79 protein-coding genes are annotated in these 82,810 nt (G+C 72.5%); 51 read left to right on the plus strand and 28 right to left on the minus strand.

Translation table 11 applies throughout. From position 1 onward, the window contains the following. Nucleotides 1–29: 29 nt before the first annotated feature. Both AC507J_RS23500 and AC507J_RS23505 read right to left on the minus strand, forming a co-directional pair. Nucleotides 30–602: a hypothetical protein gene (locus tag AC507J_RS23500; protein WP_496291349.1), complete on the minus strand. Its 573-nt coding sequence runs from the start codon at nucleotides 600–602 to the stop codon at nucleotides 30–32. Nucleotides 603–816: 214 nt separating this feature from the next. Next, a complete protein-coding gene (locus tag AC507J_RS23505; RefSeq protein ID WP_496291350.1) occupies nucleotides 817–1,542 on the minus strand; it encodes a helical backbone metal receptor in 726 nt (241 codons plus the stop codon). A 96-nt stretch (nucleotides 1,543–1,638) separates the two neighbouring features. On the opposite strand from AC507J_RS23505, the gene AC507J_RS23510 reads away from it, so the two are divergent. Next, the gene (locus tag AC507J_RS23510; protein ID WP_496291351.1) at nucleotides 1,639–2,499 is read left to right on the plus strand and encodes a hypothetical protein; all 861 of its coding nucleotides are present in this window, start codon (nucleotides 1,639–1,641) and stop codon (nucleotides 2,497–2,499) included. Between the two features lie 276 nt (nucleotides 2,500–2,775). Beyond that, on the plus strand, nucleotides 2,776–4,041 hold the full coding sequence (locus tag AC507J_RS23515; protein ID WP_496291352.1) for a hypothetical protein: 1,266 nt from the start codon (nucleotides 2,776–2,778) through the stop codon (nucleotides 4,039–4,041). Nucleotides 4,042–4,165: 124 nt separating this feature from the next. Here AC507J_RS23515 and AC507J_RS23520 read toward each other — a convergent pair whose 3' ends face one another. Beyond that, a complete protein-coding gene (locus tag AC507J_RS23520) occupies nucleotides 4,166–4,513 on the minus strand; it encodes a histone-like nucleoid-structuring protein Lsr2 (protein ID WP_496291353.1) in 348 nt (115 codons plus the stop codon). Between the two features lie 269 nt (nucleotides 4,514–4,782). On the opposite strand from AC507J_RS23520, the gene lon reads away from it, so the two are divergent. Continuing rightward, entirely contained in the window at nucleotides 4,783–7,119 is a 2,337-nt protein-coding gene (gene lon, locus AC507J_RS23525) for an endopeptidase La (protein WP_496291354.1), read from the plus strand. A 65-nt stretch (nucleotides 7,120–7,184) separates the two neighbouring features. Here the strand turns inward: lon and AC507J_RS23530 are convergent, their stop codons facing one another. Both AC507J_RS23530 and AC507J_RS23535 read right to left on the minus strand, forming a co-directional pair. Then, nucleotides 7,185–8,882 (minus strand): DEAD/DEAH box helicase, encoded by a 1,698-nt coding sequence (locus AC507J_RS23530; RefSeq protein ID WP_496291355.1) that lies wholly within the window; start codon nucleotides 8,880–8,882, stop codon nucleotides 7,185–7,187. 133 nt (nucleotides 8,883–9,015) lie between these two features. Next, on the minus strand, nucleotides 9,016–9,600 hold the full coding sequence (locus AC507J_RS23535; protein WP_496291356.1) for a hypothetical protein: 585 nt from the start codon (nucleotides 9,598–9,600) through the stop codon (nucleotides 9,016–9,018). A 133-nt stretch (nucleotides 9,601–9,733) separates the two neighbouring features. Here AC507J_RS23535 and AC507J_RS23540 point away from each other — a divergent pair, with 133 nt between their 5' ends. Beyond that, complete coding sequence (locus AC507J_RS23540) at nucleotides 9,734–10,906, plus strand: sensor histidine kinase (protein WP_496291357.1); 1,173 nt, start codon at nucleotides 9,734–9,736, stop codon at nucleotides 10,904–10,906. Then, nucleotides 10,903–11,508 (plus strand): response regulator, encoded by a 606-nt coding sequence (locus AC507J_RS23545; RefSeq protein ID WP_496291358.1) that lies wholly within the window; start codon nucleotides 10,903–10,905, stop codon nucleotides 11,506–11,508. Before AC507J_RS23540 ends, AC507J_RS23545 begins: the two co-directional genes overlap by 4 nt. Before the next feature lie 87 nt (nucleotides 11,509–11,595). Here AC507J_RS23545 and AC507J_RS23550 read toward each other — a convergent pair whose 3' ends face one another. Beyond that, on the minus strand, nucleotides 11,596–11,898 hold the full coding sequence (locus AC507J_RS23550; RefSeq protein ID WP_496291359.1) for a winged helix-turn-helix domain-containing protein: 303 nt from the start codon (nucleotides 11,896–11,898) through the stop codon (nucleotides 11,596–11,598). 259 nt (nucleotides 11,899–12,157) lie between these two features. On the opposite strand from AC507J_RS23550, the gene AC507J_RS23555 reads away from it, so the two are divergent. From AC507J_RS23555 to AC507J_RS23570, 4 genes are all read left to right on the plus strand, one after another. Further along, a complete protein-coding gene (locus AC507J_RS23555) occupies nucleotides 12,158–13,321 on the plus strand; it encodes a helix-turn-helix domain-containing protein (protein WP_496291418.1) in 1,164 nt (387 codons plus the stop codon). Then, nucleotides 13,318–13,542: a hypothetical protein gene (locus tag AC507J_RS23560; RefSeq protein ID WP_496291360.1), complete on the plus strand. Its 225-nt coding sequence runs from the start codon at nucleotides 13,318–13,320 to the stop codon at nucleotides 13,540–13,542. The genes AC507J_RS23555 and AC507J_RS23560 overlap by 4 nt, the downstream gene beginning before the upstream one ends. Nucleotides 13,543–13,674: 132 nt before the next feature. Next, a complete protein-coding gene (locus AC507J_RS23565) occupies nucleotides 13,675–14,631 on the plus strand; it encodes a DUF5715 family protein (RefSeq protein WP_496291361.1) in 957 nt (318 codons plus the stop codon). Nucleotides 14,632–14,634: 3 nt separating this feature from the next. Next, entirely contained in the window at nucleotides 14,635–16,245 is a 1,611-nt protein-coding gene (locus tag AC507J_RS23570) for an asparagine synthetase B family protein (RefSeq protein WP_496291362.1), read from the plus strand. A gap of 59 nt (nucleotides 16,246–16,304) precedes the next feature. On the opposite strand, the gene AC507J_RS23575 is transcribed toward AC507J_RS23570, so the two are convergent. Continuing rightward, on the minus strand, nucleotides 16,305–17,312 hold the full coding sequence (locus AC507J_RS23575; protein WP_496291363.1) for a trypsin-like serine peptidase: 1,008 nt from the start codon (nucleotides 17,310–17,312) through the stop codon (nucleotides 16,305–16,307). Nucleotides 17,313–17,480: 168 nt separating this feature from the next. On the opposite strand from AC507J_RS23575, the gene AC507J_RS23580 reads away from it, so the two are divergent. Beyond that, complete coding sequence (locus AC507J_RS23580) at nucleotides 17,481–18,299, plus strand: MerR family transcriptional regulator (protein WP_496291364.1); 819 nt, start codon at nucleotides 17,481–17,483, stop codon at nucleotides 18,297–18,299. Between the two features lie 39 nt (nucleotides 18,300–18,338). Here AC507J_RS23580 and AC507J_RS23585 read toward each other — a convergent pair whose 3' ends face one another. The 3 genes from AC507J_RS23585 to AC507J_RS23595 all read right to left on the minus strand — a co-directional run bounded on the left by AC507J_RS23585 (nucleotide 18,339) and on the right by AC507J_RS23595 (nucleotide 21,672). Next, nucleotides 18,339–19,562 carry an ArsB/NhaD family transporter gene (locus AC507J_RS23585; RefSeq protein WP_496291365.1) on the minus strand — a complete coding sequence of 408 codons (1,224 nt, stop codon included), beginning with the start codon at nucleotides 19,560–19,562 and terminating at the stop codon, nucleotides 18,339–18,341. A gap of 345 nt (nucleotides 19,563–19,907) precedes the next feature. Beyond that, on the minus strand, nucleotides 19,908–20,129 hold the full coding sequence (locus AC507J_RS23590) for a DUF2188 domain-containing protein (protein WP_496291366.1): 222 nt from the start codon (nucleotides 20,127–20,129) through the stop codon (nucleotides 19,908–19,910). 85 nt (nucleotides 20,130–20,214) lie between these two features. After that, a complete protein-coding gene (locus tag AC507J_RS23595) occupies nucleotides 20,215–21,672 on the minus strand; it encodes an LVIVD repeat-containing protein (protein ID WP_496291367.1) in 1,458 nt (485 codons plus the stop codon). A 297-nt stretch (nucleotides 21,673–21,969) separates the two neighbouring features. Between AC507J_RS23595 and AC507J_RS23600 the strand changes: the two genes are divergently transcribed. The 4 genes from AC507J_RS23600 (at nucleotide 21,970) to AC507J_RS23615 (ending at nucleotide 27,368) form a co-directional block, all read left to right on the plus strand. Further along, nucleotides 21,970–23,289 (plus strand): sensor histidine kinase, encoded by a 1,320-nt coding sequence (locus tag AC507J_RS23600; RefSeq protein WP_496291368.1) that lies wholly within the window; start codon nucleotides 21,970–21,972, stop codon nucleotides 23,287–23,289. Beyond that, nucleotides 23,286–23,966, plus strand: a complete 681-nt coding sequence (locus tag AC507J_RS23605) for a response regulator (protein ID WP_496291369.1) — start codon at nucleotides 23,286–23,288, stop codon at nucleotides 23,964–23,966. The genes AC507J_RS23600 and AC507J_RS23605 overlap by 4 nt, the downstream gene beginning before the upstream one ends. Nucleotides 23,967–24,153: 187 nt before the next feature. Further along, nucleotides 24,154–24,894: an ABC transporter ATP-binding protein gene (locus tag AC507J_RS23610; protein WP_496291419.1), complete on the plus strand. Its 741-nt coding sequence runs from the start codon at nucleotides 24,154–24,156 to the stop codon at nucleotides 24,892–24,894. Nucleotides 24,895–24,896: 2 nt separating this feature from the next. Then, nucleotides 24,897–27,368 (plus strand): ABC transporter permease, encoded by a 2,472-nt coding sequence (locus tag AC507J_RS23615; RefSeq protein WP_496291370.1) that lies wholly within the window; start codon nucleotides 24,897–24,899, stop codon nucleotides 27,366–27,368. Here the strand turns inward: AC507J_RS23615 and AC507J_RS23620 are convergent. Both AC507J_RS23620 and AC507J_RS23625 read right to left on the minus strand, forming a co-directional pair. Next, on the minus strand, nucleotides 27,365–28,627 hold the full coding sequence (locus AC507J_RS23620; protein WP_496291371.1) for a nucleotide sugar dehydrogenase: 1,263 nt from the start codon (nucleotides 28,625–28,627) through the stop codon (nucleotides 27,365–27,367). The two genes, AC507J_RS23615 and AC507J_RS23620, sit on opposite strands and share 4 nt — an antisense overlap. Nucleotides 28,628–28,735: 108 nt before the next feature. After that, nucleotides 28,736–30,115: a serine/threonine-protein kinase gene (locus AC507J_RS23625; RefSeq protein WP_496291372.1), complete on the minus strand. Its 1,380-nt coding sequence runs from the start codon at nucleotides 30,113–30,115 to the stop codon at nucleotides 28,736–28,738. Between the two features lie 390 nt (nucleotides 30,116–30,505). Here AC507J_RS23625 and AC507J_RS23630 point away from each other — a divergent pair, with 390 nt between their 5' ends. The 9 genes from AC507J_RS23630 (at nucleotide 30,506) to AC507J_RS23670 (ending at nucleotide 38,053) form a co-directional block, all read left to right on the plus strand. Then, nucleotides 30,506–31,198, plus strand: a complete 693-nt coding sequence (locus AC507J_RS23630) for an RNA polymerase sigma factor (RefSeq protein ID WP_496291373.1) — start codon at nucleotides 30,506–30,508, stop codon at nucleotides 31,196–31,198. A 1-nt stretch (nucleotide 31,199) separates the two neighbouring features. Then, the gene (locus tag AC507J_RS23635; RefSeq protein ID WP_496291374.1) at nucleotides 31,200–31,967 is read left to right on the plus strand and encodes a hypothetical protein; all 768 of its coding nucleotides are present in this window, start codon (nucleotides 31,200–31,202) and stop codon (nucleotides 31,965–31,967) included. Nucleotides 31,968–32,190: 223 nt separating this feature from the next. Then, nucleotides 32,191–33,423: an ergothioneine biosynthesis glutamate--cysteine ligase EgtA gene (gene egtA, locus AC507J_RS23640; protein WP_496291375.1), complete on the plus strand. Its 1,233-nt coding sequence runs from the start codon at nucleotides 32,191–32,193 to the stop codon at nucleotides 33,421–33,423. 8 nt (nucleotides 33,424–33,431) lie between these two features. Further along, nucleotides 33,432–34,757 (plus strand): ergothioneine biosynthesis protein EgtB, encoded by a 1,326-nt coding sequence (gene egtB / locus AC507J_RS23645; RefSeq protein WP_496291420.1) that lies wholly within the window; start codon nucleotides 33,432–33,434, stop codon nucleotides 34,755–34,757. Nucleotides 34,758–34,779: 22 nt separating this feature from the next. Further along, on the plus strand, nucleotides 34,780–35,526 hold the full coding sequence (egtC, locus tag AC507J_RS23650; RefSeq protein WP_496291376.1) for an ergothioneine biosynthesis protein EgtC: 747 nt from the start codon (nucleotides 34,780–34,782) through the stop codon (nucleotides 35,524–35,526). Between the two features lie 43 nt (nucleotides 35,527–35,569). Further along, nucleotides 35,570–36,535: an L-histidine N(alpha)-methyltransferase gene (gene egtD, locus AC507J_RS23655; RefSeq protein WP_496291377.1), complete on the plus strand. Its 966-nt coding sequence runs from the start codon at nucleotides 35,570–35,572 to the stop codon at nucleotides 36,533–36,535. Nucleotides 36,536–36,729: 194 nt separating this feature from the next. Then, the gene (locus tag AC507J_RS23660; protein ID WP_496291378.1) at nucleotides 36,730–37,317 is read left to right on the plus strand and encodes a TMEM165/GDT1 family protein; all 588 of its coding nucleotides are present in this window, start codon (nucleotides 36,730–36,732) and stop codon (nucleotides 37,315–37,317) included. Between the two features lie 77 nt (nucleotides 37,318–37,394). Then, nucleotides 37,395–37,757: a DUF1622 domain-containing protein gene (locus AC507J_RS23665; protein ID WP_496291379.1), complete on the plus strand. Its 363-nt coding sequence runs from the start codon at nucleotides 37,395–37,397 to the stop codon at nucleotides 37,755–37,757. Beyond that, the gene (locus AC507J_RS23670; protein WP_496291380.1) at nucleotides 37,754–38,053 is read left to right on the plus strand and encodes a hypothetical protein; all 300 of its coding nucleotides are present in this window, start codon (nucleotides 37,754–37,756) and stop codon (nucleotides 38,051–38,053) included. Before AC507J_RS23665 ends, AC507J_RS23670 begins: the two co-directional genes overlap by 4 nt. A 57-nt stretch (nucleotides 38,054–38,110) precedes the next feature. On the opposite strand, the gene nhaA is transcribed toward AC507J_RS23670, so the two are convergent. Continuing rightward, nucleotides 38,111–39,436 (minus strand): Na+/H+ antiporter NhaA, encoded by a 1,326-nt coding sequence (gene nhaA, locus AC507J_RS23675; protein WP_496291381.1) that lies wholly within the window; start codon nucleotides 39,434–39,436, stop codon nucleotides 38,111–38,113. Nucleotides 39,437–39,796: 360 nt separating this feature from the next. Between nhaA and AC507J_RS23680 the strand changes: the two genes are divergently transcribed. Next, on the plus strand, nucleotides 39,797–41,251 hold the full coding sequence (locus tag AC507J_RS23680) for a tyrosine-protein kinase domain-containing protein (RefSeq protein WP_496291382.1): 1,455 nt from the start codon (nucleotides 39,797–39,799) through the stop codon (nucleotides 41,249–41,251). On the opposite strand, the gene AC507J_RS23685 is transcribed toward AC507J_RS23680, so the two are convergent. Further along, complete coding sequence (locus tag AC507J_RS23685) at nucleotides 41,232–41,786, minus strand: arsenate reductase/protein-tyrosine-phosphatase family protein (RefSeq protein ID WP_496291383.1); 555 nt, start codon at nucleotides 41,784–41,786, stop codon at nucleotides 41,232–41,234. The genes AC507J_RS23680 and AC507J_RS23685 overlap by 20 nt on opposite strands. A 135-nt stretch (nucleotides 41,787–41,921) precedes the next feature. Here AC507J_RS23685 and AC507J_RS23690 point away from each other — a divergent pair, with 135 nt between their 5' ends. The 3 genes from AC507J_RS23690 (at nucleotide 41,922) to AC507J_RS23700 (ending at nucleotide 45,753) form a co-directional block, all read left to right on the plus strand. Then, nucleotides 41,922–43,169, plus strand: coding sequence for a glycosyltransferase family 4 protein (locus tag AC507J_RS23690; protein ID WP_496291384.1), 1,248 nt, complete (start codon nucleotides 41,922–41,924; stop codon nucleotides 43,167–43,169). A gap of 80 nt (nucleotides 43,170–43,249) precedes the next feature. Next, a complete protein-coding gene (locus tag AC507J_RS23695; RefSeq protein ID WP_496291385.1) occupies nucleotides 43,250–45,034 on the plus strand; it encodes a DUF4012 domain-containing protein in 1,785 nt (594 codons plus the stop codon). Between the two features lie 182 nt (nucleotides 45,035–45,216). Then, nucleotides 45,217–45,753: a hypothetical protein gene (locus tag AC507J_RS23700; protein ID WP_496291386.1), complete on the plus strand. Its 537-nt coding sequence runs from the start codon at nucleotides 45,217–45,219 to the stop codon at nucleotides 45,751–45,753. A gap of 89 nt (nucleotides 45,754–45,842) precedes the next feature. Here AC507J_RS23700 and gdhA read toward each other — a convergent pair whose 3' ends face one another. Next, entirely contained in the window at nucleotides 45,843–47,180 is a 1,338-nt protein-coding gene (gdhA, locus tag AC507J_RS23705; RefSeq protein WP_496291387.1) for an NADP-specific glutamate dehydrogenase, read from the minus strand. 205 nt (nucleotides 47,181–47,385) lie between these two features. Here gdhA and AC507J_RS23710 point away from each other — a divergent pair, with 205 nt between their 5' ends. From AC507J_RS23710 to AC507J_RS23720, 3 genes are all read left to right on the plus strand, one after another. Then, the gene (locus AC507J_RS23710; RefSeq protein WP_496291388.1) at nucleotides 47,386–48,327 is read left to right on the plus strand and encodes a hypothetical protein; all 942 of its coding nucleotides are present in this window, start codon (nucleotides 47,386–47,388) and stop codon (nucleotides 48,325–48,327) included. 70 nt (nucleotides 48,328–48,397) lie between these two features. Further along, nucleotides 48,398–49,369 (plus strand): pirin family protein, encoded by a 972-nt coding sequence (locus tag AC507J_RS23715; protein WP_496291389.1) that lies wholly within the window; start codon nucleotides 48,398–48,400, stop codon nucleotides 49,367–49,369. 34 nt (nucleotides 49,370–49,403) lie between these two features. Beyond that, on the plus strand, nucleotides 49,404–50,066 hold the full coding sequence (locus AC507J_RS23720) for a hypothetical protein (RefSeq protein WP_496291390.1): 663 nt from the start codon (nucleotides 49,404–49,406) through the stop codon (nucleotides 50,064–50,066). Between the two features lie 52 nt (nucleotides 50,067–50,118). On the opposite strand, the gene AC507J_RS23725 is transcribed toward AC507J_RS23720, so the two are convergent. Together AC507J_RS23725 and AC507J_RS23730 are read right to left on the minus strand one after the other, a co-directional pair. Beyond that, nucleotides 50,119–50,637 (minus strand): pyridoxamine 5'-phosphate oxidase family protein, encoded by a 519-nt coding sequence (locus tag AC507J_RS23725; RefSeq protein WP_496291391.1) that lies wholly within the window; start codon nucleotides 50,635–50,637, stop codon nucleotides 50,119–50,121. 385 nt (nucleotides 50,638–51,022) lie between these two features. Next, nucleotides 51,023–51,295, minus strand: coding sequence for a DUF2795 domain-containing protein (locus AC507J_RS23730; RefSeq protein ID WP_496291392.1), 273 nt, complete (start codon nucleotides 51,293–51,295; stop codon nucleotides 51,023–51,025). 208 nt (nucleotides 51,296–51,503) lie between these two features. On the opposite strand from AC507J_RS23730, the gene AC507J_RS23735 reads away from it, so the two are divergent. Beyond that, nucleotides 51,504–51,914, plus strand: a complete 411-nt coding sequence (locus AC507J_RS23735) for a DUF2267 domain-containing protein (RefSeq protein WP_496291393.1) — start codon at nucleotides 51,504–51,506, stop codon at nucleotides 51,912–51,914. A gap of 101 nt (nucleotides 51,915–52,015) precedes the next feature. Here the strand turns inward: AC507J_RS23735 and AC507J_RS23740 are convergent, their stop codons facing one another. Then, a complete protein-coding gene (locus AC507J_RS23740; RefSeq protein WP_496291394.1) occupies nucleotides 52,016–53,182 on the minus strand; it encodes a CaiB/BaiF CoA transferase family protein in 1,167 nt (388 codons plus the stop codon). A 171-nt stretch (nucleotides 53,183–53,353) separates the two neighbouring features. Here AC507J_RS23740 and AC507J_RS23745 point away from each other — a divergent pair, with 171 nt between their 5' ends. The 6 genes from AC507J_RS23745 (at nucleotide 53,354) to AC507J_RS23770 (ending at nucleotide 58,846) form a co-directional block, all read left to right on the plus strand. Beyond that, on the plus strand, nucleotides 53,354–54,427 hold the full coding sequence (locus tag AC507J_RS23745) for an acyltransferase family protein (RefSeq protein ID WP_496291421.1): 1,074 nt from the start codon (nucleotides 53,354–53,356) through the stop codon (nucleotides 54,425–54,427). Nucleotides 54,428–54,605: 178 nt separating this feature from the next. Next, nucleotides 54,606–55,619, plus strand: a complete 1,014-nt coding sequence (locus AC507J_RS23750; RefSeq protein WP_496291395.1) for a TerC/Alx family metal homeostasis membrane protein — start codon at nucleotides 54,606–54,608, stop codon at nucleotides 55,617–55,619. Between the two features lie 66 nt (nucleotides 55,620–55,685). Beyond that, nucleotides 55,686–56,285, plus strand: coding sequence for a sulfite oxidase-like oxidoreductase (locus AC507J_RS23755; RefSeq protein WP_496291396.1), 600 nt, complete (start codon nucleotides 55,686–55,688; stop codon nucleotides 56,283–56,285). An 8-nt stretch (nucleotides 56,286–56,293) separates the two neighbouring features. Beyond that, the gene (locus AC507J_RS23760; protein ID WP_496291397.1) at nucleotides 56,294–57,016 is read left to right on the plus strand and encodes a ferredoxin reductase; all 723 of its coding nucleotides are present in this window, start codon (nucleotides 56,294–56,296) and stop codon (nucleotides 57,014–57,016) included. A gap of 14 nt (nucleotides 57,017–57,030) precedes the next feature. Further along, a complete protein-coding gene (locus AC507J_RS23765; protein WP_496291398.1) occupies nucleotides 57,031–57,321 on the plus strand; it encodes a DUF6510 family protein in 291 nt (96 codons plus the stop codon). Nucleotides 57,322–57,544: 223 nt separating this feature from the next. After that, nucleotides 57,545–58,846 carry an NAD(P)/FAD-dependent oxidoreductase gene (locus tag AC507J_RS23770; RefSeq protein WP_496291399.1) on the plus strand — a complete coding sequence of 434 codons (1,302 nt, stop codon included), beginning with the start codon at nucleotides 57,545–57,547 and terminating at the stop codon, nucleotides 58,844–58,846. Nucleotides 58,847–58,916: 70 nt separating this feature from the next. On the opposite strand, the gene AC507J_RS23775 is transcribed toward AC507J_RS23770, so the two are convergent. After that, nucleotides 58,917–59,894: a DUF2267 domain-containing protein gene (locus tag AC507J_RS23775; protein ID WP_496291400.1), complete on the minus strand. Its 978-nt coding sequence runs from the start codon at nucleotides 59,892–59,894 to the stop codon at nucleotides 58,917–58,919. A gap of 221 nt (nucleotides 59,895–60,115) precedes the next feature. Here AC507J_RS23775 and AC507J_RS23780 point away from each other — a divergent pair, with 221 nt between their 5' ends. Then, nucleotides 60,116–60,412 (plus strand): hypothetical protein, encoded by a 297-nt coding sequence (locus tag AC507J_RS23780; protein ID WP_496291422.1) that lies wholly within the window; start codon nucleotides 60,116–60,118, stop codon nucleotides 60,410–60,412. Between the two features lie 67 nt (nucleotides 60,413–60,479). Here AC507J_RS23780 and AC507J_RS23785 read toward each other — a convergent pair whose 3' ends face one another. Beyond that, nucleotides 60,480–60,827, minus strand: a complete 348-nt coding sequence (locus AC507J_RS23785; RefSeq protein WP_496291401.1) for an STAS domain-containing protein — start codon at nucleotides 60,825–60,827, stop codon at nucleotides 60,480–60,482. 71 nt (nucleotides 60,828–60,898) lie between these two features. Then, nucleotides 60,899–61,303: an STAS domain-containing protein gene (locus AC507J_RS23790; RefSeq protein WP_496291402.1), complete on the minus strand. Its 405-nt coding sequence runs from the start codon at nucleotides 61,301–61,303 to the stop codon at nucleotides 60,899–60,901. A gap of 201 nt (nucleotides 61,304–61,504) precedes the next feature. On the opposite strand from AC507J_RS23790, the gene AC507J_RS23795 reads away from it, so the two are divergent. The 4 genes from AC507J_RS23795 (at nucleotide 61,505) to AC507J_RS23810 (ending at nucleotide 65,262) form a co-directional block, all read left to right on the plus strand. Then, nucleotides 61,505–63,265, plus strand: coding sequence for a PP2C family protein-serine/threonine phosphatase (locus AC507J_RS23795; RefSeq protein ID WP_496291403.1), 1,761 nt, complete (start codon nucleotides 61,505–61,507; stop codon nucleotides 63,263–63,265). After that, nucleotides 63,262–64,311 (plus strand): cobalamin B12-binding domain-containing protein, encoded by a 1,050-nt coding sequence (locus AC507J_RS23800; protein WP_496291404.1) that lies wholly within the window; start codon nucleotides 63,262–63,264, stop codon nucleotides 64,309–64,311. The genes AC507J_RS23795 and AC507J_RS23800 overlap by 4 nt, the downstream gene beginning before the upstream one ends. 87 nt (nucleotides 64,312–64,398) lie before the next feature. Beyond that, nucleotides 64,399–64,758, plus strand: coding sequence for an STAS domain-containing protein (locus AC507J_RS23805; RefSeq protein WP_496291405.1), 360 nt, complete (start codon nucleotides 64,399–64,401; stop codon nucleotides 64,756–64,758). Nucleotides 64,759–64,815: 57 nt separating this feature from the next. Then, entirely contained in the window at nucleotides 64,816–65,262 is a 447-nt protein-coding gene (locus AC507J_RS23810) for a response regulator (RefSeq protein ID WP_341716026.1), read from the plus strand. A 34-nt stretch (nucleotides 65,263–65,296) separates the two neighbouring features. Here the strand turns inward: AC507J_RS23810 and AC507J_RS23815 are convergent, their stop codons facing one another. From AC507J_RS23815 to AC507J_RS23825, 3 genes are all read right to left on the minus strand, one after another. Then, nucleotides 65,297–66,208: a hypothetical protein gene (locus AC507J_RS23815; RefSeq protein WP_496291406.1), complete on the minus strand. Its 912-nt coding sequence runs from the start codon at nucleotides 66,206–66,208 to the stop codon at nucleotides 65,297–65,299. A 294-nt stretch (nucleotides 66,209–66,502) separates the two neighbouring features. After that, nucleotides 66,503–66,925: an OsmC family protein gene (locus tag AC507J_RS23820; RefSeq protein ID WP_496291407.1), complete on the minus strand. Its 423-nt coding sequence runs from the start codon at nucleotides 66,923–66,925 to the stop codon at nucleotides 66,503–66,505. 115 nt (nucleotides 66,926–67,040) lie between these two features. After that, nucleotides 67,041–68,012, minus strand: a complete 972-nt coding sequence (locus AC507J_RS23825; RefSeq protein WP_496291408.1) for a serine/threonine-protein kinase — start codon at nucleotides 68,010–68,012, stop codon at nucleotides 67,041–67,043. A 163-nt stretch (nucleotides 68,013–68,175) separates the two neighbouring features. On the opposite strand from AC507J_RS23825, the gene AC507J_RS23830 reads away from it, so the two are divergent. The 4 genes from AC507J_RS23830 to AC507J_RS23845 all read left to right on the plus strand — a co-directional run bounded on the left by AC507J_RS23830 (nucleotide 68,176) and on the right by AC507J_RS23845 (nucleotide 71,478). Continuing rightward, nucleotides 68,176–68,397, plus strand: coding sequence for a DUF8847 domain-containing protein (locus AC507J_RS23830; protein ID WP_341716022.1), 222 nt, complete (start codon nucleotides 68,176–68,178; stop codon nucleotides 68,395–68,397). A gap of 81 nt (nucleotides 68,398–68,478) precedes the next feature. Beyond that, on the plus strand, nucleotides 68,479–69,222 hold the full coding sequence (locus tag AC507J_RS23835; RefSeq protein ID WP_496291409.1) for a response regulator transcription factor: 744 nt from the start codon (nucleotides 68,479–68,481) through the stop codon (nucleotides 69,220–69,222). A 17-nt stretch (nucleotides 69,223–69,239) separates the two neighbouring features. Next, complete coding sequence (locus tag AC507J_RS23840; protein ID WP_496291423.1) at nucleotides 69,240–70,691, plus strand: sensor histidine kinase; 1,452 nt, start codon at nucleotides 69,240–69,242, stop codon at nucleotides 70,689–70,691. A gap of 100 nt (nucleotides 70,692–70,791) precedes the next feature. Further along, the gene (locus tag AC507J_RS23845) at nucleotides 70,792–71,478 is read left to right on the plus strand and encodes a helix-turn-helix domain-containing protein (RefSeq protein WP_496291410.1); all 687 of its coding nucleotides are present in this window, start codon (nucleotides 70,792–70,794) and stop codon (nucleotides 71,476–71,478) included. Nucleotides 71,479–71,525: 47 nt separating this feature from the next. On the opposite strand, the gene AC507J_RS23850 is transcribed toward AC507J_RS23845, so the two are convergent. Beyond that, nucleotides 71,526–71,930, minus strand: a complete 405-nt coding sequence (locus AC507J_RS23850) for a VOC family protein (protein ID WP_496291411.1) — start codon at nucleotides 71,928–71,930, stop codon at nucleotides 71,526–71,528. A 188-nt stretch (nucleotides 71,931–72,118) separates the two neighbouring features. Between AC507J_RS23850 and AC507J_RS23855 the strand changes: the two genes are divergently transcribed. The 4 genes from AC507J_RS23855 (at nucleotide 72,119) to AC507J_RS23870 (ending at nucleotide 77,511) form a co-directional block, all read left to right on the plus strand. After that, a complete protein-coding gene (locus tag AC507J_RS23855) occupies nucleotides 72,119–72,268 on the plus strand; it encodes a hypothetical protein (protein WP_155220336.1) in 150 nt (49 codons plus the stop codon). Nucleotides 72,269–72,278: 10 nt separating this feature from the next. Continuing rightward, on the plus strand, nucleotides 72,279–73,766 hold the full coding sequence (locus AC507J_RS23860) for a class I SAM-dependent methyltransferase (protein ID WP_496291412.1): 1,488 nt from the start codon (nucleotides 72,279–72,281) through the stop codon (nucleotides 73,764–73,766). A 28-nt stretch (nucleotides 73,767–73,794) separates the two neighbouring features. Next, nucleotides 73,795–75,903, plus strand: a complete 2,109-nt coding sequence (locus tag AC507J_RS23865) for a sulfatase-like hydrolase/transferase (RefSeq protein ID WP_496291424.1) — start codon at nucleotides 73,795–73,797, stop codon at nucleotides 75,901–75,903. A gap of 324 nt (nucleotides 75,904–76,227) precedes the next feature. Then, complete coding sequence (locus tag AC507J_RS23870; RefSeq protein WP_496291413.1) at nucleotides 76,228–77,511, plus strand: citrate synthase; 1,284 nt, start codon at nucleotides 76,228–76,230, stop codon at nucleotides 77,509–77,511. Between the two features lie 135 nt (nucleotides 77,512–77,646). Here the strand turns inward: AC507J_RS23870 and AC507J_RS23875 are convergent, their stop codons facing one another. From AC507J_RS23875 to AC507J_RS23885, 3 genes are all read right to left on the minus strand, one after another. Continuing rightward, the gene (locus AC507J_RS23875) at nucleotides 77,647–78,327 is read right to left on the minus strand and encodes a fasciclin domain-containing protein (RefSeq protein ID WP_496291414.1); all 681 of its coding nucleotides are present in this window, start codon (nucleotides 78,325–78,327) and stop codon (nucleotides 77,647–77,649) included. Nucleotides 78,328–78,414: 87 nt separating this feature from the next. Next, nucleotides 78,415–80,511: a M14 family zinc carboxypeptidase gene (locus AC507J_RS23880; protein WP_496291415.1), complete on the minus strand. Its 2,097-nt coding sequence runs from the start codon at nucleotides 80,509–80,511 to the stop codon at nucleotides 78,415–78,417. Between the two features lie 183 nt (nucleotides 80,512–80,694). After that, nucleotides 80,695–81,351, minus strand: coding sequence for a response regulator transcription factor (locus AC507J_RS23885; RefSeq protein ID WP_496291416.1), 657 nt, complete (start codon nucleotides 81,349–81,351; stop codon nucleotides 80,695–80,697). A gap of 320 nt (nucleotides 81,352–81,671) precedes the next feature. On the opposite strand from AC507J_RS23885, the gene AC507J_RS23890 reads away from it, so the two are divergent. Beyond that, a partial coding sequence (locus AC507J_RS23890; RefSeq protein ID WP_496291417.1) for a serine hydrolase domain-containing protein occupies nucleotides 81,672–82,810 on the plus strand: 1,139 nt, incomplete at its 3' end.

An 82,810-nucleotide genomic window follows, 5' to 3' on the forward strand; every position in this document is an offset into this window, starting at 1 on the left:
ACGCCCGCCGCGCGGGGAGGGTGATCAGGTCAGCGGAGCCAGCCGAAGCGCCGCACGATCGGCAGCCGCGCCCAGGTGCGGCCCAGGCCCCAGGTGTCGCCCGCGTTGGTCACCGCGATCAGGGCGAGCACCCCGGTGTACACCAGGTGGTCGTCCATGAAGGGGTTGTTCGCGGGCGGCAGGACGGCGGTCCACATCAGCACCAGCATCAGGCCACCGGCTGCGGCGGCGACGCGCACCCCGATGCCGAGCATCAGCGCGGTACCGATGGCCGCCAGACCGATCATGAACAACCAGTCGGCCCAGGCGGCGCCGGCGAGGCCGTTGTAGAAGCCCTGGAACGGGCCGGCCGCGCCGAAGGTCAGGAAGCCCTTGGTCGGGCTGCCCCCGTTGATCCAGGCGTTCTTCGCCTCGGTGGCGAGCCCCAGGCCGAACATCTTGTCCAGGAAGGCCCAGAGGAAGATCCACCCCAGCGCCAGGCGGAGCCCGGCGAGCAGGTAGCGGGCGGCCCGCGTCCCGGTGACCCGCTCTCGGATGGTCTCGGCCGCCCGGGTGTTGGTGGCGGCGGTGTTCCGCTCCATCATCGCGGTCATGGTCTCCACGTCCCTTCGCTGCTTCGCACCGCTGTCCCGGTGGCATCTCTATTGGACGCCCGCCGGGTCGGGTGCCGGCAGGGCCGACCGGGCCGGGACCGGGCGGGACCTTCGACCCCTCTCACCCGGGACCATCCGCTTCGAGCGCGCCGCGGTCACCGGCGGGAGCGGGCCGCTGCGGCCAGCCGGACGAAGATCAGCCGGACGAAGATCAGGTGGCGACTCAGTCGGTGACGAAGGCCTGGTCGAGCTGGGCGGCGAGCACCGCGGGTGCCTCGGCCAGCGAGGGGCCGTACCAGGTCAGATGCCGTCCGGAGAGCAGAGCGCAGGGTACGCCCGGAAAGGCGTCGGGACCGTCGTCGCGGGTGAACCGGTACGGCTCGTCGGGCAGCACGATCAGCTCCGGTGCCTCGGCGCGCAGCTGCGCCAGGCTCGGCCGGGGGTACCGGTCCGACCGGTCGGCGTAGATGTTGGCGACACCGAGCCGGCGGAGTACGTCACCGCCGAAGGTGTCCGTGCCGAGCACCACCCAGGGACGTCGCCAGACCGGTATCACCGCCCGCCGGAGGAGATCGGGCTCCGGTAGCCCGGCCCAGGCCCGCCGGGCTGCGACGAGCCAGTCCGGCTCCGCCGACGCACCGAGGTCGCGGAGCAGATCGGCCAGCTCGGTCAGTGCCTGGTCGACCGTGCGCGGGTAGGTGACCCGGATCGGTACGCCCATGGCGGACAGCGCGGCGGCGTCCTCGCGCCGGTTCTCCTCGACGTTGAGCAGGACCAGGTCGGGGCGGAGCGCGCGAACCCGCGCCAGGTCGGGGTACTTGCTGCCGCCCACCCGTGGTACGTCCAGGCCGGTCGGGTGGGTGCACCAGTCGGTGGCGCCAACCAGTAGGCCGGGCAGGGCCACCGCCACCGCCTCGGTCAGTGACGGCACCAGTGAAACCACCCGCACGCCGTCCACCTCCTCGGCGGCCCACCGCGCGAGCCGGCAGGCATGATCGTCATCCTAGACTCGGTCGGTCGGCAGCAGGATTGGGTGGGGACGACGATGACCAGTGGTGACGATTCCTGGCTGTCGATGGTTCCGGTGGAGGTCGGCCGCGGTACGGCGCTGACCCGTGCGGGACGACGCGTGCACAGCGGTCTGCGCCTGGCCGACCTGGTCCGGCGTCGCCCGCCCGGGCTCACCGGCCATCAGTGGAACATGGCCGGCCGCAGCCTGCTCGACTTCGTGGTCTGTGTCGAGGAGACCGGCCGACCGGAGTTCGCCGTCGAGTTCCGGCCCCCGGCCGCCGACCCGTCCGCCCGTCGAGCCGAGCGGGTGACGGCGGCGGTCGCCGCCGCCGTCGGCCTGCCGGTGCTCCGGATCGTCTCGACCACCCTGCGCGCCGTCGAGCACGGGCCGGCCATCGTCTCGTACGTGCTCGACGCCCGCCGGTACGCGGCGGGCGCGGCCGGGTCGGACGTCCCGGCGGTCGGGTTCCGCGACATCGTGGGTCGGCTGCCCGACGGACGGACCGGTGCGGTGAACGATCTCGGCGCGCTCGCCCGGACCGAGGCGGTCGAGGCGTACGTGGCGCGGCGGCTGGCGGACCCGATCCTGCGTGGGCTGCACGTCCGGTGGGTGGACGGGCCGGCGGAGGGCTGGAGTTGGGTGGAGGTACGCCCCGGCGAGTGCCTGGTGGAACGGGCGTCGGTGCACGCGTACCGGCTCGCCTGCGGGATCGATCCGGACCGGCTTGCCGAGGATCTGGCCGCCCTCGCCGTCGGCGACCGGATCCGGCGGCCGGATCTCGGCGGCTCGCCGCTGGTTCGTCGGGACGAACTTCTCGACGACATCCGACGGCTGCGGGACCGCCGCGACGAACTCGTGGACCCTTTCGGCTACGACCACCTCTGTCAGGACTGACGCTCGACCGGCCGAGACGCCGTGTGTCGCGCCCGGCCGGCCCGAAAAAAAAGTCACGTTCCCTTGAACCCCCGTCGCGCGCGCTCCGTACCTCACCGGGAATGGACAGGATCTCGCCAACCCGCACCGGCAGGCGCGGGAGACGGTGCGGAAAGGGCATCGTCGGAAGTCGACGTGCCACCGGTCCGCTCGGATGTCCGCCGAGCGTGCCACCACGATTCCGTTCGGTCCGTCGAGTCACGAATCAGGTACCGGATCGAGAAGGAGAGCAATTCGATGCGCAGGTCCCCCCGGTCGCGCCGGCCATCCGGTAACGCGCGGACCAAACGACTTCTGGCAGTCGGTGCCACGCTTGCCGTTTTCGGCGGCGTGGTCGCCGTGACCCAGATCTCGTCGGCCGGTGACCGACGGCCGAACAAGCAGACCCGGCCGGTATCGGCCGAATGTGTGGCGCCGAGCCCGGGTGCCACCGCGCCGACCGCTCGTGGTGCCACCACCACCCGTACCTTCCAGAACGGTCGTTGGGTGACCAACCACTGGGGTGACGGACAGCAGACCGTCGAGGAATGTCAGGAGACCCGCAACGGCACCGGGGGTGCGACCACCGGTGCGGTTGCCGTGGCCTGCCCGGACGTGGTGAGCCGGCTGCCGCAGGTGCCGGATCGGGCCCGCGCCGAGGTGGACCGCAACCTGGCTCAGCTGCAGACCCAGATCACCGAGGCTGACCAGCGCCTCGCCGCCGAGGGCAACAAGGGCGAGGCGTTCATCAACAACACCATCCTCGGCCCGCTGGCCAGCAAGCGTCGGGCGACCCTCGACCGGATCACCATCGCCATCGACCGGTTCGGTCCGCGGCCGCGCGGTCTCGCCAACCTGGCCGCCTGCCAGGTGCAGCCGGTCAACAACAACAACGGCGGCAACAACGGCGGTAACAACGGCGGCGGCGACAACAACGGCGGTAACAACGGGGGCGAGAACCCCAACAACGGCAACAACGGCCTCGATGTGCTCGCCAACAACTGCGAGAACAGCCAGCTCCAGCCGCACGACGGCTTCCAGAACGGCAACCGTTGCATCAGCACCGCCTTCGGCGAGGTCGGTGCCGCGGCCAACAACCCGTCTTTGCTGATCACCGAGTTCCCGCAGCAGGTCAACCGCAACGAGGGCTTCACCCTTCGGGTGAGCACCCGCAACCTGATCCGGGACCGCTTCCTGCCGGCCGGTCAGGGTGGCTACTACCTGGAGAGCTCGCTGCTCAACGGCGAGGGGCTGACCCGCGGTCACTTCCACACCGCCTGCCGGATGCTGAACAACACCAACGAGGCGCCGGCGCCGGAGCCGGTGCCGGCCTTCTTCGTGGCCACCGAGGACGGTGGCGGTGGCCGCCAGCCGGACAGCGTGGTCATCCAGGTCCCGGGTCTGCCGGAGTCGGGTACCGCACAGTGCGCGGTCTGGGCCGGTGACGGTTCGCACCGCATCCCGATGTCGGAGCGGGCCAACCAGACCCCCGCCTTCGACGCGGTGCGGATCAACGTCAACTGACGCCGTGAACTGAACTGACGCGAGAAACTGTGGGGCCGTCCGGATTCACTCCGGACGGCCCCATCCCATGTTCGCCGGGTACCGCTCGGCCGGCCTTCGGGTGAGGTCGGCCGCACGCGGTTGTTCAGCGGTTCTTGTACGCCTCGACCACCTCGACCGGGATGCGACCCCGCTCGGAAATCTTGTAGCCGTTGCTGACGGCCCATTCCCGGATGGCGCGGTTCTGCTCGCGGTTCATTCCCGGCGCGGCCGGGCCCGCGGTGCGGCGAGGGTTACGGGGGGTGTCGACACCGCCACGGCCGAGTCGCCGGCCGGCATTGATAAACGGATCCAGCGACTTGCGCAGGACGCCCGCGTTCTCGTCCGAGACGTCAATGGTGTAGGCGACGCCGTCCAGGCTGAACTCGACCGTGCGGTCGGCCTTTCCGCCGTCGAGGTCGTCGGTAAGCACCGTGATTACTTTTCTCGCCATCGCCGATTACTCCTTGTGTTCGGGGGGTGTGGATCAAATTTTGACTCATCACCCGGCAATTGCGCAAGAAAAGCTATGTCTTACTGTCTGCGTTTTGCGCGGCATCGAAATCCCGATTCTGGGTCGCGGTCGCGCCGGAGATGCCGTTGTTGGGGCTTCCGAAGGTCTCCGGCGCGGTCGGGTGGTGTCCTGGGTCACAACGAGGAACATCGGTGGCTCGTCGCGACTTGAGCCATACACGCTCAACCCAACGCGATAGCAGGTGTTCGATGGCAACCCTTCCGGTACTTCCACTGACCGACGCCGTGCTGCTGCCCGGCATGGTCATCCCGGTGACCCTCGACCCGACCACCCAGGCCGCGGTCGACGCGGCCCGCGCCACCGGCGAAGGCAGGCTGCTCGCCGTGCCCCGCCTCGACGGGGAGTACGGCTCCGTCGGCGCGATCGCCACAATCGAGAAGGTCGGCCGGCTGCCCAGCGGCGAGCCGGCGGCCGTGATCCGCGGCCTCGCCCGCGCCCGGATCGGGGTTGGCGTGCCCGGCCCCGGCGCGGCCCTCTGGGTCGAGGCGACCGAGATCGACGAACCCGCCCCGGCGGGCAAGGCCCGGGAACTTGCCCGCGAATACCGCGCCCTGGTGACCTCCGTACTCCAGCAGCGGGGCGCGTGGCAGGTCATCGACGCGGTGGAGCGGATGACCGACCTTTCCGAGCTGGCCGACTCGGCCGGCTACGCGCCCTGGCTCAGCCTGGCGCAGAAGACCGAACTGCTGGCCGCGCCGGATGTCACCACCCGGCTGGAACTGCTCGTCGGCTGGGTCAGGGACCACCTGGCCGAGCAGGAGGTCACCGAGCAGATCAACTCCGACGTACGCGAGGGGCTGGAGAAGTCGCAGCGGGAGTTCCTGCTGCGCCAGCAGCTCGCCGCGATCCGCAAGGAACTCGGCGAGGACGCCCCGGACGGCTCCGCCGACTACCGCGCCCGGGTCGAGGCCGCCGACCTGCCCGAGAAGGTACGCGAGGCGGCGCTGCGCGAGGTCGGCAAGCTGGAGCGGGCCAGCGACGCCTCGCCGGAGGCGGGCTGGATCCGTACCTGGCTCGACACGGTGCTGGAGATGCCGTGGAGCACGCGTACCGAGGACAACACCGACCTGGTCGCGGCGCGGGCCGTGCTCGACGCCGACCACGCCGGACTGTCCGATGTGAAGGACCGCATCCTGGAGTATCTCGCGGTGCGCAACCGGCGGGCCGAGCGTGACCTCGGCGTGGTCGGCGGTCGCGGCTCAGGTGCCGTGCTCGCCCTGGCCGGCCCGCCCGGCGTGGGCAAGACCAGCCTCGGCGAATCGGTCGCCCGGGCACTCGGCCGGAAGTTCGTCCGGGTCTCCCTCGGCGGCATCCGGGACGAGGCCGAGATCCGGGGTCACCGGCGCACCTACGTGGGCGCGCTGCCCGGCCGGATCGTCCGGGCGCTGCGCGAGGCCGGTTCGATGAACCCGGTCGTACTGCTCGACGAGGTGGACAAGCTCTCCGTGGGCTACGCGGGCGACCCCGCCGCCGCTCTGCTGGAGGTGCTCGACCCGGCGCAGAACCACACCTTCCGCGACCACTACCTGGAGGTCGATCTCGACCTCTCCGACGTGCTCTTCCTGGCCACCGCCAACGTGGTGGAGACCATCCCCGGCCCGCTGCTGGACCGGATGGAACTGGTCACCCTGGACGGTTACACCGAGGACGAGAAGGTCGCCATCGCCCGTGACCACCTGCTGCCCCGGCAGCGGGAACGGGGCGGGTTGACCGCCGACGAGGTCGAGGTGGACGAGTCGGCCCTCGGCCGGATCGCGGGGGAGTACACCCGGGAGGCCGGCGTACGGCAGCTGGAACGCGCCCTCGCGAAGATCATGCGTAAGGTCGCGGTGGCGCTCACCGACGATCCGACGCCGGTCCGCGTCGGCGCCGACGACCTGGTCCGCTACCTCGGCCGGCCGAAGCACACGCCGGAGTCGGCGGAGCGTACCGCGGTGCCGGGCGTGGCCACCGGCCTGGCGGTCACCGGTGCCGGCGGCGACGTGCTGTTCATCGAGGCGACAAGCATGGAGGGTGAGCCGGGGCTGACCCTCACCGGTCAGCTCGGCGACGTGATGAAGGAGTCGGCGCACATCGCGCTCTCCTACCTGCGCGCAAACGGCCGTCGGCTCGGCCTGGACCCGAACGCCCTGGCCGGGCGGCGGATCCACCTGCACGTGCCGGCGGGCGCGGTGCCCAAGGACGGCCCCAGCGCCGGCATCACCATGGTCACCGCCCTGGCCTCGCTGGCAAGCGGTCGCCCGGTACGCCCCGAGTTCGGGATGACCGGCGAGGTGACGCTCTCCGGGCGGGTGCTGCCCATCGGCGGGGTGAAGCAGAAGCTGCTCGCCGCGCACCGGGCCGGCCTGACCGAGGTGATCATTCCGGCCCGTAACGAGCCGGACCTCGACGACCTGCCCACCGAGGTACGCGAGGCGTTGAGCATCCACACCCTGGCCGACGTCGCCGACGTACTCGCCCTGGCGCTGCGCCCGGCCGAGATCGACCCGGCGTCGCTGGGCGGCGAGCACCTCACCGCCGCCTGAGTGGTAAGAAGGGGCCCTTGCTCCGCGGCTACCGCGGAGCAAGGGCTTGCCCTTATCGACAAACCCTAGGCGCGGGTGTCGCGGTCGCGGCGCACCGTGGCTCGACGGCCCTTGATGGTGCTGCCGCGCAGCCCCGCGATCACCTCTTCGGCGACCGCGTTGGGCACCTCCACCAGCGAGAAGCGGTCGGCGATCTCGATCGAGCCGATCTCGCGCCCGTTCACCCTGGTCTCTCCGGTGATCGCACCGACCAGATCCTGCGGACGGACCCCGGCGCGCCGGCCCAGCCCCACGAAGACCTGCGTCATGCCACCGGCGCGGGGCCGTCCGCCCCGACGCTCGCCCCGTCCCTCGTACTCGGGGCGGGCCGGCCGTGGCGAGCGGACCGCGACCTGCGGGATCTCCTCCTCGGCCTCGTCGGAGCCGGGCAGGCTCGCCTCGTGCGCCAACTTGACCGCGGCGAGCGCCACCTCCATCAGATCGAACTCGTCGCTCAGCGTCTCGACGATCACCCGGAACGGCTCCAGGTCGTCCTCGAGCAGGCTCTCCCGCAATGCGGCCTGGGTCAGTTCCAGTCGGCGGGTACGCAGGTCGGCCACGGTGGGGATCTTGTCGATCGTGATCCGCTGCCCGGTGACCCGCTCGATGGTCTTGAGCATCCGGTGCTCCCGGGGCTCGGCCAGGGTGATCGCGACCCCCTCCCGGCCGGCCCGGCCCACCCGGCCGATGCGGTGCACGTACGACTCGGGAGCCGACGGCACGTCGTAGTTGACCACGTGGCTGAGCTGCTCGACGTCCAGCCCGCGAGCGGCGACGTCGGTGGCGACCAGCAGGTCGGCGGTGCCGGCGCGCAGCCGCCCCATCACCCGGTCCCGCTGCTCCTGACTCATCCCGCCGTGCAGCGCCTCGGCCCGGTAGCCGCGCCCGTTCATCGTCTCGGTGAGCCGGTCGACCTCCTCCCGGCTGCGGCAGAACACGATCGCCGCGGTGGGCGACTCCACGTCCAGTACCCGGCCCAGTGCGGCCGGCTTGTGTGCCCGGGCCACCAGGTACGCGCTCTGCCGCACCCGGGGAGCCTCGCCGGCAACCGGCTGCTCACGGGCGATCAGGATGCGTACCGGGTCGGTCAGGTGCGCCCGGGCCATCCCGTCGATGCGGGCCGGCATGGTCGCCGAGAAGAGGACCGTCTGCCGCTGTTGCGGAGCGTGTTCGAGAATCGCCTCGATGTCCTCGGCGAAGCCCATGTCGAGCATCTCGTCGGCCTCGTCCAGCACCACCGTGCCGACGTCGCCCAGGCGCAGCGTGCCCCGGGCGATGTGATCCAGTGCCCGGCCCGGGGTGGCGATCACCACGTCGACCCCGGCGTCCAGGGCCCGCAGCTGCCGGCCGATCGGCTGCCCGCCGTAGATCGGCAACACCCGGGTGCCGAGGTCCTTGCCGTAGCGGTGGAACGCCTCGGAGACCTGCACCGCCAGCTCGCGCGTGGGCACCAGCACCAGCGCGACGGGATTGCCGTCCGGCCGGTCGTCCGGCATCCGTTGCAGCACCGGCAGGGCGAACGCGGCCGTCTTACCCGTGCCCGTCGCCGCCTGCCCGAGCAGGTCCCGGCCGGCCAGCAGTGGAGGGATGGCCTCCCGCTGGATCGGGGTCGGCTCCTCGTAGCCGAGCGTGGCGAGCGCGGCGAGCAGCTCGGGCCGCAGGCCGAGGTCCGTGAAGAGGGGCGGGTCGCCGATGGGGTCCGGGGGTACGGGCGTGGAACTCATGGGGTCAAGCTTTTCATCACGCCCACGGGTCCGCTGCGGCGACCACCGCAACATGTGGGCGGGACCGCCACCGGCGGCCCTGTCGCCCGGCGGGAGACCGCCACCGGCGGCCCCGTCGCCCGGCCGGTCGGCGTCAGGTGGCGAGCAGGGCCAGGATGATGGTGATCCCCAGCACGGCGTCGAGGACTCCGCACCACTCGGCGTAGGCGCGCGGCACCACCCGTCGGGTGCGGTGGTCGAACCAGTCCCACCCGGAGTGGGCCAGCCAGCCGAGCGCCACGACCCACTGCCCGGCGGTGCCGCCCAGCAGCGCGGCGACCAGGGCCAACGATCCCCATCCGGCCAGGTGGGCGAGCTGGATCGGGAGGTTGCCGGCGATGCGCCACTGCCGGCGTACGGTGCCGATGACCAGATAACCGACCGGCAGGACCAGCAGCGTGTACGCGCCGAGCAGGGCCGGCGAGGTCCAGTTGTCGGCGGTCATCAGCAGCGCCAGTCCGGCCGGCCAACGATGCGCCAGCACCCGCACCAGCGGATGTCGCGGGGCGGAACGCGCGGCCGGGTGCTTGGCGTACTCGGCGCGCCGGCGCAGCACCGCCGCCACCATCGCCGGCACCATCTCCAGCAGGTGCCGCAGCAGGGGCCGGGACCGGAGGTATCGCGCGGGTCCGGCCCGGTGTCCGGGAATCGTGGGGGCGGCGGAGGTCAGCTCTGTCATGCCGTCGAGCGTCGTGGCGTACGGGCGCGGGAACCAGCCACCCGGTGTCACAGGTCTTCCGGGCGTGCTGCCCGGCCGGACCGGGCGATCCGCCGCTTCCACAGGTGCGGCGGCCCGCCCTACCCTGGCGATCGTGCAGCCGGCCCGCGCTACCCCGACGACCGCGCCGCCGGCGGGTGGCCGGACCCTGTTCCGCGCCCGGACGGCGACGCTGGTCTCGCTCGCCGCCGGGATGGCCGCCACCCTGCTGCTGCCGGCGGTCGGGCTGGCCCGGGAACCGGTCGCCTGGCGGGTGGCGTCGGGCGCGTTCGGGCTCGCCGCGTTCTCGCTGGTGCTCGCGGTGGCGCTGGCTGCCGCGGTCTCTCCCGGGCCGGCCGAGCCGCTGCGTCGTCGGCTGCGTCTCGGGTACGCCGTGGTGGCGCTGCTCAGCGTGCCGCTGCTCGCACCGGTCGCGGCCGGTACCTGGCCCACCTGGGCCTGGCTGGGGGTGGCCGTGATCGGCGGCGTGCCGCTGCTGGGCCCGTTCCGCCTGGTGCTGCCGGTGGCGCTGGTCACCGTCGCGGTGTCCGGGGCGGTGGCCGCCGCCACCGGAGCGTCGATCGGCCGGTCGTTGCTGGTCACCGGCGTGGTCGGGTCGGGCGTGGCCGCGATCAACGGCTTCCAGGTCTGGTTCTGGCGGCTGCTCGTGCAGGCCGAACAGGGCCGGGCGGCCCAGGCCCGGCTGGTCGCCGCGCAGGAGCGGCTGCGTTTCGCCGGGGACGTGCACGACCTGCTCGGGCACCACCTGACCGTGATCGCCCTCAAGGCCGAACTGGCGGCCCGGTTGGCGGCCGACGACCCGGCCCGCGCCGGCCGGGAGGCCGGTGAGGCACAGCGGCTGGCGGCCACCGCGCTGGCCGAACTACGCCGGGCCGTGCACGGCTACCGCCGGGTCGATCTCGCCGAGCAGCTCACCGCCGTGGGGGAGGTGCTGCGTTCCTCCGGCGTACGGTGCACGGTCGTGGCGCCAGCGGCGGTCCTGCCGGCGGAGGCGGCCACCCAGCTCGCGGCGGTGCTGCGCGAGGCGGGCACGAACGTGTTGCGGCACAGCCGGGCCGGCTGGTGCCGGATCGAGATCGCTCAGGAGGACGACGTGGCCCGGATGACCGTGACCAACGACGGGGTGACCGCCCCGGCGGAACGGGATCGGCACAGCCACGGCCTGCGCGGCTTGGCGGAGCGGCTCGCCCCGGTCGGCGGACAGCTGCGTACCCGCTGCGCCGACGGTGTCTTCACCCTCGAGGCGACCGTACCGACCGCCGCATGATCCGGGTCCTGCTCGCCGACGACGAGGAGCTGATCCGCACCGCCCTGGCGGCCCTGCTCGATCTGGAGGAGGACCTGACGGTCGTCGCCCAGGCGGCCGACGGGGACTCGGCGGTCACCGCCGCCCTGGCGCACCGGCCCGACGTGGCAGTGGTCGACCTGGCCATGCCCCGGCGGGACGGCTTCCAGGTCGCCGCCGAACTCGCCCGGGCGCTGCCGGCCTGCGCGGTGGTGATCCTCACCGGTCAGGGGCGTCCACCGCACCTGGCCCGTGCGTTGACCGCCGGGGCCCGGGGCTTCCTACCCAAGGGTGCGCCGGGTGGCGCGCTGGCCGACGTCATCCGCCGGGTGCACGCCGGTGGCCGGTACGTCGACCCGGCGCTCGCGGCGGACGCGCTGACCATCCCGCCGTGCCCGCTGACCCCGCGCGAGCTGGAGACGCTGCGGCTGGCCGAGGACGGGTCACCGGTCGCCACGATCGCCCGCCGGGCGCACCTCTCCGCCGGCACGGTCCGCAACTACCTGGCCATCGCCGTGCAGAAGCTGGGCGTCGACAACCGCGCCGAGGCCGTCCGCCTCGCCCGGGAACACGGCTGGCTGTGACCTACCGACGGCCGCCGGGTCAAGTTGACCCGACGGCCGTCGGCGGTGCGATCAGTGCTCGGGTGGCGCCGGAGTAGTAGCGGCCCTTCACGACTCGCGCCCTTGGCGCTCGGCCACCCACAGGCCTCGGCCCTGTAGACCAACTACCAAGCCACGGTCCTGCAGGATGATCACCGCTCGCTGCACGGTAGTGACGCTGACCTGGTACAGGTCGGAAAGCTCTCGGTAGGTCGGTAACCGGTCGCCGGGGCCGTACTCCCCGCTCTTGATCCGAGCGGTCATGTCCTCGGCAACCTCGCGGTAGCCACCGGTTGGTATGGGCATGTCGAAACTTCCTTCGTTCGGCACTCCCATCGGAACACGCCGCATACCCGCCTTCAAGACCATCATTGCCTTAGGTACCAAAGGTGTCTAACATCGAAGCCGCCACGGTCCTTCGTTCGGCAAACGCAGGCCCGGCGAGTGCCGCCGTGGGGGTGGACGTCAGCGCTGCCCCCACGGCGGACACCTCCGAGGACAGCTCCGGCAAACCAGCGTCGATCCAAACCACTCGCGCCGAGTGCAGGAGGGCAGTCGAATTAAACCGATCAATCAACTTGACAAGCAGAGGCTCACCGGCGCGGGGAGTGAGGTGCCGATCGGGCGGCGGGTGGCGTATTGGCGGGTGCGGCGGAGGATGTCGCAGCAGGTGTTCGCTGATCGGCTCGGAAAGTCGAAAAGCTGGGTCGACAAGGTGGAGCGTGGGGTGCGGGCGCTGGACAAGGTCTCCACGTTGCGGGAGATCGCCGCCGCGCTGCGCATCGACCAGACGCTGCTCGTGAACCAGGAGAGCCGGCCCACCGAGACGACCAGGCGGGTCGAGGGGGTGGAGTTGATCGGGGCGGCGCTGTCCGCGTACGACGGTGTGGTGGGCTGGCCGGCGGCGCGGCGGGAAATGCCGGACGCAGCTCGGGTGGCGCGCAGTCTGGGGCATGCCTGGACGAGTTTTCAGCATGCCCGGTATCCGACGTTGATCGATGCGCTGCCGGGGTTGGTGGCGGGGGCGCAGCGGAGTTACGCGCACGCTCCAGCGGCGGGTCGGCGGGCGTTGGTGGAGGCGTACCGGATCACCGCCGCGCTGCTGGTCAAGCTCGGCGAGAGCGAGTTGGGGTGGCTGGCCGCCGATCGGGCGATGAGCGTCGCCGACGGGGATCCGGTGCTGGTGGCCGCGGCGACCGTGCAGCTTGGTGAGGTGCTGCGGGCCACCGGGCGGGCGCGGGCGGCGGGGGCGGCGACGGTGGCTGCGGCGTACCGGATCGGGCAGGGTGACCTCGACGGGGCGCGGCTGTCGCTGTGCGGGACGCTGCTGGTGCAGGCGGCGCTCGCGGCGGCCCGGCACGGCGACGAGCGGGCCGCCGCCGCCCGTGCCGACGAGGCCGCCGACCTGGCCGCCGAGGTCGGCGACGGCACCGACCACCAGCACACCAACTTCGGACCGACAGCCGTGGCGCTCGCCCGGGTCACGGTCGCCATCGAATCGGGTACGACAGACGACGCCATCGCCCGACACGAGGAAGCCGTCAGACGCGACGGATGGCGGTGGCTGCCGCCCGAGCACCGCGCCGCGCACCTGATCGACGCGGTTCGGGCCTATCTTCAGGCGGCCGACCCGGTCAACGCCGCCCGACTGCTGCTGGAAGCCGACCGGACCGCCCCGGCCGAGGTGCGCCAACGGCCTGCCGCCCGGCACCTGATCGCCGAGACCCTCCGCTTCCCCGACGCCCCGGCCACGATCGTCGCCCTGGCCGCCGCCCTCGGGGTGGGCCGGGCATGACCGCACCGTTCCTCACCCGGGCACAGATCCTCAATCGCCTCACGCTTACCGCCCGCTGGGTCCTACGCGACCACCAGCCAGGCTCCGATGGCCGCTGCCCGCACTGCCGCACGCCGGACTGCGCCGTGGCGACCGTCGCCCGCGACATCCTCACCATCCTGAAGATGCCCCGCTGGAGCCGCCCGGTCGACCGGGCACCGGATGCTCCGCCGGATCCCTGACTCCCGAATGAACCGTCCTGACCTCTTCCGAGGAATACGGGAGGATTGTTCGGACTTCTCCCGTCTCGCGTGATTACGGTGTCGCAGAGGGTGACATACGCCGTGATGTCGCGACGGAGAGAGGACCCGACCATGCGTGTGCCCAGCCGTAGCCCGAGACAGCAGCCGGGCCCACCAGCCCCGGCCCGCCGCCGCGCGCAGGCCGGACGGCCGCAGCCGACCGCCACCGTCGCACCGGACCTGGAGGCGTACCGCGACGCGGTGACCGACCTGCTGGTGGAGGTGGGCGCGCTGGCCGGGGCGGGCAGTACCAGGGCCCGCCAGGTGCTGATCGACCAGCGACTGCGGGAACCGGCCATCGCCGCGGTGCTCGACGCCACCGCCCAGGGGCTGGTCGGTGCCCGGGAGACCCTGCTGCTGGAGATGGCGCGCTACCAGCCGAACGCGCGTAGTTCGGCCACCGACCTGACCGCGCTGGTCCGCATCTACCTGCTGTCCCGCATCGACGTCATGTGGTGGCGGGACGCGGGCACCTTCCAGACCGACGCCGACGTGCACCACAGCCCGGAACTGGTCGACCTGGAGTGGCTGCGCCGTCGAGGCCTGCTGCGGTTCCGCTACACCGAGCAGCCCCGCACGATCGTCGGTCGGGGCGTACGGGCGCTGCGCCGCCGGGTGCTGCCGGACGCCACCCCGCGTACCGCCGGTCTGCTCTTCCGCCGGGCCCGCCGTGAGGTGATCGCCCTGCTCAACGACGTCGGCCGCGAGTTCGCCGCCGCTGCACCGGCGGGCACCCCACCGCTCTGGGTGACCAGCCTGGTTCGCAGCGCCGAGCACCAGCACCGGCTGCGCCGCCTCGGGTACGCCGCGATGGTGCCAAGCGGGCACTGCCTGGGCTGGGCGGTGGACCTGGAGATGTCCTGGTACCGCCGCTTCGGTGCCCGGGACGTCCTGGCCGGGCTGCTGCTCGACCGGCAGCGGGCCGGTGAACTCAACGTGGTCGACGAGGGCCAGGCCTGGCACATCTGCCTCGCCCCCACCGCGACGCTGCGGCTGCGCCGGGCGTACGAAGCCGAGATGGGGAGCTGAGCCATGTGTGGCATCGTGCTCAGCCTCGGCCCGGAAGCCGACCCGACGATCTTCCGGCGGATGCTCGGCACCCTCGCCCCGCGCGGCGAGGTCACCGAGACGCGGTACGAGAGCGGCCTGCTCGCCGGCACCCGGCGGCTGCGGGTGGTGGACCGGGACCGGGCGGTGCAGCCCTGGATCTCGGCCGACGAACGCTGGCTGCTCTGCTACAACGGCGAGGTCTTCAACCACCACGAGTTGCGCGCCGAACTCAGCGGCCTGGGCCACCAGTTCCGCAGCGCCAGCGACACCGAGGTGGTGCTCGCCGCCTTCGAGCAGTGGGGCGAGCAGTTGGTGGGCCGGCTGCGCGGCGAGTACGCCTTCGCCGTGGTGGAACGGGCCACCGGGCGGGCGTACCTGGTGCGGGATCCGCTCGGGGTGAAGCCGCTGTACTGGTCGCGGACCCCGGGCTGCCTGCACCTCGCCAGCGAGGTCAAGGCGCTGGTCCGGGTGGGCGCGCCAGTGGTCGAGGTGCCGCCGGGGCACCACGGCTGGGTCGACGCCGATCGGCAGGTCCAGCTGCGCCCGTACGTGGATCTGCTCTCCCTCGGCGCGGATGCCCCGGTGGTGACCGACCCGGACGAGGCCGCCCTGCTCGTCCGGACCGCCCTCACCGACAGCATCCGGATCCGGCTGGACACCGACCTGACCGTGGGCGTGGTGCTCTCCGGCGGGCTGGACAGCTCGCTGGCGCTGCTGCACGCGGCCCAGCTGCATCCGGACTGTGTCGCGGTCACGATCGGGGTGCCGGAGAGCCCCGACGTGGCGTACGCCCGACGGCTGGCCCGGGAACTCGGCGTGCCGCACGAGGTGATCGAGCTGCGTCCGCGCGACATCCGGCTACCCGAGATCCGGGAGGCGATCCGGATCTCCGAGCTGACCGAGTACGGCGACATCATCAACGCGGTGGTGTCGGTGCCGATTTTCCGCCGGCTGGCGGAGCTGGGGGTCAAGGTCGCGATCACCGGTGACGGCTCGGACGAGCTGTTCGGCGGCTACCCGATGTACCACGAGGTCGGGCCGGAGGCGTCCCGGCGGCTCTTCCTGCACAAGATCCGCAACCTCTGCCGTACGGAGTTGCAGCGGGTCGACCGGACCAGCATGGGTTTCGGCGTGGAGACCCGGGTGCCCTTCCTCGACCTGGCGCTTGTCGAGCTGGCGATGCGGCTGCCGATCGAGCTGAAGATGCGCGACGGCCAGGAAAAGTGGATCATCCGCCGCGCCTTCGCCGACCTGCTGCCCGACTACATCCGGCGGCGGCCGAAGAATCCGATGTCGTACTCCTCGGGGCTGCACGAGCGGGCCCGGCTCTACAAGCCGCTCTTCGCCCGGCTGCACCGCTCGTTCGGTTACCACCTGCTGGAGCCGGTGCGCCGCGACTTCGACAGCGTGCTGATGCGCTGCGACAACGACCTGGACGCGGCGATCGCCGCCGGTCGGGCCCGGCCGGACTACACGGTGCTGGAGCACGCCCGTGACCTGGTGGGCGCGGCAAAGTGGAACGCCGCCCCGATGGTCCGTCGGCTGGTCTCCCCGCGCCGGAACCGGGGCGACGAGGCACCACTGCCCGGCTGAACCGGCGAACCGGCCGGACCGGCGCCCGGCGCGGGGAGACCCGGCCTGCGACTCGGGGCCTAGCGGTCACGCCAGACCCACAGCAGGTCGGCGACGTCCCGGGTGATCCGGGGACCGCTGTTCGAGCTGCTGGTGCCGCTGGTGCCGTAGGCGTGGATGGCCAGCACGCAGGTGCACGCGTTGCCGGTGGTCTGGTTGTACACCGGGCTTCCGCTCTGGCCGCCCGCCGTGTCGACCCGGTAGTACAGCCTCTTCTCGGCGCTGTGCGACACGATGTCGCCGTGCCACCACTGGGTGCCGTAGGTCTTGTCGCCCGGATACCCGCGCACGAACACGGTGACGTTGTCCAGGGAGGCGGTGGTGGTCCAGATTCCCGGCCAGCCGGTCGTGTTCCCCACCGTGCAGTTGAGCTTCATCGCCCCGATGTCGTAGTTGGGGTCGCCCCGCTCGGTCCAGCCGGTCACGGTGTGCAGCGACCGCACGGTGCACGAGCCGTACGGGGATGCCGTGCCGTCCCGGCCGGGCCAGACCCGGAGCAGCCCGGTCGAGTTCCGCCACTTCCCGGTGCTCCGGTTGTAGACGCAGTGTCCGGCGGTGATGACCGTGTCGGCCCCGAAGAGCCAGCCGCTGCAGTACTTGTGCCGCGTCCCGTCCGACTCGGTGGTCAGCATGACCACCGCCCGGTGCATCATGGCGTTCGTGGTCGGCGTGGTGCGGGCCCGGCCGTCGGTGCCGATTACCGACATGGTCCCGGGGCCGCCCGGCTCCGGGCCGTCCACGGTCTCGTGAACCGTAGGATCGACGGTGTGGTCGGCACCGTCGTTGCCGGTGACGCCAGTGCCGGCGAAGCCGGAGGCGGCACCGGTGACGGGCAGCGCCCGCAGCGACGGCAGCCCGAGCTCCGCGAGGGTGGTGACGCTGCCGTCGTCGGAGACCAGCGCGAGCGGTTCGGCTGCGGGTTCCACCGCCGTCGCCGGGCCGGCACCGATCAGGGCCAGCCCGGTCGTGACCACGGTGGCCACCGCGAGCAGGCGCCGGGATCGGCGAATGGTGTTGGGACGGAACAAAATACCTCCCCGGGTACGGATACGAAGTTCATGATCATAAGGTCTGGCTCCGCCCGGCAGGGCCCCGTCGTACCGGCTGACCGTCCTGGTTGGAGCAAGGAGCCGTCGCGATGACCGGTGGCCCGGGGTTGACTCTGACACCGTGTCAGCGCCGACCTTGGAGGGACCATGTTGACCATCGGAGACTTCGCCAACCTGGGCCGGGTGTCGGTACGGATGCTGCGGCACTACGACAGCATCGGGCTGCTCCGCCCGGCCGCCGTCGACCCGCACAGCGGCTACCGCTACTACACGGCCGCCCAACTGGGCCGGCTGAACCGGGTGATCGCCCTCAAGGAGCTGGGGCTGACCCTCAGCCAGGTGGGGGCGATCCTCGACGAAGCGGTCGACAGCACCGAGCTGCGTGGCATGCTGCGGCTGCGGCGTGCCCAGTTGGCGGCGCAGATGGCGGCGGACACCGCCCGCCTGGCCGGCGTCGAGGCGAGACTCCACATGATCGAGACGGAGGGTCGGATGACCAGCCAGGAAGTCGTACTCAAGGAAATCTCGCCGATCCGGGTCGCGGCGCTCTCCGCGGTCGCGGAGAGCTACGACGGGGCGGACATCGGGCCCGCCCTGACGCCGCTCTACCCGGAGCTGTTCCGGCGGCTGGAGGCCGCCGACGTCCGCCCCGGCGGGCCGGCGCTGGCCTGGTACGACGCGGCCGACGAGGGTGAGGCCGTGGTCGTGCACGCCGGAGTGGGCATCGACGCCGACGCGGCGGGCCACGACGTGACAGTGGTGGAGCTGCCGGCGATCACCGCGGCGACGACGATCCATCACGGCCCGATGGCCACCGCCGACCAGAGCCTCCAGGTGCTGGCCCGGTGGATCGAGGCGAACGGCTGGCGAGCCGACGGCTTCGCCCGCGAGTTCTACCTGGAGTACTGCCCGGACGAGCCCGACAAGGGGGTCACCGAACTGCAACTGCCGGTGCGCCGGGCCTGACCCTTACCACCGCTGACCGCCCGGCACGGGGCGGGCGGCTCAGCCGGTGAGCAGCAGGGCACCGGCCGCGGCGAGGGTGCCGAGCACCGCCACGGCGGCACTGGTGACGAGGAACCGGAGCACCGGCACCCTGACGCGGGCGGCCCGGCACCGCTCCAGCCACAGCAGCGTCGCCAGCGACGCCCAGGGCAACGCGAGCGGCCCCACGTTGGTGCCGACCAGCAGCGCGAGCAGCCGTTGCCGGTCGCCGGGCGGCAGCACCGCCTCGCCGGCCAGATAGGCGGGCAGGTTGTTCACCAGGTTGGCCAGCAGCGCGCCGGTGCCGCCCGCGCGCAACGCGCCCAGCACCCCGCCGTCGGAGCCGGCGAGCCATGCCACCAGTTCGTTGAGTCCGTGCTGGCCGATCGTCTGGACGACCAGGAACAGCCCGGTGACGAAGAGCAACAGTCGCCAGGGCAGCAGCGCCGGGCGCAACGTACCGGGGGAGCGGATCGCGAAACCGGCCACCAGCAGACCGGCCGCGACCGCCGAGGCGAAACCGACCAGCACGCCGGCCAGGATCGCGCCGACGAAGAGCAGGCAGCCGCCGAGCGCGATCCGGTACAGCACCGGGTCGGCCGGCCGGTGCACCTCCGGTGCCGGGAACCGGCCACCGGCCGGCCGGTCGCGACGCCACCAGAAGCACCAGAGCAGCACGGTGGTGACCGCGAGGACGGCCAGCTGGGGCAGCCACATGATTTCCGCGTACGCCAGTGGGTCGAGCCCGATGCGGTCGGCGGCCAGCAGGTTGGTCAGGTTGGAGACCGGCAGCAGGAGGCTTGCCGTGTTCGCCAGCCAGACGGTGGTGACCGCCAGCGGTGCCGCCGCCGTGCGCAGGGTCACCGCCAGCGCGAGCAGCACCGGGGTGAGCAGCACCGCGGTGGTGTCCAGGTTGAGGGTGATCGTGGTGAGGGCGGCGAAGCCGACGCAGAGCACGAAGAGCGCGGGCCAACTGCCCCGGGCCACCACGGCCATCCGGGTGGCGAGCACGTCGAAGACGCCGGCCGCGGCGGCCAGCTCGGCGAGCACCACCACGGTGCCGAGGAAGAGCAGCAACGGCAGGACCCGGCCGAGGGTGGCGACGGCGTCGGGACGGGGGAGGAGGCCGGTCGCGACGCAGCCGACCCCGGCCAGCGCGAGCGCGACGGCGATCGCGTCGAGTGGGTGGAATCGGTGCCGGGGCGGTCGGGGCGGGGCGGTCGGGGCATCCCCGGTGCAGGTCACGGCCGGTCATCCTGACATGCCTGGGGTACGTCGTCGGTCGTGCCGTCGCCAGGGGTGACGGCCGGCACGCCCACCTGGGGCGGGGTTAGCGGGTCGCTTTGGCGGGTCGCTTTGGCGGGGCGGGGTTGGTGGGTCGGGGTTGGTGGGGCGGGCGGCGTTGGCGGGGCGGGGTTGGCGGGGCGGGGCGGGGTTGGTGGGTCGCTTTGGCGGGGCGGGGCGGCGTTGGCGGGTCGGGGTTGGTGGGGCGGGCGGCGTTGGCGGGGCGGGCGTCGGATGGGCACGGCGACGGCCTGCCGGCAGCACCTGAGGGGGATGGTGCCGACAGGCCGTCGCTGGTGCGACCCGCTAGCCGGCCGGCGGGTACGGATCGTCCCGGTAGGTGTACTCGGTCTCGATCCGCCCGTCAGCGGTGTGCACCACGAGCTGGCTGGGCTCATTGCCGTGCGCCACGTCGCGGCCGGCCTCTACCGCGCGCTGCTTGGTGTCGTACGTGCCGACGACGGTGCTGCCCTGCTCGACCTTCCAGCCAGCACCGTCCGGCACCACGTGGTACTCGTTGCGCGTCATCGTCACCCCTTCCTCGTCGGCGGGGAGGTACCCCGGTCGGGAGCGACGAAACTCGATCGGCCGGCGGGTGCCGTGCCGGGACGACTCACCAGCTCAGGTAGCTGGGCTGGGTCTGCACGTTCAACTCGCGGTACTGGACCAGCTTGGCCGTCCAGACCCGCCAGTCGTCGAGGTCGAGCACGTCGAGTCCCTTCTGGATGTCGGAGGAGTAGATGTGCCCGTTGTAGTAGTAGGCCGACCAGGAGCCGCCGATGATGAGCTGGGTGTCCGACACCGGGCCCCGTTCCCAGTAGCCGATCTCCTTCGGCTTGCCGGAGTCGGTGAAGTCCCACACCGACACGCCACCCTGGTACCACGCCTGGACCATGATGTCCCGCCCGAGGACCGGGATCAGCGAGCCGTTGTGCGCCACGCAGTTCTCGGTGTCCCCGTTGACCCGGGGGATCTTGAAGTAGCTGCGGAAGACCAACTGGCGCTTGTCGCCGCGACCGGTGATGTCGTAGACGGCGTTGGCACCACGCGTCGGACCGATGTCCTCGTTGCAGGTGGCGCCGCCGCCACCACCGAGTTCGTCGGTGAAGACGACCTTGGTGCCCCGGTTGTTGAAGGTGGCCGAGTGCCAGAACGCGAAGTTGGTCGTGTCCCGTACGGTGTGGATCACCCGCGGCGCGTCCCGCCTGGTGATGTCCAACAGCACCCCGTCGCCCATGCAGGCACCGGCGGCCAGATCCTTCGCCGGGTAGACGGTGATGTCGTGGCAGCCGCTGGTCGCCGAGCCGCCCGTGCGGCCCGGGTAACCGCCGTCCGGGAAGAGGTTGGGCGTCGCGACGACGGCGGCGTCGGTCGGCTTGTCCAGCGGCACCTTGACGATGCTTATCGAGTCGTGCGGCGGCTGGCAGTCCGGGAAGGACTCCTGCGGGCTGTACGAGGAGACGTACAGGTAGACGGTCTTCTTGTCCTTGGCCGGCACCAGCGTGTGGGTGTGCGAGCCGCAGGCGGTCTCGACCGACTTGAGGTAGCGGGGGTTCTTCCTGTCCTTGACGTCGAAGATCCTGATGCCTTCCCACGACTCCTTGATCGTGGCGGACTGGGCGACGCTACTGCACGAGTCGTCGCTGCGCGACGAGTCGGTGGAGAGGAAGAGCAGGGTGCCGTGGATGGAGATGTCGTTCTGCGAGCCGGGACAGAGCACCTGTGACTCGATCCTGGGCCTGCTCGGCTTCGAGATGTCGTAGATGACGAAGCCGTCGTAGTTGCCGACGTACGCGTACCTGCCCTGGAAGGCGATGTCGGTGCCGAGCGCCGCGGTGGTGTTGAACGGCGCCGCCTTCGGCAGGTTGGCGAGCAGGCGGAGGTTGGGGGTGTGGGCGATCTCGTCCACCCCGAGCGGTGCCTCGACGGCCGCAGCGGGCTGGCTGGCCGCCCGGTTGGCCGGCTGCGCGTTGCCGGGTGCGGCGACGGCGATGCTGGTGAGCAGGAGCCCGGTGGCGGCCACACTGACGATCCGCAGGTGCCGCCCTCGTGGCGGGGGCAAGTTGACCATCGGCTACGCCCTTCGAGACGGGGTGACGATGGCCGTACCCTACTCCTCAACGACATCCGTCGATGTGATCTGCGCCACACAGAATGGGTGTCGTCGGTGCATGCGATCACCGGCGACCTCGGGTCCGAGCGGATGGCGCGTGACCGCCCGGCGCAAGCGGTCACCGACTGTCGTCACATCGCCTGCCGCCGCTCGGCGCGGACGTCGACCGCCGGCGGCTCTGGATGTTAAGAGGGGACCCCTGCTCTACCGCAGGCGTTAACAGGGGGCCCTTCCTTGCACCTACCCTGAGTGACGATGAGAGTTCGGGTGTTTCGCCGGCCGCTACGTACCGTCGTCTTCGACGTCGCGGTCGCCGGCGTGGTGCTGTTGTTCGGCGTGGCGGCGGTGGCCACCCAGCCGGGTGGCTGGTGGTCCGCCGCGATCGGTGCCGCGATGGCGGTGGCCCTGCTGTTCCGGCGGGTCCGGCCGGTGCCGGTGACCGCTGTCGTGGCCGTGCTCGCCTTCGTCCAGGTCGCCCTCGACTGGGCACCGATGCCGTACGACGTGGCGGTGCTGATCGCCCTCTACAGCGTGGTCAAGTACGCCGACCGGCTGCGCGACGGGGTGCTGGCCGGAATCGTCGCCGCGATCGGGGTGGTCATCGCCGCGATGCAGACCCCGGCACAGGTCGCCTGGTACTTCACCGCCATCTACTACGGTCTGATCATCGGGGCGGTCTGGTTGGTGGCGTTGAACGTGCGTACCCGCCGGCTGTACGTGCTCAGCCTGGAGGAGCGGGCCGCCACCCTGGAGCGGGAGCGGGAGGCCGAGGCGCGGGCGGCGGTGGCCGAGGAGCGCACCCGGATCGCCCGGGAACTGCACGACGTGGTGGCGCACAGCATGGCCGTCATGATCGTTCAGGCGGACGGGGCCCGCTACATGATCGACCGGAGTCCGGAGACGGCCCGCGACGCGGTCAAGGTGGTGGCGGACACCGGCCGGCAGGCACTTGAGGACATGCGTCGGCTGGTGGGCGTACTGCGGGATCCGAGCCCGCCGGAGCCGACCCCCGACGCGTGGCCCGGACCGGACCCGGCCGGGGCCGCGGTGCAGGGCTCGGCGGCCGGCATGCAACTGGGCTCGGCGGCCGGGGCGCAATTGGGCTTGGCGGCGGAGGCGCAGCTGGACTCGCCGGTGGGCGAGCCCGCCCACCGGCGTCCCGCCGTTACCGAACTGCCCGCCCTGCTGGACCGGTTCCGGGCCGCCGGGCTGCGGGTCGGGTACACGGCGACCGGCGAGCCGACCGCGCTGCCTGCGGCGCTGGACCTGACCGTGTACCGGCTGGTGCAGGAGGCGCTGACAAACGTGCTCAAGCACGCCGGGGTCGGCGCCGACGTGACGGTCACCCTGGCGCACGACGCCGACGCCGTCGAGCTGCGGGTGGTCGACGACGGCGGGGGCGGCGGGCCGGTCGCCCCGGCACCGCCCGGCGGTCACGGCCTGATCGGCATGCGCGAGCGGGTCTCGATGTACGGCGGCAGCCTCGCCGCCGGTCCCCGCCTGGCCGGCGGCTGGCAGGTGCGGGCGCGGCTGCCGCTACCGTCGTCCTCCGGAACGGAGGTGATCGCGGCATGACGCGGGTGGTGATCGTGGACGACCAGGCGCTGATCCGCGCCGGCTTCCGGATGGTGCTGGACTCCCAGCCCGACCTGGAGGTGGTCGGCGAGGCCATCGACGGCGCGGACGCGCTGCGGGTGCTGGACCGGGTCGAGGCCGACGTGGTGGTGATGGACGTCCGGATGCCGACCATGGATGGCGTGGAGGCCACCCGGCGGCTCTGCGCCGACCGACCGGCCGGGCCGCCGAGGGTGCTGGTGCTGACCACCTTCGACACCGAGGCCGACGCGTTCGCCGCGTTGCGCGCCGGGGCGAGCGGTTTCCTACTCAAGAACGTCCCGCCGGAGGAACTGCTCGCCGCGATCCGGGTCGTCGCGCGGGGCGACTCGGTGGTGGCCCCGTCGATCACCCGACGACTGCTCGACCGGTTCGCCGGTCAGCTCGGTGCCGGCCCCGCCGACGATCCCCGGCTGGCTGAGCTCACCGAACGGGAACGGGAGATCCTGCTGCTGGTCGCCGAGGGGCTGTCGAACAGCGAGATCGCCGGCCGGGTGCACGTCGCCGAGGCGACGGTGAAGACGCACGTCGGCCGGGTCCTGGCCAAGCTGAACCTGCGCGACCGGGTGCAGGCGGTGGTGCTGGCGTACGAGACCGGTCTGGTCACCCCGGGCGTCCCGGGTCGGCGTACGACCTGAGGTGGACGACCGCGCCCGGCCGGGACTACCTGGGGTGGACGGCGGTCGAGCGGCTGGGCTGATCTCGACGGAGCACTGCGCTCCATAGCGTCGGAGGGGTCCGAGAACCACCTCCGTACGGGAGCAGCACGTGTCCCACGCACCGCCCGCCCACGTCACCGCCGGCGTCGCCGTCACCACCCGCGGACTGCGCAAGCAGTACGGCACCGGCCCGGCCGGCGTCGTCGCCCTCGACGGCGTCGACGTCGACTTCGCCGCCGGCCGGTTCACCGCCATCATGGGCCCCTCCGGCTCCGGCAAGTCGACGCTGATGCACTGCCTGGCCGGTCTGGACCGGCCCACCGCCGGCACCGTCCGGGTCGGCGACACCGAGCTGGGTCGCCTCGACGACCGGCGGCTCACCCTGCTGCGTCGCGACCGGATCGGCTTTGTGTTCCAGCGGTTCAACCTGCTGCCCGCGCTCAGCGCCGAGGAGAACATCGTGCTGCCGCTGGCCATCGCCGGCCGGCGGCCCGATCCGGCCTGGCTGCGTCAGGTGGTCGGCGCGGTCGGGCTCGGCGACCGGTTACGGCACCGCCCGGCCGAGCTCTCCGGCGGTCAGCAGCAGCGGGTCGCGGTGGCCCGGGCACTGATCACCAAACCGTGGGTGATCTTCGCCGACGAGCCGACCGGCAACCTGGACTCCCGCGCCGGGGTGGCGCTGCTCGGGCTGCTGCGCGAGGCGGTCGACACCCTCGGGCAGACGGTGGTGATGGTGACCCACGATCCGGTCGCCGCCGCCCACGCCGACCGGGTGGTCTTCCTCGCCGACGGCCGGCTGGTCCGGGACCTGGTCGAGCCGACCGCCGAGCGGGTCCTCGACCTGCTCGGCCAGTTGGACTCCACGGTGGCGGCCGGCCCGGTCGACGCGCCGGCCCGGGGGCGGTGAACATGCTCCGGGTGACCCTGCGCTCGTTGCGCGCCGAGGCGCTGCGCATGCTCATGTCCGCCCTCGCCGTCGTCCTCGGGGTGGCCTTCATCGCCGGCACGCTGATCTTCATCGACGGGATGCGGGCCGGCACGTACGACCGGGCGGCCGCCTTCGACCGGCACACCGACGTCGGTGTCTACGCCGACCAGGAACCGCTTCCGGTGTCGCTTGTCGACCGGGTGCGCTCGGTCGACGGGGTCCGCGCCGCCGAGGGCGAGCTGACCGGCACCGCCGGGGTGGTGGGCTCGGACGGCCGCCCCGTGCTGGGCTTCGGGTTCCTCGCCGCGGTGCCCACCGATCCGGCCCTCCAGTCGTACGACCTGGTGGCCGGGCGGCTGCCTGCCGAGCCCGGTGAGGTGGTGCTCGACGACCGGACCGCCACCGAGCAGGGCTTCGATCTCGGCGCACCCGTCCGGGTCGGCGGCGCCAACGGTGCCGCCCGGCCGTACACCCTGGTCGGCACGGTCGACGTCGCAAACACCTCGCGGGACATCGGCGGGCCGTTCGTCGGCCTGGTCGGCGCCGACGCGCTCGCCGTCACCGGTGACGAGGGCTATGGCCGGATCATGGTGGCGGCCGAACCGGGGGTGCCCGACCAGGTGCTCGCCGAGCGGATCGCCGCAGCCGTCGGGGCGGATCCGACGGTACGGACCCGGCAGGTGATCCTCGACGAGGCCGTCGCCGACGCGGTACGCGACGTCGACCAGTTCAACCTGGTGCTGCTCACCTTCGCCGGGGTGGCTGTGGTGGTGGCCGCGTTCGTCATCGCGAACACGTTCACGATCGTGCTCGCCCAGCGTTCCCGGCGGACCGCGCTGCTGCGCCTGGTCGGCGCCACCCGGGGACAGGTGTTCCGGGCCACCGTGCTGGAGTCGGGGCTCGTCGGGCTGGCCGCCTCGGCGCTCGGCGTGGTGCTCGGCGCCGGGCTGGCGGCCGGGCTGACGGCGCTGATCTCCCGGCTGGCCGTCCCGTTGCACGGCGAGCTGACGGTCACCGCCGGCATGGTGCTGGGCTGCCTCGTCGCCGGCACCGTGCTCACCGTCGGCGCGGCCCTCGTACCGGCCTGGCACGGCACCCGGGTCCCCCCGGTGGCGGCGCTTACCGACGCGGCGGTGCAGGTCACCCGACCCGCCGGGCGGGTGCGCCTGGCCTTCGGGGCGGTGCTGCTCGCCGCCGGTGTCGCGGCCCTGGCCGGCGCGGCCCGGGCCGGGCAGATCCCGCTGGTCGCCCTCGGCGGGATCCTGACCTTCCTCGGCATCGTCCTGTTCGGACCGGTGCTGGTGCCGGCGCTGGTCCGGGTGTTCGGCGCGCCGGCCCGCCGGATCCTCGGGGTCACCGCCGCCCTCGCCGTGGCCAACGCGGTCCGCAATCCACGCAGGGTGGCCGCGACCGCCACCGCCCTGGTGATCGGCATCGGTCTGGTCGCGTCCTTCGTGGTGGGCGCGCAGAGCACCAAGGCGGCCATCGAGCGCAGCGTGGACGCACAGGTGGGCGTGGACTTCCTGGTCACCGGGATCGGCGTCGACCTGCCCAGCGGAGTGGTCGACGCGCTGGCCACCCGACCCGAACTGGGCGTGGTGCACGAGACCCGTACGCACACCGTCGACGATGTGGTCTTCCGCGCCGCCGACCCGGCCCTGGTGGACCGGCGGCTCGACGGTGTACTGGCCGGCCGGACCGACCGGCTCGGACCGGGCCGGGTGCTGGTGCACCGGGAGTTGGCGGCGCGGCACGGCTGGTCGGTCGGGGACCACATCATGCTGCGCGGCGAGCGGTTCGAGGTGGCGGCCGTGGTGACCGGTGCGGCTGGGCAGGTGTACTCGGCACCCACCGGCCACCTGGTCGACCTGGTCGCCGCCGACTTCAGCCGCCTCTTCCCGCAGGTACGGGGTCATCTGGCCGAGATCGACCCGGCCGCCGGGGTGTCGGCCGCCTCGGCCCGCACCGCGATCGAGGAGGTCCTGGTCGACTACCCGACGGTGAACCTGCTGGACCAGGCGGCGTACAAGCGGATGCTCACCGGCACCGTCGACATGCTGCTGGCCTTCGTGATCGCGTTGCTCGGTCTGGCCGTGGTGATCGCGCTGGTCGGCGTGGCGAACACGCTGAGCCTGTCGGTGGTGGAACGGACCAGGGAGAACGCGGTGCTGCGGGCCGTCGGGCTGACCGGGGGACGGTTGCGCGCCATGCTCGCCACCGAGGCGGTGCTCACCGCGCTGGTCGGCGCGGTACTCGGGGTGGCCCTGGGCACCGCCGTCGCCGCCGGGGCGATGGCGCTGTTCGCCCGGATCGGTGGGGAGTTCGTCCTGGTGGTGCCCTGGGGGCAGCTCGGTGGCGTCCTCGCCGTGGCGGTGCTGGCGGCACTGGCCGCGTCGGTGCTGCCGGCCCGGCGGGCCCTGGCCGTGCCGGTGGTGGAGGCGCTCGCGGACTAGAGGCGTTCGACGGTGGGGCCGGTGCAGCGGTTGCGGGTGTCGAACACGTAGCGCGCGTGCCGGCCCACCAGGTCGTAGTCGAAGGCGTCGTGGTCGGTGACCACCACCACGGCGTCTGCCGTGCGTACCTCGTGCTCGGTCAGGTCGACCGTGAGCACCCCGTCGGGGAGGTGGTGCGGCTCCGCGTACGGTTCCACGGCGCGGACCTCGCCGCCCAGCTCCCGCAGCCGGCGGGCCACCTCGACGGCGGGCGAGTCGCGCATGTCGGCGGTGTTGCGCTTGTACGTCAGGCCGAGCAGCAGCAGCCGGGCGCCGCTTACCGACCGGCCGGACCGGTTCAGCCCCGCCATCACCCGCTGCGCCACGTGCTCGGGCATCTCGTGATTGACGTCGTTGGCCAGCTCGATGAACCGGAACTGCCGGCCCAGGCGGCGCTTCACCTGCCAGGACAGGTAGCAGGGGTCGATCGGCAGGCAGTGGCCACCGACTCCCGGGCCGGGCCGGAACGGCATGAAGCCGAACGGCTTCGTCTCTGCTGCGTCGATCGCCTGCCACACGTCGATGTCGAGCTGGTGCGAGAGCATGGTCAGCTCGTTGACCAGGGCGATGTTGACCTGGCGGAAGGTGTTCTCGATCAGCTTCGTCAGCTCGGCCACCCGGGTGGAGTCCACCGGCACCGTCCGCTCCACAAGCCGGCGGTAGAAGCCGTCGACCCGGGCCAGGGAGGCCGCGTCGACGCCGGAGACCACCTTCGGGGTGTTCTCCAGCCGCCAGGTCCGGTTGCCCGGGTCGATCCGCTCCGGGCTGTAGCCGAGGTGGAAGTCGCCGGGGCTGCTCAGCCCGCTTGCCGACTCCAGCAGCGGACGCAGCAACTCCTCCGTGGTGCCCGGATAGGTGGTCGACTCCAGGATCACCGTGCAGCCCGGCCGCAGGTAGGGCCCGATGCCGGCACCCGCCTGCTCCACGAAGCTCAGGTCCGGCGTGCCGTCGCGCAGCGGCGTGGGTACGGTGATCACGCAGATGTCGAAGCCCTCGGCATCGGTGTACTCGCTGCTCGGGCGGTAGCGGCCACTGCCCAGCGCCCGGCCGAGACGATCGGCCGGAATGTCCGCCACGAACGACTCACCCGAGGCGAGCCGCTTGACCCGGTCGGTGTCGACATCGAGGCCGACCACGTCCAGGCCGGCTTCGGCGGCCCGTACCGCCAACGGCAGGCCGACGTAACCCTGGCCGATGACGACCAACTTCTCCACGCTCACCGGGACTCCCGAACGAATCGGCGATAACTGCACGTGAGGAGCCTAAAGCGTGCTGTGAGGCCGGATGTCCGTTTCGATGATTTCGGCGGGTGTCGCGAGGGATGTGGGCTAACCGGCGCCCGAGCCCCCGTCCCCGTCCCCGCCCCCGGGCGGCGTGCCGGTGGTCGGCGCCGGCGGTGTGGTCGGCGTCGGTGCCGAGGGCTCCGTCGAGGGGGTGCCCGGACCCTCGGACGAGGCGGTGCTCGACGGCGTCGGGTCGGGCGAGTCCGGCGTGGTCGACTCGCTGGGCTGAGTGCTGGTCGGCGACGGTGAGCGGGACCCGGTCGGGGTGCTCGACGAGCCGGGCGGCCGGTACGAGGGGGCCTCGGCGGGCACGCTCTGATCCTGGCTCGGCAACGGCTCCGCGTCGGTGGTGCTCTCGGCGCTCGGCGAGGTGCTCGGCACCGTCACCGCCGGGGCGCCGGCTTCCTCCGAGGCGCTGAGTGCGGCACCGAGCGCGACCAGCCCGACCGTCACGGCGGTGAGCGCACCGACCAGGGCGCCGCGACGTCCCCGCCGGCCGACCGGCGGAGTGTCCGCTGCGGTGATCTCCACCCGGGTCTCCGGACCGGCGTCGCGCAGCGCTGCGGCGGCCGGGACCATCGCGGTCGGCAGCGAGCTGTCCGACACCGCGGTCCGGGCGGCCTCCGCCATCGCCGCGCCGCTGCTGAACCGGTCGGCGGGGTCCTTGGCCAGGGCCCGGGCGACCAGGATCCGTACCGCCTCCGGAATGTCGTGCGGCAGCTCCGGCGGCGGGTCGTCGAGATGCCGGACCGCGACCTGGAGCGGGTTGTCACCGGTGAACGGGGGGCCGCCGGTCAGGCAGCAGTACGCGACCGCGCCGAGGGCGTACAGATCGGTCGCCCCCGAGACCGGCCGCCCGGCCGCCTGCTCCGGTGCCATGTACAGCGCGGTGCCGGGGACCGCGTTTGTGCTGGTGATGCTGGTCACATTGGTCGAGCGGGCGACGCCGAAGTCGACAAGTACTACCGAACCGTCCTCCTGGACCAGCAGGTTGCTCGGCTTGACGTCGCGGTGCACGATGCCGCCGAGATGCGCGGCGTGCAGCGCCTGGGCCACCTGCGCCACCACGGACATGGTCTCGCTGACGTCCAGGCGGCCCGCGGCCTCGATCCGCTTGGAGAGCGGGACGCCGGTGACGAACTCCATGACCAGGTAGTCGGCCCGGCCGCCGTCGGGCAGGTCGTCTTCGCCGCAGTCGAAGACCTGGACGATTCCGGGGTGGCGCAGCGCGGCCATGATCCGGGCCTCGGCGCGGAACCGGGCGATGAAGTCGGGGTCGGAGACCAGCGAGGGCAGCAGCACCTTGACCGCGACCTGACGGCCCAGGATCAGGTCGGTGCCGCACCAGACTTCACCCATGCCGCCCGTCGCGACACGCTCGTCCAGGCGGTAACGACCGCTGAGTACGACCTCCGAAGACAACACGGCTCCACCGTACCCACAGTGGTCACCAACGGCGCGTTCGCGGGTCCGGGGTCCGGCGGCCCCGGCATGCCTGCTCGCGCCCCTGCGTGACCTTGCTGATACCTCGTGTCACGGCGTGGTTCCGGTGGGTTCGCGTCGGTCCCGGCCGGCGCACCGGAACCCGGAGCCGTCGCCGGCCGGCGCCGGCCGTCGTGTACCGTCGATTCGCCGTCCGGAGCGGTTGCTGTCTGCTCGTCCGGTTGGCGAGGCTGAGTTGCCAGTCAGCTGATGAACAGGTCGACGGGTGGGCCGGCAAGCGGGCCCCGCCCCAGAAGGTCCGGGCCCGCGCCGAGTGCGCCGGTCCGGCGGGTGTCCCCGCGAGAGGGCTGTTGGAACGGAAGCGGCAGGGCCATGACCGGTGAGCTGAGTCAGGCCGTCGAGGCGGCCCAGGCCGGCGACGAGGATGCCTTCCGCCTTCTCTACCGCAGCCTTCAGCCGGGGCTGCTGCGTTACCTGACCGCCCTGGTCGGCGCGGACGCCGAGGACGTCGCGTCGGAGACGTGGCTTCAGGTGGCGCGTGACCTGCCCGGCTTCACCGGTGGCGAGTTCCGCGCCTGGGTAGTCACCATCGGGCGGAACCGGGCCATGGACCATCTGCGCCGGCAACGCCGCCGCCCGGTCCTGCCGGTGCCGGTCGAGGAACTCACCGAACTGGCCGGGGACGTCGACACCGCCGAACGTGCCGGGGAGCGCATCGGCACCGAGGCGGCCCTGGCCATGATCGCGAGCTTGCCGCCCCGGGAAGCCGAGGCGGTCCTGCTGCGGGCGGTCGTCGGGCTCGACGCCGAGACCGCCGGGCAGGTGCTCGGTCGCCGGGCCGGTGCGGTACGCACCGCGGCCCACCGCGGACTGCGGCGGCTGGCGCTGCTGCTCGACCGAGGTGCCGAATCCGCCCGGGCCACCGGGTCGGCGGCCGGAACCGCGCCCGCCGTGGGCACCCCGGCGGGGTCGCCGGAGGCCGGCGCGTCGGCCGACCGCCAGACGCCGAGGCCGCGTACCGGGCCGTCGCCGCAGCTGCCGCACACCGAGCCGGTGGACGGCTGACATGGGGAAAATTCGCATGATCCTGCGCCGGCTGGCGCGGCCCGGAAATCGAGCCGAGCATGAGCGGCTGCTCGACGCCGCCCGTGCGCCCCGCCCCGCCGCCGGGCCGCCGGACCCGCTGGCGGGGCTGCTCCGGGCCGCCGCCGCTCCGCCGCGCCCGGAGGAACTCGCCGGCGAGGAGGCGGCGCTGGCCGCGTTCCGCGCGGCCCGGCAGAGCGCCACCGAGGCGCCCGCGGCCCGGTCGCGACGACGCCGGTTCACCGCCGGCGCCGTGCTCTGGCTCGCCGGCCTCACCGCCACCGCCACCGCGGGAGTCGCGCTGGCAGCGGCCGGCCTGGATCACCCGGACGAGCCGCCGGCGGCACCCCCGGTCCGAGAGACGGCCGCGCCGACACCCACCGGCGGGGCTGCTCGTACGCCCTCCGAAAGCCCGACCGCCGGCGTACCCGCCGCACCGCCGACCGAGGTGCCGACCGGCGGTACGTCGGCGTCGACCCGGGCGGAGCCCGTACCGGACGAATCGGCCCCCGGCACGCCTGTGCACTTCGGGCCGGAGAACTCCGGACACTGCAAGGCGTTCCTGTCCAAGTCCGAGCGTCAACGGGAGAAGGCGCTCGGCACGCCCGGCTTCCAGGACCTCGTGGTGGCGGCCGGCGGTGCCGAGCAGGTGCCGGCGCGCTGTCGGCAGCTGCTGGCCGAGACCGATCCCAACTGGCTGGCCAAGCACGGATCCGAGGCGGACACGACCACCGAGGGCGACGACTCCTGACCTCCGGCGGGGCTCGGCGGCATTGCGACGGGCCTGCGTGGTCGGCGTACCGAAGCTGCTCCGGCTTGCGGCGACACCCAAGATGAATCACCCTCGGTACGCGGTCGGCTCCTGGTAGACAGGAGGGGCGGCCGCCGGCGGTCCGGCGATGTCACTCGGTGAAGGTACGGTGACAGCGAGGGACTGGCGCCGGGAGGACTGGCGCCGGGAAGGGAGCCGTCGCATGGTGATGTCGCCGGAACTGGATCGCGTCGTGGTGCTGCGCGACCGTGCCGCCGCCGCTCGGCACCTCGCCCGGATCTGCTTCAAGACCGGCCCGCCGACCTATACCGGTGTCGAGCTCGAATGGACGGTGCACGACGCCGTCGACCCCGCCCGTCCCGTCGACGCCGCGCGACTGACCGCGGCGTTGGGCCCGTACAGTCCCACCACACTGGATCCGACCAGCCCCGCCCGGCGACTGCTCCGGGGCGGCTCGGTGACCGTGGAGCCCGGCGGCCAACTGGAGATCTCCACCCCGCCGCAGGCCTCCGTCGCCGCCCTGGTCGAGGCCACCCACTCCGACATCGCCCAGCTGGCCGGCCTGCTGGAAGCCGCCGGCCTGCGGCTCGGCCGGGCCGGAATGGATCCGTACCGGCCGCCGAGGCCAGTGATCGACACACCGCGTTACCGCGCCATGCGCCGGGTCTTCGACCGGCAGGGCCCGGCCGGGCGGACCATGATGTACAGCAGCGCCGGCCTACAGGTCTGCCTGGACGCGGGTGAGCCCGCGCAGCTCGCCGCCCGCTGGGCGCTGGCCCACGCGGTCGGGCCGCCGCTGCTCGCCGCCTTCGCCACCGCCGGGCGGCACGCGGGCCGGGACACCGGCTGGGCGTCGACGCGGATGGTGATGTGGTGGCGCATCGACCCGGCCCGCACCGCCCCGGTCTGGACGCCGGGCCGGGCCGGCGTGGATCCCGTCGCCGCGTGGACGGCGTACGTGCTCGCCGCCCCGCTGCTCTGCATCCGGGACGACGGCGACTGGACCCCACCACCGGACGTGACGTTCGCCGACTGGCTCGACGGCGCGCTGCCCCGGCCGCCCACCACCGACGACCTGGAATACCACGTCAGCACCCTCTTTCCGCCGGTCCGGCCGCGCGGCTACCTCGAACTGCGCTACCTCGACGCGCAGCCGGGACGGGGCTGGACGCTGCCGCTGGCGGTGCTCGCCGCCCTGTTCGCCGATGCCGAGACGGTCGGCGCGGCGACCGAGGTGGCCATGCCGGTGGCCGAGGACTGGACCGTCGCCGCCCGGCAGGGCCTGGCAGACCCCGGCCTGGCCTCGGCCGCCGCCGGGCTGCTGGACCTGGCCGTGGCGGCGCTGCCCCGGCTCGACCTGCCGGCGGCCCTGCACGGCGAGATCGACCAGGGAGTACGACGACGGCAACAGGCCGTCACGAGGAGGCAACGGTGACCGACACCCTGACCGGTCAGGACGACGAGGAGAAGCTGCGCGGCCGGATCGCGGCGGAGCTGGAGCGCACCCGGGCCCGTACCGCCCTGCTGACCGAGGCGGTGGACGACGCCGACCTGGTGCGCCAGCATTCGCCGCTGATGTCGCCGCTGGTGTGGGACCTGGCCCACGTGGGCAACCAGGAGGAACTCTGGCTGGTCCGGGACGTCGGCGGCCGGGAACCGGTCCGGTGCGACATCGACGAGCTGTACGACGCCTTCAAACAGCCCCGCCGGGACCGCCCGACGCTGCCGCTGCTACCGCCGGCCGAGGCGCGGGCGTACCTGGCGACCGTGCGCGAAAAGGTGCACGACCTGCTGGAGCGGGTCGCCTTCGACAGTCGCCGGCTGGTCGCCGACGGGTTCGCCTTCGGCATGATCGTGCAGCACGAGCAGCAGCACGACGAGACCATGCTCGCCACCCACCAGTTGCGGTCCGGCCCGGCCGTGCTGCACGCGCCGCCGCCGCCCGAGCCGGCCGCGCCGGTGACCGGCGAGGTGCTGGTGCCCGCCGGCCCGTTCGTGATGGGCACCGACACCGACCCCTGGGCGCTGGACAATGAACGCCCCGCGCACCGGGTCGAGCTGCCCGCGTACGTCATCGACGCCACACCGGTGACCAACGGGGCGTACCGCGAGTTCATCGCCGACGGCGGGTACGACGACCCGCGCTGGTGGAGCGAGCCCGGCTGGCGACATCGCCAGGCGGACGGGCTTAGCGCGCCGATGCACTGGCGGCGCGACGGCGACGGCTGGGCGTACCGGCGCTTCGGCCGGTGGGACCGGGTCCACGACGACGAGCCGGTGGTGCACGTCTGCTTCCACGAGGCACAGGCGTACGCCGCGTGGGCGGGCAAGCGGCTGCCAACCGAGGCGGAGTGGGAGAAGGCGGCCCGCTGGGACCCGGCCACCGGCCGCTCCCGCCGCTACCCCTGGGGCGACGGCGAGCCCACCTCGGCGCACGCCAACCTGGGGCAGCGGCACCTCTGGCCGGCGCCGGTCGGCGCCTACCCGGCCGGAGCCTCGCCGCTCGGCGTGCACCAGCTCATCGGCGACGTCTGGGAGTGGACCAGCACCGCGTTCCGGGGCTATCCGGGCTTCGCCGCCTTCCCGTACCGGGAGTACTCCGAGGTCTTCTTCGGCGCCGACTACCAGGTGCTGCGCGGCGGCTCGTTCGGCACCGACCGGGCCGCCTGCCGGGGCACGTTCCGTAACTGGGACTATCCCATCCGGCGGCAGATCTTCAGCGGCTTCCGCTGCGCCCGGGACGCCCGGCCGGACGAGACGCACCGGTGACGGTCGTCGGGCGGGTCACCTGATGTGCCGCCATCTGGCCTATCTCGGCCCACCGCTGAGCCTGCGCGAGCTGCTCTTCGACCCGCCGCACTCGCTGCTGCGCCAGTCCTGGGCACCGCGGGACATGCGCGGCGGCGGGACGATCAACGCCGACGGGTTCGGCGTCGGCTGGTACCCCGGCGACGGCCCGCCGGTGCGGTACCGGCGCGCCCAGCCGATCTGGAACGACCCGACGATCGCCGAACTCGCGGCCGTCACCTCGAGCGGCGCGGTGCTGGCCGCGGTGCGTTCCGCCACGGTCGGCATGGCGGTGGTCGACCGGGCCGCCGCGCCCTTCGCCGACGGGCGGTGGCTGTTCAGCCACAACGGCGTGATCCGCGGCTGGCCGGACTCGGTGGTCCCACTCGCCGCCGAGCTACCCGTGCGTGACCTGCTCACGCTTGACGCGGCCACCGACTCGGCGCTGCTCTGGGCGCTGGTCCGCGACCGGCTGCGGGCGGGCGTGGCACCGGCTCGGGCGGTCGCCGAGACGGTCACCTCGGTCTCGGTGGCCGCCCCCGGCTCCCGGCTGAACCTGCTGCTCACCGACGGCCGCACGGTGGTCGCCAGCACGGCCGGGCACGCGCTGTCCCTGCGTACCACGCCGACGTCGGTGCTGCTGGCCTCGGAGCCGCACGACGACGAGCCGGGCTGGCGGTCGGTCCCGGACGGCCAACTGGTGCAGGCGACCGCGACCGACCTACGGCAGCAGCCGATCGCGGCGTGCTGAGCCCGGTCGTTCCGGGCCGACATCCAACGGAGAGGGGAAACAGATGGGCGTGGAGCCGCTCGAGATCCATTTGGACGACCAGGACGTCGCTCGCAGCCTGCGGCACGACGTACGGGTCGGGCTGACCGCCGAGCCGAAGTGGCTGCCCCCGAAGTGGTTCTACGACGCTCGGGGCAGCGAGTTGTTCGACGAGATCACCCGGCTGCCCGAGTACTACCCGACCCGGGCCGAACGCGCCGTGCTGGCCGAACGCTCGGCCGAGATCGCCGACCTGACCGGCGCGAAGACGCTCATCGAGCTCGGGTCCGGCTCGTCGGAGAAGACCCGCCTGCTGCTGGACGCCCTCAGCCGGCGCGTCGGTCTGGGCACGTTCGTGCCGCTGGACGTGTCGATAAGCGCCCTGCGCGCCTCCACCGAGGCCCTCGCCGCCGACTATCCGGGGCTGCGGGTTCGGGGCATCGTCGGGGACTTCACCCGTGATCTCCACCGGCTGCCCACCGGTGGTCGGCGGCTGGTGGCCTTCCTCGGCGGCACCATCGGCAACCTGCTGCCCGACGAGCGGGCCGGGTTCCTCAACCGGATGCGGGCCGCGCTCGAAGCCGGGGACTGGCTGCTGGTCGGCACCGACCTGGTCAAGGATCCGGCGGTGCTGGTGCCGGCCTACGACGACGCGGCGGGGGTGACCGCCGAGTTCAACCGCAACGTGCTGCGGGTGCTCAACCGGGAACTCGGTGCCGACTTCGACCCGGCGGCGTTCGCGCACGTCGCGTGCTGGGACCCGGACCGGGAATGGATCGAGATGCGGCTGCGCGCCGAGCGGCCGATGCGGGTACGGGTGCTCGATCTGGCGGTCGACTTCGCTGCCGGGGAGGAGCTGCGCACCGAGGTGTCGGCGAAGTTCCGCCCGGAGGGGATCGCCGCCGAGCTGGCCCGGGCGGGGTTGCGCGCCGAACGGTTCTGGACCGACCCGGCGGGCCGGTTCGGGGTCACCCTGGCCCGGGCGGTGTGAGCGTCCGCTGATCGGCTAGGCTGGCGGGCAGCGAAGGGGAGTAGCCCGCAACGCCGTGGTCGACATACTGGTGCGTTCCGCATCCGGCCACGCGGCCTCGGATCCACGAGGCGGGCGAGACCTTCGACCCAGGCTGTAGCAGCCGGGTCGAGGGCACCCCCGTTCCTCCTCCCGGCCTGATCCGGAAGGACGTCATGGAGGGGTTCCTCGTCGCGCTGGCGGTCAGCTTCGGCGTGATCTTCGTTGCCGAGCTGGGAGACAAGTCCCAGCTCATGGCCCTGGCCTTTGCCACCCGATACCGCACCGTGCCGATTTTGATCGGCATCACCGTGGCCACCGCCGTGGTGCACCTGGCCTCGGTGGCGATCGGTCACGGTCTCGGTGCCACCCTGCCCACCGGCTGGATCTCGCTGCTGGCGGGCCTGGCCTTCATCGGCTTCGGCCTCTGGACCCTGCGCGGTGACACGCTCACCGAGGAGGAGAAGAACAAGGCCGCCAAAGGTGGCAAGTCGGCGGTGCTGGCCGTCGGCGTGGCCTTCTTCCTGGCCGAACTCGGCGACAAGACGATGCTGGCGACGATCACGCTGGCCACCCAGTACGGCTGGTTCGGCACCTGGATCGGCTCGACGATCGGCATGGTCGCCGCCGACGCGCTCGCCATCCTCGTCGGCCGGCTGCTCGGCCGCAAGCTGCCGGAACGGACCATCAAGTACGGCGCTGCCGTCCTCTTCGCCGCCAGCGGCATCTGGCTGATCGTCGAGGCGGTGGCGCAGCTGACCTGAGCGCCGGGCCGGCCCCGGCTCCGAGCTGGCCCGGTCCGGCGCGGACTAGCCGTTCGGCGGCCGGGTAAGGCGCCGGGGTGGACGTGGAGACGATCCTCCGCGGCGGTCATCACCTGGTGGTGACCGCTGTGGAGCTCGTCGGGGTGGTGGTGATCACCGCCGGGGTGGCCTGGGCGGCGCTGCGGTTCGTGGTGGACGGGCTGCGCTACCGCGACGCCGCGGTGTTCACCCGCATCCGGCTGACCCTGGGCAGGTTCCTCACCCTCGGGCTGGAGTTCCAGCTCGCGGCCGACATCCTGCGTACGGCGCTGTCACCGACCTTCGCCCAGATCGGTCAACTCGCCGCCATCGCCGCGATCCGGACGGTACTGAACTACGTCCTGCACCGGGAGATCGAGCAGGAGCAGCGGCAGATCTCCGCGCCGGAGAGGTCCCGGTGACGGCCACCCTCTCCGCCGTCATCACCGTGCTCGGTGCTCTCGCCGCGACGGTGGCACTGGTCGCCACGAGGTCCTGGCCGACCGCTCTCGCGGTGCTGCTCGACATGCTGGTCGCCGCCGGCCTGGTCGGCCTGGCCGGCGGGCAGAGCCTGCGGGAACTCGCCGCCGTGGCGGCGATCGTGGCGTTGCGGATGCTGCTGCGCAGCGCCCTGCTCGCCAACTACCGGTGGCTGCGGACGGCGGATCCGGGACGCCCGGCCGAACGTGTCGGCGGGCGTCCCGGTGCCGATCCCTGACCGTGGCCCCGGGCGGCGTCGCGCCGGCCGGAGCCGGCCCTCGAACCCGGTGGCCGGTCAGCCCCCGGGCTTCTGGTAGACGTCCGGTATGCCGTCCTGGTTGAGGTCGACCTGCTCCTTCAGCGCGATCGCCCGATACGCCCGGTTGCGGCGCGACAGCACCACCATGGCGAGCAGCGCCGAGATCAGCGACCCGGCCAGTACGCCGGCCTTGACGTTGCCGCCCTCGCCGACGGAGCCGAAGGCGAGTTCACCGATCAGCAGTGAGACGGTGAAGCCGATGCCGGCCAGCAGCGACACGCCGAGCAGGTCGGACCAGGCGATGTCCTCGTCCAGCCGGGCCCGGGTGAACCGGGCCAGCAGGTAGGTCGAGCCGAGGATGCCGACGCACTTGCCGACCACCAGGCCGAGCACGATGCCGGCGACGATCGGGTCGGTGACCACCGCGCCCAGGTCGGCGCCGCGCAGCGACACCCCGGCGGCGAAGAACGCGAAGACCGGTACGGCGAACCCGGCCGAGATCGGCCGCCAGCGGTGTTCCAGGTGCTCGGCGAGACCGGGTGCGGGCCGGCCGTCGCGGCTCTTGCCGGCGAGCACCGGCACGGTGAAGCCGAGCAGCACACCGGCGACGGTGGCGTGCACGCCGGAGGAGTGCACAAGCGTCCAGGCGACGATCGCGAGCGGGATGAGCGCCCACCACCAGGTGCGGCGACGCTGCACCAGCAGCCCGAACAGCGCGATCGGCAGCACGGCGCCGAGCAGCGGGAGCAGGTTGAAGTCGTCGGTGTAGAAGATCGCGATGATGGTGATCGCGAGCAGGTCGTCGACCACGGCCAGGGTGAGCAGGAAGGCGCGCAGGCCCTGCGGCAGGTAGGCGCCGATCACGGCCAGCACGGCCAACGCGAAGGCGATGTCGGTGGCGGTCGGGATGGCCCAGCCGCGCAGTCCGTCGCCGTCGGCGGCGAGGTTCACCGCCACGTAGATCAGCGCTGGCATCGCCATGCCGCCGATCGCCGCCACCACCGGCAGCGCCGCCCGGCGCGGATCGCGCAGTTCGCCGGCGACGAACTCCCGCTTCAGTTCCAGGCCGACCACGAAGAAGAAGATGGCCAGCAAACCGTCGGCGGCCCAGGTGGTCAGGTCGAGATCGAGGTGCAGGGCGGAACCGCCGGACCAGGGGACCCACCGGCCAAGTTCGGTGTAGGCGTCGCCCCAGGGCGAGTTCGCCCAGATCAGTGCGATCACGGCACCGAACAGCAGAAGTGCGCCGCCGACGGTCTCGGTGCGCAGCACGTCGGCCAGGAAACGGGCCTCGGGCCAGGAGGTGCGAGCGAACAGGCGGCGTACGCCGCGTCGCTCAGGGCGTTGGTTCTCGTCGGTCATCCGGGTGGTCCACCTCGTCGATAGGGGAATAGCAGAACTCCATCGCCGACCAGGCTTCCCGGCACACCGCCGATGATCCTATCCATCGCGGTGGGGCACAGCGAGTGCGGCGACCAGGAGACCTTCCGCGCCGTGTGGTCCCCGCTCCGCCGGGCCGAGCAGCACACTTTCTCGCGCTGGAGGCGATTCCGACGGTTGGCCGGTGCGGTTGTACCACCGGGCATGGTCCGCATCGGGGAAACCGGCAATCGGGGACATAAGCCTCAAAGGACCGCTTTAATGGTTTAACGCGACAAAGTCGACCTTGGGGGTTTTCGTGAAGTTCTTTGGCGTTGTTGGCCCGGTCGGGAGGCCTGCCTGATGGACCTGTTCCACCAATTGCGCCTCGTCCGCCGGAACTGGTGGATCGTGCTGGTCACGCTCATGGTGTCGCTCGGTGTCACCGCACTGGTCACCGTCCGGGCTCAGCCCCGTTACCTCGCCACGGTCACTTTCTTCGTCACCACACCGAGCCACGGTGTAACCGACGCCTATCAGGGCAGTCTCTTTCTTCAGCAGCGGGTGAAGTCCTACGAGCAGCTGCTGACCAGTGACCGGCTGGCGCAGAGCGTGGCGGCCGACAACCAGTTCGGGTTGTCCGCCGACCAGGTCCGGGGCAAGGTCACCACCGCAACGGAGACCGGCACCGTGTTGCTCCGGGCGTCGGTGATCGACACCGACCAGACCCGCGCGTTGCGGGTGACCGAGGCCCTCTCGGCGAAGTTCGTCGAACTCGTCAAAGACGTCGAGACCCGGCCGGACGGGACCGCCGGGCCGATCAAGATCGAGGTCGTCGGTGGGCCGCGGGTCACCCCGAGCCCGATCTCGCCGCAACCGGTGCGCAACTTCCTCATCGGCGCCCTTGTCGGCCTGCTGGCCGGGGCGGGCCTGGCGGTCCTGCGTGGCGTGGTCGACGTCCGGCTACGGGACGCCGCCGCACTGCGGCGGGTGACCGGCAGCCCGCTGCTCGGCGAGATCCCGTTCGACACCACCGCCCGCAGCGCTCCGCTGATCGTCGGTGCCGCCGCGACCTCGTCCCGGGCCGAGGCGGTCCGCAAGCTGCGGACCAACCTGCGCTTCGTCGACGCCGACGAGCCGGCCCGGGTCATCGCCGTCACAAGTGCGTTGCAGGGGGAGGGGAAGACGACGCTCTCGTGCAACCTGGCGATCGCGCTGGCCGAGGCGGGCTGGCGGGTCCTGCTGGTCGACGCCGACCTGCGCCGATCCAAGATCGGCGATTATCTGGGCATCGACTCCGCGGTCGGGCTGACCGATGTGCTTGTCGGTGACGTCAACGTCGGCGACGTGGTGCAGCGCTGGGGCGACAAGTCGCTGCTCGTGCTGCCCAGCGGTTCGCTTCCGCCGAATCCGAGCGAGCTGCTCGGCTCGAAGGCGATGTCCGACCTGCTGCTGGCCCTGCGCGAGTCCGCCGACATCGTCATCATCGACACCGCGCCGCTGCTCGCGGTCACCGATGGTGTGGTGGTCGCCGTGCAGGCCGACGGTGCCCTGCTGATCAGCCAGCAGGGGCGTACGGCGCGTACCCAGGTGGCCGCGGCGGCCCGCGCACTCAACGCGGTCTCCGTGCGACTGCTGGGCTGCGTGCTCAACATGGCGCGGATTCCCAAGTCCGAGATCTACCAGTACGAGGCCTATCGGATGAGGGTCGAGCCGTCGACGTCGGCGGACCCGGTCGTGGCCGGCCGGCACGCCGAGCACACCGGCGCCGACGACCCGGTCGAGCCCGTCGAGGAACTCACCCGGCTGTCCCGATGAGCGTCGCCAGCGGTCGCAGGCACCGTTCGATCTCCTGCGCGCAGCGCCGGAAGTCCTCACGGGTGCCGGCGACCGGGTCCCGCAGGTCGTCGGCGTCCCCGAGGGCGGGTTGCAACCGCCCTCGGGCCAGCGCCGCGGCCGCCACCGCCGCCCGCAGCGGATCCTCGTGCTCGTCCATCGGGCGCTCGACCGTCGCGGCGAGCCGGCCGAACTGGCGCACCGTGAAGGTACGGTGCAGCACCGCCGGTGCCAGCACGGTGCAGACGGAGCGCTGGCGACGGGTCGCGGTCAGCACCAGCGTCGCGTCGACGAGGTGCTCCGGCGCGAGCCGCCGGCTGCGGAAGCCGCTCGGGTCCTCGCCCGTCTCGGCGGCGATCTCCGCCGCGTACGGGTGCATGGCGCGACCCGGCGCGGCGTCGGTCCCGGCGCTGGCCACGGTCACCGGCCAGCCGGCGAGCAGCCGCCGCGCGGCGTACTCGGCCATCGGCGACCGGCACAGGTTGGCGTGGCAGACGAACAAGACCCGGTTGGCCATGTGGAACCCCTTCGACGACGTGGTCGCGGGCGGGAGCGCCGCGAGCCGGGAGGGGTTGCCGGCATCGTACGCAGCCAGGCCGCCGGTGGTGTCGGGCGCCGCGCCGAATCGGCCGGCCGGGATGGGGGTGCCCCGGTGCGGATCGGGATCCTGACGTACCACTTTCCGCCGGAGCCGGCGTTCATCCCCGGCAGCCTGGCCGAGGAGTTGGCCGCCCGGGGCCACGAGGTGCGGGTGCTCACCGGCTTTCCCGACTACCCGGGCGGGCACGTCTATCCGGGGTGGCGCCAGCGCTGGCGCCACGAGACCCACGATCGAGGGCTGACCGTGCGGCGGGTGCTGCGCTACAGCACCGGCGATGGCGGCGTGCGTGGCCGGATGGCCTCCTGGCTCTCCTTCGCCGGCAGTGCGGCGCTGGTCGGGCGCCGCTTCTTCGCCGACGTCGACGCGCTGTACGTGTACCAGCCGCCGGCCGCGGCCTTCGCCACGGCGGCGTTGCTGCGCCTGCTCGGCCGCGTACCGGTGCTCCTGCACGTCCCGGACGTGTGGCCGGAGGAGGCGGTGGACGAGTCCGACGAGCGGTGGGCGGCGCGGGTCCGGGCGGCGATGCTCCGTACCTACCGCTCCGCCACGCTGGTCGCGGTCACCGCGCCGTCGCTGCGCGAGTCCGTCGTCGCGGTCGGCGTCGACCCGGCCCGGGTCCGGGTGGTGCTCAACTGGACCGAAGAGCGGATCTTCCAGCCGACCGCGCCCAGCACTGCCGCGCGCCAACTGGTCCGTCGCGACGAACGGTGCGTGATGATGTACGCCGGCACGATCGGGGCCCGGCAGGGGTTGGCGACGGCGGTACGGGCGGCGGCCGCCCTCTCCGACACGGTGGATCTGGTCCTGGTCGGTTCCGGCGCGGACGAGGAACGGGTGCGCGGCCTCGCCGCCGAGCTGCGGGCCGACAACGTGCGATTCGTGGAACGGCGCTCTCCGCTGGACATGCCCGCGCTGTACGCGGCGGCCGACTACCAGCTGGTCATGCTGCGTGACCTGCCCGAGCTGCGCGGCAGCGTACCGGCCAAGCTCCCGGCGGCGCTGTCCTGCGGCGTGCCGGTGGTCGCCTCGGCCGGTGGGGACACCGCCGCCCTGGTCGAACGGGCACGGGCCGGGCTCTCCTGCCCGCCGGAGGACTGGGCGAGCCTGGCCGACCGGTTCTGGCTGGCCGCCCACATCCCTCCACCGACCCGGATCGAGATGGGCCGGCGCGGCCGGGAGGCCTACCTGCGGGAGATGTCACTGCCGGCCGGCGTGGACCGGATCGAGCAGCTGCTGCGGGAGTCGATGGCCGCGGTCCGGCCCACCCGGACTACGAATGAAACTCTCATTGCTCCTTAAAGGCCCTTTTAGCCAGCAAAAACCCCAACAGGTGTTAGAACTATGAGGCCTTCTGTCCGTTTTCAGGAGTGGAGTGCGGAGTGACGGGAAGCGAGAGCCCGCGCCGCGGGCGAGGCCGGGCCCGCCGGCGTCGGCGTGCTCGACTGCGTCGCGCCCTGCTCAGCGCCCTCGTGGTCGGCTCGTTGCTGCTCACCCTTGCCGGCTGGGTGGGGTTTCGGGGCTGGCAGGCCCGCGCCCACCTGGTCAACGCCGCCGGATTGGCCGGTGTGCTGAGCACCCACCTGATCAGCGGCGACGCCGACCAGGCGCAGCGCGCCCTCGCCGCGTTGCAGGCTCAGTCCGGGGCGGCCCGCAGGGCAACCGGGGATCCCGCCTGGCGGCTCGGCGGGCAGGTGCCGTACGCGGGGGCCAACCTCACAGCGGTGCGACAGATCGCGATCGCGATCGACGAGCTGGCCCGTCAGGCGTTTCCGGTGTTGGTGCGGGTCGACCTCGGTGTTCTGGTGCCCCGCGACGGTCGGGTCGACCTGGCCGGGCTGGGCGGCATCAGCGCCGAGCTGACCAGGGTCGACGCGGCGGTGCAGCGGACCCGGGCGGACCTTGCCGCGGTCACCGGTGACCGGCTGGTCAAGCAGGTTCGGCTGGCGCTGGAGACGCTGCGCGGCGAACTCGATCGGCTGGCCGCGATGACCTCGGCGGCCGAACGGGCCGGCCGGCTGCTGCCGCCCTTGCTCGGCGCGGACGGCCCGCGGCGGTACCTACTGGTCTCGCAGAACTCCGCGGAGTTGCGCGCCACCGGTGGCATCTTCGGCGCGTACGCCGTGATCGAGGCGAACCGGGGCCGGATCAAGATGGGTGCCCAGGGCAGCGGCGCGGGCATCGGCAGGTTCAGCGAGCCGTTGAAGATCCCGGCCGAGGTGCGGGCGCTCTGGGGCGAGCTGCCCGGCATCTATCCCGCGGACGTCAACCTCAGCCCGCACTTCCCGACGGCGGCAGCGCTGTTTCGGGAGATGTACCAGCGGCACAGCGGCGAGACCGTCGACGGCGTGCTCGCCGTCGACCCGGTCGCGCTGTCGCATCTGCTGAAGGTCACCGGGCCGGTGCAGGTGCCCGGTGGGGTGGCGCTCAGTGCCGAGAACGCGGTGGGGACCCTGCTCAGCGACACCTACCAGCGGATCGCCCTGGGCGAGCAGGATGCCTTCTTCGCGACCGTCACGGCGACCGTCTTCGACGTGCTGTTCACGCGAAAGGTACACCTTGAGGGCTTTCTGACCGCTTTCGACCGTTCCATGCAGGAACGCCGGATACTGTTCTGGAGTGCCCGACCGGAGGAACAGCGGACATTCGGCGACAGCCGGATGGCCGGGACGCTCCCGGAACAGGACACCGTGCCGACGGTCGGCGTCTTCCTCAACGACGGCAGCGGCGCGAAGCTCGGCTACTACCTGCGGCAGAGCGCGGAGTTGGTGGTCGGCGCCTGCCAGGGCGACGGCCGCCGGGAACTGCGGCTACGGCTGACCTTCCGGTCCGTCGCGCCGGCCTCCGGGCTCAGCAGCTCCGTGCTGGGCCTGGCGATGGCGGGTGATCCGTACACGCTCCGGACGCTGGTCTCGGTCTACGGCCCGGCCGGCGGGGCGGTGCTCGACGCCCACCTGGACGGTGCGAGCGCACCGGTGGCCACCGGCACCGAACGGCGCCGCCAGGTGGCCACGGTGAACGTCGAGGTCGGACCGGGGGACTCCCGAACCCTGGAGGTGTCCCTGCTGACCGGCCCGACGGAGAGCGGAACGGCCGAGCTGTGGCTGACCCCGACCGCCACCCCCTGGACCACCCATGTTGTCACCGCACCCAACTGTCCACAGTAGGAGGGAACAAAATGCGGCTATCCCGCATCATCATGGCACTCACGGTCGGCCTGGCCGTGGTGGCTGCGCCGGCCGCGGCGGGGGCGGCACAGCCGACACAGCCGCAGCCGACGTCGACATCAATACCCACACCCACCGGCCCACCTCAACCACCGCCGTACCCGCCGGTTACGCCCTCGTTGATGGTGGAACCCCCGACGACCTTCGTCGGCGAGACGGTGGACATCGTCGGCCGCAACTTCGGCCCGAACGAGATCGTGGACATCGTCATCACGCGGCGTCCGCTGCCCGGCGAGGGCGAAGGGGGCGGTGCGATCGGCGTGCCGATCGGCGCGCCCGGTGGCGATCCGGACGGCGAGTGGAGGGGCGACCAGGGCAAGCGGCCCGATGACGGTGGTGGCGCCGACCGGTTCCACCTGACCGCGCGCACCAACTCGCGGGGCGACTTCCGCGTCCCGTTCACGCCGAAGCGGCCCGGTATCTACACCATCACCGCGACCGGACGCACCTCGGGCCGTACCGCCTCCACCGAGTTGCGGGTGCTGCCCCGGCACCACAAGCCGCCACACAAGCCGCCACACCACCTGCCGGTCACCGGCAACAGCCTGGAGACGCCGATCAAGATCGGTGGCGGGCTCGTCGGTGCGGGCACGGTCCTGCTGCTCGGCACGATGCTCTGGCGGCGGCGGAACCGCTTCGGTGCGGGCGGCACCCACTGACCCCAGCACGCCGGGCAGGGCCCGGCAGGCACCGCAGGCCGGTGCCCGTCGGAGTGATCCGGCGGGCACCGGCCCATCCGTGCCCGGCCTCAGACCAGCCCGTGTGCCAGCATCGCCTCGGCGACCCGGCGGAAGCCGTTGATGTTGGCACCGGCCACGTAGTCACCCGGCAGGCCGTACTCCTCGGCGGTGGCCCAGCACCGGGCGTGGATGTCCCGCATGGTTTCCCGCAGCCGCTGCTCCGACTCCGCGAACGACCACGACTCCCGGCTGGCGTTCTGCTGCATCTCCAGCGCGCTGACCGCTACCCCACCCGCGTTGGCCGCCTTCCCGGGCGCGAACCGCACGCCGGCCCGGGCGAGGATGCGCACCGCCTCCGGCGTGGTCGGCATGTTCGCTCCCTCCACCACCGCCACACAGCCGCCCGCGACCAGTTGCGCGGCCTCCGCGCCGCCGATCTCGTTCTGGGTGGCGCAGGGAAGCGCCAGGTCACACGGCACCTCCCAGACCGTACGGTCGCTGACGGTGACCGCGTGCGGCACCTGGCGTACGTAGTCGGCCAGCCGGCCACGCCGCTGCTCCTTCAGATCCCGCAGCACGTCGAGGTCGACGCCCTTCTCGTCGAGCAGGTAGCCGGACGAATCCGAGCAGGCGACCACGGTGCCGCCGAGCTGGTGCACCTTCTCGATGGCGTAGATCGCCACGTTTCCGGAGCCCGACACCACCACCCGCTTGCCGTCCAGGCTGTCACCGGCCTGCCTGAGCATCTCCTCGGCGAAGAACACCGCCCCGTAGCCGGTCGCCTCGGTACGCACCTGCGCGCCCCCGTACGCCAGGCCCTTGCCGGTGAGCACCCCCGACTCGTACCGGTTGGTGATCCGCTTGTACTGGCCGAACAGGTAGCCGATCTCCCGGCCACCCACCCCGATGTCGCCGGCCGGTACGTCCGTCTCCGCCCCGATGTGCCGGTACAGCTCGGTCATGAAGCTCTGGCAGAACCGCATCACCTCGCGGTCCGAACAGCCCTTCGGGTCGAAGTCCGCCCCACCCTTGCCGGCACCGATCGGCAAGCCGGTCAGTGCGTTCTTGAAGATCTGCTCGAAGCCGAGAAACTTCACGATGCCCAGGTAGACCGACGGGTGGAAGCGCAGGCCCCCCTTGAACGGGCCGAGCGCACTGTTGAACTCCACCCGGAACCCCCGGTTGACGCGGATCTGGCCGCGGTCGTCCTCCCAGGGCACCCGGAAGATGATCTGCCGTTCCGGCTCGCAGATCCGCTCGATGATCCGGGCCCGCGTGTACTCCGGGTGCCGGGCCAGCGCCGGCCCGATGCTCTCCAGCACCTCCCGTACCGCCTGGTGGAACTCGGGCTCACCCGGGTTGCGGGCGACCACACTGGCGAACACCGACTCGACCGATTCCGGCATCACCGACACGTCCTTCCGGTTCAGGTCCGGCGTCGTTGCCGCACCTCGCCGGCGCCACCGCACCGGTGCCCCCGAGTACGGTTCGTCACCGCCGTCCGGTTCACCGGCGCCGACAGCTGTGGCCAGCGGTTTTTGGTCGTGCTGACTGATCCTTCCCGCTCCCGGGCGCGTAATTCCTGGATAGGGAGTGGGGAAGGGGACTGGCATGACCGGGTCGGAGCAGGACGAGAACCATCGAACATGCCCGCAGCCGGAGCCCGGCGCGCCCCAGGTCGAGGTCTCTGCGACCGCCGCCGACGACGAGGAGACAGCACCCCCGGGGCCGACCTGGTCGGCGGCCGCGCGTCTGCTGGCCGCCGCTGCGGTGCTGGTGTTGGGGCTCGGCGCGGGTGCCGTGGTGGTGATCCTCTCCGATCCGCATCGGCTGGGTCGGGTCTTCACCGGGCAGGGTGAGCCGCCGCAGCCGGTGGGCACCGCAACGGCCGCACCGGGCGGGACCAGCGGCCTGGGCGGGGCGGCCCGGGCTGCGGCCGAGAGCCTGACCGAGGTCGAGACCGCGCCGCTCGACGACCGGCGGTACGCCGAGTTCGAGCTGGTCGACGGCGTCACCCGGTTCCGGCTGGGGGTGGCGGACCTGGGGGAGGAGCTGTACCGGATCGGCAGCCCGGCCGGATCGGGCACCCGGCCGCGCCCGGAACTCGCCGGTGACCGGCTGCTGTTGCGGATGGAGCGGGTCGAGAACGTGCCGGGTGAGGTCGAGGTGTGGCTCAACGCCCGGGTGGTCTGGGCGCTGCGGATCACCGGCGGGACCACCGAACGGCGGCTCGACCTCGGTGCCGCCCGGCTCTCCGCACTGGAGTTCGCCGGTGGAGCCACCCGTACCGACCTTCGGCTGCCTCCGGTCGGCCGAGGGCTCGTCGTCCGGGTCACCGGTGGGGTCAACCTCTTCGACGTCCGCGTCGTCGGCGGCGTACCGGTCCGGGTGCGGGCCAACGCCGGCGCCGGCGCGGTCGAGGTGTACGACGAGCGGCGTGACGGGGTGCCCCCGGGCACCGTGCTCGGCTCGCGGAACTGGGACCAGGTCACCGGCCGGATCTTCCTGGACCTGGTCGCCGGGGCGAACATCGTGACCGTACGACCCGGTTGAGCGCTGCCCCCGGCGCCCATGGCCCACCCGGTACGGCGGCGGGCGGCCCGGACGGGCGTAGAGTCGGATCGTGGAGCGTACCGAGTCGATGCCCGCGCAGACCCGCCCGCCCGGCGTGGCCACCGCCGATCCGGCCAGTGTCCTGCTGCCCGGGCACGACGTGCCGCTGGGCCGCTACACCACGGTGCGTCGGCTGTTGCCGCAGCGCACCCGGCGGATGGTGGGTGCCTGGTGCTTCGTGGACCACTTCGGTCCGGACGACGTGGCGCAGCGGCCGGGCATGGAGGTGCCGCCGCATCCGCACACCGGTTTGCAGACGGTGACCTGGCTGCTCGACGGCGAGATCCTGCATCGCGACAGCCTCGGCAACGTCCAACCGATCCGACCCGGTCAGCTGAACGTGATGACCTCCGGCCACGGCATCGCCCACTCCGAGCGGTCCCCGGCCGAGCACCCGCCGCTGATGCACGGCGTGCAGCTCTGGGTGGCGCTGCCCGACCCGGCCCGGTCCGGCGCGGCCGACTTCGCCCACCACGCCGAGCTGCCCCGCTGGCGCGACGGCGAGTTGAGCGTGACCCTACTGGTGGGCGAGTTCGGTGGTGAGCGCTCGCCGGCCCGGGTGCACAGCCCGTTGCTCGGCGCCCAGCTGGAGCTGGCCGGTGCCGGACCGGTCCGGCTGCCGTTGCGCCCCGACTTCGAGTACGCGCTGCTCGCCCTCGACGGCGGCGCCGAATCCGACGGCGTGGCGGTCACCCCCGGGTCCCTGCTCTGGCTCGGCACCGGCCGGGACACGTGCACCGTACGCGGTACCCCCGGTACCCGGCTGATGCTGCTCGGCGGCACGCCCTTCGAGGAGCCGCTGGTCATGTGGTGGAACTTCGTCGGCCGCAGCCACGAGGAGGTCGTGGCCGCCCGGGAGGACTGGATGGCCGGCCGGCGGTTCGGCGTCGTCACCGCCGACCCGGATCCGCCGCTGCCCGCCCCGGCCCTGCCCACCACCCGGCTCAAGGCGCGGGACCGGACCGGCGGTCTGCGGGGCTGATGCGTGCCGGGCCGGGACGCGGGTAACAGCGGGCATGCCCACTGCGGTCTCCACCATCGAGGACAAGAAACGCCTGGTACGCCGGCTCGCTGGCAGTGGCCGAGGCTTCGCCGAGCGGTACGGCTTCCGGGTCACAAACAATCCGGCCAGCCTGTTCCAGCTGCTCTGTCTCGCGGTCCTGCTCGCCCGCCGGGGTGACTTCCGGCGGGCTCTGGACAGCGCCCACGCCCTGCCGGACGCCGGCTGGGACAGCGCGGCCCGGCTGTCCCGGTCGCTGCACGCCGACCGGGTCCGGGTGCTGCGCGACAGCGGTCAACGCGGCGACGTCGAGGCCCTGGCCGACCTGCTCGGCGACCTGGCCCGCGCCGTGGTCGAGCGGTACCGGGGCGACCTGCGGCGCCTGCGCTCTGCGGCCGGCCGCGACCCGGCCCGCGAGCGGGCGCTGCTCGCCGCGCTGCCCGGAGTGGACGACCAGGTGGTCGACCTGTTCCTGCGCGAGGTGCAGGCACTCTGGGCGGAGGTCGCCCCGGTGGCCGACCGACGGGCGCTCGCGGCGGCCCGCCGGCTCGGGCTGGGCCGCTCCGCCGAGGACCTGGCCGGGCTGGCCGGCGGCGGCGAGTCGGAGCGACTCGCCTGGCTGGTCGGTGCGCTCGCCAGGGTAGATCTGGAGCGGCGGTACGCCGACCTGGCCGCCTAGCCGGCCGTTCAGCCAACCGAGGTTCGCGCCGGAGCGCCCAGCCCAGGGTCAGTCAGCTGGCGATGAGCTTGTCGAAGCTTGGGGCGTAGACGGTCATCCAGTGCGGGTGCAGCCGGTAGTAGACCACTTCGGTGTCCCAGTCGAAGGCGTCGTCGCCGTAGAAGTCCTTCAAGTAGCTGCGCAACTCCGGCCAGTCCGGAGCAGGCTCGCCGCCCTGCGGGTTGAGAATCTCCACCGTGCCATGCGTGAAGACGCCCAGATCCTCGCCCCGCATGTGCGCGACGCTGGCGGCCGGACGGGCGGCGAGGTGGCGGGCCTTGGCGGCGTCGCGTGCCGTCCCGAAATGCCACTTGCCGTTCAGGAAATGCCCGTCCACGCCGCTGATCCGCGGTTCGCCCTTCGCCGTCACGGTGGACAGGGCGAGGGTGCACATGCCGGTGAGTACCCGGGTGAGCTGCTCCGCGGTCAGGGTGCGCTCGGCGACGATCGAGCGGAGATGCGAGGTGGAGCGGGACAGGGAGGAGTCCAGGAAGGCCTGGAGTTCCTTGAGGTCTTCCGGCGTTTCGCGCATCGAGGTCCTCAGCTATTCGTAGGGCCGGTCCACGTGCCTTGCCGACGCCGACCGGGGAAACCATCCTCGATCAGAAACCTGACACCCTGTGTCGTACTTCTTCCGCCAACACGGGAACCGCTGCCGCCAGCGGAATCTCGGACTGTGACCGCGGGGCTAGACGTTTGTTTCCACCCCACTGGCCGTTCGGCCGATGGCGTGCCGTACGCTGAGCGCAGTAACAGCAGCCGCCCGGTTCGGGCGGCTGTGGGGCCGCCTGGTGGTCGCGACCCGGTTCGGGCGCAGCACCTCACCAGGGCAGGTGGTTACTCGGCGCCCCCGGCCGCGGTACGCGGCCGGGGCGTCCGCCGATTCCGGCCGGCACGTCGGCTCCGGCCCGGCTCTCTCAGATGCTCCGGATGTGCTGCGACACCCGCTGGTGGCGCTTGTCCCGGGCACGTTCGGCTTCCTGCGCGTCGGTCACCTCGGGGGCGGCCTCGATGCCGGCCGAGCGGGCCACCTCGGCGTCGTTGGCGTAGTCCACCGGCGGCAGGGCGCGCAGGGCACGTAGCACGTCCGGCGGGGCTCCCTCGCGTTCGGCCTCGCGTACCACGTCGTCCTTTCCGGCCGGATAGTCCAGGCTGGACAGGTACTGCAGAACCTCGGTGTAACTCGCCATGGTGTCGGCTCCTCCCGGCTGCGCTGCGGCCACGACCGGCCGCGGTTACCCACCCGAGGGCCCGTCACGCGCCGCCGGGCCGGGAAACCGGGCGCCGTTTCCGGTCCGGCCGTTTCCGGTCCGGCCGTTTCCGGTCCGGCCCGTCGGGAGGCCCGGCGCTGTTTTCGTCCCGGCGCGCCGGGTAACCGCGCCCGGAAGGGGGTAGGCGATGGACTACGACACGTTCGTCGACCATGTCGCCCGGCGTACCAGCACGTCGCCGCAGCGCGCGATGGAGCTGACCCGGGCGACGCTTGCGACGCTCGCCGAGCGGTTGACCGGCGGCGAGGTACTGGATCTCGCGGTCCAGTTGCCCGAGCCGCTACGACCGCCGCTGCGTCCCACGCCGGATACCGAGGCGGCCGAGCGGTTCGGCGCGGCCGAGTTCGTCGCGCGGGTGGCCGTTCGAGCCGGGATCGGGGAGCCAGCGGCCCGCACCGTCGCCGGGGCGGTCTTCAGCACCCTGCGCGAGGCGGTCACCGGCGGCGAGTTCGACGAACTGGTCGTCCGACTGCCCCGTGACTACCGGGACCTGGTCGAGCCGGCCCTGGCGCCCGGCGCGGCGCTGCGTCGCGGCTGAGTGCCCCGTCGACACCGATCGGGCGTTCCCGTTCCGGACCGGCCGCCCGGCTCGTCGCCGGCCGCGCCTGACGGGCAGCGTCGCCGCGTCCCGTCTCAGCCTCAGCCGATCGCGCCGGCGGTCCGCAGCTCCGCCACCCGGTCCGGGCGATAGCCGAGCTCGGCGAGCACCTCGTCGGTGTGCTCGCCGGGCCAGGGCGGCGGCCGACGTACCGCCGTCGGGGTGCCGGAGAACCGGGGTGCCGGGGCCGGCTGGACGACGCCGTCGCGGACCACGAAGGTTCCCCGCGCGGCCAGGTGCGGATCGTCCGGCGCCTCCGCCCAGTCCAGCACCGGTGCCACGCAGGCGTCGGAGGCGGTGAGCAGGGCCGCCCACTCGTCCCGCGAGCGGGTCCGGAACAGTCGCGCCCAGGCCGCGCGTAACGCCGGCCAGTTCGCCGGGTCGGTGCGATCGGGCGCCTCGTCCGGCGGCAGCGGGAAACCGGTGCGCCGGACCAGTTCGTCGTAGAACTTCGGCTCCAGCGCGCCGACCGCGACATGGCGTCCGTCGGCGCACTCGTACGTGTCGTAGAAGGGGGCGCCGCCGTCGAGCAGGTTCACCCCGCGTGGGTCCTGCCACATGCCGAGCTGGCGCAGCGCGTGGATCTGGGTGCTGAGCACCGCCACGCCGTCCACGATCGCCGCGTCGACCACCTGACCGGCCGCGCCGCCGCGCACCGCGTAGAGAGCGGAGACGATGCCCAGGGCCAGCATCATCCCGCCGCCGCCGAAGTCACCGAGCAGGTTCAGCGGCGGCACCGGCGGCTGCCCGGCCCGCCCGATCCCGTGCAGGGCACCGGTGAGGGCCAGGTAGTCGATGTCGTGCCCGGCGTTCGCCGCGTACGGGCCGTGCTGCCCCCAGCCGGTCATCCGGCCGTAGACCAATGCCGGATTGATCGCGTGGCAGTCGGTCGGGCCGAGGCCGAGTCGCTCGGTCACCCCGGGACGGAAACCCTCGATCAGTACGTCCGCCGCGCCGACCAGGGCCAGCACCACCTCCCGGCCGTCGGTCGATTTCAGGTCCACCCCGATCGAGCGGCGACCCCGGTTCAGCAGGTCCGGGTGCGGCGCGCCGAAGGCGTCGGTGGCGACGTCGGTCACCCGGTCCACCCGGATCACGTCGGCGCCGAGGTCGGCCAGCATCATCGCGGCGAACGGGCCCGGCCCGATCCCGGCCAGCTCGACGACGCGCACGCCGGCCAGTGGTCCGGCGGGCAGCTCTGCGGTCATCGGATCACGATACGATCATCCTGGCCTTCGTTCCCTGGTCGCCGAGCGGCGGGGCCGAGGAGACGACCGGAATGTTAACTGTGTGCTATCGGGCCATGACTGATAGCTGATATTCGTCGCAGTTGTTGTTCCCTACCGTCGGCCCGATGAAATTCGCCGACGGTAACCCGCATCGAGTCGCTCACCGGCCTCCGCGCCATCGCCGCTGCCGCCGTGTTCGGCTTCCATGCGCTGGCCGTCGGGCTGGTCGACACCCCGGTCACGCAGTGGTTGTTCCGGCAGGGCGCAACCGGCGTGTCGTTCTTCTTCCTGCTCTCCGGTTTCGTGCTGGCCTGGTCCGCCCGACCCGGGGACCGGGTGCACCGGTTCTGGCGCCGCCGCCTGGCAAAGGTGTGGCCCAACCACGCCGTCGCCTGGGCCGTCGCCCTCGCCGGTCTGGTCGTGGCCGGCACCACCGTCGGTCTCGGGACCGCCCTGGCCACCCTGCTGCTGCTTCAGGCATGGGTCCCGGACGAGGGCGTCTACTTCGGCGTCAACGCCGTGGCGTGGAGCTTGTCCTGCGAGGCCTTCTTCTACGCCCTGTTCCCCGCGCTGTGGGCGCTGGCCCGACGGTTACCCGAGCGGGCGCTCTGGCCCACCCTCGCCGGTGTGCTGGCCCTCGTGTGGGTCGTCCCGGTTGCCGCCCTTGCCGTTCCCGCCGACCTGCGCTACTGGGCGATCTGGGTACTTCCGGCGGCCCGGCTGCCCGAGTTCGTCGCCGGCATCCTCCTCGCCCGCCTCGTCGCCGCCGGCCGATGGCCGAGGTGGGCACGCGTCGGCCCGGTCGCCGTCCTGGTCGTCGCCGCCTACCTTGCCAGCTGGTGGTTGCCGGAATGGTGGCGGCTGGTCGCCGGCACGGTCGTCCCGCTGGCGCTGCTGGTCGCCGCCGTGGCCGCCCGCGACGTCCAGGGCCGGCGGAGCTGGTTGCGGTCCCGGCCCGCCGTGGTGGCGGGGGAGTGGTCCTACGCGTTCTACCTGCTGCACCTGCTGCTCCTCGCGGCGCTGGTCAAGGTGCTCGGCGGCGGCCGGCCGCTCCTGGTCGAGCTGGTGGTGGTGCTGGTGGCGCTGGCCGTCGCGGTGGCCGCGTCGGGCGCGATGTACCGGTTGGTGGAGGTGCCGGGCATGCGGCTGCTCCGCCCTCGCCCGAGCGTCCGAGTACCCGACGGGGCCGTCCGGCCGAGGGTGTCCAGCCGGCCGGGTGTGTGATCAGTGTCCCCCGCCTGGCGGGTCGAATCCGGCTGTCCTAATCTAGGCACCACGAGGGGAGTACTTCCCACGAACCATACCGGTCAGTACGGCGCGCCCCGGAGTGTGCCTCGGGTGGTTGCCCACGAAAAGTGGGTGAAGGAGACCTCGAACATGTCACGGTGTTCGAGGAGGCTCCATGTCCGAAATGTCCGTCGCTGCCGAGTTGCAGTCGGTAGGTACGCCCTCGCTCTGGGTGATCACCATTGCCGGTGTGATCGCGCTGCTGGTGCTCGACTTCGTGGTGACCCGACGCCCGCACGAGGTGAAGCTGAAGGAAGCGCTCGCCTGGTCCGCGTTCTACATAGCCCTGCCGCTGGCCTTCGGGGCATGGATCTGGTTCGAGTTCGGGCGCGGCGAGGGCATCGACTACCTCGCCGGCTACCTGGTCGAGAAGTCACTGTCGGTCGACAACCTCTTCGTCTTCATGCTGCTGCTCGCCGCCTTCGCGGTGCCGAACGTGCTGGCCCAGCGGGTGCTGCTCTTCGGCATCACCGGCGCGCTGGTGCTGCGCGGAATCTTCATCGCCCTGGGTGCGGCGGCGTTGCAGACCCTCGACTTCGCTTTCCTGATCTTCGCGCTGATCCTGCTCTTCACCGCGGCCAAGCTGCTGCGCGACGCCTTCACCGGGCACGAGCAGTCGGTCGACATCGCCAACATGCGCTCGGTGCGGCTGCTGCGCCGGTTCATGCCGGTGGTCAACGAGTACCACGGCACGAAGATGACCGTGCGGGTCGGCGGACGTCGGGCGCTGACCCCGCTCGCGTTGGTGGTGGTGGCGGTGCTCGCCACCGACGTGGTCTTCGCGGTCGACTCGGTACCGGCGGTCTACGGCATCACCGAGGACCCGTACCTCGTCTTCGCCACGAACGCCTTCGCCCTGCTGGGCCTGCGGGCGCTCTACTTCGTACTGCACGCGGCGCTGAGTCGGCTGGTCCACCTCAGCTACGGCCTGGCCATCATCCTGGCCTTCATCGGTGTCAAGCTCGGCCTGCACTGGGCGCACGGCATCTGGGAGGGCGTACCGGTGATCCCCACCGAGATCTCGCTCCTGGTCATCATCCTGGTGCTGACGGCCGTGACGGTCACCAGCCTGCGGGCCACCCGCAACGTGGTGCCGGGCTCGAAGGAGGTCGTCACCGAGCGGCAGTGAGCGATTTTCGTGGGGTACCAGCCGGCGGAGCCCCGCCGCGACGCCGGGACGTGGTAGGAATTGGCGGTGGGCATCGTCACGCCGGGCTTCTCGGGCCGGCCTCGCGCCGAGGCGCCGGATCTACCACCCGGGCAGTACCTCACACCGGACTTCCCCGTCCTCTCCGCCGGCCCGACGCCGCGCGTCGAGCGGGAGACCTGGGAGTTCGTCATCACCACCGAGACCGGCACCGAACACCGGTGGAGCTGGGCGGAGATGATGGCGCTGCCGCAGGAGACCCCGACCGTCGACATCCACTGCGTGACCCGGTGGTCGAAGCTCGGCACCAGTTGGCAGGGCGTCTCCCTGGACACCCTGCTCGACGAGGTGGAGACCGCTGCGGACTACGCCCTGGCCCACTCCTACGGCGGCTACACCACGAATCTGCCGCTGGACGACCTGCGCGACGGGCAGGCCTGGCTGGTGCACAGCTACGACGGCGAGGAACTGCCCGCCGAACACGGTGGCCCGGCCCGGCTCCTGGTGCCACACCTCTACTTCTGGAAGTCGGCCAAGTGGGTGCGCGGCATCCGGTTGGGCCTTGAGGACACCCCCGGTTTCTGGGAGACCGCCGGCTACCACGACTACGGTGACCCGTGGCGTGAGCAGCGGTACCAGGGCGATTGACCGGGCGCATGGGGTGGCAGCCGGCCCGGCTGGTGGCGCGCCGGGCCGAGACGCCGACCGCGCAGACCCTGGTGCTCGAGGTGCCGGGTTGGTCCGCCCATCTGCCCGGCCAGCATGTCGACATCCGGCTCACCGCGCCCGATGGCTATCAGGCCGCCAGGTCGTACTCGCTGGCCGCGCCGGCCGACGGTGACCGGGTCGAGGTGACCGTGCAGCGGGTGCCCGACGGCGAGGTGTCGCCCTTCCTGACCGACGCCTACCGGGAAGGCGACCCGGTCGAGGTGCGCGGGCCGGTCGGCGGCTGGTTCGTCTGGCGACCGCAGCAGACCGACCCGGTGTTGCTGGTCGCCGGCGGCTCGGGCGTGGTGCCGCTGATGGCCATGATCCGGGCGCGGCGGGCGGCCGGCAGTCGGGTCCCGTTCCGGCTGATCTACTCCGTCCGCACCCCGGCCGACGTGTTCTACGCCGCGGAGCTGCGCGACCGGGTCCGCGACGACGCCGGCCTTGACGTGGCGTACGTCTACACCCGCGAGGCGCCCGAGGGATGGCGGGGCGAGCCGCACCGGCTGGGCCTCGCCGACGTCAACAACCACGGCTGGCCGCCGGAGCTGAACCCCCTGGTCTACGTCTGCGGCCCGACCGGCTTCGTGGAGACGGTGTCCGACCTGCTCGTCGGCCTGGGCCATCCGGCCCGGCGGGTGCGTACCGAACGTTTCGGCCCGACCGGTTGAGAGGAGAGGCGCCGATGACCGAGCTGCCCTACCTGGACGGCAACATGCTCGACGGCCCGCTCGGGGAGCTGTTCGCGGTGGACCTGAGCACCGCCACCGGCCGGTGCGCCCACTGCGGTACGCCCAGCCCCGTGGCGGGGCTGCGGGTCTACTCGCACGCACCGGGGCTGGTCGCGCGCTGCCCGACCTGTGTCGAGGTGGTGATGCGGCTGGTCCGCGCCCCGGATCGGGCCTGGCTGGATCTGCGTGGCGCCACCTTCCTCCAGTTCCCGATGCCGCCGACCGGTGGCGGTACCCGGGCATGACGACTGTCGGACGGCGGACGGTGCTGACCGCCCTGGCCGGGGCGGCCGTCACGGCACCGGCCCTGGTCGCGGTGGCGCCCCGACCGGCGGTCGCGGCCCCGGACCCTGCCGCCGTTCTGGAGCCTCGTCGCCGCCACGCGTGCCGCGCTGGACCGTCGCGCTACCGGGTGAGGCTCTCCACGCGCTGACGTTTGCCCTGGCCCGATGCGGGAACCGGGCCGGAATGACGAAACCTCGTGTGGTGATCGTGGGAGCCGGCTTCGCCGGTTACCACGCCGCCAAGACGCTCAGCCGGCTGGCCCGCAACCGGGCCGAGATAGTCCTGCTGAACTCGACCGACTACTTCCTCTACCTGCCGCTCTTGCCGGAGGTGGCCGCAGGGGTGGTGGAGCCGGGCCGGATCGCGGTGCCGTTGACCGGCACGCTGGACGGGGTGCGGGTGGTCATCGGCGAGGCTGATCACGTCGACCTGCAGAACCGCTGGGTGGGCTTCACCCAGCCGGAGGGGGACCGCAACCGGCTGGCGTACGACCGGCTGGTGCTCGCCGTGGGCAGTGTGAACAAGCTGTTGCCGATCCCCGGGGTGACCGAGTACGCGCACGGCTTCCGTGGCCTGCCGGAGGCGCTCTACCTGCACGATCACGTGGTCCGGCAGATCGAGCTGGCCGAGCAGGCCGAGGATCCGGCCGAGCGGCAGGCCCGCGCCACCTTCGTGGTGGTGGGCGCCGGCTACACCGGAACCGAGGTGGCGGCGCACGGGCAGCTCTTCACCGACGAACTGCTCGCCCAACGTCCCCGACTGAAGGTACGCCCCAAGTGGATGTTGCTCGACGTCGCGGGCCGGGTGCTGCCCGAGTTGGACGAGCGGATGTCGAAGACCGCGGACCGGGTGCTGCGCCGTCGCGGGGTGGATGTCCGGATGGGCACCTCGGTCGCGGTCGCCACCGCCGACGGGGTCAAGCTCACCGATGGCGAGTACGTGCCCACCTGTTCCCTGATCTGGTGCGTCGGCGTACGCCCTGATCCCTTCGTGGCGCAGCTGGGCCTGCGGACCGAGAAGGGCCGGTTGGTCGTCGACGAGTACCTAAACGTCCCCGGCTTCCCCGAGGTGTACGCCTGCGGCGATGCGGCCGCGGTGCCGGACCTGACCCGACCCGGCCAGATCTGCACGATGACCGCGCAGCACGCGCAGCGGCAGGGCAAGCTCGCCGCGCACAACATAGCCGCCTCGTACGGGCAGGGCCGGCGCCGCCCGTACCGGCACCACGACCTCGGCTGGGTGGTCGACCTGGGTGGTAAGCAGGCGGCGGCGAACCCACTGAAGGTGCCGCTCTCCGGCCTGCCGGCGAAGGCGGTCACCCGGGGGTACCACCTGCTCGCGATGCCGGGCAACCGGGCCCGGGTGGGCGTCGACTGGCTGCTCGACGCGACGCTGCCCCGCTCGGCGGCGCAGCTCGGACTCGTGCCCGCCAACGCGGTACCGCTGGAGAGCGCCTCGCCCGAGGTGCCGACGCATGCCCGTTGACCGACCGCGCACAACGCCGGGCCGGTGGGTGGCAGCCACCGGCCCGTACGCGCGCCCGAGCGGTTGCCGGTCAACCGGCGAGCCCGGCACCCGCCTCGTCGATCGCGGCGTCGACCGCGTGCGCCAGGTCGATGTCGAGCGCGGTCACCGCCGCGGCGTTTCGTGAGCTGACGGTGAGTACGGCGGTCGTCGGGTCCGCCCGGCCGATCCGCGGTCCGCGGCCGGTCTGGTCGCGAAGCTGGTCGAGCCGGTCCAGGACCCGGTCGAGGTTGCCCGCCGGCAGCTCGAGGGTTCGCGCCAGGGACCTGCCGTCCGCCGCCCAGTAGGGCAGGTCGTCCAGGGCCGCGCGCAGCTCCGCGTCCGACAGCGGTGCCGTGGTGCTGCTCGCCCCGACCAGCCCGCCGCCGACCGCCGGTGGATTCAGCAGTTCCCGTAGCTCGTCCGGCACGTGCAGCGACTCGACCAGGTCACGGTCGTGTTCGGCGAGCGCCGCCAGGGTGGCCTCGGCCTGGTAGCGGGCCTGCTCCGGGCTGCGACCGCTGATCCGACCCACCTCGGAGAGGAAGCCGGGCAGATCCCGGCGTCGCTCGATGCCGTCGACCGGCACGACGTCGTGCAGCGAGGCCGGCACCGCGGCCAGCAGCCGTCCGCGTTCGGCCGTCTCCAGCGCCGAGGCCAGCACGAGCACCGTCGACTCCACCCCCACCTTCGCGGTGCGGAAGTCGACACCGGCCCGCCGCACGACGTCCTCGACCAGAGCCCGGTAGCCGATCGTGGTGACTCCCGGTGCTGCCTGGCCGGCCTGCGGCAGCGGTCGGGGCGCCTCCGGGACGCCCGCCGGCGGGGGAGCGGGCCCGCCACGCGTGGTGTCCGGTTTGTGGCGGCTGCCGGCGGGTGCCGGGCCGGCTCGCCGGTGCTGATCAAGGTGGGTGAGCTGCTTGGAGGCGCTGAGGCTGGCACCGGTGTCGGCTGCCTGCATGCCGCGCTCCCGGGCCTGTCGGGCCAACGCCCGGCGACGCTGGTTGTCGCCCTCCATCTGCTTGCGCATGGTGACACCTCGCTTCCGCTGGGTTCTGCGGGTTCGCCGGTGGCGTTCCCGTCGCTGCCGGGCGCGAAACGATCGCTGCCGGGGCCGCGGGCACCCGTCCGGGTGCTCCCGACAGACCGGACGCGGCTTCATCCCGCCCGGGTGAGGGGTGCTCACCCGGGCGCCACCGACGATCGGAGCGGACCGGAGCACTTTCGCGGCACGCCGAAGGAAAGGTCGTGATGAAGCGGATTGTCGAGATCGTCCCCGCCCGGCCCGGCTGGTACGCCCGCTGGCGCTTGGCCGCCGAGAGCACCCGCTGCTACCCGGTGAGCCTCTGGGCGTTGCTGGAGGAGGCCGACGGCACCGGCCGTGAGGTGATCGGCGTCGACTGTGCCGGACAGTGGCCCGGGGCCGACGACCCGGCGAGCGGGACTTTTGTCCGCTATCTGTTCAGAACTCCGGACTCCGGGCCGCCCGAGGACGCGGAGTTGCCGTCGCAACCACGCTTCGCCAGACCTCCGGTTCCGGCACCCTGAGCCATATTCCGGCCCCCGACCCCTGGTCCCAGGGTCGGGGGCCACCCCGGCTCCGGAGTGGATCCGTTCAGCCCGCTGCCTGCGCGCCCTCGTCCTCGGCGGCCGGTGGCAGGTCCAGCAGTTCGGTAAGGCCGGTGCGGTCCAACAGTTGGCGTAGCGTGGCGCTGACTCCGGTCAACCGGATCGGGACGGAGCCGCCCCGGTGCGCCACCACGAACGCGCTCAGGCCCGACGAGTCGCAGAGGCCGACGTCGCTCAGGTCGATCACGAGCTGTTGATAGCCGTCACGGCGCAACTCGGCGACCGCGTTGATCAGATCGGGTGCGCTGTCGAAGTCCAGGTCGCCGGAGAGCCGCAACTCAGCGCGGTCACCGGTGAACCGGCTGACCTCGATGGCCAGCAGCGGGGAGGACATGCCTCCATGCTCCCAGCCCGGCGGGACAACGCAAGTCGCGGGGGTGGGTCAGTTCAGATCGGTGGTCGCGTCTACGCGGTTGCTGAGGACTGTTCGTCCGGCGCGGCGACGACGGGCCGGACAGCGGGGGTGCTGCGGGCCAGCAGACCGGTGACTCCGGTCATGTCGAGGATGGTCGCGAGGAACCGGGGCACCGAGCGCAGCCGCAGGACGGTGCCCTCCCGCTGCCCCTCGCGCCAGGCGTGCACGATGACGCTCAGCCCGGTGCTGTCGATGAACTTCAGCTCGGCGAAGTCGAGCACGAGGCCGCTCGGCGCGTTCTTTAGGATCCGGTCGACCTCGGAGCGCAGCGGCGCCGCCGTGGTGTAGGCGAGGTCTCCGCCCACCCGGATGACGGGCGCGTCGGGATCGGAGCGGTCGACATTCACGCTCAGCGGCGTCGTCTCGGGTCTTCGACCGTGGGGCAGCACGATCACGCCTTCCGCAGCTCGCGGGCGGGCAGGGGGTCGTTTTGGATCGTAACAATCCCTGAGCGGTACCGCCTCCCGACGGCCAGCGGGCCGGCGAGCAGCCGTCGGGTGGCGATGCGGCGATTCCGGCGTAGGGTGGGACCCGAGGACGCGACAGGCATACCGCTGGCGGCGGGTGCGGCATCGAGAAGGAGTGGGGCTTAGCTGGTGACTGGTGCCGACGTCAGGGACCTCAATCCCGGCGACGGACTGATCTCCACGGCGAGTGTCCCGCGGGCGCCGGCGTGGCCTCCCACCACGCCCCGGTCCGCCGACGGCGAAGTCTCCTTTGAGCGGTCGGGGGCCCGGACCGTCGCCGACTGGCCGCAGCTGGTCGAGAACTTCCGCGAGGGCCTGTTGGTCTGCGGTCCGGACGACGTGCTGTGGCACGTCAGCCCGTTGGCCGAGCAGTTGCTGCCGGAGGCCGTGATCGGCGGCACGCTCACCGGGTTCGCCGGGATGGGTCCGGATTCCACCCACGCCGAGTTCGTCCACCACGGCCGCAGCCTGCGCGCCCGGCGGGTGCGGCTGACGGCCGGGCGCAGCTGCTGGTACGTCGAGGACGTCAGTGAGAGTGTCGGCCGAGCCGACGCGCTGGTGGCCGAGCGGGCCAGGTCGGCGTTCCTCGCCGCGACCGGCGAGAAGCTCGGCAACCCGCTGCATCCCGACCGCGCCGCCGCGGCGGTGGTCCGGCTCGCAGTGCCCACCCTGGCCGACGTGGCCGTGCTGGTGCTGGCCCCACGGTCCGGCCGGGCCCGCTGGTGGCGGGCCCAGCGGGCCGAAGACGAGACACCGAAGGTGGACCGTGGCGTGCTCGGCGCCGCCGAGCTGCCCCCGGCGGTCGTCGACGGGCTGCACGATGCCTCGCCGCATTCCGTCGACTGGTTGGCCGAGCAGGCCGTCGAGGCGGGCTGGCTGCCCGGGCTCTGCGCCGCCGACGTGGGGGTCCGACTGGTGCCGCTGCCCGGCCGGGACGAGCCGGTAGGCGTGCTGCTGCTGGCCCGACCCGCCACCCGCTGGTACGGCGAGGAGGACCTCGAGTTGATCCGGGCCTTCGCCGCCCGGGCCGGCGCGGCGTTGACCACCGCCCGGCTCTACCGCGACCAGGCCGAGGTTGCCGACACCCTCCAGGCGAGCCTGCTGCCGGTGGAACCGCCGGAGACCGCAGGCGTGCAGTGGGGTACGGCGTACCGGCCGGCGCCGGGCGGACTGCGCATCGGCGGCGACTTCTACGGCTCGCACCGCCTGCCCGACGGCGGCTCGGTCTTCTTCCTCGGCGACGTCTCCGGCAAGGGCGTCGAGGCGGCGGTCTTCACCGGGCAGCTGCGCCAGTGCCTGCACGCGCTGCACCGGATCGAGCACCAGCCAGCCCGGCTGCTGCGGCTGCTCAACGACGCGTTGCTGGAGACCACCCTGGCGCACGGGCAGGGCCGGTTCGCCACGATGGTGCTCGGTGTCGTCCGGCCGCACCGCGACGGCGGTCTGACGCTGACCCTGGCCGGCGGCGGTCATCTACCGCCGCTGGTGCTGCGCGCCTCCGGCGAGGTGGAACAGCTGCCGCTAAACGGAATGCTCATCGGCGTGGTGCCGGATCCCCGGGTAGGTCAGGTCACCACCCGGCTCGCCCCGGGTGAGACCTGCCTGCTCTACAGCGACGGGGTGACCGAGGCACGCGGTGGCCGGCGGGGCGACGAGCAGCTCGGCACGGACCGCCTGACGCAGGCACTTACCAATTGCCACCGGATGCCGGCACCGGCCCTGGCCGAGCGCGTGGAGCAGATCACCTGCGACTGGCTGGCCCAGGGCGACCACGACGACATCGCGGTGCTCGCGCTGCGCGCCACGGGCGCCGGCCTCCGCCCGCACCGCCATCTGCACGCGGTGCCCACCCCCGCCGGGATGGGCCAGGAAGGAACGGCTGCACCGTGACCGCGGCGACCACAGATGTCCTGCCCGTCAGCGAATACCAGGACTATCTGCACTGCCTCGCGGAGGCCGACGAGACGACGGCCATCGAGGTGGCCCGGAGGTTGCTCGACGCCGGGCTGCCCGCCGACCGGGTGCTGTTGGACCTGGTCGCCCCCGCCCAGGCGGAGGTGGGCGAACGGTGGGCCCGTAACGAGTGGAGCGTCGCGCAGGAACACGCGGCCACGCACATCAGCGAGCGGGTGGTGGCGGCCGTGGCCGCCTACGCCGACGTCCGCCCGATCCGGGGTCGGGTCGTGGTGGCCTGTATGGACGGTGAGTGGCACGCGCTGCCGGCGCGGCTGGTCGCCGAGGTGCTGCGCCTGCGGGGCTGGCGGGTGACCTTCCTCGGCGCGAGCGTGCCCGCTGCGCACCTGGTGTCGTACCTGCACCGGCATGACGCGGATGCGGTCGCCCTGGCCTGCGCGCTGCCGATGCGGTTGCCGCACGCGCACCGGATGATCGAGGCGTGCCGGCGCTCGGATGTGCCGGTGGTCGTCGGCGGCCGGGGATTCGGCACGGACGGTCGTTGGGCCCGGCGACTCGGCGTGCCGTGGGCCCCCGACGCGCCGGCCGCCGCCGAACTGCTCGCCGACGAGCGGTCGTTGCGGGCGGCCACCCCGGCCAGCCTGGCGCACCTGGCCGACGACGAGTACGCCGCCCTGGTCCGCCGCCGTCCGGAGCTGATCGACAGCGCGTTGGACCACCTGGCGCAGCGGCTGCCGGCCACCCGCGACTACAGCCATGCCCAACTGGATTCGACGATCAGCGATCTCGGATTCATCGTGGACTTCCTCGCCGCCGCGCTCTACGTCGACGACGGCTCGTTGTTCACCGAGTTCGTGGCGTGGCTGGTCGCCATTCTGGACAGTCGGGGTGTGCCGGTCGTCGCGGTGGAGACCACGCTGGGGCACTACGCCGACGCGCTGCACGACTCGCCGCGCGCCGTACGCTTCCTGCACGAGGCGTGCGCGGTGTTGCCGGTGGCGGTGCGGCAGACGTTGCCGTAGCGGGCGTAAACTGCGGTCCGCCGGGTGGCTGGCTCTATACTTGCCCCACTGCAAACATCCGGACCAGGATGGCGAGAGGGGATTCCCGTGACGTTCACCGTCACGTACGCCGACCGCGGCGAGGCCGGGCCCGCCCGTCTCCGTCTCGCCGGTGAGCTCGACCTGCGCAGCGCCCCCCAGCTCAATGCCGCAATCGACCGGCTCGCCGCCGCCGGTGAGCGGCAACTCCTGGTCGACCTGACCGACCTCACCTTCTGCGACTCGACCGGCATCGCCGTCTTCGTCCGCGGCGACAACCGTGTTGCCGCCGCCGGGGGGTGGTTGCGGGTCACCGGCGCGACCGGCCGGGTCGAGCGGGTGCTCAAGCTGACCGGTCTGGCCGACGTGCTCGGGTACTCGACCGAAGCCGGCGACCCGGCGGCTACGGACCGCCCGGCGATCGGCTAGATTTTGCCGCCGATGCGGGATCGGTAGATCCCGTCCTCCGACCTGAGGCAGGTAGTGATGGCCGCTCGTACGCTTGACCCGGTTCGCATCCTGGTGGTCGACGACGACCCGGGCGACGTGCTCATGATCGAGGAGGCGCTGGCGACCTCGGACGTCGAGAAGGTCATCGACGTGGTCGGTGACGGCCAGGAGGCGATGGAGTTCCTGCGCCGAGAGGGCCGGCACACCGGCGCCCACCGTCCGGACGTGATCCTGCTCGACCTGAACATGCCCCGGATGGACGGGCGTCAGGTGCTGGGCGAGGTGAAGGGCGACGAGGATCTGCGCACCATCCCCATCGTGGTGCTGACCACCTCGAACGCGGACACCGACATCATCAGCAGCTACACCCTCCAGGCCAACGCGTACGTCACCAAGCCGATCGACCTGGACGACTTCAACGACGTCGTGCACCGCATCGACGAGTTCTTCGGTCGGGTGGTCGTGCTGCCGAAGCGCGCCTGACCGCGACTCGTCCCGGGTACCGTCGGCGGGCCGGTCAGGAGGTCAGCGCGGCCACGATGGTGGCCGCCCGCTCCTCGTGCTGCGCGTACGCGTACGGGAAGGCGGAGATCTGCACGGCCTGGGCGGCCAGGGTCAGGCTCATCTGCTGCCAGCCGGGCACCTCGAGCAGCGCCTCGTAGAACGCCTGGGCGGCGTAGGCCGGACGCATCAGGTCGCGTACGCTGCCCCAGCCGCTGCTGGGCCGCTGCTGGAACAGCCCGACCGAGTCGTGGTCCCAGCCGATCGCCTGGTGCGGGTAGCTCTGCGACTCGGGCAGCACGCCGCTGGCGTAGTTGAGCAGGGTGCTCTCCTGCATCGCCGTGGCCACGGCGATGACCAGGCCCTGGCGCGGCACCTTCAGCTTGACGCCCACGTCGACGATGACCTTGGCGTTGTCCATCTGCGCCTGGGTGAGTCCGGCGACCGGCTTGGGGCGGGTCGGGGTGGTCTTGGTCTTGGTCGGCTTGGGACTGGCCGATGGCTTGGCGGTCGGCGAGGCGCTCGCGCTCGGCGAGGCGCTGGGGGTCGGGCTGGCGGGGGTCGGGGAAGGGCTGCGCTCCAACGAGCGGGAGGCGGCCTCGTCCTGCGCCGCCAGCGCGCGGTCGGCGACCGCCTCGGCCACCGGTGGCGCGGGTGCCTCGGCGGTGTCACGAGTCGCGGCGACCGCGCCCGCTGCCCCGAGGCAGCAGGTCACGCCGGTGGCGAGGGCCACCCGGACGGGGATGGAGCCCAGCAGGGCGCGAACCCGGGAAGGGGGGATGGAGCCGCGCAGGGCGTGGATGCCGCGGCGGCCCGGTTCGGCGGCCCGGTGCCGGCCGGTCGGCCGTTCGGATGATGCTCCATCGTTCGAGCGGGTCGCCGAGGGCTTGGGGGTCAGCTTCTGGTCGATCTGGTCGTCGGGATGCACTCGCCGAGGCTAGATAGCTCTCGGCCCGCTGCCATCGGCCCGGTTGGTGGCATGAGTCACAATTTGCGGCTATCGGCGGGACGAATCTCTGCGCATGCTCCCATATCGGATGGCAGGCGATTATCCGATATTCCGTTTATACCCGAATTAACCCGTGAAACGAGGGCGAATAGGCGATCTTGCCAAGGTCTATATGACCTCCAACCCGCATCCACCGAACGGACGAGGGTGGCCCTGGCCGGCCGGGCGCCGGCCGCTGGTGCGCTCGGGCGGGTAGCGGCCGGGGGCCCGGCGTCAGTGCCGACCGTTCTCCGCCGGTGCGACGGTGAGTCGGTGCCTACCACCGTCCGCGCTGGAGAACGGCCAGAGCCGGTCCGCCTGTTCGGCCAGTTCGGTGAGCTGCTGGCGGGTCAGCCCCACCGAGGAGATCGAGGCGTGCACGTCGGCCCGGTAACGACCGTCGTCGTCGCGCCCCAGCCGCGCCTCCGCGCGCACCTGCACGGTGTGCGCCTCGTCCGTGATCGCGCCAGCCGCTTCCACCGCCGCGTGGTGCAGGCAGGAAGCGAAGGCGGCGGCGAGCAACTGCTCCGGGGTCAGCCCCGAGCAGTGCGGCGCCAGCGGAGAGGCGAGGGCGGTGGAGAGCGCTCCGTCGTCGGTGCGGACGTGACCACCCTCGGCGGTCGCGGTGGCAACCTCGTTCGGCCTGGAACTCGGCATCTGCGTTCCTCCCGTCACTCCCCGCCCGGCTACCCGAGCGGGGTCCGGTGAAACCGGGGCCGCGCCTGCCGCCGTCGCGCCGGAAGGCGGCCCGCCCGACCTGCGCAGCGCCGCGTCACCCGCCGCGACGGGCCCCCGGGACCTCGGCCGCCGTCTGGGTCAACTGGATCGGCGCGGCCTCGGTCACCTCCGCGGCCGCGCGTTCGGTCCACGGGCTGATCGAGGGCGTTCGCGGGCGCGGCATCAGTGGCTGATGCATGGGCACGTACACCCGCGCGTCGACCGCCTCGGCGAGCAGCAGCGCGGCCAGCAGGCTGGTCGGCCGCCCGGTCGGCTCCTCGGCCAGCAGGCGCCGGCACAGGTCGGCCACCTCGGCGGGCAGACCAGGGACCTCGGGCAGGGGCTGCGGGGGCTGTCGCCGTTCCGGGCCGAGCAACTCGGTCACGCTGTCGGCGGCGTACGGCAGTCGTCCGGTGAGGCAGCAGTAGAGCAGGACGCCGAGGGCGTACATGTCGGCCGCCGGGGCGGCCGGAGCCCGCCGTAGTTGCTCCGGTGCCAGGTAGGCGGGCGTACCGATCACGATGCCCTCGGGCGTGGGGTCGGCGGCGCCGGCCGGCGTGGCGATGCCGAAGTCGAGCACCTTCGCGCCGGAGGGGGTGAGCATCACGTTGGCCGGCTTGATGTCGCGGTGCACGATGCCGTGTGCGTGTGCTGCGGCCAGCGCGGCGCTCACCTCCGCGCACACCCGTACCGCGATCCGCCAGTCCAGCGGGCCGGCCCGCAGGTGTGCGGCGAGCGTCTCGCCCAGGGCCAGTTCCATCACGATGTACGGCGTCTCGTGTCCCGGAAGCACCGCGCAGGTCCCGAAGTCGTGCACGCTTGCGACGTTGGGATGGACCAGGCGGGCCGCCGAACGGGCCTCGGCGCGGATGCGCGCCACCGACGCGGCACCGTCCGGCTGTCCGGGTGACAGCAGCTTCACCGCCACCTCGCGGTCCAGCACCTCGTCGTGTGCCCGCCAGACCTCCGACATGCCGCCGAGGCCGATCCGCTGATCGAGCCGGTACCGCCCGTCCAGCGTTCTCATCGCCCGCTCCTTGCCCTCGTGCTGCTCGCCCCGGCGCGCGTGCCCGCGGCGTCCCGCACGGTACCCCGCCCCCGATCAGGGCAAACCGGCCTCGGAACGGGGCTGGTGGGGTTAGCGTGCGAGCCGGGACGCCAGTGTCGGGCAGTGGGAGGCGGAGCGGGTGATGAGTGAGGTGACCGTACGATTCGTCGGTGGTCCGGCACATGACATGGTCCGGGCGCTGCCGGCCGGCCCGGACGGGGCCCCGCCCCGGCTCTGGGTGCTCCGCCGGCCCGAGGCGGCGCCCACCCCGGCCGCCGACCACCTCTACGCCCGTCAGCGCCCCGACGGCAGCGTCTGGACCATGCGTTTCGTCCGTACCGACCCGGTCGGCGTGACGGAGTGAGACTCCGCGCCCGGGCGCACAGCCGGCGCACAGGAAACTCACAAGCTGGACCCAGCGGTCCGGCTCACCATGGACGCCGTGATGACCGAGAGTGAAGCCGGGCCGGGGCGCGTCGAGCTGCGTCGGCCGGACGGGGAACCGGTCCGGGTACTTGTGGTCGACGACGAGCCGACCCTGACCGACCTGATGTCGATGGCGCTGCGCTACGAGGGCTGGCAGGTCCGGACGGCCGGCGACGGGATGGCCGCGCTCCGCGTCGCCCGGCAGTTCCAGCCCGACGCGGTGGTGCTCGATGTGATGCTTCCCGACCTGGACGGCTTCCAGGTGTTACGCAGACTGCGGGCGGAGAACGCCACCGTGCCGGTGCTCTTCCTGACCGCCCGCGACGCGGTCGAGGAGCGGATCGCCGGGCTCACCGTCGGCGGTGACGACTACGTGACCAAGCCGTTCAGCCTGGAGGAGGTGATCGCCCGGCTGCGGGCGCTGCTGCGCCGCTCCGGCTTCGCCGTGGCCACCCGGCCGGACGCGGTGCTGACCGTCGGCGACCTCAGCCTCGACGAGGAGAGCCACGAGGTACGCCGGGACGGCCAGCTGATCACGCTGACCGCCACCGAGTTCGAGCTGCTGCGGTACCTGATGCGCAACCCCCGGCGGGTGCTGAGCAAGGCGCAGATCCTCGACCGGGTCTGGAACTACGACTTCGGTGGCCAGGCCAACGTGGTCGAGCTGTACATCTCCTACCTGCGCAAGAAGATCGACGCCGGCCGGCAGCCGATGATCCACACTCTGCGCGGGGCCGGGTACCTGCTCAAGCCGGCCGAGTGAGCACGCTGCGCCGGTGGCTGACCGGCTGGTCGCTGCGGACCCGGCTGGTGGTCACCCTGGTCGCCCTGCTGGCCGTGGTCAGCCTGGCCATCGGCGCGATCACCACGGCGGCGCTGCGGCAGTTCCTGATCTCCCGGTTGGACGAGCAGCTTCTGCCGATGGCCGGGGTCCGCGTCGGCACGCCGTGGGAGCCGGGACCGGGTGCCCCACCCTGGTCCGACGTACGGGTCCCGCGCGGCTTCCCACCCGGCACGATCAGCGCCCGCATCGTCGACGGCCAGGTCACCGAGGCGTGGACGCTGGCCGGCCGGGAGGAACAGGCGGTACCGGTCGACCAGGTGGCCGCGTTGGCCGAGGTGCCCACCGACCGCCGCGCGCACAGTCGCGACCTCGGCGACCGGGGCAGCTACCGGCTGGTCGCCAGACAATCCGTCGGTGGGACGGTGCGGGTGCTGGGCGTACCGCTCTCCGGGGTGCAGGAGACCGTGTGGTGGATGGTGGCCGCCCAGGCCGCGGTCACCGCCGCCGGGCTCATCGTCGCCGGCACCGCCGGCGCCCTCATCGTCCGGGCCACCCTGCGTCCGCTGCGCCGGGTCGCCGCCACCGCCGGCCGGGTCAGTGAACTGCCGCTGGACCGGGGCGAGGTGGCGCTCTCCGAACGGGTACCGGCCGCCGACACCGATCCGCGTACCGAGGTGGGCCAGGTGGGTTCCGCGCTCAACCGGATGCTCGGGCACGTCGCCGCCGCGCTCGCCGCCCGGCAGGCCAGCGAGACCCGGGTACGCCAGTTCGTCGCGGACGCCAGCCACGAACTGCGTACCCCCCTCGCGGCGATCCGGGGTTACGCCGAGGTGGCCCGACGGGGCCGGGACCGGGTGCCGCCCGACGTGGCGCACGCCCTGCGCCGGGTCGAGTCGGAGAGCACCCGGATGACCAGTCTCGTCGACGACCTGCTGCTGCTGGCCCGGCTGGACTCCGGCCGCCCGCTCGCGGTCGAGTCGGTCGACCTCACCGCGCTTGTGGTGGACGCGGTGAGCGACGCCCACGTCGCCGGCCCCGAGCACCGTTGGCAACTCGACCTGCCCGGCGAGGTGATCCGGGTCCCCGGTGACGCGGCCCGGTTGCACCAGGTGCTGGCCAACCTGCTGGCCAACGCGCGGGTGCACACCCCGCCCGGCAGCACCGTCACCACCAGCCTGCGGCTGGCCGCCGACGCGGCCGAACTCAGCGTGACCGACGACGGCCCCGGCGTACCACCCGAGCTGCGGGACGAGGTCTTCGAACGGTTCGCCCGAGGCGACAGCTCCCGCTCCCGGACCCACGGCAGCACCGGCCTCGGCCTGGCCATCGTGGCCGCCGTGGTGGAGGCCCACCACGGCACTGTCACCCTCGACACCCGCCCCGGCCGCACCACCTTCACCGTCCGCCTGCCGGTAAGGAAGGGCCCCTTCTTAACGCCTGGTGCATAGCAAGGGCCCCCTTTTAACAAGCCGGCAGGAGCGGCAGCGCGGCAGGCGCCGCACGGTGGGTCGCGGCCGGTGGCGTGGGCGTGCGTGGCAGGCTGGCGACGTGTATCGGGAACGAGCGGCCGGCGTCGCCGGTGCGGTGCTCTGGACCAGCACGGCGCCGGCCGAGCCCGGCGTCACCCGGGTGCTTCCGGACGGCTGCCTCGATCTGCTCTGGTCCAGCCGGGCCGGGCTGCTGGTGGCCGGTCCCGACCGCACCGCGTACCTCGCCACCAGCGCGCCGGGGGAGCGGTGGGTCGGGCTGCGGCTGCCACCCGGGGTGGGCCCGGCGGTGCTCGGCGTGCCCGCCGTCGAACTGCGCGATCAGCGGGTACGGCTGGCGGATCTCTGGGGTGCCCGGTACGAAGCGTCGCTGGCCGACCGGGCCGCGGCCGACCCGGCGACCGTCCTGGTGGAGGTGACCGCGTACCGGCTGCGTGCCGCCGGTGGCCCGGACCGGCTCGGCCGCCGGGTGGCCGCCGCGCTGGCCGCCGGCGCCCCGGTGGCCGCGACCGCCGCGGAGGTCGGCCTCGACCCGCGTGGCCTGCTGCGACGCAGTCGGCACCTGTTCGGGTACGGCCCGAAGACCCTCGCCCGGATCCTGCGGATGCGCCGGGCGCTGGCGCTGGCCCGGGGCGGGGTGCCGCTCGCCGAGGTGGCCGCCCGCACGGGCTACGCCGACCAGGCCCACCTGACCCGCGACGTCCGCGCCCTGGCCGGTGTGCCGCCCGGGGCGCTGCTCACCTCCTGATCACCTCCTGAGCCCGGTCACGAGTCCCTGCCCACCTCCTGAGCCGGTCACGAGTCCGGGGTCGGGGCCGGTGCGAAGAGGTCGACGGCGTTGCCGTCGGGGTCGTGCAGGATGGCGTAGCGCTGGCCCCAGGGAGCGTCCCACGGCGGCCGGTGACCATGGCAGCCGGCGGCGGTCAGCTCGGCGTACCAGCGGTCGACCTCCGCCGGGTCGGCGCAGCGGAAGGCCAGCGCCGACCGGGGACTGCCGACCGGCGGGGTCCAGTCGGGATCGATGGAGCGGGTCACCGAGACGTCGTCCCAGGCGAGGCGCAGCCCGCCCGGCAGGGTCACCTCCACGTGCGGCTCCTTCTCCGCCCCGGCCGGGATGTCGAGCCCGAGCCGTCGGTAGAACTCCAGCGTGCGGGCCATGTCGGTGGTGACGAATCCGATCATGTCGAGGTACGGGTTCATGGCGGCAGGCTACGACGGCACCCGAGCCGACGTCTTGAACAAAACGGCTCCGGGAAGTCCCGCGATGTACCCGACAGGGCACGGCAGAACGCGTACGGTGGGACAAGTCCGGCTATGCCACCCAATTCCGAAATGCGACGGACGGGCGGTTGCCGGTGTCGAGACGGCAAGCGGGAGAGGAGCGGTCGGTGAACCACTTGGCCTACCTGGACGCGGGGTCCGGCAGCCTGATCGTGCAGGCGGTGGTCGGCGGGATCGCCGGTGTCGCGGTGGCCGCCAAGCTCTACTGGCGCAGACTCGTCAGTCGTTTCCGCCGCCAGCCCACCGACCAGAGCTGACCCGTCCGGCATGGTGATCCCCGACCTCGGCCGTGCCTCGCCAGCGGCCCGGCTCGACGCTGAGCCACGCGCCGAGCCCGGCTCGTTCCGCGACCCGGCGAACCGGGTGTTCCACGCCGGCGGTGCCGTGCTCCGCGCCCTCGACGAGACCGCCGCCGCGCACTGGCGGGCCCTGGCCGGCAGCACCTTCTTCCCACACCTGGTCGCGGCCGGCAAGGTCTGCGGCACCGAGGAACTGCCGGCTGACGCCAGCCCGGCGACGCCGCCGACCACGCCCGCCGGGTCGGGAGAGCCGGCCTGGGCGGCGGTGCTGCGGCACGAGCGCATCCCGTTCGTCTCCCACCCGTACGAGTGGTCCCACACCATGCTGCGCGACGCCGCGCTGCTGCACCTGGAGATCCTCCGTACGGCGCTGCCGGCGGGCTTCACCACCAAGGACGGCTCGGCGTACAACCTCCAGTGGCGCGGCAGCCAGCCGGTCTTCATCGACGTGGGCTCCTTCGCCCCGCTGCGCGAGGGCGAACCCTGGGCCGGCTACCGGCAGTTCTGCCAGACGCTGCTCTATCCGCTGCTGCTCGGCGCCCACCTCGGGGTGGACTTCCAGCCCTGGCTGCGGGCCCGGATCGACGGCATCGAGGCGGAGCAGATGAGCCACCTCCTGCGCGGCCTGCGCCGGCTCTCGCCGGGCGTACTGACCCACGTCCACCTGCACCACAGCGTGCAGCGGCGCAACGCGGGCCGCAGCACCGCCGACGTCCGGACGCAGCTGCGCGACGCCGGCTACACCCGCGAGCTGGCGCTGGCCACCGTACGCGGGATGGAGAAGCTGGTGCGCCGCCTCGATCACCGGCCGCCCGCCAGCCACTGGGTGGACTACCAGCGCACCTGCGGCTACTCCGACGCCGACCGGGCCGGCAAGGAGCGGTTCGTCACCGCGGCGCTCACCGGCGTACGCCGCAGCCGTCTTGTGCTCGACCTCGGCGCCAACGACGGCCACTACTCCCGCCTCGCCGCCCGGCACGCCGACTACGTGGTCGCCGTTGAACAGGACCCGGCGGTGCTCGACCGGCTCTACCGCACCCTGCGCGACGAGGGCGACCGGCGGGTGCTGCCGCTGGTGCTGGACCTGGCCGACCCCTCGCCCGGCGGCGGTTGGCGCGGCGTCGAGCGGGCCTCGTTCGCCGCCCGGGCCGGCGCGGACACCGTGCTCGCCCTGGCCCTGGTGCACCACCTGGCGATCGGGCGCAACGTGCCACTGCCCGAGGTGGTGGCGTGCCTCGCCGGCTACGCCGGACCCGGCGGCCGGCTGGTGGTGGAGTTCGTCCACCCCGAGGACCCGATGGCCGTACGACTGCTGGCCAACAAGCCGGACGGGATCTTCCCCGACTACCGGCGGGACGCCTTCGAGGCGCTGCTCGCCGGGTACGGCACGGTCGAGGAGCGGCTGGAGCTGCCCTCGGGCACCCGCACCCTGTACCGGGTGGCCCTGGGTGGTTGACAATCCCACCGACCGGCCAGGCGGCCGGCTGAGTCACGGCACCGCCCCGGGCCCGGACTGCGGGGCTGACCGGCCCACCGACGAGCCGGGCGGGCTCGCCGTCACCGATCCGGCGGCGACCGGCGACGGGTCGCCGCGCCCGCGCCGCTGGCGCTGGGGTGGTTGGCGGCCCGAGGTGGGGCGACTGCTGGAGGTCGCGGCACTGGTCGGGCTGGTGATCACCCAGCCGCTGCTGGACGTGCTCGGCCGCAGCCCCGACTTCTTCCTCTTCCACCGCGCCGACCGGGGCGAGATTCTGCTGCTGGTGGCCCTGGTCGTGGTGCTGCCGACGGTGGCGCTCGGGCTGCTCGGCGCGCTGTCCGGGCTGGCCGGACCGGCCGCGCGGGCGGCCACCCACACCCTGTTGGTGGCCCTGCTGGTGGCCGCGTTGGCGGTGCAGGTCGGCCGGCACGGCACGCCGCTGCGGGGCGTACCGCTGCTGGTGGTCGCCGCGACGGTGGGTGTCGCCGCGGCGTTCGCCCACCGGCGTTGGCGGGCGCTGCGCGCGGCGCTGCGGTTGGCCGCCGTCGGGCCGCTGGTCTTCACCATGCTGTTCCTGTTCGTCTCGCCGACCGGGCCGGTCGTGCTGCCGCGCGGTCACGGCGGCCTGGCCGGCACCGCCACCGGCGACCGGCATCCGCCGGTGGTCGTGCTCGTCCTCGACGAGCTGCCCCTGGTCTCCCTGCTGGACCAGCAGGGCCGCATCGACGCCGGACGCTTCCCGCACTTCGCCGAGCTGGCCGGCGCCTCGACCTGGTACCGCAACGCCACAGGCGTCAGCGGCTGGACACCGTACGCGCTGCCGGCGATGCTGACCGGCCGGTATCCGACGGAACCGGTCGCGCCGCACTTCTCCCACCACCCGGACAACCTCTTCACCGCCCTCGGCGGCCTGTACGACATCCGCGCCGAGGAGAGCATCACCCGGCTCTGCCCGCCCAGCCGCTGCGAGCAGCCGGTCACCCCCGAGCAGGGCCTCGGTGTGCTGGTGCGGGAGACCGGCAAGCTGCTGCGCCAGCTGACCTCGCCACAGGACAGCCGGATCGACCCGGAGAACTCGTACCGGGAACGCACCGCCGAGGAGGCGGGCATCGACGCCGCCGAGCCGGTGCCGACCGACCCGAAGTTCCGCTGGGACAGCCTCACCCTCAACCAGCCGGCCCGGTTCACCAGCTTCCTGCGCGGCCTGACCCCGGCGGCCCGACCCACGCTGCACTTCCTGCACCTGCTGATGCCGCACTCACCGTGGGCGTACCTGCCCTCCGGCGCACGCTACGAGGCACCCGAGGACTTCCCCAACGAGGGAGACGGGTGGGTGGAGCTGGCCCGCGCCCGGCACCTGGCGCAGCTCGGCTACACCGACCGGCTGATCGGCGAGACGCTGCGGACCCTGCGCGAGAACGGGCTCTGGGATCAGGCGCTGGTGGTGGTGACCGCCGACCACGGGGTCAGCTTCACCAAGGGCGTGCAGGGCCGGGGACTCGACGCCATCCGGGCCGCACCGCAGCAGGTGGCCTGGGTGCCGATGTTCGTCAAGACGCCGGGGCAGCGCACCGGCCGGGTCGACGACCGCAACTGGCAACACGTCGACCTGCTGCCGACGATCGCCGACGAGGCCGCCATCCGGCTGCCCTGGCGGGTCGACGGCCGCTCCGCCCGTCAGCCGGCGCGTACCGACGCCGGCAAGCTCTTCTACGACCGGCCCGGGGAACCGATCCCGCTGCCCGGCGGGGTGCCCGCCGGGATGCCGCCGTCGGCCCCGCATCCGCTGGTCGGCACGGCGGTGGGCGCCGCACCGCCCGGCGGCACCGCTCGGGTGGCCGGGTTGGACGCGTTCCGCTTCGTCGATCCGGATGAGGGGGTGCTGCCGGGCATGGTCTGGGGCACCCTGCCGGATTCGGTGCCGGACGGCACCGAGCTGGCGGTGGCGGTCAACGGCACCGTTGCCGCCGTGGTCCCGGTGGTCGCGCCCGACCCGGGTGGCCGTCGCTTCGCCGCGCTGCTCGCCGACGACCGGCTCTTCCGCGTCGGCGCCAACCGGCTCGACCTTTACCTGGTCCAGCCCGACGGCGGAATGCGCCAGCTGACCATCTCCTGAGCCGCCCGGCAGCGCCATCTCCTGAGCCGCCCGGCAGTGCCATCTCCTGAGCCGCCCGGTAGCGCCACCCTGCGACGGCGCACACCCGCCGCGCTGAGCCGTCGCACTGAGCCGCCGCGCAGTTCGCTTGGCTCGTCCGCATTAACACGCTGTGTTCCGTTCGCTGCTCCAGGTCCCGATCGTCGGGGTTTCCCAGCTCGCCGGTCGGGAATCGGGTGACGCATACCTCACCGCAGAACCACGAGGGGCGGTGTCGCCGCAACCGCAATTACGGTAGAAGCGAAGGCAATTCAACGTAGATCTGCCGGCGAAGCGAGGAACCACATGACGGAAGTCAAGCTCGATCACCCCGGCGGGCAGCTGTCGATGCCGGTACATTCCGCGGTCGAGGGCCCCGACGGTATCGGTGTCAGCAAGCTGCTGAAGGAAACCGGGATGACGACGTACGACCCCGGGTTCGTCAACACCGCCGCCTGTTCATCCGCGATCACCTACATCGACGGTGACGCGGGCATCCTGCGTTACCGGGGCTACCCGATCGAGCAGCTGGCCGAGAAGAGCTCCTTCCTGGAGGTCTCCTACCTGCTGATCTACGGTGAGCTGCCGACCACCCAGCAGCTGACCGAGTTCAGCGAGCGGATCCGCCGGCACTCGCTGCTGCACGAGGAGATGCGCCGCTTCTTCGACGGCTTCCCCCGCGAGGCGCACCCGATGGCCGTGCTCTCCTCGGCGGTGAGCGCGATCTCCACCTTCTACCAGGACAGCCTGGACCCGTTCGACGCCGAGCACGTGGAGATGTCCACGGTCCGGCTGATGGCGAAGGTCCCCACCATCGCCTCGTACGCCTACAAGAAGTCGATCGGTCAGCCGCTGCTCTACCCGGACAACGCGCTGGGCTACGTGGAGAACTTCCTGCGGATGACGTTCGGCGTGCCGGCGGAGCCGTACGAGGTCGACCCGGTGATGGCCCGGGTGCTGGACATGCTCTTCGTCCTGCACGCCGACCACGAGCAGAACTGCTCCACCTCGACCGTGCGGCTGGTCGGATCCAGCAACGCCAACCTGTTCGCCTCGGTCTCGGCCGGCGTCAACGCCCTCTTCGGTCCGCTGCACGGCGGCGCCAACCAGGCGGTGCTGGAGATGCTGGAGCGTATCCAGGCCGACGGCGGTGACGTGCAGTCCTTCGTCCGCAAGGTGAAGGACAAGCAGGACGGCGTCAAGCTGATGGGCTTCGGCCACCGGGTCTACAAGAACTACGACCCGCGTGCCGCGATCGTGAAGCAGGCGGCCCAGGACGTGCTCGGCCGGATGGCCAAGCCGGACCCGCTGCTGGACATCGCGATGCAGTTGGAGGAGATCGCCCTCGCCGACGACTTCTTCGTCTCCCGGCGGCTCTACCCGAACGTGGACTTCTACACCGGCCTGATCTACAAGGCCATGGGCTTCCCGACGAAGATGTTCACGGTGCTGTTCGCCCTGGGCCGGCTGCCCGGCTGGATCGCGCAGTGGCGCGAGATGATCAACGACCCGGAGACCAAGATCGGCCGTCCGCGGCAGGTCTACACGGGTGCCGCCGAGCGCGACTACCTCCCGGTCGAGAAGCGCTGAGGCAGGGAAGGGCCCTCCCGACGCCTGAGGTGGCGGAGGGCCCCTTCTCGGCACGACAAGCGACGGCCGCCGTCCCCGGGGTGAGGGGGCGGCGGCCGTCGGTCTCCGCGGGAAGGGGGTTGAACCCCGCGGCGGTCAGTGGGCCGGGTGGTCGTCCTCGTCACCGGCGGTGGTGGGCAGCGTGCCGAGCACCTGGTTGATGACGTGGATCCGGGCGTCGGCCGCCTGGTAGTCGGCGCAGATCGTGTCGGCGCGGGCGTCGATCCGGGCACCGTCACCCTGTGCGGAGACGGTGAGGTCGGTGCCGGCCAGGGTGGTGACGGTGCCGGCGGCCACCAGCTCGGCCACCGGCCGCGCGCCGTCGACCACGTGATCGCGGAGCAGCTCACGCAGCGTGTCGGTGTCGTGCAGCAGCAGCTCGTCGAGGTTGGTGCGGGAGAACTTGGCCGCGAACGCGTCGTCGGTCGGGGCGAGGATGGTCACGCCCGAGCCGCCGGTCAGCTCGGCGGCCAGGCCGGTGGCCCGTACCGCCGCCTCGAAGGTGGTGAGCACCGGAATCCACTGTAGAGCCTGGTCGGCGGGCTGGTCGGCCAGCGACTCCGGGTTGCCCGGTTCGCTGCCGCCGGGCAGTTCGGCGCAGAGCGGCCCGACCACGCTCACGGTACGCGCCGCGGCGGCGTCCGCACTCCGGTCGCCCCGCTCGTCGCCGGCTCCGGTGCAGCCGGCCGCCGCGAGCAGCAGGGCCAGGGCCGCCCCGGCGAGTGGTGCCGCGCGCCGGGTGCGCCGTGGTGTTCCGGCAGGGAGGGTGTCGGTCACGTCTTCTCCAGTCCGCTCCGGGTGGTACCGGCAGGCCGGGCGCGGATCCGGCCTGCCGGTACGACGGGGGTTCGAGTTTCAGTCAGCTCACAGGCGTCCGCACTGACTGAACTTCGGACCGCTCACCGAGTTGGCCACCTCGAGGTTGACCGGTTCGGCGGAGTTGCCGGTGCAGTTCAGCGGGCCGTTGATGGTGTTTCCGGCGACCAGCGGTGCCCCGCCGGCGCTGTTCACCACGTTGACCGGGCCGCTGACCTTGTTGCCGACCAGCACCACCGGACCCTGGGTGCCGGTGGCGTTCACCGGACCGCTGACCGTGCTGTCGGTCAGCACGAAGCCGGCCGCGCCGGAGGCGCTCACCGGGCCGTTGATCGAGCTGCCGTTGACGATCAGCGTGGCACCGGCCTTGACCGTGATCGGGCCCCGGACGGTGGCGTCGGCGAGGCAGGCCACCCCGGAGACCGTCAGCGGACCGTTGCGGGTACCGGTGAGCGTGGGGGCGACCCGCTCGCCGGCCACCAGGCCCTCGACGGCCTGCTCGTCAAGGAGCAGCGGCACCAGGCCCCGCTCCGGCTGCGACAGCGGTACGAGGTACCCGTCGGCGATCTTGATCACCTTCCAGCCGTGCGCGGCGAGCCGCTGGGCCACGGTGGTCTGCCGGCCGCTCGGGCCGTCGGTGCGGGCACCGTTGTACTGCTCCTCCGTGAGCTTGTAGGCGCACGGCGGCTGGTTGAGGATCCGGTCCTCACGCGGTGCGTCCACCGGCGGCGGGGTCTCACCCGGGTGCGGAGCCGGGTGCGCCGGGATCGGACGGGAGCCCCGGAAGACGATCCGGCCGGTGTTCGCCGACTGGAACTTGATCGCCTCGGCCCGGGCGCTGGTGATGTCGCCGACGTTCGCCCCGTGGTACGCGAGGAACTGGTTGAACGTCCAGAGCGCCGAGTAGGTCTTACGCCGGCGGTTGTTGGCGGTGTTGCCCTCGTCCGGCCGGGTCGGGCCGCCGGAGCTGCGCAGCTCCAGCAGGGAGTTGACCACGTTCTTCAGGCCGAGGGTGTTGCGCAGGATGGTCTCCTCGCCCAGGCCCACGTTGGCCCCGGTGCAGCCGTACGGGCAGGCCCACCAGCCGTCCTTGGCGCCCTGGGTGTACATGTGACCCTCGATCATGTCCTGCGACTCGTCGAAGATCCCCTGCGCCACGTTCTGGTGCCGCGGCGGCAGCATCGGCAGGTCACCGGTGTTGGTGTTGCCGTACTCGTGACCGTCGTAGCTGGCGATCGGCCGGTAGTCGCGGACCATCTCCACGAAGGCCTGGGTCTCCGGCTGGCGGATCAGCGAGTAGTCCCGGTTGAGGTCCTGTCCGGTGGAGTTGCCCCGGCTGTTGGCCGCCCGGCCGTCACCGTTGATGGTGGGCAGGATCAGCATGGTGGTCTTCGACAGCCGGTCGAGGGTGGCGGCGTCGTCGGTGAAGGCCAGCTGCCGGGCCATGATGAAGCAGGCCTCGCGGTCACCGGGCTCGTTGCCGTGCACGTTGCAGTTGACCAGCAGCGGGTTCGTCGCGGCCACGGCCTCCGGGGTCGCCGGGGGAGTGGGGTAGCCGATGACGAACATGTTGATCGGCCGGTTCTGGATGGTGCGGCCGATCTCCACCACGCGAACCCGCTCGCTCAGCTCGTCGATCGCGGCGGTGTAGGCGTACTCGTTGACGTCGCTGGTGTACTGCGCGCCGAGCGTGTCCTCCCACTGCGTACGCAGGTTCTGCCCCGGGGTGTCGGGGTTGCCCCAGTGGGTCCGGGTGGTCTCGGCGACCGGGGCCGAGTACGGCTGCGCGGTGGTGCCGAAGCGGGCCCGGACGCGCCACTGGAACCGGTTGCCGGGGACGAAGCCGGCGTCGGCGAAGGTGGGCTCGGAGTTGTTGATCTGACGGTTCGGCCGCCAGACACCGACGATCACCGGGTTGCCGGCGGTGCCGTCCTCGGCGACCGGGGTGCGCTCGATCTGGTAGTCGGTGGCCCCGTCGACCGGGGTCCAGGCCAGAGTGGCGTAACCGTCACCCTGTACGACAGTCAGGCCCTGCACCTGGTTCGGCTCCACCGTCAGCTCCGCGGTGGTGGCCGTCAGTTGTCCGTGGGCCTGGGCGGGTTGTGCGGTCGCCGCGAGGGTGACGGCGAGCAAGGCGGTGAACACACCGGCCGTTGTCCGTCTGTATCGCAAGGGCATCTCCAAACAGGAGGAATGGTCGGGTACGACCAGCACACCCCCACCTGCCCCGCCACGGGCCCGCGAGCAGGGAATCTTGAGGATGCTCTGAGATTCCCGCCGACCGCCGGGCGTCACGCGGGTACTGCTGGGGCCGCCCGCTCGGGTGTGTCAGTCGGCGCGCAGCCGGTAGCCGACGCCGCGTACCGTCTCCACCCGGCCGGGGTCGTCCAGCTTGCCGCGCAGTGCCGCGACGTGGACGTCGAGGTTGTGCCGGGTGGCCCAGGTGGTCTGCCAGACCTCCAGTTGCAGCCGGTCCCGGGGCACCACCGTGCCCGCCTGCCGGGCCAGCGCCACCAGCAGATCGAACTCCTTGCGGGAGAGCGCGACCTCCCGGTCGGCCACCCAGACCCGCCGGGCGTCGACGTCGATGCGCAGCGGGCCGGCCTGCAACGCCGTCGACGTGCGGGCGGTACGCGACGTCCGGCGCATGACCGCCTCGATGCGCGCCTGCAACTCGACCATCGAGAAGGGCTTCACCACGTAGTCGTCGGCACCGGCACGCAGCCCGGCCACCCGGTCCTGCTCCTCGCCTCGGGCGGTCACCGCGATGATGGCGACCACCTCGTCGTTCTGGCGGATCCGCCGGCACACCTCCAGGCCGTCCCGGTCGGGCAGGGTCATGTCGAGCAGGATGAGGTCGACCCGCTCCGCCTCGACCGCCTCTGCGGCCGTGACCGCCTGCGTCACCTCGTGCCCCCGCCGCCGCAGCGCCGAGGCGAGCCCTGCCGACACTCGCAGATCGTCTTCCACCAGGAGCACCCGCACCGACACCCTCCTCGACTTCCGCCCCCGTGGATGGTGCGAGTCTGTCGGATGTGAACAGCTGTTTACCAGTGCGGATACAAGATCGTAACGGCAAAAAGAGTTGACCGAACGGGCGAGACTCCGGCCCCGGAAGCGTTGGTGGCCGCTTCGGCGTGGTGCCGACTCCGCCGGGCGGCGCGGGTCACCTCCGTCCACCGACGACGGGCCGGGGTGCGGGATCTCCCCGATCCGATATAGGGGGATTGCCGGATGGAAACGCATCGACAGCTTCGTACGGTCGAGTTCCTGGCCATTACCCGTATCCAGTGGAGGGGCATGACATGCGAGGACATCTCGGGCGGTGGTGCCTGGGCGTTGCGCTGGCAACGACCCTGGTCGTCACCGGTGGCGCGGTACCGGCCTCGGCTGGGCCCGTCGGCGAAGACCGGCGACGGCTCCAGGTCGCGGTCGACGACCTGCACGACCTCGGTATCACCGGCGTCCAGGGGCTCACCCGCATCGACGGTGCGACCACCCGTGCCCGGGCCGGCGTCGGCGATCTCACCCGTGGCACGCCGGTGCCGCTCGACGGGCACTTCCGGATGGGCAGCAACACCAAGACCTTCGTCGCCGTCGTCGTCCTGCAACTGGTGGGCGAGGGGAAGCTGAGACTTGACGACACCGTCGAGCGATGGTTGCCGGGAGTGGTCGCCGGCAACGGCAACGACGGTCGTCGGGTCACCGTCCGTCAGCTGCTCCAGCACACCAGCGGCATCTACAACTACACGAACGACATCACGGCACTCACCTCCTACGAGGGGTACCTGGCGCACCGGTTCGACAATTACGAGGCGGCCGACCTCGTCGCCCTGGCGATGAAGCACGAGCCCGTCTTCCCGCCCGGCACCGGGTGGGACTACTCCAACACGAACTACATCCTCGCCGGGATGCTCATCGAAAAGGTGACCGGCCGGTCGTGGGCCACCGAGGTACGCAGCCGGATCCTCAAGCCGCTCGGGCTGGGCCGGACATCCGTGCCGGGGGACCGGCCCACCCTGCCGGCACCGCACGCCAAGGGCTACCAGCAGTGGGTGCCGGGCGGCACCCTCACCGACACCACTCTGCTCAACCCGACAGTTGCCGGCGCGGCCGGCAACATGATCACCACGCCGAGCGATCTGGCCCGCTTCTGGCAGGCGCTGCAACGCGGTCAGCTGCTCAAACCTCGCCAGATGGCGCAGCTGCACGACTCGGTACCGGCCGACACCTTCCAGGACTTCATTCCGGGCGCACGCTACGGCCTGGGCATCATGTACGTCCCGAACCGCTGCGGAGGCTACTGGTCCCACGGTGGCGACGTGCCGGGCACGAGCACCGCGAACGGGGTGAGCTCGGACGGTAGGCGCGTGGTGGTGCTCTCCCTGACCACGCAGCTCGCCGACGAGCAGGCGGCACTTGCCGTCTACGGGCGCACCTTCCG

The organism is Micromonospora sp. PRAS1, from assembly GCF_059553435.1.

Excerpts from the sequence above, each read along its gene's own strand:
- AC507J_RS23595 (WP_496291367.1), bottom strand. The coding sequence starts at position 21,672 with ATGGTCAACTTGCCCCCGCCACGAGGGCGGCACCTGCGGATCGTCAGT.
- AC507J_RS23520 (WP_496291353.1), bottom strand. The coding sequence starts at position 4,513 with ATGGCGAGAAAAGTAATCACGGTGCTTACCGACGACCTCGACGGCGGA.
- AC507J_RS23660 (WP_496291378.1), top strand. The coding sequence starts at position 36,730 with ATGGAGGGGTTCCTCGTCGCGCTGGCGGTCAGCTTCGGCGTGATCTTC.
- AC507J_RS23600 (WP_496291368.1), top strand. The coding sequence starts at position 21,970 with ATGAGAGTTCGGGTGTTTCGCCGGCCGCTACGTACCGTCGTCTTCGAC.
- AC507J_RS23605 (WP_496291369.1), top strand. The coding sequence starts at position 23,286 with ATGACGCGGGTGGTGATCGTGGACGACCAGGCGCTGATCCGCGCCGGC.
- AC507J_RS23550 (WP_496291359.1), bottom strand. The coding sequence starts at position 11,898 with ATGATGGTCTTGAAGGCGGGTATGCGGCGTGTTCCGATGGGAGTGCCG.
- egtD (WP_496291377.1), top strand. The coding sequence starts at position 35,570 with ATGGGCGTGGAGCCGCTCGAGATCCATTTGGACGACCAGGACGTCGCT.
- AC507J_RS23615 (WP_496291370.1), top strand. The coding sequence starts at position 24,897 with ATGCTCCGGGTGACCCTGCGCTCGTTGCGCGCCGAGGCGCTGCGCATG.
- egtC (WP_496291376.1), top strand. The coding sequence starts at position 34,780 with ATGTGCCGCCATCTGGCCTATCTCGGCCCACCGCTGAGCCTGCGCGAG.
- AC507J_RS23850 (WP_496291411.1), bottom strand. The coding sequence starts at position 71,930 with ATGAACCCGTACCTCGACATGATCGGATTCGTCACCACCGACATGGCC.
- AC507J_RS23710 (WP_496291388.1), top strand. The coding sequence starts at position 47,386 with ATGACCGGGTCGGAGCAGGACGAGAACCATCGAACATGCCCGCAGCCG.
- AC507J_RS23530 (WP_496291355.1), bottom strand. The coding sequence starts at position 8,882 with ATGAGTTCCACGCCCGTACCCCCGGACCCCATCGGCGACCCGCCCCTC.
- lon (WP_496291354.1), top strand. The coding sequence starts at position 4,783 with ATGGCAACCCTTCCGGTACTTCCACTGACCGACGCCGTGCTGCTGCCC.
- AC507J_RS23820 (WP_496291407.1), bottom strand. The coding sequence starts at position 66,925 with ATGCCGAGTTCCAGGCCGAACGAGGTTGCCACCGCGACCGCCGAGGGT.
- AC507J_RS23765 (WP_496291398.1), top strand. The coding sequence starts at position 57,031 with ATGACCGAGCTGCCCTACCTGGACGGCAACATGCTCGACGGCCCGCTC.
- gdhA (WP_496291387.1), bottom strand. The coding sequence starts at position 47,180 with ATGCCGGAATCGGTCGAGTCGGTGTTCGCCAGTGTGGTCGCCCGCAAC.
- AC507J_RS23630 (WP_496291373.1), top strand. The coding sequence starts at position 30,506 with ATGACCGGTGAGCTGAGTCAGGCCGTCGAGGCGGCCCAGGCCGGCGAC.
- AC507J_RS23680 (WP_496291382.1), top strand. The coding sequence starts at position 39,797 with ATGGACCTGTTCCACCAATTGCGCCTCGTCCGCCGGAACTGGTGGATC.
- AC507J_RS23860 (WP_496291412.1), top strand. The coding sequence starts at position 72,279 with ATGGTGATCCCCGACCTCGGCCGTGCCTCGCCAGCGGCCCGGCTCGAC.
- AC507J_RS23700 (WP_496291386.1), top strand. The coding sequence starts at position 45,217 with ATGGTGGAACCCCCGACGACCTTCGTCGGCGAGACGGTGGACATCGTC.
- AC507J_RS23515 (WP_496291352.1), top strand. The coding sequence starts at position 2,776 with ATGCGCAGGTCCCCCCGGTCGCGCCGGCCATCCGGTAACGCGCGGACC.
- AC507J_RS23760 (WP_496291397.1), top strand. The coding sequence starts at position 56,294 with ATGGGGTGGCAGCCGGCCCGGCTGGTGGCGCGCCGGGCCGAGACGCCG.
- AC507J_RS23870 (WP_496291413.1), top strand. The coding sequence starts at position 76,228 with ATGACGGAAGTCAAGCTCGATCACCCCGGCGGGCAGCTGTCGATGCCG.
- AC507J_RS23590 (WP_496291366.1), bottom strand. The coding sequence starts at position 20,129 with ATGACGCGCAACGAGTACCACGTGGTGCCGGACGGTGCTGGCTGGAAG.
- AC507J_RS23740 (WP_496291394.1), bottom strand. The coding sequence starts at position 53,182 with ATGACCGCAGAGCTGCCCGCCGGACCACTGGCCGGCGTGCGCGTCGTC.
- AC507J_RS23725 (WP_496291391.1), bottom strand. The coding sequence starts at position 50,637 with ATGCGCGAAACGCCGGAAGACCTCAAGGAACTCCAGGCCTTCCTGGAC.
- AC507J_RS23825 (WP_496291408.1), bottom strand. The coding sequence starts at position 68,012 with ATGAGAACGCTGGACGGGCGGTACCGGCTCGATCAGCGGATCGGCCTC.
- AC507J_RS23565 (WP_496291361.1), top strand. The coding sequence starts at position 13,675 with ATGCGTGTGCCCAGCCGTAGCCCGAGACAGCAGCCGGGCCCACCAGCC.
- AC507J_RS23835 (WP_496291409.1), top strand. The coding sequence starts at position 68,479 with ATGACCGAGAGTGAAGCCGGGCCGGGGCGCGTCGAGCTGCGTCGGCCG.
- AC507J_RS23535 (WP_496291356.1), bottom strand. The coding sequence starts at position 9,600 with ATGACAGAGCTGACCTCCGCCGCCCCCACGATTCCCGGACACCGGGCC.
- AC507J_RS23780 (WP_496291422.1), top strand. The coding sequence starts at position 60,116 with ATGAAGCGGATTGTCGAGATCGTCCCCGCCCGGCCCGGCTGGTACGCC.
- AC507J_RS23785 (WP_496291401.1), bottom strand. The coding sequence starts at position 60,827 with ATGTCCTCCCCGCTGCTGGCCATCGAGGTCAGCCGGTTCACCGGTGAC.
- nhaA (WP_496291381.1), bottom strand. The coding sequence starts at position 39,436 with ATGACCGACGAGAACCAACGCCCTGAGCGACGCGGCGTACGCCGCCTG.
- AC507J_RS23730 (WP_496291392.1), bottom strand. The coding sequence starts at position 51,295 with ATGGCGAGTTACACCGAGGTTCTGCAGTACCTGTCCAGCCTGGACTAT.
- AC507J_RS23750 (WP_496291395.1), top strand. The coding sequence starts at position 54,606 with ATGTCCGAAATGTCCGTCGCTGCCGAGTTGCAGTCGGTAGGTACGCCC.
- AC507J_RS23685 (WP_496291383.1), bottom strand. The coding sequence starts at position 41,786 with ATGGCCAACCGGGTCTTGTTCGTCTGCCACGCCAACCTGTGCCGGTCG.
- AC507J_RS23580 (WP_496291364.1), top strand. The coding sequence starts at position 17,481 with ATGTTGACCATCGGAGACTTCGCCAACCTGGGCCGGGTGTCGGTACGG.
- AC507J_RS23810 (WP_341716026.1), top strand. The coding sequence starts at position 64,816 with ATGGCCGCTCGTACGCTTGACCCGGTTCGCATCCTGGTGGTCGACGAC.
- AC507J_RS23770 (WP_496291399.1), top strand. The coding sequence starts at position 57,545 with ATGACGAAACCTCGTGTGGTGATCGTGGGAGCCGGCTTCGCCGGTTAC.
- AC507J_RS23510 (WP_496291351.1), top strand. The coding sequence starts at position 1,639 with ATGACCAGTGGTGACGATTCCTGGCTGTCGATGGTTCCGGTGGAGGTC.
- AC507J_RS23720 (WP_496291390.1), top strand. The coding sequence starts at position 49,404 with ATGCCCACTGCGGTCTCCACCATCGAGGACAAGAAACGCCTGGTACGC.
- AC507J_RS23635 (WP_496291374.1), top strand. The coding sequence starts at position 31,200 with ATGGGGAAAATTCGCATGATCCTGCGCCGGCTGGCGCGGCCCGGAAAT.
- egtA (WP_496291375.1), top strand. The coding sequence starts at position 32,191 with ATGGTGATGTCGCCGGAACTGGATCGCGTCGTGGTGCTGCGCGACCGT.
- AC507J_RS23830 (WP_341716022.1), top strand. The coding sequence starts at position 68,176 with ATGAGTGAGGTGACCGTACGATTCGTCGGTGGTCCGGCACATGACATG.
- AC507J_RS23775 (WP_496291400.1), bottom strand. The coding sequence starts at position 59,894 with ATGCGCAAGCAGATGGAGGGCGACAACCAGCGTCGCCGGGCGTTGGCC.
- AC507J_RS23570 (WP_496291362.1), top strand. The coding sequence starts at position 14,635 with ATGTGTGGCATCGTGCTCAGCCTCGGCCCGGAAGCCGACCCGACGATC.
- AC507J_RS23735 (WP_496291393.1), top strand. The coding sequence starts at position 51,504 with ATGGACTACGACACGTTCGTCGACCATGTCGCCCGGCGTACCAGCACG.
- AC507J_RS23560 (WP_496291360.1), top strand. The coding sequence starts at position 13,318 with ATGACCGCACCGTTCCTCACCCGGGCACAGATCCTCAATCGCCTCACG.
- AC507J_RS23545 (WP_496291358.1), top strand. The coding sequence starts at position 10,903 with ATGATCCGGGTCCTGCTCGCCGACGACGAGGAGCTGATCCGCACCGCC.